Source organism: Proteus sp. G2626, assembly GCF_009915985.1.
GTDB lineage: Bacteria > Pseudomonadota > Gammaproteobacteria > Enterobacterales > Enterobacteriaceae > Proteus > Proteus vulgaris.
Genome location: NZ_JAABNH010000026.1, coordinates 173,014 through 288,356, shown reverse-complemented (window position 1 = coordinate 288,356; position 115,343 = coordinate 173,014). Strand labels below are relative to the sequence as shown.

Annotated in this window: 96 protein-coding genes, 8 tRNA genes and 1 pseudogene (2 of these 105 only partly in view); 40 read left to right on the top strand and 65 right to left on the bottom strand. The window is 37.2% G+C overall.

The features are described from left to right. The 11 genes from flgL to flgB all read right to left on the bottom strand — a co-directional run. On the bottom strand, positions 1-641 hold the 5' portion of the coding sequence (gene flgL, locus GWJ05_RS12380) for a flagellar hook-associated protein FlgL (protein WP_087802138.1). Its footprint begins 304 nt before the window's first position; 641 of the gene's 945 nt are visible here — the first part of the coding sequence; it begins with the start codon at positions 639-641; its stop codon lies beyond the left edge, outside the window. Positions 642-665: 24 nt separating this feature from the next. Then, complete coding sequence (gene flgK / locus GWJ05_RS12375) at positions 666-2,309, bottom strand: flagellar hook-associated protein FlgK (RefSeq protein ID WP_103004595.1); 1,644 nt, start codon at positions 2,307-2,309, stop codon at positions 666-668. A 118-nt stretch (positions 2,310-2,427) separates the two neighbouring features. After that, entirely contained in the window at positions 2,428-3,414 is a 987-nt protein-coding gene (gene flgJ / locus GWJ05_RS12370) for a flagellar assembly peptidoglycan hydrolase FlgJ (protein WP_036935749.1), read from the bottom strand. Beyond that, positions 3,414-4,520 (bottom strand): flagellar basal body P-ring protein FlgI, encoded by a 1,107-nt coding sequence (locus GWJ05_RS12365; RefSeq protein ID WP_036935747.1) that lies wholly within the window; start codon positions 4,518-4,520, stop codon positions 3,414-3,416. The genes flgJ and GWJ05_RS12365 overlap by 1 nt, the downstream gene beginning before the upstream one ends. A 14-nt stretch (positions 4,521-4,534) precedes the next feature. Further along, on the bottom strand, positions 4,535-5,278 hold the full coding sequence (locus GWJ05_RS12360) for a flagellar basal body L-ring protein FlgH (RefSeq protein WP_036935745.1): 744 nt from the start codon (positions 5,276-5,278) through the stop codon (positions 4,535-4,537). 63 nt (positions 5,279-5,341) lie between these two features. Continuing rightward, positions 5,342-6,124: a flagellar basal-body rod protein FlgG gene (flgG, locus tag GWJ05_RS12355; protein WP_036935743.1), complete on the bottom strand. Its 783-nt coding sequence runs from the start codon at positions 6,122-6,124 to the stop codon at positions 5,342-5,344. Positions 6,125-6,143: 19 nt separating this feature from the next. Continuing rightward, the gene (locus tag GWJ05_RS12350; RefSeq protein WP_087802137.1) at positions 6,144-6,899 is read right to left on the bottom strand and encodes a flagellar basal body rod protein FlgF; all 756 of its coding nucleotides are present in this window, start codon (positions 6,897-6,899) and stop codon (positions 6,144-6,146) included. A gap of 21 nt (positions 6,900-6,920) precedes the next feature. Further along, positions 6,921-8,147 carry a flagellar hook protein FlgE gene (gene flgE, locus GWJ05_RS12345; protein ID WP_036935739.1) on the bottom strand — a complete coding sequence of 409 codons (1,227 nt, stop codon included), beginning with the start codon at positions 8,145-8,147 and terminating at the stop codon, positions 6,921-6,923. Between the two features lie 27 nt (positions 8,148-8,174). Continuing rightward, positions 8,175-9,005 (bottom strand): flagellar hook assembly protein FlgD, encoded by an 831-nt coding sequence (locus GWJ05_RS12340; RefSeq protein ID WP_087802136.1) that lies wholly within the window; start codon positions 9,003-9,005, stop codon positions 8,175-8,177. A 12-nt stretch (positions 9,006-9,017) separates the two neighbouring features. After that, a complete protein-coding gene (gene flgC / locus GWJ05_RS12335) occupies positions 9,018-9,422 on the bottom strand; it encodes a flagellar basal body rod protein FlgC (RefSeq protein ID WP_036935737.1) in 405 nt (134 codons plus the stop codon). Positions 9,423-9,432: 10 nt separating this feature from the next. Beyond that, positions 9,433-9,843, bottom strand: a complete 411-nt coding sequence (flgB, locus tag GWJ05_RS12330) for a flagellar basal body rod protein FlgB (RefSeq protein ID WP_006533174.1) — start codon at positions 9,841-9,843, stop codon at positions 9,433-9,435. 209 nt (positions 9,844-10,052) lie between these two features. On the opposite strand from flgB, the gene flgA reads away from it, so the two are divergent. From flgA to GWJ05_RS12315, 3 genes are all read left to right on the top strand, one after another. Then, a complete protein-coding gene (gene flgA, locus GWJ05_RS12325) occupies positions 10,053-10,709 on the top strand; it encodes a flagellar basal body P-ring formation chaperone FlgA (protein WP_036935735.1) in 657 nt (218 codons plus the stop codon). 445 nt (positions 10,710-11,154) lie between these two features. Next, positions 11,155-11,454: a flagellar biosynthesis anti-sigma factor FlgM gene (gene flgM / locus GWJ05_RS12320; RefSeq protein WP_036935733.1), complete on the top strand. Its 300-nt coding sequence runs from the start codon at positions 11,155-11,157 to the stop codon at positions 11,452-11,454. 16 nt (positions 11,455-11,470) lie between these two features. Further along, positions 11,471-11,908 carry a flagella synthesis protein FlgN gene (locus tag GWJ05_RS12315; RefSeq protein ID WP_036935731.1) on the top strand — a complete coding sequence of 146 codons (438 nt, stop codon included), beginning with the start codon at positions 11,471-11,473 and terminating at the stop codon, positions 11,906-11,908. A 393-nt stretch (positions 11,909-12,301) separates the two neighbouring features. Here GWJ05_RS12315 and flhA read toward each other — a convergent pair whose 3' ends face one another. The 17 genes from flhA to cspE all read right to left on the bottom strand — a co-directional run bounded on the left by flhA (position 12,302) and on the right by cspE (position 33,755). After that, on the bottom strand, positions 12,302-14,392 hold the full coding sequence (gene flhA, locus GWJ05_RS12310; protein WP_036935730.1) for a flagellar biosynthesis protein FlhA: 2,091 nt from the start codon (positions 14,390-14,392) through the stop codon (positions 12,302-12,304). Next, positions 14,385-15,533, bottom strand: a complete 1,149-nt coding sequence (gene flhB / locus GWJ05_RS12305; RefSeq protein ID WP_036935728.1) for a flagellar biosynthesis protein FlhB — start codon at positions 15,531-15,533, stop codon at positions 14,385-14,387. Before flhB ends, flhA begins: the two co-directional genes overlap by 8 nt. A gap of 421 nt (positions 15,534-15,954) precedes the next feature. Continuing rightward, a complete protein-coding gene (cheZ, locus tag GWJ05_RS12300; RefSeq protein ID WP_036935723.1) occupies positions 15,955-16,611 on the bottom strand; it encodes a protein phosphatase CheZ in 657 nt (218 codons plus the stop codon). Positions 16,612-16,620: 9 nt separating this feature from the next. After that, a complete protein-coding gene (gene cheY / locus GWJ05_RS12295; protein ID WP_036935721.1) occupies positions 16,621-17,010 on the bottom strand; it encodes a chemotaxis response regulator CheY in 390 nt (129 codons plus the stop codon). 59 nt (positions 17,011-17,069) lie between these two features. Beyond that, positions 17,070-18,122: a protein-glutamate methylesterase/protein-glutamine glutaminase gene (locus tag GWJ05_RS12290; protein WP_036935719.1), complete on the bottom strand. Its 1,053-nt coding sequence runs from the start codon at positions 18,120-18,122 to the stop codon at positions 17,070-17,072. Continuing rightward, a complete protein-coding gene (gene cheR, locus GWJ05_RS12285; RefSeq protein WP_036935717.1) occupies positions 18,115-19,005 on the bottom strand; it encodes a protein-glutamate O-methyltransferase CheR in 891 nt (296 codons plus the stop codon). Before cheR ends, GWJ05_RS12290 begins: the two co-directional genes overlap by 8 nt. A gap of 6 nt (positions 19,006-19,011) precedes the next feature. Further along, positions 19,012-20,658: a methyl-accepting chemotaxis protein gene (locus tag GWJ05_RS12280; RefSeq protein ID WP_036935715.1), complete on the bottom strand. Its 1,647-nt coding sequence runs from the start codon at positions 20,656-20,658 to the stop codon at positions 19,012-19,014. A 60-nt stretch (positions 20,659-20,718) separates the two neighbouring features. Further along, the gene (locus tag GWJ05_RS12275; RefSeq protein WP_036935713.1) at positions 20,719-22,425 is read right to left on the bottom strand and encodes a methyl-accepting chemotaxis protein; all 1,707 of its coding nucleotides are present in this window, start codon (positions 22,423-22,425) and stop codon (positions 20,719-20,721) included. A gap of 384 nt (positions 22,426-22,809) precedes the next feature. After that, complete coding sequence (gene cheW, locus GWJ05_RS12270) at positions 22,810-23,310, bottom strand: chemotaxis protein CheW (RefSeq protein ID WP_023581802.1); 501 nt, start codon at positions 23,308-23,310, stop codon at positions 22,810-22,812. Between the two features lie 21 nt (positions 23,311-23,331). Continuing rightward, positions 23,332-25,494, bottom strand: coding sequence for a chemotaxis protein CheA (cheA, locus tag GWJ05_RS12265; RefSeq protein WP_103004591.1), 2,163 nt, complete (start codon positions 25,492-25,494; stop codon positions 23,332-23,334). Between the two features lie 35 nt (positions 25,495-25,529). Then, positions 25,530-26,576 carry a flagellar motor protein MotB gene (gene motB, locus GWJ05_RS12260; protein ID WP_036935708.1) on the bottom strand — a complete coding sequence of 349 codons (1,047 nt, stop codon included), beginning with the start codon at positions 26,574-26,576 and terminating at the stop codon, positions 25,530-25,532. Between the two features lie 2 nt (positions 26,577-26,578). Continuing rightward, complete coding sequence (motA, locus tag GWJ05_RS12255) at positions 26,579-27,472, bottom strand: flagellar motor stator protein MotA (RefSeq protein ID WP_036935706.1); 894 nt, start codon at positions 27,470-27,472, stop codon at positions 26,579-26,581. A gap of 134 nt (positions 27,473-27,606) precedes the next feature. Then, positions 27,607-28,188 carry a flagellar transcriptional regulator FlhC gene (gene flhC / locus GWJ05_RS12250; protein WP_006533207.1) on the bottom strand — a complete coding sequence of 194 codons (582 nt, stop codon included), beginning with the start codon at positions 28,186-28,188 and terminating at the stop codon, positions 27,607-27,609. Between the two features lie 2 nt (positions 28,189-28,190). Continuing rightward, entirely contained in the window at positions 28,191-28,541 is a 351-nt protein-coding gene (gene flhD, locus GWJ05_RS12245; RefSeq protein ID WP_036935704.1) for a flagellar transcriptional regulator FlhD, read from the bottom strand. A gap of 3,596 nt (positions 28,542-32,137) precedes the next feature. After that, positions 32,138-32,836, bottom strand: coding sequence for an MgtC family protein (locus GWJ05_RS12240; protein WP_036935702.1), 699 nt, complete (start codon positions 32,834-32,836; stop codon positions 32,138-32,140). Positions 32,837-33,237: 401 nt separating this feature from the next. Next, on the bottom strand, positions 33,238-33,432 hold the full coding sequence (gene dsrB / locus GWJ05_RS12235) for a protein DsrB (protein WP_036935700.1): 195 nt from the start codon (positions 33,430-33,432) through the stop codon (positions 33,238-33,240). A 110-nt stretch (positions 33,433-33,542) separates the two neighbouring features. Beyond that, positions 33,543-33,755: a transcription antiterminator/RNA stability regulator CspE gene (cspE, locus tag GWJ05_RS12230; RefSeq protein WP_004243573.1), complete on the bottom strand. Its 213-nt coding sequence runs from the start codon at positions 33,753-33,755 to the stop codon at positions 33,543-33,545. A gap of 456 nt (positions 33,756-34,211) precedes the next feature. Between cspE and GWJ05_RS12225 the strand changes: the two genes are divergently transcribed. Continuing rightward, positions 34,212-34,718 carry a YlaC family protein gene (locus GWJ05_RS12225; protein ID WP_036935698.1) on the top strand — a complete coding sequence of 169 codons (507 nt, stop codon included), beginning with the start codon at positions 34,212-34,214 and terminating at the stop codon, positions 34,716-34,718. Positions 34,719-34,875: 157 nt separating this feature from the next. Further along, positions 34,876-34,951, top strand: a tRNA-Asn gene (locus GWJ05_RS12220). A 62-nt stretch (positions 34,952-35,013) separates the two neighbouring features. Here the strand turns inward: GWJ05_RS12220 and GWJ05_RS12215 are convergent. Together GWJ05_RS12215 and GWJ05_RS12210 are read right to left on the bottom strand one after the other, a co-directional pair. Then, positions 35,014-35,607: an NAD(P)H-dependent oxidoreductase gene (locus GWJ05_RS12215; RefSeq protein ID WP_036935696.1), complete on the bottom strand. Its 594-nt coding sequence runs from the start codon at positions 35,605-35,607 to the stop codon at positions 35,014-35,016. Positions 35,608-35,696: 89 nt separating this feature from the next. Next, positions 35,697-36,638: an AraC family transcriptional regulator gene (locus GWJ05_RS12210; RefSeq protein WP_161681426.1), complete on the bottom strand. Its 942-nt coding sequence runs from the start codon at positions 36,636-36,638 to the stop codon at positions 35,697-35,699. Positions 36,639-36,936: 298 nt separating this feature from the next. Between GWJ05_RS12210 and GWJ05_RS12205 the strand changes: the two genes are divergently transcribed. The 6 genes from GWJ05_RS12205 (at position 36,937) to GWJ05_RS18675 (ending at position 40,391) form a co-directional block, all read left to right on the top strand. Then, positions 36,937-37,012, top strand: a tRNA-Asn gene (locus GWJ05_RS12205). Between the two features lie 332 nt (positions 37,013-37,344). Then, positions 37,345-37,420 (top strand) — tRNA-Asn (locus GWJ05_RS12200). A gap of 290 nt (positions 37,421-37,710) precedes the next feature. Then, a tRNA-Asn gene (locus GWJ05_RS12195) sits at positions 37,711-37,786 on the top strand. A 199-nt stretch (positions 37,787-37,985) separates the two neighbouring features. Beyond that, the gene (gene pyrC, locus GWJ05_RS12190; RefSeq protein WP_036935695.1) at positions 37,986-39,038 is read left to right on the top strand and encodes a dihydroorotase; all 1,053 of its coding nucleotides are present in this window, start codon (positions 37,986-37,988) and stop codon (positions 39,036-39,038) included. Positions 39,039-39,249: 211 nt separating this feature from the next. After that, a complete protein-coding gene (gene bssS, locus GWJ05_RS12185; protein WP_036935693.1) occupies positions 39,250-39,504 on the top strand; it encodes a biofilm formation regulator BssS in 255 nt (84 codons plus the stop codon). 284 nt (positions 39,505-39,788) lie between these two features. Then, positions 39,789-40,391 carry a response regulator transcription factor gene (locus GWJ05_RS18675; RefSeq protein ID WP_087802133.1) on the top strand — a complete coding sequence of 201 codons (603 nt, stop codon included), beginning with the start codon at positions 39,789-39,791 and terminating at the stop codon, positions 40,389-40,391. Positions 40,392-40,652: 261 nt separating this feature from the next. Here the strand turns inward: GWJ05_RS18675 and ttrA are convergent, their stop codons facing one another. From ttrA to ttrB, 3 genes are read right to left on the bottom strand one after another with little or no spacing between them, the layout of a single operon-like run. Beyond that, entirely contained in the window at positions 40,653-43,733 is a 3,081-nt protein-coding gene (gene ttrA / locus GWJ05_RS12175) for a tetrathionate reductase subunit TtrA (protein ID WP_161681425.1), read from the bottom strand. Continuing rightward, positions 43,726-44,754: a tetrathionate reductase subunit TtrC gene (gene ttrC / locus GWJ05_RS12170; protein WP_161681431.1), complete on the bottom strand. Its 1,029-nt coding sequence runs from the start codon at positions 44,752-44,754 to the stop codon at positions 43,726-43,728. The genes ttrA and ttrC overlap by 8 nt, the downstream gene beginning before the upstream one ends. Beyond that, positions 44,751-45,494: a tetrathionate reductase subunit TtrB gene (ttrB, locus tag GWJ05_RS12165; RefSeq protein WP_036935687.1), complete on the bottom strand. Its 744-nt coding sequence runs from the start codon at positions 45,492-45,494 to the stop codon at positions 44,751-44,753. The genes ttrC and ttrB overlap by 4 nt, the downstream gene beginning before the upstream one ends. A gap of 177 nt (positions 45,495-45,671) precedes the next feature. Between ttrB and ttrS the strand changes: the two genes are divergently transcribed. The 7 genes from ttrS (at position 45,672) to GWJ05_RS12130 (ending at position 53,962) form a co-directional block, all read left to right on the top strand. Further along, a complete protein-coding gene (gene ttrS / locus GWJ05_RS12160) occupies positions 45,672-47,435 on the top strand; it encodes a tetrathionate respiration histidine kinase TtrS (protein WP_036935685.1) in 1,764 nt (587 codons plus the stop codon). 10 nt (positions 47,436-47,445) lie between these two features. Then, complete coding sequence (gene ttrR, locus GWJ05_RS12155; RefSeq protein WP_036935683.1) at positions 47,446-48,048, top strand: tetrathionate respiration response regulator TtrR; 603 nt, start codon at positions 47,446-47,448, stop codon at positions 48,046-48,048. Positions 48,049-48,122: 74 nt separating this feature from the next. Then, positions 48,123-49,064 carry a Kdo(2)-lipid IV(A) acyltransferase gene (locus GWJ05_RS12150; protein WP_161681424.1) on the top strand — a complete coding sequence of 314 codons (942 nt, stop codon included), beginning with the start codon at positions 48,123-48,125 and terminating at the stop codon, positions 49,062-49,064. 273 nt (positions 49,065-49,337) lie between these two features. Beyond that, positions 49,338-50,546, top strand: coding sequence for a multidrug efflux MFS transporter MdtG (mdtG, locus tag GWJ05_RS12145; RefSeq protein ID WP_036935679.1), 1,209 nt, complete (start codon positions 49,338-49,340; stop codon positions 50,544-50,546). Between the two features lie 420 nt (positions 50,547-50,966). Beyond that, entirely contained in the window at positions 50,967-52,502 is a 1,536-nt protein-coding gene (locus GWJ05_RS12140) for a peptide MFS transporter (RefSeq protein ID WP_036935676.1), read from the top strand. Positions 52,503-52,665: 163 nt separating this feature from the next. Further along, positions 52,666-53,445 carry a PhzF family phenazine biosynthesis protein gene (locus tag GWJ05_RS12135; protein WP_036935674.1) on the top strand — a complete coding sequence of 260 codons (780 nt, stop codon included), beginning with the start codon at positions 52,666-52,668 and terminating at the stop codon, positions 53,443-53,445. 106 nt (positions 53,446-53,551) lie between these two features. Further along, positions 53,552-53,962 carry an acyl-CoA thioesterase gene (locus GWJ05_RS12130; RefSeq protein WP_036935672.1) on the top strand — a complete coding sequence of 137 codons (411 nt, stop codon included), beginning with the start codon at positions 53,552-53,554 and terminating at the stop codon, positions 53,960-53,962. A 231-nt stretch (positions 53,963-54,193) separates the two neighbouring features. On the opposite strand, the gene GWJ05_RS12125 is transcribed toward GWJ05_RS12130, so the two are convergent. The 5 genes from GWJ05_RS12125 to GWJ05_RS12105 form a co-directional block, all read right to left on the bottom strand. After that, entirely contained in the window at positions 54,194-54,511 is a 318-nt protein-coding gene (locus GWJ05_RS12125; protein WP_036935670.1) for a hypothetical protein, read from the bottom strand. A gap of 134 nt (positions 54,512-54,645) precedes the next feature. Beyond that, the gene (locus tag GWJ05_RS12120; protein ID WP_036935668.1) at positions 54,646-56,388 is read right to left on the bottom strand and encodes a YadA-like family protein; all 1,743 of its coding nucleotides are present in this window, start codon (positions 56,386-56,388) and stop codon (positions 54,646-54,648) included. A gap of 405 nt (positions 56,389-56,793) precedes the next feature. Further along, a complete protein-coding gene (locus GWJ05_RS12115) occupies positions 56,794-57,423 on the bottom strand; it encodes a CatB-related O-acetyltransferase (RefSeq protein WP_036938939.1) in 630 nt (209 codons plus the stop codon). Between the two features lie 253 nt (positions 57,424-57,676). Beyond that, positions 57,677-58,768, bottom strand: coding sequence for an NADH:flavin oxidoreductase/NADH oxidase (locus tag GWJ05_RS12110; RefSeq protein WP_036935666.1), 1,092 nt, complete (start codon positions 58,766-58,768; stop codon positions 57,677-57,679). Positions 58,769-59,225: 457 nt separating this feature from the next. Next, complete coding sequence (locus tag GWJ05_RS12105; RefSeq protein WP_196725702.1) at positions 59,226-59,564, bottom strand: DUF5713 family protein; 339 nt, start codon at positions 59,562-59,564, stop codon at positions 59,226-59,228. Between the two features lie 149 nt (positions 59,565-59,713). Between GWJ05_RS12105 and GWJ05_RS12100 the strand changes: the two genes are divergently transcribed. The 3 genes from GWJ05_RS12100 to GWJ05_RS12090 all read left to right on the top strand — a co-directional run bounded on the left by GWJ05_RS12100 (position 59,714) and on the right by GWJ05_RS12090 (position 63,214). Beyond that, on the top strand, positions 59,714-60,445 hold the full coding sequence (locus tag GWJ05_RS12100) for a hypothetical protein (protein WP_036935662.1): 732 nt from the start codon (positions 59,714-59,716) through the stop codon (positions 60,443-60,445). Positions 60,446-61,144: 699 nt separating this feature from the next. Further along, a complete protein-coding gene (locus GWJ05_RS12095) occupies positions 61,145-61,810 on the top strand; it encodes a response regulator (protein WP_036935660.1) in 666 nt (221 codons plus the stop codon). Continuing rightward, complete coding sequence (locus tag GWJ05_RS12090) at positions 61,811-63,214, top strand: ATP-binding protein (RefSeq protein ID WP_036935658.1); 1,404 nt, start codon at positions 61,811-61,813, stop codon at positions 63,212-63,214. Positions 63,215-63,294: 80 nt separating this feature from the next. Here GWJ05_RS12090 and GWJ05_RS12085 read toward each other — a convergent pair whose 3' ends face one another. Together GWJ05_RS12085 and GWJ05_RS12080 are read right to left on the bottom strand one after the other, a co-directional pair. Next, a complete protein-coding gene (locus GWJ05_RS12085) occupies positions 63,295-63,624 on the bottom strand; it encodes an AzlD domain-containing protein (protein WP_082239453.1) in 330 nt (109 codons plus the stop codon). Then, positions 63,621-64,283, bottom strand: coding sequence for an AzlC family ABC transporter permease (locus tag GWJ05_RS12080; protein WP_123822299.1), 663 nt, complete (start codon positions 64,281-64,283; stop codon positions 63,621-63,623). The genes GWJ05_RS12085 and GWJ05_RS12080 overlap by 4 nt, the downstream gene beginning before the upstream one ends. 84 nt (positions 64,284-64,367) lie before the next feature. Here GWJ05_RS12080 and GWJ05_RS12075 point away from each other — a divergent pair, with 84 nt between their 5' ends. Then, positions 64,368-64,928, top strand: coding sequence for a helix-turn-helix domain-containing protein (locus GWJ05_RS12075; protein WP_036935652.1), 561 nt, complete (start codon positions 64,368-64,370; stop codon positions 64,926-64,928). A 97-nt stretch (positions 64,929-65,025) separates the two neighbouring features. On the opposite strand, the gene GWJ05_RS12070 is transcribed toward GWJ05_RS12075, so the two are convergent. Then, on the bottom strand, positions 65,026-65,880 hold the full coding sequence (locus GWJ05_RS12070; RefSeq protein ID WP_036935650.1) for a D-amino-acid transaminase: 855 nt from the start codon (positions 65,878-65,880) through the stop codon (positions 65,026-65,028). A 196-nt stretch (positions 65,881-66,076) separates the two neighbouring features. Here GWJ05_RS12070 and GWJ05_RS12065 point away from each other — a divergent pair, with 196 nt between their 5' ends. Beyond that, a complete protein-coding gene (locus GWJ05_RS12065) occupies positions 66,077-66,655 on the top strand; it encodes an HdeD family acid-resistance protein (protein WP_036935648.1) in 579 nt (192 codons plus the stop codon). A gap of 103 nt (positions 66,656-66,758) precedes the next feature. Here the strand turns inward: GWJ05_RS12065 and GWJ05_RS12060 are convergent, their stop codons facing one another. Continuing rightward, positions 66,759-68,381, bottom strand: coding sequence for a hypothetical protein (locus tag GWJ05_RS12060; protein ID WP_087802129.1), 1,623 nt, complete (start codon positions 68,379-68,381; stop codon positions 66,759-66,761). A 592-nt stretch (positions 68,382-68,973) separates the two neighbouring features. On the opposite strand from GWJ05_RS12060, the gene GWJ05_RS12055 reads away from it, so the two are divergent. From GWJ05_RS12055 to GWJ05_RS12040, 4 genes are all read left to right on the top strand, one after another. After that, positions 68,974-70,230: a mechanosensitive ion channel family protein gene (locus GWJ05_RS12055; protein WP_115370760.1), complete on the top strand. Its 1,257-nt coding sequence runs from the start codon at positions 68,974-68,976 to the stop codon at positions 70,228-70,230. 357 nt (positions 70,231-70,587) lie between these two features. Beyond that, positions 70,588-73,020 carry a DMSO/selenate family reductase complex A subunit gene (locus GWJ05_RS12050; protein ID WP_087802128.1) on the top strand — a complete coding sequence of 811 codons (2,433 nt, stop codon included), beginning with the start codon at positions 70,588-70,590 and terminating at the stop codon, positions 73,018-73,020. An 11-nt stretch (positions 73,021-73,031) separates the two neighbouring features. Further along, positions 73,032-73,649, top strand: coding sequence for a DMSO/selenate family reductase complex B subunit (locus GWJ05_RS12045; RefSeq protein WP_036935639.1), 618 nt, complete (start codon positions 73,032-73,034; stop codon positions 73,647-73,649). A 3-nt stretch (positions 73,650-73,652) separates the two neighbouring features. Further along, positions 73,653-74,429 carry a dimethyl sulfoxide reductase anchor subunit family protein gene (locus tag GWJ05_RS12040; protein ID WP_036935637.1) on the top strand — a complete coding sequence of 259 codons (777 nt, stop codon included), beginning with the start codon at positions 73,653-73,655 and terminating at the stop codon, positions 74,427-74,429. Positions 74,430-74,499: 70 nt separating this feature from the next. On the opposite strand, the gene GWJ05_RS12035 is transcribed toward GWJ05_RS12040, so the two are convergent. Beyond that, positions 74,500-75,042, bottom strand: a complete 543-nt coding sequence (locus GWJ05_RS12035) for a DUF924 family protein (protein WP_036935636.1) — start codon at positions 75,040-75,042, stop codon at positions 74,500-74,502. Between the two features lie 697 nt (positions 75,043-75,739). On the opposite strand from GWJ05_RS12035, the gene GWJ05_RS12030 reads away from it, so the two are divergent. Then, positions 75,740-75,919: a GhoT/OrtT family toxin gene (locus tag GWJ05_RS12030; protein WP_036935633.1), complete on the top strand. Its 180-nt coding sequence runs from the start codon at positions 75,740-75,742 to the stop codon at positions 75,917-75,919. Between the two features lie 442 nt (positions 75,920-76,361). On the opposite strand, the gene GWJ05_RS18810 is transcribed toward GWJ05_RS12030, so the two are convergent. From GWJ05_RS18810 to GWJ05_RS12010, 5 genes are all read right to left on the bottom strand, one after another. Next, on the bottom strand, positions 76,362-76,610 hold the full coding sequence (locus GWJ05_RS18810) for a phage gateway protein (protein ID WP_413686725.1): 249 nt from the start codon (positions 76,608-76,610) through the stop codon (positions 76,362-76,364). Positions 76,611-76,827: 217 nt separating this feature from the next. Then, positions 76,828-77,277 carry a lysis protein gene (locus GWJ05_RS12025; protein WP_103004582.1) on the bottom strand — a complete coding sequence of 150 codons (450 nt, stop codon included), beginning with the start codon at positions 77,275-77,277 and terminating at the stop codon, positions 76,828-76,830. Then, positions 77,274-77,678 (bottom strand): structural protein, encoded by a 405-nt coding sequence (locus tag GWJ05_RS12020; protein WP_087802125.1) that lies wholly within the window; start codon positions 77,676-77,678, stop codon positions 77,274-77,276. The genes GWJ05_RS12025 and GWJ05_RS12020 overlap by 4 nt, the downstream gene beginning before the upstream one ends. Continuing rightward, positions 77,671-77,979 (bottom strand): phage holin, lambda family, encoded by a 309-nt coding sequence (locus GWJ05_RS12015; RefSeq protein ID WP_036935628.1) that lies wholly within the window; start codon positions 77,977-77,979, stop codon positions 77,671-77,673. The genes GWJ05_RS12020 and GWJ05_RS12015 overlap by 8 nt, the downstream gene beginning before the upstream one ends. Positions 77,980-78,345: 366 nt before the next feature. Beyond that, positions 78,346-79,161, bottom strand: a complete 816-nt coding sequence (locus tag GWJ05_RS12010; RefSeq protein ID WP_036935626.1) for an antitermination protein Q — start codon at positions 79,159-79,161, stop codon at positions 78,346-78,348. A gap of 241 nt (positions 79,162-79,402) precedes the next feature. Between GWJ05_RS12010 and GWJ05_RS12005 the strand changes: the two genes are divergently transcribed. Beyond that, entirely contained in the window at positions 79,403-80,140 is a 738-nt protein-coding gene (locus tag GWJ05_RS12005) for a S24 family peptidase (RefSeq protein ID WP_036935624.1), read from the top strand. Between the two features lie 130 nt (positions 80,141-80,270). On the opposite strand, the gene GWJ05_RS12000 is transcribed toward GWJ05_RS12005, so the two are convergent. From GWJ05_RS12000 to GWJ05_RS11985, 4 genes are all read right to left on the bottom strand, one after another. Then, positions 80,271-80,346: transfer RNA gene (locus GWJ05_RS12000), tRNA-Thr, on the bottom strand. A 6-nt stretch (positions 80,347-80,352) separates the two neighbouring features. Further along, positions 80,353-80,440: transfer RNA gene (locus GWJ05_RS11995), tRNA-Ser, on the bottom strand. 279 nt (positions 80,441-80,719) lie between these two features. Beyond that, positions 80,720-80,795, bottom strand: a tRNA-Thr gene (locus tag GWJ05_RS11990). A gap of 6 nt (positions 80,796-80,801) precedes the next feature. After that, positions 80,802-80,889 (bottom strand) — tRNA-Ser (locus tag GWJ05_RS11985). A gap of 202 nt (positions 80,890-81,091) precedes the next feature. On the opposite strand from GWJ05_RS11985, the gene rcsD reads away from it, so the two are divergent. Both rcsD and rcsB read left to right on the top strand, forming a co-directional pair. Continuing rightward, positions 81,092-83,806, top strand: coding sequence for a phosphotransferase RcsD (gene rcsD, locus GWJ05_RS11980; protein WP_087802123.1), 2,715 nt, complete (start codon positions 81,092-81,094; stop codon positions 83,804-83,806). 2 nt (positions 83,807-83,808) lie between these two features. Continuing rightward, positions 83,809-84,465, top strand: a complete 657-nt coding sequence (gene rcsB, locus GWJ05_RS11975; protein ID WP_036935620.1) for a response regulator transcription factor RcsB — start codon at positions 83,809-83,811, stop codon at positions 84,463-84,465. Between the two features lie 243 nt (positions 84,466-84,708). Here the strand turns inward: rcsB and rcsC are convergent. Together rcsC and gyrA are read right to left on the bottom strand one after the other, a co-directional pair. Further along, positions 84,709-87,474: pseudogene (rcsC, locus tag GWJ05_RS11970) on the bottom strand (two-component system sensor histidine kinase RcsC). A gap of 261 nt (positions 87,475-87,735) precedes the next feature. After that, entirely contained in the window at positions 87,736-90,363 is a 2,628-nt protein-coding gene (gyrA, locus tag GWJ05_RS11965; protein ID WP_087802121.1) for a DNA topoisomerase (ATP-hydrolyzing) subunit A, read from the bottom strand. A 172-nt stretch (positions 90,364-90,535) separates the two neighbouring features. On the opposite strand from gyrA, the gene ubiG reads away from it, so the two are divergent. The 6 genes from ubiG to tyrP all read left to right on the top strand — a co-directional run bounded on the left by ubiG (position 90,536) and on the right by tyrP (position 97,074). Next, positions 90,536-91,273, top strand: a complete 738-nt coding sequence (ubiG, locus tag GWJ05_RS11960; RefSeq protein WP_036935614.1) for a bifunctional 2-polyprenyl-6-hydroxyphenol methylase/3-demethylubiquinol 3-O-methyltransferase UbiG — start codon at positions 90,536-90,538, stop codon at positions 91,271-91,273. Between the two features lie 349 nt (positions 91,274-91,622). Next, positions 91,623-93,914 carry a class 1a ribonucleoside-diphosphate reductase subunit alpha gene (gene nrdA, locus GWJ05_RS11955; protein ID WP_036935612.1) on the top strand — a complete coding sequence of 764 codons (2,292 nt, stop codon included), beginning with the start codon at positions 91,623-91,625 and terminating at the stop codon, positions 93,912-93,914. Positions 93,915-93,925: 11 nt separating this feature from the next. Further along, positions 93,926-95,056, top strand: coding sequence for a class Ia ribonucleoside-diphosphate reductase subunit beta (gene nrdB / locus GWJ05_RS11950; RefSeq protein ID WP_036935610.1), 1,131 nt, complete (start codon positions 93,926-93,928; stop codon positions 95,054-95,056). Positions 95,057-95,081: 25 nt separating this feature from the next. Then, positions 95,082-95,360: a class I ribonucleotide reductase maintenance protein YfaE gene (yfaE, locus tag GWJ05_RS11945; RefSeq protein ID WP_036935608.1), complete on the top strand. Its 279-nt coding sequence runs from the start codon at positions 95,082-95,084 to the stop codon at positions 95,358-95,360. Between the two features lie 89 nt (positions 95,361-95,449). Then, positions 95,450-95,683 (top strand): YgdI/YgdR family lipoprotein, encoded by a 234-nt coding sequence (locus GWJ05_RS11940; RefSeq protein WP_036935606.1) that lies wholly within the window; start codon positions 95,450-95,452, stop codon positions 95,681-95,683. Positions 95,684-95,922: 239 nt separating this feature from the next. After that, a complete protein-coding gene (tyrP, locus tag GWJ05_RS11935; protein WP_231135591.1) occupies positions 95,923-97,074 on the top strand; it encodes a tyrosine transporter TyrP in 1,152 nt (383 codons plus the stop codon). 91 nt (positions 97,075-97,165) lie between these two features. Here tyrP and GWJ05_RS11930 read toward each other — a convergent pair whose 3' ends face one another. After that, a complete protein-coding gene (locus GWJ05_RS11930; protein WP_036938937.1) occupies positions 97,166-97,708 on the bottom strand; it encodes a YfaZ family outer membrane protein in 543 nt (180 codons plus the stop codon). Positions 97,709-97,990: 282 nt separating this feature from the next. Here GWJ05_RS11930 and GWJ05_RS11925 point away from each other — a divergent pair, with 282 nt between their 5' ends. Next, positions 97,991-99,445 carry a catalase gene (locus GWJ05_RS11925; protein WP_036935602.1) on the top strand — a complete coding sequence of 485 codons (1,455 nt, stop codon included), beginning with the start codon at positions 97,991-97,993 and terminating at the stop codon, positions 99,443-99,445. A gap of 107 nt (positions 99,446-99,552) precedes the next feature. Here the strand turns inward: GWJ05_RS11925 and GWJ05_RS11920 are convergent, their stop codons facing one another. The 7 genes from GWJ05_RS11920 to menF all read right to left on the bottom strand — a co-directional run bounded on the left by GWJ05_RS11920 (position 99,553) and on the right by menF (position 108,804). After that, positions 99,553-101,280, bottom strand: coding sequence for a M10 family metallopeptidase C-terminal domain-containing protein (locus tag GWJ05_RS11920; RefSeq protein WP_161681423.1), 1,728 nt, complete (start codon positions 101,278-101,280; stop codon positions 99,553-99,555). Between the two features lie 152 nt (positions 101,281-101,432). Continuing rightward, positions 101,433-102,857: an o-succinylbenzoate--CoA ligase gene (gene menE / locus GWJ05_RS11915; protein WP_036935600.1), complete on the bottom strand. Its 1,425-nt coding sequence runs from the start codon at positions 102,855-102,857 to the stop codon at positions 101,433-101,435. Continuing rightward, positions 102,845-103,816 carry an o-succinylbenzoate synthase gene (gene menC / locus GWJ05_RS11910; protein ID WP_103004574.1) on the bottom strand — a complete coding sequence of 324 codons (972 nt, stop codon included), beginning with the start codon at positions 103,814-103,816 and terminating at the stop codon, positions 102,845-102,847. Before menC ends, menE begins: the two co-directional genes overlap by 13 nt. Further along, complete coding sequence (gene menB, locus GWJ05_RS11905; RefSeq protein WP_036935597.1) at positions 103,816-104,673, bottom strand: 1,4-dihydroxy-2-naphthoyl-CoA synthase; 858 nt, start codon at positions 104,671-104,673, stop codon at positions 103,816-103,818. Before menB ends, menC begins: the two co-directional genes overlap by 1 nt. Before the next feature lie 12 nt (positions 104,674-104,685). Next, the gene (gene menH, locus GWJ05_RS11900; protein WP_036935595.1) at positions 104,686-105,453 is read right to left on the bottom strand and encodes a 2-succinyl-6-hydroxy-2,4-cyclohexadiene-1-carboxylate synthase; all 768 of its coding nucleotides are present in this window, start codon (positions 105,451-105,453) and stop codon (positions 104,686-104,688) included. Next, positions 105,428-107,122, bottom strand: coding sequence for a 2-succinyl-5-enolpyruvyl-6-hydroxy-3-cyclohexene-1-carboxylic-acid synthase (menD, locus tag GWJ05_RS11895; protein WP_161681422.1), 1,695 nt, complete (start codon positions 107,120-107,122; stop codon positions 105,428-105,430). Before menD ends, menH begins: the two co-directional genes overlap by 26 nt. Before the next feature lie 350 nt (positions 107,123-107,472). Further along, positions 107,473-108,804, bottom strand: a complete 1,332-nt coding sequence (gene menF / locus GWJ05_RS11890; protein WP_036935591.1) for an isochorismate synthase MenF — start codon at positions 108,802-108,804, stop codon at positions 107,473-107,475. A gap of 211 nt (positions 108,805-109,015) precedes the next feature. Here menF and GWJ05_RS11885 point away from each other — a divergent pair, with 211 nt between their 5' ends. Both GWJ05_RS11885 and GWJ05_RS11880 read left to right on the top strand, forming a co-directional pair. Then, complete coding sequence (locus GWJ05_RS11885; protein ID WP_036935589.1) at positions 109,016-110,227, top strand: alpha-xenorhabdolysin family binary toxin subunit A; 1,212 nt, start codon at positions 109,016-109,018, stop codon at positions 110,225-110,227. Positions 110,228-110,242: 15 nt separating this feature from the next. Then, positions 110,243-111,289 (top strand): alpha-xenorhabdolysin family binary toxin subunit B, encoded by a 1,047-nt coding sequence (locus GWJ05_RS11880; RefSeq protein WP_036935587.1) that lies wholly within the window; start codon positions 110,243-110,245, stop codon positions 111,287-111,289. Positions 111,290-111,350: 61 nt separating this feature from the next. Here GWJ05_RS11880 and nuoN read toward each other — a convergent pair whose 3' ends face one another. The 3 genes in view from nuoN to nuoL are tightly spaced (at most 19 nt apart) and all read right to left on the bottom strand, a layout consistent with a single transcriptional unit that may run on beyond the window. Next, positions 111,351-112,820: an NADH-quinone oxidoreductase subunit NuoN gene (gene nuoN / locus GWJ05_RS11875; protein WP_161681421.1), complete on the bottom strand. Its 1,470-nt coding sequence runs from the start codon at positions 112,818-112,820 to the stop codon at positions 111,351-111,353. A gap of 6 nt (positions 112,821-112,826) precedes the next feature. After that, entirely contained in the window at positions 112,827-114,356 is a 1,530-nt protein-coding gene (gene nuoM / locus GWJ05_RS11870) for an NADH-quinone oxidoreductase subunit M (RefSeq protein WP_036935582.1), read from the bottom strand. Positions 114,357-114,375: 19 nt separating this feature from the next. Further along, a protein-coding gene (gene nuoL / locus GWJ05_RS11865) for an NADH-quinone oxidoreductase subunit L (RefSeq protein ID WP_036935580.1) crosses the window boundary here: on the bottom strand, positions 114,376-115,343 show its 3' portion. 868 nt of this gene lie beyond the right edge of the window; only the last 968 of its 1,836 coding nucleotides appear in the window; the start codon falls outside the window, past its right edge — the gene reads right to left on this strand; its stop codon occupies positions 114,376-114,378.

Genomic DNA, 115,343 nt, shown 5'->3' with positions numbered 1-115,343 from the left:
TTACCTGTTAACGGTTCACGTAATGCAGTAATAGCACCATCTAATGCTTCAAAAATATCCGGTGCTGTTCCTTTACTCCCTGAAGATTGTAATGTTTCAATCCCAGTGAAGTTAGTGACCATTTCAATATTACTATCTACTTTTTGGGTAATTTGTTTATCACCACCTTGGTAGGTGATTTTGCCTGTTGCATCAGCCACAAAAGGCGGTTTATCTGATTGGAAACCAGCAAAAATATAGCGACCCACACCATCTTTTGTATTACCAATACCCACTAGCTGATCTTTTAAACCTTGTAATTGATCAGCAAGAGATGAACGGTCTTCATCACTTAATGTTGCATCATTACCCGCAGCAACCAGCGTTTCTTGAATTTTAGTTGTAATATTAACCATTTGACTGGCTAAACTCATTTGCAAAGACATACTGTTTTTTGCAAACCCACGCGCTGTTGCATATTGCTGGTTACGTGATTCAGATTGCTTAACCATAACGGCTTGAGAAGCCGCCATTGGATCATCTGATGGTTTTTCAACACGACGACCACTGGAGATTTTATTTCCTTCAGTCATCCATTTGCTTTGCGAACTGGTGATATTATCCATTCGCTGGGAAAATATTTGATTTGAACTTAAGCGCACAATTTATTCCTTAATTCGTGAGGCTTATAAAACCTGCATAATCGCATCAAACATGGTATTTGCTGTTTGGATAACTTTAGCATTTGCCATGTAATATTCTTGGATACGATACATTTCACCGTATTCTTCATCCAAGTTCACACCAGAAACAGATTGTTGCTGAGACTGAATACTTTTGGTGATTGAGGTCTGTGCATCAAAATCAACTTGTGCTGTATTGACTTTATTACCCACCATACTAATCAATGAGCCATACCCACCAGCAATTGTTGTTTTACCATCAATAATTTTTTCATCAGGTAACTCAAACAATTTTTTCATATTTTCGTTATCGCTTGGGCCTGTATCTTTAGAGCCAGCAGCCGCAATCTTACTTGGATCCGTCACAGCTACTTCCATACCTGCAATCACATTACCCACAGATTGAACCACAATAGAATCACCTTCTTGTGGTGTGCCATTAACTTTGATACTCATACCTTCGAATTTTAATTCGCCCGTTGTCGTATCAGGTGTGGCTTGAAATTTACGTTCACCAGGTTCTACTGTGACATTCCATTTGCCACCCTCATATGTAACGGTATAGTCAGCAGCTTTCACTTCTTTAGAATCGGTATATTTCACATCAAAGGTAGCATCACCTTTGTTTTTACCGTTCGTCATTACATGAGCACCACCTAACTTAAAGAAATCCTCACCTTTGTCACCATTTAAATCATAGCCTTCTTTGTGTTGTTTATTAAATTGATCACCCAACACTAATGCTAATTGATTCAATTGATTACGGCTTGGATCTAATACTTCGTTACGGCTACGGTATGCACCGCCAAGTTCACCGCCTTTAATGCGTTTTGCATCCACTTCACGAACTTCATCAATACCATTGCTATAACCGATAACAAGGCGTTCACTGTTTTTGTTTGATGGAATAGCGGACACTTCATAAGCGCGTGTACCAGAAACTAACGGTAAACCATTAGCAAATGTCACGTTAACAAAACCACCGTCTTGTTGTGTAACTTGAACATCCACTAATGTATTCAATTCTTGAACTAAACGATCACGTTGGTCTAATAAGTCATTCGGATCAGCACCATTAAAGCCTTTAGAACGACTAATTTCGTTATTTAATTTGGCGATCTGCTTTGTGTATTCATTGATGTTTTTAGAGGTATTCGTTACCTGACTATTGATATCTTTTTCCAGATCACGCAATGATTGGTCTGCTTTTGCAAACATATTAACCATGGCTTCTGCTTTACCAATAACTGTCGTACGTGCAGGATTATCTTCTGCATTATTTGTTACGTTTGGTAAGCTAGTAAAGAATTCGTCAATTGCACTCGAAACATCATTCCCTTTATCTGCTAACAAATCATTAATTTGTGAGATGTTTTTAGTATAGCTATTTAGGGCGCTTTGTTTAGTCACGGCACGATTCAATTGACCAGCCAGGAATTCATTGTACTCACGATGAATACGACTGACGTTTACGCCATTACCGATATAGCCATTACCGGTCATCGTACCCCCGTTTTCATTAAATACTGTCATTTGACGGTTATACCAACTAACTTTCTGATTAGCGATGTTATTACTGATAGTGCTCATCGCAGCTTGTGCCGCATTAAGTCCGCTCATCGCTGTATTAATTAAACTATTGGACATTTGTCTATCCTTTTACGTTTAGTCATCTCCCGTATGTACGGAGCATAACTGGGCAATTGATATGAATGCTCTGGTCTTTATTATCGGTTCTTCCCCTCTAAACTTGAGGGGAAAATAATTAAAATAAATCGCTTAAATCGTGAGTATAAGTTTTAGCAACTTGCTCACCGCTTCCTTTTAATTGACCAATAATTGAAACCAATTTTTTCGCATACCCGGGATCAGTGGCATAACCCGCTTCTTGGATACGATAAGCGGCTTGTTCTGGGGTTTGAGCTTGAGGTACTTTCGCATAACGAGGACTTTCAGTAATCAGTCTGAGGTAATCCTGAATAGCTTCAACATATGAGCCATAAACACGGAAATTATCACGCATCTTAATTGACTTACCCTCGATAACCTCTGTGGTCATTATATTCGTAACAGGCCCTTTCCAACTACTTCCTGCTTTAATACCAAAGAGGTTATAACTTGGCTTACCGTCACCTGTTAGGATTTCACGTTTTCCCCAGCCTGATTCAAGCGCAGCTTGAGCAACAACTAATAGGTGATGTACACCTGTACCTTCTGTCGCTTTTTTCGCTGGCCCTAACAATTTTGATGCAAAAGTAGCACTACTTTCAGATAAACCTTTAAGCTTGCCTATCGTACTTTCAACTGCATTTTGATACGGCTGCATAGCACGATAAATTTGCCCCAATGCTTGCGTTGGCATGGATTGAAAAATATCGCTGCCATCTAATGGCATTGGTGTTTTTCCTGCCATCTCACTAGGCTCCATTGTTACCTTGGCAGAAAGTTGTTTTTCTATCATGTCAGCAAAGCCCAAGCCTTTTTGTGATAAGTCTTGAGCGATTTGTTGATCATAAAGAGAGGTGTACATCTTGGTACTTTCTGAGTTAAACATGCCCTCTTGAGGAATCGCTTCACGCATGCTCTTTAACATCATTTGAACAAAAACACCTTCAAGCTGCTGCGCCACTTGGCGCAGCCCTTGCTGATCAGCGTTTTGTCCAACCTGATATTTAAGTTTATTCAATGCATTACTGTCATATGCCGGTGTTGATATTGTCGGCATTGAAGAAAGCAGAGATAAATCTTTCATCAGATAATCTCCAATCTCGCACGTAAGCAACCCGCGCTTTCCATTGCCTGCAAAATTGACATTAAATCTGTTGGTGTTGCACCAAGAGCATTTAATGTACGAATAACCTCATTTAGGCTAGCACTTGCATTCACTTGTTGTAATGAACCACCTTGTTCACTCATATTCACACTGGTGTTACGCGTTACAACCGTACTTCCTCCAGCAAATGGGGTATTAGGCTGGCTCACATTAACTTGGCTATCAACCGTGACAGAGAGGTTACCTTGTGCAATAGCACAACTTCCTAATGTCACATCCCGATTCATAACAACTGAACCTGTTCTTGCATTAATAATCACTTTTGCATCAGCAACAACGCGCTTAATATCAAGGTTTTGAACTTCTGCCAAGAAACGCACTTGTTCGCTTTTACCAATAGGAACGCGCAATTGAACCGTACGTGCATCTAATGGAATGGCTGTTCCCACACCGCGTAATTTATTAACTGCATCTGAAATGTGTTGTGCCAACGTGAAGTTTTCTTCATTCAGTTGTAAGTTTAATAGGCCTGTTTGACCAAATTGAGACGGTAATTCACGTTCAATAATCGCGCCACTACTAATACGCCCACCGGCTAATTGATTGACTTTGACACTATTTCCGCCCGCAGAAGCACCCGCTCCGCCAACCACAATATTGCCTTGTGCTAATGCATAAATTTGGTTATCAACCCCTTTAAGTGGAGTCATCAGCAACGTACCACCACGTAAGCTTTTTGCATTACCTAATGATGAAACAACGACGTCGATTGATTGCCCTGTACGACCAAAAGGCGGTAATTTTGCTGTTACCATCACCGCAGCAACGTTTTTCAATTGCATATTGGTGCCGGGTGGTACGGTGATCCCCAATTGTGAGAGCATGTTATTCAGACTTTGCGTGGTAAACGGGGTTTGCATTGTTTGGTCGCCCGTTCCGTCTAATCCCACCACTAAACCATAACCAATCAGCGCATTTTCTCTTACCCCTTCGACAGAGGTGAGATCTCTGATCCGTTCGGCATGGGCGGAAAAACCGACACATGTCATCACGATAAAGAAAAGGCTCATCGCTATTTTTTTCATCTGGATCCTACTCATTAAAAAGGTGACACATTTAAGAAGAAGCGTTGTAGCCATCCCATAGACTGCGCTTCATTAATATAACCGTCTCCGATATATTCAATACGAGCATCAGCAACTTGGGTTGAATTTACAGTATTAGCTCCACTAATTGTTCTTGGATTCACCACACCTGAAAAACGGATAAATTCAGTACCTTGATTGATAGCAATTTGCTTTTCGCCAATAACATGCAGGTTTCCATTGGCAAGGAGCTGATCGACGGTAACTGTAATGGTGCCTTTAAAGGTATTGTTCGCATTTGCGCCACCTTTACCGCCAAAGTCACTGTTTCCTTCCATACTCATATCTGTACGTTTATTACCAAATATCCCTTCTAAGAATCCCGGCGTAATCGCAGCAAGGAAGCCTGCTTTACCATTACGGCTGGCATTTGCAGATGAGTTTTTGCTTGCACTGACATTCTCTTGCAATGTAATCGTCAGCGTATCGCCGATATTTCGAGGACGTCTATCTTCAAATAAAGGTTGATAGCCAAAATAAACAGGCTGAGTGGACTGAAAAATAGAGCCATTAGGTGCAGGTGCTGTTGGTGCCGTTGGAACCGCAGTGGTATTACCTTCTACTAACGGTTTTTTGGGTATATATGCGCATCCGGTCAGTGTCAGTACCAACAGGGCGGTACCTAAACGTTGATGACGACGCCATCTGACACTAAGCGTTCTTGCCCCAGAATTGTCAGTAATGACCTTTGTATCCATCTTCGATACTCTTTTAGTAATACGCCTGACAGGAAACCCTGTCAGGCTAATGAACAAACGAAATTAGAGTTGCGTTAGTTTCTGTAACATCTGATCAGATGTTGAAATCGCTTTACTGTTAATTTCATAAGCACGTTGAGTCTGGATCATATTAACCAGCTCTTCTGCGACGTTAACGTTAGAGGTTTCAACATATCCCTGATACAGCAAGCCTGCGCCGTTGATACCAGGGGCATTTTCAGTAGGTGCACCAGAGCTTGCCGTTTCTAAGTACAAGTTTTCACCCACACTTTCTAATCCGCTATCATTAATAAAGGTAGTTAGTGTTAATTGACCTACTTGTTGTGGCGCAGGAGAACCTTCAATCTCAACACTAACAGTACCATCACGACCAATCATGACCTTTTTCGCCGTTTCAGGAAGAATAATTGCAGGCACAACTTGGAAACCACTGGTGGTGACTAATTGCCCATTTTGATCCATTTGAAAAGAACCATCACGGGTATAAGCGTCTGTACCATCAGGTAACTGGACATGGAAAAAACCCTGTCCTTTGATAGCCACATCACGAGTGCCATTCGTTTGAGCCAAATTACCTTGGCTATGTAGACGCTCAGTCGCAACCGGACGAACCCCTGTACCAATTTGTAGACCTGAAGGTGCATTAGTCTGTTCAGACGTCATCGCACCAGGCTGGCGAATTGTTTGATACAGTAAATCTTCGAAAACCGCACGTTGGCGTTTAAAACCATTAGTGCTGACGTTCGCGAGGTTGTTGGAAATCACATCCATGTTTGTCTGTTGTGCATCCAACCCAGTTTTAGCAATCCATAAAGAACGGATCATGGTTTTCCCCTTACACTATTTAACTCAGTGATAGCAATTGGTTAGCTCGTTGCGCATTATCGTCAGCGCTATGAATAACCTTCATTTGCATTTCAAAACGTCTTGCGTTTGCTATCATATCGACCATGGCTTCTGCTGGATTAACATTACTGCCTTCTAACACACCAGCTAACACCTTCACGCTATCATCCGCAGGTAATTCCTCACCAGCACGTGCTGTCCCTTTAGGGGATAAATGGAATAAACCATCATCACCACGAACTAAGTCGTTTGGCTCTGGTTTTACCATTTTCAAACGACCAATCTGCCCCAACATTTTTGGCGGATCAGTCGGCACATGCGCTGTCACAATACCGTTATTGGCAATACTGACATTTGCTTGAGGAGGTACTTCAATCGCACCGTTATCCCCCATTAACAAACGCCCTTGTACCATCAACATGCCATCTGCGTTACGTTGGATATTTCCGTTTCGGGTATACGCTTCAGTGCCATCATCAAGCTGAACAGCCAAATAGCCGTTATCACTTAACGCAACGTCCATTGATCTGCCGGTATAGTTCATCGTTCCTTGACTCTGATCGCTACCAGGCGTTGAAGCTACCGTTAATGTACGAGTCGGTAAGGTATCGCCATTGACAGGTACGGCTCGCATTGCACTAAGCTGCGCTTTGAATCCCGGCGTTGATGCGTTTGCTAAGTTATTCGCCACGACAGCTTGATTTTCCATCGAGTGTCTGGCGCCGCCCATCGCGGTATAAATCACATGATCCATAACAGATTATTTCCAGCGTTATTAGCGCAAGCTAACCAGAGTCTGCAGGATCTGATCCTGAGTCTTGATGGTTTGTGCGTTTGATTGATAGTTACGTTGAGCAACGATCATGTTGACTAACTCTTGGCTCATATCTACGTTAGACGCTTCTAATGCGTTATTGGTTAATTTACCGAACACGCCTGCGCCTGCAACACCCACGATAGGTGAGCCTGACGCGTTCGTTTCAGACCACATATTGTCACCTTGTGAGCTTAAACCGCCCGCGTTTGCAAAGTTAGCTAATGCGATTTGGCCGACAACTTGGCTTTGTTGGTTTGAGTACGTCGCCATAATTGAGCCATCTTGCTCGATACGGAAGTTAGTAAATTCGCCCGCTTGGTAACCGTTCTGCGCTAATTTAGATACGCTGGATTCAGAGACTTTTTGCTGAGTGCTACCGGTGAAATCCAATTCGATAGTACCCGCAGCAGAGCCATTCAAAGAGGCAATATTCATATCGGTCTTTGTATAACTCTCTAGCACCCCTGCATTGGTGTATTTTAAAGTACCTAAATCTTGATGAGGCGTTGGCGCACCACCCGCAGTTTTAGTTGAAGTATCTTGCCCATAAACTTTCCATTCATTGTCATTCGCCTTTACAAAGAATAAGTTCAGATTATGTTCATTACCTAAACTATCATAAGTGGTAACGTTAGTACTGAAGTTATAAGTATCACCATCTTTAGCATTAAATGGCGCTTTAGCGGGTTTCTCTTCACCTGAATTCAGGTTAACCGCCATATTGATTTTGTCTGTTGCACTGGCATTCATCATATCGGTAGGAATAACGATAGGTGTTGGTGTCGCCCCTTTTTGAACAACGTTTTTACCATCAACAACTTGTACTGGATAACCTGTTACACGCATACCTTGCATATTAGTCAGGAAACCATCTTTATTTTTACCAAACTCACCATTACGTGAATAAAAAACACCACCGTTTTGATCTTCAATACGGAAAAAACCGCCGCCAGAAATCGCCACGTCTGTTGGACGGTTAGTTGTGGTAATACTACCGTCTTTAAAGTTTTGGCTGATACCGGCCACTTTAACGCCCAAACCTGCGCCTGAACCGGCGAAAACATCAGCAAAAGAGACGTTTGCACCTTTAAAACCGTAGGTTGCGGAGTTAGAAATATTGTTACCGATAGTATCTAAGTTAGCGGCTGCTGCGTTTAAACCACTTACTGCTTGTGAAAAGGACATGCGCCCTCCAAGTTGAATATGTGTTAGTTAAAGAACCTGACGAATTTCATCCAATGAAACGGTATTACCTAAGCCAACATCAAGGCGGGCACCACCATCCACCATGGACACACTATTCACCAGCGCATAATTCAGTGTCTTAACAGGGACCTGAGCATCATTAAGCGTGGCGTTAACGGTGAATTTATAGCTTCCCGTTGGAACGGGATTGTCATCTTCATCAGTGCAATCCCAAGAGAAGTTATAAACATCCGGTAGCATCTTTTTGTCCATTTTGATTGTACGAACGGTGACACCACTGCCATTAGTGATGTTTATCGTAAGAGAATCGGTTGGACTGAGTAATTCAAAACCAAAAGGTGTTGAAAAAAGGTGTTCATCGCCAGAGGTATTTGGGTCGGCATCATCTGCTTTATACGCCCCCATTTGCTGACGTGTTTTTTCATTTTGAGTGTCGGGTGTTGGCATGGTATCACTCCCATCACCGGGTTTTTCAGCCTCACCTTTACCGTCGGTTGGCTGAAAGACAACGATTTTATTCCCAGAGACCATAACTCCACGACCAACCAATGAAGAGGCTTTTAACGCCTGACTTTGGTCAATTTGCCCAACAATGTTATTCACTGTTTTATTCAGTGTTTCGATACCTTCAACGGTTGAAATCTGAGCTAACTGAGACGTTAACTCATTATTTTGCATTGGATTTGTTGGGTCTTGATTTTTCATCTGGGTGATGAGAAGTGTCAGAAAATTCCCTTTAATATCTTCACTACCACTCTTTTTCGTATGGTATGAAGAAGGTGCATCCCCGATAATGGTATTATCATAAGGTTCATTCATTGAGGCGGAAATACCCACAATTTATTCTCCCTATTGACCTATCATCAGTGTTTTTTGCATCAGCGTTTTTGCCGTGTTCATCACTTCAACGTTAGCTTGATAGCTACGAGAAGCAGAGATGGTATTAATCATTTCACCCACGACATCAACATTCGGCATACGTACATAACCTTTTTCATCGGCAAAAGGATGTCCTGGCTGATATTCCATACGAAATGGGGCAGGATCATCAACAACTTCAGTAACACGCACACCGCCAATTTCTTGGCCAGCAGGTGCATTTACCTGAAAAACAACCTGTTTTGCACGATAAGGGTCGCCATCTGGACCCGCAACACTGTCGGCGTTTGCCATATTGCTGGCACTCACATTTAAGCGTTGTGATTGCGCTGAAAGTGCTGAACTTGAAATATCGAAAATACTAAATAAAGACATGCTCTTTACCTTACTGTTGCAATACAGCCATCATGCTTTTAACTTGCGAGTTAATAAATGTCACATCAGCCTGATACTTAAGGCTATTGTCAGCAAAATTACTACGTTCCATATCCATATCCACGGTATTACCATCCATCGCGGTCTGATGAGGTACGCGATACAACAAGTCCGCTTCTAAGCGGTAACCGGGTTTAATTGGGATATGGCGCTCTGATGTCATTGCTAATTGCATGCCATGACTGCCAGTGCGTCCGTTTTCAATGGTTTTTTTCAATTCAGAAGCAAAATCAATATCACGAGCCTGAAAGCCTGGGGTATCTGCATTAGCGATATTCGCAGCAAGAATTTCTTGGCGTTTATTACGTATTGAGAGCGCTTCTTGTTGAAAATGAAACGTATTTTCTAATTTATCGAGCATCTTCTATCCTTGGTGGCTAAGCCACTTACCTCAGCTGATAAAACAATTTCAGTTGACAGAATAAACGCTCAAAAAAAAGATGATTGGAGGAATAGGCGTAAATTGGATTGCTATTTATGCGTTTAAGGCGTGTAAAGGCGATGTACACTGTGCTGGCTAAATAAGTACAAATGCACAATTAGCATCAACGCTGTAAGGTGGTACAAACTATGTTAGTTAAAACTCTTATCGGTCTATTTTCTTTTTTCTTTATGGTGAATGTGAGTCTAGCTAAATCACTCCCTGAAGAACTACAAGATTTCTTTGTTGCACTTCATCAACCAGGCGATAAAGTCACTGTGACCGTTTTAACACCTGAAGAGAAATGGCCTGTGTGCCAAATACAAAAGATCCAACGCCATGCAGGCTCTCGCAATTGGGGGCGCCTTTCGATTCCCATTCAATGTGATAAACAACGCCGTTTTATTCAAGTTGATGTTAGCGTGAAGGGCAAATACTTAATTGCGAAAAAAGACATTAATCGTGATGACATTATTGAAACTTCTGCCGTTAGCATGGCAACGGGCGAATTAGAAAAATTACCTTATGATGTATTACGCGATCCGATATTCATTAAAAATGCGATCGCAATGCGACAAATATCCGCAGGAAAACCTTTAACTTCGACAATGGTTCGTCGCCCTTGGGCTATTTTGGCGGGACAAACAGTCACTGTATTTGCGCAAGGTCCTCACTTTCAGATCCGTTATGAGGGTAAGGCAGTAAACAACGCCGTGGCCAATGAAACCATTCGAGTGAGAGTAAAATCAGGGCAAATCGTCACGGGTGAAGCACTTGAAAATGGTGCAGTTCGCATCCCTCTTTAACCGATTAAAAAGCTGATAAGCCGAATAAGCCTATATTGAATTGCTTGTTACCCGTTTCAGTTATGGCAAGCAGAGGTAAACTCTCTTGCGCTACAGTTTTTACTCTAAATAATTCAAGGTGTATTAAAAATACAACCATATACATACTCTAAATAATTCAAGATGTAGCTAGGCGACAAATGAACGAATCGCTAGAAGCATACACAAGTATGTGACTAGTGTGGGTGAATGCAGTCAACAACGCTACGACTTGAAATATGACGAGTAATGGGACTAGTGAGAGTGAATGCAGCTAACAACGCTACAACTTGAAGTATGACGACTAAGATTAAAGTTTTTGATTCTACAGCCGATATAAAGAACCAAGATGATAGGCGAAAACACATAGGTTGTTTTACAATGGCTTCATCTGACGACTAATTGATGCCTAACAAAGGATTTTCCTATGAGTATTGAACGCGCAAATCCACTGCTTCCGATTAACGCAATTGCACAACGTAACCCAGGTGAAGTCACGCAGGGCTCACGTAAATCGGGAACAACTGAACAAAAAACAGCGACAGGTGACACTTCTGTAAAACTCAGTGAAGCACAGAAAAAACTTGTTCAACCTGGAAACAAAGACATTAACGTTGAGAAAGTTGCTCGCCTAAAAGAAGCAATTGCCAACGGAACATTAACCATGGACAGCGGTAAAATTGCGGATGCTCTTTTCCGTGAAGCTGCTGAAAGCATAACTCAATAATATTTTAATGATTATGATGGAAGAACTCCGCCAGACTTTAGATCTTCAATTATCACAGCTCAATACCATTGCAGGTATTCTACGCGCTGAACAGCAGTTATTGTGTGCAGGCAACATTGATATCAATGCACTTCACGAAGTTACTGAACAGAAGAATTTTGTCTTATCGGCTTTAGGTCATACAGACCAACAGCGTCATACGCTAAGCTTACAAGCTGGTATAGAAAAACCTTATACAGGTCTAGCATTCTTATCTGATTTATGGATACAGATAATAGATATTACGGCGGAGCTAAAACACCTTAATCAGCATAACGGATTACTATTAGAGCAACATATTTCTCGTAATAGTGATGCTATCCGTTTTTTACAGAAGAATCACAGCCCAACGCTTTATGGTTCTGATGGGCAAGCTCAGCGTTCAACACTGGCTGGACGTAAAATTCAGGTTTAGCTTTTCTGGGTAGTAAGCCCTAAATTCTCACGATACGCCATCAATCATGATGGCGTTTTGTTTTTCCGATTAAACACAAGTAACACCTCGTTTTCGACAATATAAATATACATCGAGTACTCTGACTCTCTCTCACCTTAAGCGTTCTCTTTACTTTATTTCTCTGACTTATCACGTTATCAGCATGCACCTTTCATTATATCTAGGGCTTTATTTATCATTCTTTTTTCACTTTTTTCATCAATAGACAATTGCACTTTCTGATGCCTTCTGTGCTTATCAAACAGAGTAAATGACTAGACGCTCCTATCTCTTTTCCTATGCTATAAACATAAAAAAGGCCACTTAATACAGTGGCCTTAACTCTAGATGAGGGCATATCAACAAGAATGATTAATGAGGTTGCCCACCTATCATCGATGTCATTCGGATACGACGACCTTCGCTAATTTCCATATTTGATAATACGGCTAATTGTGGCAGGCTACGGCGTAAGAAACGTGATAATAATGAACGTAAAGTATGATTGACTAATAATACAGGTGCCCCACCTGACATTTCTTGGTGACGTACGGCATCAGAGGCTTGTTGTTCAATATTTTCAGCAAGCCCTGGCTCTAATCCACCACCACTTTGCATTGCTTGAACAAGAATACGCTCTAAGCTTGCATCCAACCCAATGACTTGGATTTCATCTTGATCACCAAACCAGTGTTGTGTAATCGCACGACGAAGTGCAACACGAACGACAGCTGTTAATTCAGCAGGATCTTTTTGCTCTGGCGCATGCTCGGCTAAAGCTTCTAATATGGTTCTCATATCACGAATAGGCACCTGTTCAGACAGCAGATTTTGCAATACTTTGTGCAATACAGTGAGTGACAGCATATCTGGGATCATATTTTCTGTCATTTTAGGGAGCTCTTTACTCACCCTATCAAACAACATTTGCGCTTCTTGACGACCAAATAATTCTGATGCGTATTTTGCTAATGCATGGTTAAAGTGTGTTGCAATTACTGTACTCGCAGCAACCACGGTATAGCCTTGAACTTGTGCCTGTTCTCTTAAACTGTCATCAATCCAAACCGCAGGTAAACCAAAGGCAGGCTCTTGCGTGATATCGCCTTCTAAAGAACCCACCGCATTCCCTGGATTAATCGCTAACCAACGACCCGGATGCGCTTCTCCATGACCAATTTCAACCCCTTTCATAAGAATACGATAAGAAGAAGGTCTTAACTCCATATTGTCACGAATATGAACAACAGGTGGGAGATATCCTGTCTCTTGAGCAAATTTCTTACGAATACCGCTAATTCTCCCCAATAACTCACCATTTTGGCGGTTATCTACCATTGGAATTAAGCGATATCCCACTTCCATAGCAAGAGGATCTTCCAGTTGCACATCTTCCCATGATGCTTCGACAACACGATTTTGCTTCTCAACTTCTTCCATCTCTTTTTGTTGTTGCACTTGCGGGTTGGCGTTACGTCGTAAGATATACCACCCTAATCCGCCTAATGCTGCGGTGAAGAAAAGGAAAACAAAATTTGGCATGCCTGGTACTAAACCTAACAGGCCTAATACACCAGCTGTTAGCATCAATACACGAGGGTTATCAAAGAGTTGGGTCACCATTTGTTGCCCAACATCTTCATCGGTCGCGACACGAGTCACAATAACCCCCGCAGCCGTTGAGATAATCAATGCTGGGATTTGAGCAACCAGGCCATCACCGATAGTTAATAGGGTATAAGTGCTCGCGGCATCATTCAGTGGCATACCGTGTTGAGCAACACCGACAATTAAGCCCCCCACTACGTTAATCACGAGGATCATTAAGCCTGCGATGGCATCACCACGAACGAATTTACTCGCACCGTCCATAGAACCATAAAAATCAGATTCTAATGAGACTTCTTTACGGCGTTTTTTTGCTTCATCTTCGTTGATAATACCGGCGTTAAGATCAGCATCGATGGCCATCTGTTTACCTGGCATACCATCTAACACAAAACGTGCACCGACTTCAGCAATACGTCCTGCCCCTTTAGTGATAACCATAAAGTTAATCAATACAAGGATGATAAAGACCACAATACCAATCGCAAAGTTACCGCCAACAAGGAAATGACCAAAGGCTTCAACAACACGCCCTGCAGCCGCTGATCCTGTATGCCCTTCCATTAAGATGATACGCGTTGAAGCAACGTTTAATGATAAACGTAACAACGTGGTAAATAGCAAAATAGTCGGAAACGCAGCAAAGTCCAAAGTACGCTTTGTAAACATTGCTACTAACAGCACCATAATGGAAAGTGCGATATTAAAGGTAAATAATAAATCCAATAGAAAAGGTGGCAATGGCAATACCATCATTGACAGTATCAACAAGATAAGCACTGGCCCTGCCAGTATCTGCCACTGAGAACTTTTCCAATTTCCCGGCAAGCGGAGTAATGAGGCCAAATTAGCCATGACGATTATCTTCTCCAGCAAAGTCCAGTGCGGGAGGCACTGGCAAGTTCATAGGTTGTTTAGGTTTTAAACCACCTTCGGTTTTCCATCGTTTCAGTTGATAAACCCACGCAAGTACTTCTGCAACCGCAGCGTAGAGGGTTGAAGGTATTGCATGACCTATTTCACTGTGACGATATAACGCCCTAGCAAGCGGTGGCGCTTCTAGAAGCGGAATTCGATGTTCTGCACCAATTTCTTTAATTTTTAACGCAATAGCACCTGCACCTTTCGCTAACACTTTTGGTGCGGTCATTTTGTCGTTATATTGCAATGCGACAGCATAGTGTGTTGGGTTCGTAACAATGACGTCAGCCTTCGGTACATCCGCCATCATTCGACGGCGAGACATCGCATGTTGTTGCTGACGAATACGTGCTTTAAGTTGAGGATCACCTTCTTGCTGTTTAAATTCGTCTTTAATTTCTTGGCGCGTCATACGTAGTTTTTTCAGGTGACTACGAATTTGGAAAATAATGTCAAAGGCCACCATGGGGATCAGCATAAAAACCGTGATGTAGACGGCAAAAATCAACAATTGCATCGCATTAGCAAGCGCATTCAGTGGTGGAAGCGTGATCAAATGAAGAATATCGTTCCAGTTGTGCCATAAGAAAATGGTTGCCGCCAGTCCCACAAAGGTCGATTTTAGTATCGCTTTAAATAATTCAGCCAACGCATTCATTGAAAAAATACGCTTTAGCCCAGAGATGGGATTCCATTTTTTTGCATCAAATTTAATTGATTTACTACTAAAATTGATCCCACCTAATAACGCCGAGCCACCTATTGCCACCAGCACTAATCCAAAGAACACTGGCGATAACGCAAAAACAGCTTGCTTAATCAAGCTACCAAATCGAGGGATCAACAAATTCTCATTACCAATCAGGTGATGATTAAATGTAAATCCTTCCGTTAACATGGCATGTAACCCACGAGTGATAAATCCACCACTCATCCACAGTAAACTCACACCACCTAAGACCATTAAAACGGATGAAAGCTCTTTAGAACGGACAATTTGCCCATCCTTTTTAGCTTTTTCCCGTTTATGGGGTGTGGGTTCCTCTGTTTTTTCGAGATCGCTATCTTCAGCCACAGTCTGTCCGATTTAGATAATGAGATTAAAAGCATGAATGAAATGACTCTAAGCATGACAAATTCAGAGGAAATTGATGGGCTGAACAATCGCAAATTTACGGGGCTTTTTGGGCTATGACAGTCGGTGCTTAGAAACCAACCTAATGATAAAAATAAGAATAAAAGTGATCTTGACGCCAACTATAAAGAAATCAGCGAAGTTAACAGCAAATCATACACCTTTCATATTGATGCTGATTTAAGCAACTTCGAAAGCCGCTTAAAAAAAGCGGCTTACATTTTCTTCGATAGCGTGAGCTATCAAAGTATTATTACGTAATTTTTTATCCATAAAGTACACCATCCTAAAAGAGCAGAGCATAGAGCGAATGCGTCCTGCATATCTCAACGTCCTTATCGCCCTAAAACTCATTAGAAGGTTAGAATCCTAAACTTTCTAGTAAATCATCAACTTGATCTTGATTTTTGATCACGCCAGCACTGTTTTTATTCACTTGTGGACCATTTAATAAAGAATCAGTCTCTTTTTTCACATTAGACTTTTCAAGTTGCTCTGGTGGCAGGTTTTCCATTAATACCATGACAAGTTGTTTCTCAATTTCTTGAACCACACTCATCATACGTTTAATTACCTGACCGGTCAGATCTTGGAAATCCTGTGCCATCATAATTTCCAATAACTGACTGTTAGTAAAAGCCGTACTCTCAGGGATATCCCGCAAATAATTGCGGGTATCGGTTACAAGAGAGCGTACATCTTTCAGCTCTTCTGGCTGTTCAAACCATTGGTCCCAACGTTCAGTAAGCTTAGTCGCATCGGCACTTAACGCATCCTGTTTAGGTTGCGCAGCTTCGACGCAGTTCAATGTACGCTCAGCTGCCTGAGCGGTCATCTGAGCAACATAATCCAATCGTTCCCTAGCGTCAGGGATGGCTTCTGCTGCTTCGGCTATTGCTTTATCCAATCCTAATTCTCGCAAACTGTCGCGTAACATCCGCGTCAATTGTCCGATCCGGCTGATAATATCAGATGTCATTTCAATATTATCTTTCGGCATAATTGGATTCCCACTCATTGCGACTCCTTAGATGCCCAGTTTTTCAAAAATTTTATTTAGTTTTTCTTCAAGAATTGCTGCTGTAAAAGGTTTAACAACATACCCACTTGCACCAGCTTGCGCTGCTGCAATGATATTTTCTTTTTTAGCTTCAGCGGTCACCATTAATACAGGTGTTGCTGCAAATCCCGCATCACTACGAATATTTTTAAGAAGCTCTAGACCATCCATGTTTGGCATGTTCCAGTCTGTTATCACAAAATCAATTGCCGAATTGCGTAATTTAGCTAACGCGTCAGCACCATCTTCTGCTTCTTCTACATTCGTAAATCCTAATTCCTTTAGCAAATTACGAACTATGCGGCGCATTGTTGAAAAATCATCAACCACTAAAAATTTCAGATCCTTACTTGCCATTGAAAACTCCTTCAAAATATATCGGCAAATTACTGTGTTGCTTTTTAAACTGAACTTAATCAGATACGCAATGATTGCGTGCTACTGATTTTCATCAGTACCGCTTTGCTCATTGAGCTTATGCTTTTCACCTCATCAACTGCGCCTATTTCAACCGCAGCACGAGGCATACCAAAGACGACACAACTCGCTTCATCTTGTGCAAAGGTATAACTTCCTGCTTGACGCATTTCTAATAACCCCGCAGCACCATCACTTCCCATTCCGGTTAAAATAACGCCAATGGCATTACGTCCCGCATATTTTGCGACTGACCGAAATAATACATCGACAGAAGGACGATGGCGGTTTACAGCAGGCTCTTTATTAATGTGTATTTGGTAGTTAGCACCATTCCGACGAAGCTCCATATGATAATCACCGGGAGCAACATAAGCGTGCCCAGGTAATACACGTTCTCCATCTTCAGCTTCTTTTACACTGATTTGACATAAACGATTTAAACGTTCTGCAAATGAGTGTGTAAACCCTGCTGGCATATGTTGTGTGATCAACACCGCTGGGCTGGTAACGGGTAATGGTTCTAGAAAATTACGAATAGCCTCTGTGCCACCTGTTGATGCACCAACTACAATCAACTTTTCACTCGAAATCATCGGTGTAAATGACAATGATTTAGAAGGTACGACTTGAACTTCACGCCGACTAATCCGTGCAAGAGCAGCCGCACGAATTTTCTCTGCAATCAGTTCACTATAAGCAAGCATACCTTCACGCAAACCAAGCTGAGGTTTAGTCACAAAATCAACCGCACCCAGTTCTAGCGCTTTTAGCGTGACTTCTGAACCTTTTGCAGTTAGTGATGAGACCATAACGACAGGCATTGGTCTTAATCGCATCAATTTTTCCAAGAAATCAATACCATCCATACGTGGCATTTCAACGTCTAACGTTAATACCTGTGGGTTGTACTTTTTTATCAAGTCACGAGCCACTATAGGATCTGGTGCACAATCAACAACTTCCATATCACTATGACTGTTGATGATTTCTCGCATGATTTGACGCATTAGCGCCGAATCATCAACACAGAGTACCGTTATTTTATTCATAACCTCTCCTTGCTGGTGTCAGCCCGTAAACGGTATGCCCATGCAAGTAGAAATCCTTGCTAAGCTGGCTTACATTTTCGGAATGCCCAACAAACAGCATTCCGTCTGGTTTAAGTAATGAGATAAAGCGATTAAGTAAAGTTTGTTGTGTTGCTTTGTCAAAATAAATCATCACATTACGACAAAATATTGCATCAAAACTACCTTCTAAATCCCATTGCTTGTCGAGTAGATTCAAATACTGAAAAGAGACCATCTCGCTAATTTGCTGTCTAATTTTCACGTATCCTTCAAAATCGCCGACACCTTTGAGAAAATATTTTTTCAAATATTCATCATTTAATGTTTTAAGCTCTTCTTGTCGGTAAACACCCTTTCGTGCTTTATCCAACACATTTGTATCGATATCGCTGGCAATAATTTTGGTTTTATAAGGGTTATTCCCAAAAACATCGCGTAAAGTCATCGCAATTGAATAAGGTTCTTCTCCAGTCGATGCTGCTGCACACCATACTCGGTAGACACCTCCTGCTCTTTTTCTGGCATGTTTTGCCAAAATAGGAAAATGATGCGCTTCCCTGAAAAATGCCGTGAGATTGGTTGTTAGTGCATTAACAAACTCTTGCCATTCAGGGTTGCGTACATCACTTTTAAGAAACGCAAGATAGTCACCAAAGTTATTCATCCGTAATTCACGTAACCTCCTCGTGAGACGGTTATACACCATCTCCCTTTTGTTGTTAGTCAGCACAATACCGGCCTTTTGATAAATCAATTGGCATATAGATTGGAACTGATCATCGGACAACATGAACCGTTGAGTAAAAATATCCAACGGTTGAGCAGCGATATCTGATAAGACTTCAGTAACATTACGTTTCATTGTTTTTTAATGGGTCTTTTTAAAAAATGATTTTTTATCTGCTTTTTTCAACCCATTACCTTCTAGGGATGAAGAGGTATTACTCTCATCCGTATCAGGCAACTCGAATGCCGATACAGCATCAACAAGGTTATTAGCCTGATCTTCCAATGCTGCGGCAGCAGATGCTGATTGCTCCACCAAAGCAGCGTTTTGCTGTGTCACCTGATCCATCTGACTGACTGCATCAGCGACTTGGTGAATACCTCGACTTTGTTCATCAGAAGCAGAGGCAATTTCTGCCATTAGTTCAGTGACTTTGTTTACTGATGTAACGAGTTCCTCCATTGTCTGCCCTGCATTATTAACGAGTTGAGAACCTTGAGAGACGCGTAAAACAGATTCATCAATCAATAATTTGATTTCTTTAGCAGCATCAGCACTACGCTGAGCAAGGTTACGAACTTCTCCAGCAACAACAGAGAATCCTCGTCCTTGTTCACCGGCACGCGCAGCCTCAACCGCCGCGTTAAGTGCTAATATATTGGTTTGGAACGCAATACCATCAATCACACTGATAATAGCCCCTATCTTTTGAGAACTTTGTGTAATCGCATCCATGGTTTCAACAACACTATGCGTAATTTGGCCACCACGCATGGCTGTTTCAGAAGCAGATTCCGCAAGCTTACTTGCTTGTAAAGCGTTATCAGCATTTTGTTTTACTGTTGCCGTTAACTCTTCCATGCTTGCCGCAGTTTCTTCTAATGAAGCAGCTTGTTGTTCAGTTCTTGAGGATAAATCCGTATTTCCTTTTGAAATTTCTTGAATACCAGAATACATAGCGTGACTGTTATCTCGAACAATACGAATAGAACGAGCAAGCTCACCCCGCATATCTCGTAATTGTCTAAATACATCCCCTATTTCATCATCCGTAAAAACAAGAATTTCACGATTTAATTTACCGGTTGCAACATCATTAAAATAACGACTTAAACTCGCAAAAGGTTTAATGATATTAAAATTTAGCCAACGGTGAGCTGCGATTGACACAACAATAACCATTGCTATTGCACCGATAAACATCAAGATAGCAATAGTATAAGAGCGATGTCCTTGCTCTATAGATTCTGTTATTTCTGTCTGCACGTAATTCATATAAGTGTTAAATGAATTTTCCATTGCCGTTTGATAACGTTCCGTTGGTTGGTCTAAAAAACCTTGGAAATTATCATTTTTTAACATGCTATGTAATTCAGTTAAGGCACCATATAAAACGTGATAATTATTTTTCACCGTTTCAACGATTTCTTTTTCTTCTGTCGGTATTGCCTCTTTATTTATTTCAGCAAGGAAATTTTGAAAATGAGTATTCGCTGTTTCCAAGCGTGAAAGTGCAATTGATTCAATAGATTGAATATAATCCGTTGACTGTTCAGTTTTCACTGCGATAGCAACACGATTAATCGCATTGCGTGTTTGTATTAAAGATGCCCAACTTAATCCTAACTCATCTCGCTTAGATGTATCTAAATCAACTCTGGTGATCTGTTCGTTATTCAAATGGACAATCCCTAGCGAAATACCACTAGAAATCATCTGCATAACGCAAAACATCATCAGTAATAAATAGAGACTGGTGGATATCTTTAATTTGCGAAACCTAAACATGCCTTCACCTCGTTTAAAGCGGTGGTAAAAAAGCCACCGCTTGTCAGCCACTTGTTGTTGTTAGAAAGTTTCCCAATTAGCGGGATCTTCAACACTGCTGCTCTTTTTCTTTTCTGAGGTTCCTGGTTTTATAAGTGGAGCAGCGGCTTTAACTACAGGGGTTGCATCCGATTCCTTTCTTTCTAGCGTTTTTTCTTCCTGACCCGGTAATTTGAAGATTGAAACTAAGCGGGTTAATGCAACTGCTTGATCTTCAAGACCAGCAGCCGCGGCTGCAGATTGTTCTACTAAAGAGGCATTTTGCTGAGTGACACGATCCATTTCAGAAACCGCAAGGCCAACTTGTGAGATACCTCGGCTTTGCTCATCTGATGCAGAAGCGATTTCGCCCATGATATCAGTAACTCGCGTTACTGAGTCCACAATACGCGTCATCGTCTCTCCTGCACTTTCAACAAGCACAGAGCCCGTTTCAGTACGGCTTACAGAATCTTCAATCAGTGTTTTTATTTCTTTAGCAGCTTCTGCACTTCTCTGCGCAAGGTTACGAACTTCACCGGCAACTACCGCAAATCCGCGACCATGCTCACCGGCTCTTGCAGCTTCCACGGCTGCATTCAGTGCCAAAATATTGGTCTGAAATGCAATACCATCGATAACCGCAGTAATATCGGTGATTTTCTGAGAACTTCCGGCTATGTCGTGCATTGTTTGCACCACATTAGCAACAACTTTTCCGCCTTGGCGGGCGATATCTGAGGCGTCATTAGCAAGGTTACTCGCTTGACGTGCGTTATCTGCGTTTTGTTTTACAGTTGCAGTTAACTGTTCCATACTGGCGGCAGTTTCTTCCAAGGAAGCTACTTGCTCTTCTGTACGTGCGGACAGATCATTATTTCCAGCAGCTATTTCACTTGTGCTGTTATAAATATTTTCTGTGCTCTGATAGACCCCACGAACGGTTTGAATAAGCTCTTGTTGCATATGCTTTAAGCCATTTGCTAACAAGCTCATTTCATTACGGCCATTGACTTCAATATTGGGGCGTAAATCCCCTTCAGAGAAAGTTTTAATGCTTAATAGAAGCGAATTTAATGGTCTAATCAAGGCATTACGTAACGCAAACCAGCATAAAATTAATGCAGAGATAACGATAATGGCTAAAACAACCATGGTGATGACAGTACGTTGGTGAGAAGCTTCTAATGCTACATTTAATTCATGATTAAACTTCTCATTACGCATAACGTAGGCAAGATATTCTTTATAAAAAGCATCTTGATAACCCGTAGTTGGTTGCTCAAAAAAGTCTTTTAAATTTCTATCTTGAAGTAGAATTTCTAATTGATTTAATGCAGAGAAATATTCGATAAAACGCCCTTTTAGGCTACGAACATCATCTTCGGAGTGAACTTGATAAGCGGTAATATTCTTTTCAAACTCTTTAAACTTCTCATCTGCACGAGACATATTTTTACGAGCAAGACCCGTAAGATAATCCACAGACAGAGAGCCATCCACATTTAAGTTTTTATCTTGTAATAGAAAACTAATCGCAGCACGATTAATATTATTACGAGCTTGAAGTAAGTTAGCCCAGCTTTCGTCTAGGCGTTCACGTTGATCCTGTATTGTAAGTGTTTTATTCAGGTCATTTCTTGTCTCAACAATATTTGAGTAAAAAACACCCCCAGAGATAAATTGCAAAACACCAAACAACAGAAGAATGGATAATAATCCAGTCACTATTTTCATTCGGCTAAACATAGTTTCCCTTTTTATAATAAATGGTAATGAGCAAGTTATCGGCAGACTTAAGAGAAACTTTATAGGTTTCATTTCATCTTAGTCATGTTTTTTGCCCCATTAAAAAGCGGTGGTAATACTGTTTTTAATTAAAATTATAAGTATAAAAAACTTTATAGTTATTTCCGTCACTAGAAAAATATTACAACTTGTTGATAGCTACTTATAAAGTAATAAATAATAAAATAGAACTTAACTCAAATTATTAGTTCTTTTTTATTTTTAAATTTACCTTAAAGTTAATTTAATGCTTTAGCACTCATTAATAAAATAAAAAAGACAGAAATAGCTATTCCGGCAAATGTACCGGAACAGTATTTATATTATTTTTTAAAAAATAAAAACTTATTTAGCTTGAATTGTTGCGCTATCAACTAATTCCATTTCTTCACTGTTGAGTAATTTTTCAATATCAACAAGAATAAGCATTCTTTCATCTAAAGTACCTAACCCCGTTAAATACTCTGTAGACATTGTGACTGCAAACTCTGGCGCAGGGCAGATTTGTTCTGGCTTTAACGTAAGAACGTCAGAAACGCCATCGACAACAATTCCCACAATTCTATTTAATAAGTTAACCACAATAACAACAGTATTGTCATTATAAGTTACACTTTCTTGTGAAAATTTAATACGCAGATCAACTATGGGAACAATAACGCCCCGTAAATTTGTTACCCCTTTAATAAAGCTAGGTGAATTAGCAATACGAGTAACTTGATCATATCCACGAATTTCTTGAACCTTTAAAATGTCAATTCCATATTCTTCGTCGCCCAGCGTAAAAATTAGAAATCCTTGTCCAACAGTTTCACCGGATAATTTCTCGAAATGTTCCGAAGCCATAATCTTATTTTATCCTCACTATTAAATGACTGCGCTTGCAGTTGTAGTCTTTTTCTTATTTGTCATTTGTGTATGACTTAAACGTTGTAATTCTGGTACATCAAGAATTAAAGCCACACTACCATCGCCCATAATTGTTGCGGCAGAAATACCTGGTACTTTTCGGTAATTGCTTTCTATATTTTTAACAACAACTTGATGCTGGCCAACTAATTTATCCACTAATAAAGCATAACGACGTCCGGCACTTTGTACGATAACCGCAATAGCTTGAGTAATATCGGTTTGAGCACCTTCAATATTAAAAGTACGATGCAATTCAATGAGAGGTAAATATTCTCCTCTGACTTGCAATAATTTCTCATCACCCGCTAATGGATAAATATCATCCTCTTCAGGTTGTAAAGAGCTGACCACTGTACCTAATGGTAAAATAAAGACTTCATCTTGTACTTTAACTGACATGCCATCCAAAATAGCTAACGTGAGTGGGAGTAAAATACGAATGCGAGTCCCTTTACCCACTTCAAAACTAATTTGAATTTGTCCCCCCATTTCTTGGATATTTCGTTTCACAACATCCATACCCACACCACGTCCAGACACATCAGTCACGACTTCTGCAGTTGAGAATCCAGGAGCAAAAATAAGCATAGCAACTTCTTCATTACTCATATTCTCAGAAACTGAAAGTCCTGAAGAAATGGCTTTTTTCAAAATTCGTTCACGATTTAATCCTGCACCATCATCAGTCACTTCAATACAAATATTGCCACCTTGATGTTCTGCAGATAATGTCAATTGCCCGGCTTCAGGCTTACCAACAGCAACGCGATCTGCTGGCATTTCAATACCATGATCAAGGCTGTTTCGAACTAAGTGAGTCAGCGGATCGATAATTTTTTCAATTAAACTTTTATCAAGTTCAGTCGAGCTACCAATCATATTAAGCTCAACTTTTTTATTCATTTTACCTGCTAAATCGCGCACAACTCGAGGGAATCGACTAAATACATATTCCATCGGCATCATACGAATCGACATAACAGATTCTTGCAGATCACGTGAATTACGTTGTAGTTGTGCAATACAACTTAATAAATCACTGTATATAGACGGTTCTAGACTATCGCTATGTTGAGCTAACATAGATTGTGTGATAACCAATTCACCGACTAAGTTGATGAGTTGATCAACTTTTTCAACGGCAACACGAATACTGGTTGATTCTGTTTTAGGCGCTGGAGCAGTAGCAGGTCTTTTGGTCGGTGTTGATACCGTCGCAACGGGTGCTTTTGCTGGTTCTGATAACGGTGCATTTTCAGCGACAACAGATTGAGTAGGTGCTGATTGTTCTGCTTGGCTTTCAGTATGAGTATCATCAATAGAGGGTTTACTCTCTTCTTGTGCCATCCGTTTTTCTGTAGCCGTATTTTGTCTAAATGAGATCTGTTCAGGCTCAATCACAAAACAGAGTACCGCACTAATATCTTCTTCTGTCGCGGTTGTTTTTAATATTGCTTCAAGGCCATGATGTTGTTTTTCAACTTGGCTCACATCACCAAGATGTTTTAATTCATCAAGCATTAAATCAATATCAGTCTCTTTAAGATCAGACAAAATAATGTGATGGTAATAATGTCCATCAGTCGCCATTTTCGATATCTCTTCTACAGTGGCGTCATTTTGCACATTTTCAGCATCAGATGATGGAACAGAAGTTTCAGTCTCAATAACGTGTGAAACGGAAGCTTCAGGCCCAGCAACGGCCTCAACATTAGGAGCTGATTGTTCTTCTTTTACATCGAGAGCCAGCTGACGCAACTTCTCACAAATATAGTTAAATGTTTCCTCATCAGGTTCTTGTGAGTTTTTATGTGCATCCAATTGCTGTTGCATAATATCTTTCGCTTCCAGAAACAGGTTAATAATGTCGTCGGTGAGCGCCATCTCATGACGTCTTGCACTATCGAGCAAGTTTTCAAGCACATGAGTGGTCTGTTGAAGTTTAACGAAGCCAAATGTTGCAGCTCCTCCTTTTATGGAGTGTGCACTACGGAAAATCGCATTCATCTGTTCCTGATCTGGATTTTCTGGATCAAGTAACAGTAAATGCTGTTCCATATCAGCTAACAACTCATCTGCTTCATCAAAAAATGTTTGATAAAACTCAGTAATATCCATCGTTACTCATTCACCTTTACGCGATTACTAACAAATTAGGGGGCTGTTCCCTGTTTTGTAGTAATATTTGTCGATTGTGATGGCAAACTTTCCCCAGAAACTCCTGTTTCAACATTTTCCTTTTTTGATTCGGGAAGCTCAGATGCAGAAGACACAGACGAACCCGTCTGTGTATTTCCTGCTTTTTCTTGTGGGGTTTCTTGCCCTGAAAGTAGAGGCTCTATTTCAATAGCCTCAGTTACTGTCGGTGCAACCCGCTCATTTTCTTGTACAATTTTTTGTTCTGCTTGCTTCGTTAAGACTAGAATACTGATCCGTCGGTTAGCCGCTGCAAAACCATCTTCTTTAACGAGATGAACCGTTGATGCCATACCTACGACACGAAGTACTTTCCATTCCCTTAATCCTGCACCAATTAACTCACGGCGAGAGGCATTAGCACGATCTGTAGACAATTCCCAGTTACTATATTTAAAAGCACCACTTGCATAAGGAATATCATCGGTATGACCCGATAAACTAATTTTGTATGGTGTATCGTTTAAAATAGGTGCAATAGCCGTTAAAATATCCTTCATATAAGGTTCAACGGTGGCACTACCGACTCTAAACATAGGTCGATTTGCTTTATCGATAATTTGAATTCGTAAACCCTCATCCATCATGTCGATTAATAAATGAGGCTTCAGATCTTTTAATCTAGGATCATTTAAAATGACTTGTTCTAAATTATCTTTTAAACGGCGGAATTGTTGCTTTTCATTAAGCTGTTTATCTTCCTCGCCTTTTGGCAAAATATCCCCTTCATTATAGACAGGATCACGTCCTCCTCCGGGAATAGGATTTGTTGCATCTCCACTAAATCGCCCTTTTTCAATTGCGACTTTTAACGGCGTACGGAAATATTCTGCTACACGAGTTAATTCTTGTGGGCTAGAGATTGAAAGTAACCACATCACCAGAAAGAAAGCCATCATTGCAGTCATAAAGTCAGCATAAGCTATCTTCCATGCACCACCGTGAGCGTAATGTTGCTTTCTCCCTCGCTTTTTAACTCGAATGATTTGTGAATTACTCTTCATAATTACTCTTCTTTCATTGCATCAGGATTTGCCTGCATCGGTGTCCGTACCTGACGTACATGTTCTTCCAATTCAATAAAAGAAGGTCTGTCTGCCAGAAAGAGGGTTTTACGTCCAAATTCAACCGCTATCTGTGGCGCATATCCATTCATGCTAGATAACAGTGTTGTTTTGATACACTCCATCATTTTCATTTGTTGACTAGAGCGTTGTCTGAGTCGGGAAGCTAATGGTGAAATAAAACCATACGCTAATAAAATACCTAAAAAAGTTCCGACCATTGCGTGTCCAATGAGAACCCCCATTTCACCAGCAGGTCTATCCGCCGCACCTAACGCATTAACAACGCCCATCACAGCAGCTACAATACCAAACGCGGGTAAAGAATCACCCATGGCAGATAACCCTGTAGCGGGAACTTCACTCTCTTCCTCAAAAGTCGCAATCTCTTCATCCATCAAAGATTCAATTTCATAAGGATTCATATTCCCAGTCACCATGAGACGCATATAATCCGTAATAAAACTGAGCATATAGACATCTTTCATAATGCGAGGATACTGGGAAAAAATATCACTTTGCTGTGGATTTTCGATATCTCTCTCTAATGCCAACATTCCGTTTTGACGTGCTTTTGACAATAAACGAAACATGAGAGCCATCAAATCCATGTACATCGCTTTATTGTAATTTGTACTACGAAGTAATTTCGGTAGGATCTTCATTGTTGATACAATTGCTCTACCATTATTACCCACAATAAAAGCACCGATACCGGCACCAAAAATGATTATAAATTCGGCTGGCTGGTACAAGGCGCCTAAACTACCACCGACGAGAAGATATCCCCCGATGACGGCGCTCATAACCACGATATATCCTAAGAGTACTAACACGCGATATCCCTTTAGCTAATTTCGTTATAGAGAGAATGGCGAACATAGCAGCAAGAGATAGGAGGGGGAGAGGAAACGGCTCAGGTTATAGATAACTAAGCTCTATAACCTGATATTTAACTTTCAATCTCGAATCACATTGCAAACTGTTCAAGACCATCCAACAGTTGTAAGTTAATATCGGCAGGATTGGCGGAAAGTTTACGTTTTTTTATTGCGCGAGAAGGAGGCTGGCAAAGACTGCAAACATAATTGCTAGCAGGTTGGTGTGCGTGTGTAATAAATGAACCATTACATTTGGTACAAACTGAAAGTTGTAACATACCACTTTCAACAAAGCGTACTAATGTCCATGCTCTTGTTAGTGCTAAAATGGGTTCTTGATCTTTAACAGGTGGACATTGTTCTAGGTATAAACGATAAGCTTTAACAACTGCCTCAACCCCTACACAACCCCCATTTTTCAATAAAAAACGGTAAGCGTTATAGAACATTGAGGAATGGATATTTTGTTCCCATGTCATAAACCAATCCGTTGAAAAAGGTAACATTCCTTTTGGAGGGGGGCTCCCTCTTAATTCTTTGTATAATTTAATTAAACGCCCCCGACTTAATTGAGTTTCACTTTCAAGCATTTGTAAGCGGGCACCCAAGGTGATTAATTCCATTGCTAAGCGAATATCTTTCGCTTCTCGAACGATACTTTTCTCACTCATTGTTATGCCCGTTTCTTTGTTGCAGATGTATCTTGTTCCGCTAACTGACGAAACAAGTTTGAAGAAAGAAGAATACCTGTATGGATCTGTTGCAAATCATCCACTCTAGATTCTTTAGTGAGTTGTTCTATTGTTTCGCTGTCTTCAAACCGGAAATTACAGATTAGTTGGTTTGTTTCAGCCAACTTAACCAATTGAGGCAATGTAAGCTCTGCAAGAGCATCAGCCATGGAATCACTAATACCAAGCCTAAACATTGCTGAAGCCTTTTCTTGGTTAATTAACCTTTGCGCCAAAAGCAAATACGATAAATTTATGTCATAAATATGCTTAAGCAATTCAACCGTACTCATCTCTTTACATCCCGTCCGATTATATTGAACAAAGAGGATCTTCCTAATGAAAGATCCCGAGGAAATTAATATAAATGTAATATTAAATCTCCAGGCCCCATTTTATGAACATGACGCGTAGTAACACTACCTTGTATTACTTTGATACGGTCATTTTCAAAAGTAGCGAAAAAAACATTTAAATTAAAAGTAAACTTTAAATGCTCGCCAATATAGTTCGTTAAGAATAATCCTAACGCAACAACTTTACTCCTTAACTATTAAGTTATTCAACGGATAAAGTAGTCTAATTTAAATACTATGTGAGTCACATCACAAAAAGATAATCATTATTATGGAATTAGTTCATTAACTATTCAAGTGATAAAAGTAATAAAACTTGGTGTAAATTAATAAGCTAATCTACCCAAATTAAAATATTAATGATAATTTTTTATTTTATACGATCTATTAAACTTATAAACCTAAAAATACAGCATAAAAAATTGACAAATCTAAAATTGAAGATTTTTTTGATCACAGTAACATATATTGCTATATCTACTCCTCATCTTTATCTAAACAATCCCTTTCTGTTTAATAAATATTTCTATAGATATTATTTTTTCATCATTTACTTAAAACCTCAGAAATGATCACTTTTTATTTACAATTTGTTCAATAAATAGACTATTATAATTATTTATAGTTATTACTTTTTTTATCATGATTTAAAGAATAATTTTTTTCTTTAAAATCATAATGATACAAACACTCACTTATGTATCATAAAGATAAGTCATCTAAAATTAAATTCTGAGTTATGCATCTTCTCCCTTAAATTATTGAATATTTTTTTCAACAGCATTAAAGTTTCTTTCGTAATAATAAAAATATACTTATGATTTAGGATGTGCTTTTAACACTTAAATTACAGAACTCTTAATAGGAGTTTTATTGACTGTAAATTAATCACCACTAAATAATATACTCATATAAATAAGTTTTATTTATGAATTATAGTCCATTTTATGAACAGTAAATATTTGTATTAATTTATTTTTTAATATTAAAGATAAATAAAAGAAAAAATAAAATTAATAACCAATAACTTTAAACTCACTATTAATAATCATTCAGAATATAAACATAATACAACATTTAGCTTAAGTAAAATATAAAAAACAAAGAATTAATTTATAAAATTTAGCCTCATTTAATAAAAAATAAAAAAGAACAGTTAAAAAATGAAGAAATAAAAAATAATTATCCATATTGATAAAATACATTTAAATTAATTATAGATATTATCTTTAATGAAACAAATAAAAAAATCGAGTTAATTTTAAATTTTTAAAGTATAAAACCAACTTCATTTACTATAAAATAATAGGCTAAAATTGAAATATTAATTTCAATTTTCTAAAAAAAAATTTAGAGATCCCTCAATATAAAGTAATTTATTCATAAAAAAACAAGATTGAATATAAATTCTGTTTTTTCTACTTTTGATTGCTATTGAACACCAAAAGCTTCCGAGCAGACTAACACCCTGAGCAACACTTAACACTTGTATACTCTCACTACCTTAATGTAAACAAAGAAAAATAAATATGATCAAAATAACATCTTATTGATTACTCTATTAGCATCAACACAAACCATAAAATATCATATGTTACTTTTTATCAACGAAACTAATTTTTATCGTGATTTGTTTTACAGCTACAAATCATGAGCATTGTTTCACTTTTCTTCCCCTTCAATATTCAGTTACTTCATTTCAACCTAGTTAACACAAGTCTCAAAGTATTACAGAACCCAAGATGCTGACTTTTAGTAACACCATTGCTTAACAAAAGTTGATATTGACGGGATGGGCCACAGACAAAGATTTAAATATCGTTATATTTTTATTTAGATAACTAAAAAATACATATCTAAATATTCCTCTCTTCTTATCACTGATTTAGTCCGTATTATTACCCTTTTTTTGAGTCATTCTGAGCTTAAAAAGACATTTCCTCTCCATAAAAGAGTAATAAAAATATTGATATATCTAAGCAATTTAGATCTATATCTCATTTATTAGATTATGCTTAAAAAGCAATAACTGGGTTTCATACTTTACGTTTCCAAAGTGTTCTGTTTTTTCTAAAAAGAAGGATCGGAAAAATATTGTAACTGTATTTTTTAAGTCGAGAATAATTGAGACTATTCATGGCGTGAATACAAATACTTTGTGTATTGCTTTCAGTTCTATTGAAATGAGCGCTCTCTTTTTTGAGCTAGCTATCGTGAAATGTTTGTCGTCTTTTTCTGATGGTATACTTTTTTAATTAATGGTTGTATGAGCTTGTTTTTATCTTTTTAAGTTAATCAAAAAAGGTCAATATCACAATTATCCTTTATATTTATTTTCAGGATAAATGGTAATGGCATACCTATTTCATACTAAGATAATTCTCTTTCTGTAATAAGTCAGATTTACATCCTTGACAAAGTTATAAATAATATAATCATGAAATTATTATTTTATACAAAGAAATGCTTGGTATGATTTTTCTATTCTCATTGTAAGATTACTTATTAGTATCATTTTTTCTACATGATTTTTACAAAAAATATTACATTTTTTCAATTTTTTTTGCACATCACGGATGAACAATGACAAACAACATTCGTCAACCATTCATCAGCTTTACTGTAGCGGACTAAACTTGCTATTTCACTACACTTGCTTCTCTTTTTCTGGGCACTCATTTGGTTAAATTAAAAATATTACTCAAAAATTAACACTTAAACGAAACCAGATGAAAAATATTGATATATATTTCACCAAATACATTGAAATAATTTGAGAGTATAATTTAGATATTAAAAAAAATGCTATTATAATCAATAGAAAACACGCTTTATGCCACAAAATTCTATACTACACTAAGCCCCTTAATAACGACTTTTTGCCCTACAATACACCTAAGCACCTCATTTAATAAGTAAACGCCTCATGGCCAATGCTCACTTGATTTTAATGTTCATCGTTTATTCAAAATAAACAGCAGTAAGTCAAAACAATCTGAAAGCAATAATGAATAAAAAAGAGAAACCATATCAAATATGCTTAAACTCTATTCAGTCATTTCCACTCTGAGCTCACAATATACGGGTTAACCACAATACAAATAATTGCATATTAATCAAATTACGTAAAAATGGTTGTTTAAAATAAAACGAAAATCAATTCCGCCTTTCTTGTGTATTTTTAATTGGTTCACTATGAATAAAATCCCTATTTTTATTCCATAAAGTAATAGTTACAAAAATAATAATTACGATAACAAAATACTTTATTTCTATATGTTAGTAATAATACTTAATATATGATGCAGATCTCACTATCAGCAATGAGACACTGAGTTTTAAAATCAGCCACTACGTTTATTTGCTCACAAACGATAAGACTATATCGCTTATAACTTTCTTTAATATTCATATTCTTTTTAAGCTAATTTTGGGTATTTAATATCTCTCCAGTATGACAATGACAAAAAAACTCCCTATATAGAATATAGAGAGTAATCTTAAAAAGTGTATTTAATTCAAACTATTGTTAGTTAGGCTGGGTGCTCAGATGCAATTTTCCAATTGATAGCACTTACACTTTTCTCTAAACTAACTCGGCAGACAATGGCTTCTATCTCTTTTTGTTCAATAGGCGTTGCAAGCAACTCAGCACAAACTTCTAATTGGCTAGGCATTAATGTATCAGCACTACTCAAAGATTGTAATCGAACATGTAAACCATTTATTGCTTGCAAAATAAGAGTTCTGACTAAAACCTCATCTTCAGCATCACAAATAATTCGAATAGAGTAACGTTGCTCAATATCTATTGCTTGAGATTGTGGTTGAGCATTAATGCGCTGAGCGGCTTCTCGTAATAAAATATTGGCACAAAGAATAAGAAGTGTTGCTATCGTCGCCAATTGATACAGCCCTAAACCACACAACACGCCAATTCCTGCTGAACACCAAAGTGTTGCCGCTGTATTCAGTCCTCGAATATTCATTCCTTCTCGCATAATTACACCTGCGCCAAGAAACCCTATCCCCGAAACCACTTGAGCGGCTATTCGGCCAGGACTATCCGGTGAAGTCTCGATTGAACTTAAGATAAAAACAGCGGCTCCAGTGGCAACTAATGCATTCGTCCTTAAACCAGCCATCCTCTGTCGCCACTGACGTTCGGCACCAATCAATGCACCAAGACACATGGCAATTACCAAATTTAAAATATAAGGTGTCATCGTCATGTTTATTTCCTCTACATGATGATTAAAAATAAATCTGAAAAATACTTTCTAAAAGTTCAGAGTATTGAAATTAACGTATCGACCTAGGAGGAGGAAATAAGGAGAAAAAAATGTAGCACATACCTATACCTTTTTTGTTAGTTACATAAAGGGTTTTTGGGTGAGTGCAAAACAGAAATATATAAGAAAGGAATATTACGATGCACTGCCCACCAAAAGTGGTAAGCAGTTTTACTGAAGAAAAGCAGCCTACCTACTGATTGGAATAAATTTATTTTGAGTTAACTGATTTGTTGTTAACCGACAACTTTGCGTATCCAAAATGACTTCTCCCCACTAAAATTTAGCAAAAGTATAAGTAGCCAGTTTAAAAATGTAAATGAACCGAACCTAAACACAAATCACTTTTGTTGTATTGGTCTAACAAATGTACCTTCTCCGCCCTCTTTTTCATTAAAAAACCAAATTCCTTTTGGATACTCGGGAAGTGATACTAAATACATAATACCTTCATGAAATTCTTCAATAAGCAGGATGATCCCTTCACGATCATCAATACCATCCGTCTTCACAACAACCCTATCATTAATCTGCATCTTTTCTCCTGATAAATATTATCATTCTCTTTTTATTTATTTTACCCATAAAGAAAAAGCCTGCCACCATAAGGTGACAGGCTTGAAGAAAATTTTTAAAAGGCTTTAAATTACAGAGCTGTTACGTTAGCTGCTGCTGGACCTTTTGCACCGTTTTCAATTGTGAATTCTACGTTCTGACCTTCAGCCAGAGTTTTGAAACCGTTACCTTGAATGGCAGAAAAGTGAACGAATACGTCTTTGCTTCCGTCTGCTGGAGTAATAAAACCAAAGCCTTTAGACTCGTTGAACCACTTAACTTGACCTTTCATTTTGTCAGACATGTGACTTTCCTATATATCAATAAAACGTTGCCTTCTCGGCATCTACTGGCCTGAACTACCTATAACTTATGGGCACACATGAAGAAAACGGTCAAAAAGCGATGCTGTTTAAAACTCATTAACTTAGAATGTCAATCATAAATCAGGTCTGTATTGAGGCCTTACTCATTAACGCATGAGACAAGTTTAATAGCAATAGTTTTATGCATCTAAAGATTAAAAAAATGCGAATTGCACATTAAAAATACAATTCTTCCTCTATTTTCATCACTGTGTATAAAATTTATTTGATATTTTATCTCTATTATTAACAGCAACTAAGAATAGTCTTAATGGCATCACAATAACAGTTAATGCCCGAATTTAAAAAAAACTGTTCTACCTGCTTATCTCGCCTCCGTGATAATCTAGTAACAAGAAACAAGTTTGCAACATTCATCTCTTAAGGTGTTTACAATGAATGTATTAAAAGAAATCTTAGAGCGTGATTTAGACCGGATCAATAAAGCGGAAAAAAGAGACGGAAAACCACATTTTAATAGTCAATTTTTAAAAAACCATATCTGGTTATGCATCAGCATGGTTCTTTCTTATATATTGCTTGCAGCATTACTCATCTACTCTCCTTATTTTGGCATTATTTCACTGGTTCTTTTCACTGTAATGTTCCTTGTTATGGCTGGTGTATTGCTATTTGATATTAAACCTATCTATAAATTTGAAGATATTGGCGTACTTGATTTAAGAGTTTGCTATAACGGTGAATGGTATACCTTCGAAAAACTTTCTGATGAAGCAGTAAATGAAATTCAGCAACACCCCGCAATCTCACCACAAATAAAAGAAGACATTCGTGAGATTATTAGCAAAAAACAAGAAATACATTTTTATGATGTGTATTTAATGGCGTTCGATCCTGTCCAACAATCGATTTCAGCGTCACAATTATCCCCCCAAGCCTGATTCATTCTCCGTGTTGATGACAAAAACACGGAGAATAACTTCTATTATTTAACCACTTTGTCGATAAACCAACCAAATAGAGATTAAATCCACTTTTAGCGTTGACACTCTGATATATCATCGTTATTATGCGCCTCGTTCTCAAGAAGAACACGTTTCCTCCATAGTTCAGTCGGTAGAACGGCGGACTGTTAATCCGTATGTCACTGGTTCGAGTCCAGTTGGAGGAGCCAAATTTAGAAAAGCCCGCGCTATTACAGTGCGGGCTTTTTGCTATTATATTTCCCTATTAAAATTAGCGATGCAAAACCACAATTTCTTGTTCTAAGTGTTTTTTATATGCCCCAATATCTTTTTCAATTTGAGGTTGTTTCACTACATCAAACATTCCGAAGGTTTTTAATCCCTCCATCCCTAAAAACTGATTTGCCTTATGGAATGGAAAATACACGGCATCAATCCCCTTCCCATCAAAGAACTGTTCTTGTTCTTCAAAAGATTCAAAGGGTGCATTCCAAGTCACGGAGAGTAAATATTTTTTACCTTGTAGCAACCCACCCGAGCCATATTTTTTTGAAGGATCTTTTCGTGTACGACCATCATCTATGAATAATTTTCCGTGGCCTGCACTAAAGACATCATCAATATATTTTTTTAAGATCCAAGGCCCTTCCATCCACCAAGCTGGCATTTGATAGATAATAACGTCAGCCCATAAATATTTATCAACTTCGTCATCATTATCGTAGCCATCATCAATACGAGTTGATTGCACATTTATCTGATGTGAAGACAGCAAAGTGGTAGCAACTTGCGTTAAATAATCGTTGAGTTTTCCTTCAGAGCCATCAAATTCTTTTGAGGCATTAATAATAAATACATTAGCCACGTCAAACTCCTTTATATACAGATATCTAATAGCTTGACTGTAACTCAATGACTCATTATTGCTTTAACTCATTTCTCCATTATTCTTGCCTAATTATCCAAAGATACCCTTTCAGTGTCAGATTCTTTTAATCGTTGGATATCTTTTAAAGGGGCAAAGCCAAATAATCGATGATATTCACGACTAAATTGTGATGGACTTTCATATCCCACTCTAAATGCAGCTTCAGAAACGTCTGCCATTTCAATTAACATAATGCGTCGGGCTTCATTAAGACGTAGCCATTTTTGATATTGTAATGGTGTCATCCCCGTTCGATTTTTAAAGTGGAAATGAAATGAAGAGGTACTCATTCCTACTAACGTGGTCAAATCTTCAATACGAATAGTGTTTCGATAATGCAGCTTAACCCAATCAAGAGCATGATTAATTTGGCGACATTGAGGATGTTGCGATGCCAATAACTGCTGCCTTGCCCCATCATTTGATCGTAATAAGTAATAAAGGATCTCTTTTTGGATCAAAGGAGCAATAAAAGGCACATCTTCTGGTGTATCAATCAGTTTAATAAGTCTAGTGACTGCTTGTAATATTGGTGCAGTGGCGGGAACGACTTGTTGAGCTCTATGTTGATTACTTTCTTGCAATAATTCAAATTTATTCTCAGCTAACAACTCAGGTAATAAAGAGAGATCTAATTTAAGTAAGATAGCTAAAAATGGTGCCTCTTTAGATGCTTCACATACTTTAGCAAAAGTAGGTATGTCAGACGATGTCAAAAGCATATTCAAGGGGCGATAACAATTTGTTTCTAAACCTATTGTTATTTGTTTTGCACCTTGAGCAGCAATAGCCAAACTTGGCTCATACATCCACCCTTCTGATTCTGTCGTTGTTGTATAGTGACACAGCGCTAATCCAGAAACAGCCGTATCCCAACCTCCTTCTTTATCTTTCGTATGGGAAAGGAGCGTTTTTTTAAATTCATCGAACTCAATTAAAATCGGCGTTGATAAATCGGTAGTGTTCATTATCTCTGGATCTTCTATTTAACCTCTGCATTCCTTACATTGTATTATTAAATAGTATGAAAAACTTTCTTTTGAAAAGACCTCTTATTGCTTCTTATCGACTTTAGAATTACACCGCATAATAGAAATGTCCTATTGAAGCATAATATCTCCTGATAACTATTTATTTTTTATACATTTTCATCAAAAAAGAAACAACTTGATGCACTCTTGAGCAAACGGTGTTTTTTTTCATTTTTTTACTTTACAAGGTGAGCGAGGATAGCTATTATTCGCCTCGTTCTCACGAGAACTCGCTTCCTCCATAGTTCAGTCGGTAGAACGGCGGACTGTTAATCCGTATGTCACTGGTTCAAGTCCAGTTGGAGGAGCCAAATTTAGAAAAGCCCACACTATTACAGTGCGGGCTTTTTGCTTTCTAGTCTTTTGTTCTCCTGCGGTATTTCTCTTTATTTTTATTTGCCTTTTTCTCTGAGTTTTATCAAAAACTTTTCATAACTCTGTCATCAATCTCAAGGCCAATTTTTACGTATTTTATTTTACCCAATATGATTTATTAAATAATTTTTCAATTTGAAGTGTCTGATTTAATTTTAAGCCTATAAATTAGTTATTTTTTAGCCACTTAAACTGTTTTTTCACTTTTTTTACTTTACAAAGTTCATCACTCTCGCTATTATTCTCCCCGTTCTCACGAGAACTCGCTTCCTCCATAGTTCAGTCGGTAGAACGGCGGACTGTTAATCCGTATGTCACTGGTTCAAGTCCAGTTGGAGGAGCCAAATTTAGAAAAGCCCGCGCTATTACAGTGCGGGCTTTTTGCTTTCTCTACTCTGTATGATTCACATCGCTCTTTTTTCGTTAATTTGTCTTTTTTAAGATCTCCACTTTTTTATTAAATGTGTTGTCTCTTTATTTTTATTCCTTATTGCTAAAAATCTCACCGCTTTATTAGAGCATCTGTTTTAGAAATACACAAAATGTTGCTTATCTACGCACTTAAACAAATATCGCAGATTGTCCTTTGACATCTCAAAACGACCGCTATATGATACACGCCACTTAGTGTTATTCCTCCATAGTTCAGTTGGTAGAACGGCGGACTGTTAATCCGTATGTCACTGGTTCGAGTCCAGTTGGAGGAGCCATTTCTATTTGTGTCACCCTCGTAACCATTTGATTTTATTCTCTGTTTTCCCTTACACCACTCTTTAATACATAATAAAAAAATGCGATTAAATGGTAGCTATTTAATCGTTTTCGTATTAGCATTCGTTTCCGGCTTGACTATTTAGTCCAATCCAATCCTTGATCTTTCGATTTTCCTAAGACACACGGAGCCGGTATATGACCACTGCACAACCTATCACCCTCACTATTCGCCGTCCTGATGATTGGCATGTTCACTTTCGTGATGATGACATGCTAAAAACTGTTGTTCCTTATACCAGTCGTTATTTTGGCAGAGCTATTGTTATGCCAAACCTTGTCCCACCAGTTACAACCATTGACGCTGCTCGCGCTTATCGTGATCGTATAAAAGCGGCTATCCCCGCTGGGGATAAATTCGACCCTTTAATGACTTGCTATTTAACGGATAGCACACTGCCTTCAGAAGTAGAACAAGGTTTTTTACAAGGTGTTTTCACTGCTTGTAAACTTTATCCTGCAAATGCAACAACAAACTCAAGCCATGGTGTATCTGATATTACAAAGATTTATCCTATCTTAAGTGTGATGGAAAAAATCGGCATGCCATTGCTTATTCACGGCGAAGTGACTGCTTCACATATTGATATTTTTGATAGAGAGGCGCGTTTCATTGATGGCGTTATGTCTCCTGTACGCAAACAATTTCCTGAGCTAAAAATAGTTTTTGAACATATCACAACCAAAGAAGCCGCTCAGTATGTGTTAGAAGGAAATGAATTTCTCGGTGCCACCATTACTCCACAACATTTGATGTTTAACCGCAATCATATGTTAGTCGGAGGTGTTAAACCTCACCTCTATTGCCTCCCCATTCTTAAGCGTAATGTTCATCAAGATGCCTTAAGACAAGCTGTCGCATCAGGCAATTCTCGCTTTTTCTTAGGGACAGACTCTGCACCACATTTACAACATCGAAAAGAGTCCTCTTGTGGTTGCGCGGGTGTATTTAACGCCCCTACAGCATTAGCAGCCTATGCAACTGTTTTTAAAGAACTTAATGCATTAGCGCACTTTGAAGCATTCTGTTCACTCAATGGGCCACGTTTTTATGGATTACCTATAAATGAAGGTACTATTACACTAACAGAAAAAACGGTTGAAGCACCGGCTCAAATTCTTTGTGGCAATGAAGCGCTTATCCCGTTCTTAGCCAATGAAGATATTCACTGGGATATTACTGTTGATTAATCTCGCCCCTTGATTTTTATCTAAAATGCACCATATAACACTTGTTCGACTGTTAATGGTGCATTACTCTTTTATCAGAGCTAGTACACATTTTTTTGTTACAACAAAAATTTATCTTTTTAATCACGATAAATCTCGTATACTGAAAAGTAACCACATTGTGTGGGAACTTCTCTCTTAGTCAAAACCGGTTGTATGATTAGGAGGTATTATGAGTAGAAAAAATGAAGTTATTCAGACACACCCTGTTGTAGGCTGGGACATCAGTACTGTTGATATCTACGATGCTATGATGCTGCGTTTACATTATCTTCCTGAAAATGAGCATCATCCTGAAAACGCCGTTGTAGATAAAACACTTTGGCTAACAACAGATATAGCTAAACAGCTGATTCATATTCTTCAAGCTGGTATTGATAAAATTGAATCATCTGAAGATCTTGTTTCAGACAACACCAAGCATTAATAAAAAGATCGACAAAAGATAGCGAACGCAAAGCAGGAGTACAATGTACTCCTGTTCTCTTTTATAACTCCATACAATATTTTAATTTTATCCATTTGCCAAACTCATATCATGAAAAATAATTAATTATATTAATAAGTAAAACATTATTTAATACAAGAGCAATAATGATGATTTTATTCGATATATCTTAAAAAAAACAATATATAAGCCGAATTGACACATAATCAAGTTATCTTTAACTTAATAAATTAATAAAATAATGGCAAACAAGGAAGTTATTTGTGAAAGTATTAATTATTGATGAGTGTTTCTTTACTCGTAATGGTATAAAACATTATTTTGCCAAAAGAAATATAAGACATGAAATTATTGATATATCATCTATACAAGAAGCAAATAATTATATTAATCATTCTATGCCTGATATTATATTCATTGACCTTACCCGATATTGCCGAGAAATAGCACACTGCCAACATTTACAATTATTTTTCATTTCAACAAAAAATTGCCGACTTTATCTTTATCTTGATGCGAACTACCCCGATAAAGAAAGGCCTATCGCATTGACAAATAACTGTTTTATTCTCCCAAAGAGAATACTTCCGTGGGTGCTAGAAAAAACCGCTTTATTTACCTCGCGATGCCAAGTTTTTTTTCCAACCTATAAACACTCTTTGTGTTCTATTTTCAGTACACAAGAGCAAAAAATCATTAATTACTGGATGAACGAATTACCAAACCACCAAATAGCTAAAAAACTATGTATCAGTAGCAGTACAGTATATTCACATAAAAGGCATATTACTGAAAAAATTAACGTAAAAAATAGAATTGAATTATTTTTCATATATAACATTTTAAAATACATATATGAAAAGTAGTCTAATATCTTTACATTATAAAATAAAAAAAGAAAAAGGAGTCCGATTCCTATTATTACTCTCTGTAAATATGGTGACTAATAGGCGTGTTTGTCACCTTAAATTTATTATAATATTATGTAGGTAGGGTACATATGATATTAAAATAATTAAACTAATCTTGTATCTATTTTATAATATAAAAACAGCTTATTTATTATGTCATTACTTCACTCTCCATTTTGAAGAGTGAAGTAATGCTTTAAAACTGGAGGTCAATAATTAGTCAATACGTTCAATTTTAGCGGGCAAACCTTGCCGAACAGAAGCGCCAGATACCCAGTCTAACCAAGTATTAGTTATCTCCCTTGTTGGATCCGCAAATCCCAAATCATTCAGGTTGATACCCTTGCCAATGCCTTTGTCCATCGGCAAAGGTTGTTCATCTAAGTAATGTTGGCGAGAGCCTAATTCTTGATGGCCATAACCATGTTCAATGGCTAAAACACCAGGCATAACACCATCAAGTAAACTAATCTCAGCTTCGACTTGCCCTCCCGGTGTTACAATACGAACCCTATCACCATGGCTCACACCCCATTTTTTACCATCTTGCGGGTTAATTGCGACCAAGTTACTCGGTTTCACCATTCTCAATCGTTGGATCATACCGGTTGAACTGCTCACCACATGAGACTTAAAGGACATTAGTTTTAATGGCCATTGATTTTCAGGGTAGTACTGATGAATATCACTACCATCTGAGAGACGTGGTGGATAATAAGTTGGACAACCACTATAACGTTCACCCGTTATCGCATGATGGTTTTTCGCAACTTCTTCATTCCAAATTTGTAATGGTTTTTTCCACTGAGGCCCAGTCTCATTGCCATTCCATGCTTTATCATAAGGCGCAAAACGACCGCCTCGGGTATAAATATATGCAACCCGCAGTACTTCTTCATGTTTTAACGTAGAAGTCATTGCTGGTAGAATTCTATCCACCCCACTCAACAAAATATCTTCATTAGTCGCAGGTGAAACAGGTTTTTCCCCCATAAATGCCATATTAGCCGCAACGCGTAAATAGTAATCTTCTGCACAGTTAATTGGATAGAAATTCCCATCCATATCTTCAATCGCTTTATTACCAAAACCTGGTAAATCTAAGGCTTTTGCCACAGCAATACAGAATGTTTCCATTGAGATAGGTTGGCCTTCTGCTGTTTTAGCAACACGAGGTTCAATAATCGGCCAACGTGCAGTACTGGCTTTGACTTGAACACCAGACCAAGGTGCACTAAATCCCCAACTTTCAAAATTATGTGTATCAGGAACAATATAATCTGCCAGTGCCGTTGTCTCATTCATAAAGGCATCAATACCAATAATTAAAGGTAGATGCTTCGGATCTTTAAGACGCTCTTCCATCACTTGACGAATCCCCGCAATCCCATAAACAGGATTGGTCATATTCGTGATCCATGCTTTTAATGGATAAGGATAACCTGCTAATGCAGATCCTAATTGCTCAGTTAGCTGCCCGGCAGCAAACGGATACCAAGGTGCTTTTGCAGGATATGGTGACTCTCCTTTTTCAACACGCTCTCGGTATTCATCAGATTTCTCATATGCAGCTTTGCTACGTGATAACACCATGCCTTTTGGCTTCACTTTACCTTTAAAGCTCTCCATTTTGTAACATGGACCATCAGTTGCACCATTAAATTTACCCCCACCAACAGATACCCCACCTTTAAGGTTTAAGTTACCGATTAGTGCATTGAGCATAACAACGCTCCACGCTGTATAGAACCCATTTCCTCCCATCATACCGCCATGAGAGATAACCGCAGCTTTTCGTCCATACGCGGTAAATTCACGACCTAATGCGACAATGGTCGTTTCTGGTACTTTACAACGCTCACTATATTCTGCCAATGTCATACGTTTAGCAGCTTCATCAAGTAATTGAAAACTTGATTTCACAGTGACTTCTGCGCCCGTTTTTAAAGTGACTTTATACGTAGCAAATAATTGTGCTTTATCAACTTGTGTTGCAGGAACTAATTCACCACCTTGTGATAACACTAAATTTTGCGCTTCCCCTTCAGCAACATCATTAAAGTGTGCCGTTGTGAGCATTTGTCCTGAAAGTGGATGATTTTCATCGCTGATCACAAGATGCGTTGCATTTGTCCAACTTTTTTCGCCAACATTTTTCATTGAAACTTCGCTAGGTACAGACAGATAGTCTGCATTGTAGCGTTTGTTTTCAATGATCCAGCGGATCATTCCCATGACTAAAGCGGCATCTGTTCCAGGCTGAACAGGAACCCAATGACCATGATCGTTCGCTAGTGTAGTGGTTAACGGTAATGCAGGCGCTACAACAACATAGTTAAATGAATCACGAATACGCGCATTAGCTAGTTGGCGACCTTGACGTTTAAATGGGTTACCTGATTGTGCTGGCGAAGTTCCTAAGAACAAAGCAAATTCAACATAATCCCAATCTGGTTTAACGTGGGCATTTTTATCTAAATCATTCATTAACGCACCAGAGCCAGCACGGTATGCTAATCCACAATAAGATCCATGAGCACCAAAATTTTTGCTACCAAATGAATTTTGAGCGAAACGACGAATAAAAGTATCACGTCCATCATCACCCGCATTTGTCATTAATAACTGATTAGCTTTAGGGCCTAATGCAGGTTGTTTTGGGTCAATCAGCGTGTCTAAATCACGAATAGCACGTAAACCATCGACATGACCTTCACCAAATAAATCACCACCTTCAACAATTTCTTGGATCAATTGTTCAAAACTGATGCGTTTCCATTTGCCTTCACCACGTTTACCTACACGTTTCATTGGTTCAAGAATACGTGTTGGACTATCAAGGCTTTCCATCATGGTTGCTCCACGAGCACAAGCTGTAGAACGATTTTCTAACCCACTTTCTCCTCCCATTTTTTCAAATGCTTCTTTAATTGGCATGTTGTAGCCAAAGTGATGATCATGAGAAAGGGGATGATAAGGATTACCTGCAATACGTAATACTTTATTGTTTGCTCTATCAACACGAGCACGAACACCGCATTGTGTCCAGCAACCAAAACATTGCGTCATACAAACAGATTGGGCGGTATTCGCTTGCCATTTGGCCTCTTTTACAACCTTACCTTCAGGTAATAATGAATTGCCATTGATCCTATCAAGTGTCACTTTGCCTGATGTGCCATCAACTAAGCCATCTACGGCACGTTTAGCAACATCACGGTAGCTGGCAGCAAATGCGGCAATACCACCGATAACTAACCCACCTTTAAGCCATTGACGTCTTGTAAACTTAGCCATGCTGCACTCTCCTGACAACCCAACGAATACTTTCTCTAAATATAATGGTTAATGCTATCCACAATCCAAATGTACCAACAATTGCCATCAGCCCATCATTACCGAGCGTAAACTCATAAGGGTTTGTAATTATGTTATATTTTGGAATGTATTGGGCACCTATCAACATTAACCAACGTAATACCCATGCAAGCCCCATTGATACAAATGCCATAATGGTAATAAATGCCACTGAACGTGCCTGTTTTGCCATCAAAAGTCCCATGACAACAGAGATGATCCACAGAATAATTACCCCCATAGCACTCCACCAGCCAAGACTTCCTATTGCAAGTTGTTGACGAATTGCTTGGCCTGAAATCGTATTACCAGCAAGCCAAAAACCGGTACATACTGCCAATAGTATCAAGGAGCTAACAAACCACATCGCCAGTTCGCGTTGGTGAGCGGGTTCACGACGCGTTCCTAACGCCAACAATGTTGGTAAAACTTGCATTGCACTAAAGAACAGCAAGATGGGTAGCCAATATGTGTACAACACCGGTCTGGCTTTCAAAATAGAAGCTTCGCGCCCTGTGTATAACAGCAGACCTATCGCAGTTAATGAACACACTAATGCAACCCAGCGCGTTAATTTATATTCACGTTTCCAGACTAAGCGAACAACCATTGCCACAAAGTAAAGCATGCTAAAGACTGAAAATAGTGGTAATAATAATGAGCCCCATGCCATCCATGACCATGGTGTTGGGTAAGCATAGAAATGCCACACACGTGCTGTTTGATGTAAATCAGCCGTTAAAGCAAGAGGCGCCGTGATCCCTGCTGTCACAGCAATAAATACCGCAACAGCTTCTAAACGTTGATTACCTGAACGACCTTTCCAACACTGCCAACATGCATAAAGTGTTGCACTGCAAGCAATACCAATGAAAAAAAAGTACTGTACAGCCCAAGGTAACCAAAAATATTCTTGCGGGATCGCCATGATTTCTTGAATTTGAGAAACTTGCGGGATCATGAGTGAACCTCCTGCTGCCATAATGCGGGTTGCCCCTGACCAACTAATGGTTGTACAAATGCATCATCTAAGCCGAGATAGAAAACTTGTGGCAACGTACCACTTTCAGGTTTTAATACTTTCAGCTCTTTTTCATGGGTACGTAGCATTTTGCTGATAGTGCTATTTGGATCTTTCATATCACCAATAATACGTGCACCACCAACACAAGATTCGACACAAGCAGGCAATAAACCGACTTCAAGACGATGTGCGCAGAAAGTACATTTATCCGCAGTTTGAGTCGAATGATTAATAAAACGTGCATCGTAAGGGCATGCTTGAACACAGTAAGCACAACCTACGCAACGTTCATTATCAACAACAACAATGCCGTCTTTACGTTGAAAAGTCGCTTGAACAGGACAAACTGGAACACATGGTGGCTCATCACAATGATTACATAGTCTAGGCAGTAAGACGTTGGTTATCCCTTCTTGCCCCTTGATAGCAACCTGATATTGGTTTACTGTCGTCCTAAATTGCCCTTGAGGTGTTTGATTTTCAATATTACAGCTCACAGTACAGGACTGGCATCCTACACAACGACGTAAATCAATCAGCATGCCATAGCGTTTATCCTCCGAGCCTTCACGACGCTCAGGTGATAATTTAATGCCTGCTTCCGCTAAAGGAACTAGTGAAGCACCTGCAGTAAGGACCCCTAATTGTTGTAAAAATTTTCGTTTTCCAAGATCCATATTTGTCTCCAGTATCACTCAATAACCCAATCTCACAATGAGTGAAGGAAATAGAAAGTAAAAAGTATGTGTTTTGTTATAAGGGCATTGTAAAAATTACTGAAGACGACACCTATTGTGGTTTACCACATACCCAGTGTGAACTTGATCCAAAACAATATTTAACATTAGATATTTATGACGATAAAACAGACAATTGGGATAAAACAAGCAGTAAACATCGGGTTATTACTGCTCTTTTTTATGCTTCCTTTACAAGCCACAGCAAAAGTGTGGACGATCGGCGTTTTAGCACTACGAGGAGATGCATCAACTCAAAGGCATTGGTCCCCACTTGTTGATACATTGAATAAACATCTCCCGACAGAAAACTTTGTATTAGTTCCTTTAAATCTTGAAGAAATGAAATTAGCAGTAGCAAAAAAAAACGTTGATTTCTTACTGACAAATCCTGCGCAATTTATTCAATTAGATAATGCATTCCCATTACGTTGGTTACTCTCTTTACACTCTGGCTATGAGCCTGATAACACAACACGAAATGTGATTGGTAGCTTGATTTTAGTTCGTAATGACAGCCCGATTACATCCGTTCAAGCGTTAATAGGAAAAAGAGTGGGCGCCATAGCACCCGATGCTTTTGGTGGCTATCTTTTAGGTTATAAAGCGTTGCGCGAAGAAGGTATCGATCCAGATAAAGATTTCACACTACGTTTCACTGGTTTTCCGGCTGATGCTTTGCTTTATCTTTTACGAGATGGAGATATTAATGCCGCAATTATCCCCGTCTGTTTGTTGGAAAATATGGACAGTGAAGGATTAATAAAAAAGAGTGATTACCGACCGGTGATTTCCTATCAAACCAATACACCTTGTTTAACCAGTACACCGCTTTACCCTAATTGGTCATTTGCAGCACTAGATACCGTCCCTGATGAATTAGTTGATAAAGTCACTCGTATTTTACTCACTGATGATAGCAAACCGATGAAATGGGGAGCACCTGCATCACATACGCAGGTTGAAAACTTACTCAGAGAAGTCAACCAACATCCTCGACAAAGACAACTTTGGCAAGATGCAAAAAGTTGGGCGATTCAGCATCAATTTATAATTGGCCTTTCATTGATGGCGATTCTTTTCCTTATTTTAAACCAAGTGTGGATAAGCTATTTAGTGAGGCGTCGCAGTCGACAATTAGAGCATGCACATAATCGATTAAGACAGCAAAAAGAAGAATTAGAACATGCTCAACGCTTAAATATATTGGGAGAAATGGCGTCTGGATTTGCTCATGAACTTAACCAGCCTCTTTCTGCCATTAAAAGTTACGCACAAGGCAGTGTTATTCGCCTTAAAAAAGAAAATGAGTCACACCCCCTGTTACCCGCATTGCAACAAATAGACAAGCAAGCACAACGAGGGGCTGATATCATTAGAAATCTACGCTTATGGGTTGGAAAACAAACACCTAACACAGATATTATTTCGCTTTCTCATCAAAATATTGCGGAATGTATCCAACATATTTGGAAACTATTACGCGTAGAAGATAAATACCCTCATGTTTCACTAAAAACTGAGATTAATGAGCATGATAGCCTGTATTTACCTGAAACCTTATTAGAGCAAATTTTATCAAACTTAATTACTAATAGCCTGCAAGCGGGTGCGAAAAACCTGAAAATAAGTACACATAAAGCACCTGATAGATTGCTTGTGGTGATTGAAGATGATGCTGGAGGAATGAGTCATAATCAGCTTGAACACCCTTTTTCCCCCTTCCAAACAACCAAAACAGAAGGGCTTGGATTAGGCTTAGTAATTTGCCAGAGATTATTGCATTCTCAAGGTGCGGATATTCATATTGAAAATCAACAAAACGAGCAAAATAACGTTGGATTAAAAATCACGCTTATTTTCCCTAATAAAAATAAATAATGGAGAAAAAATGCCCACGATTCATCTTGTTGATGATGACCTTGCTGTCACTGATGCTTGTCAGTTTTTATTAGAAAGTTTAGGTTATTCAGCCCATGTTTGGAATGATAGCGAATTCTTTATCAATAATGTCAATCTCTATCAACAAGGGGTTGTATTATTAGATATGCGTATGCCAAACCCCGATGGTAGGCAAGTCCACCAGCATTTAATTGATAAGCACAGTACACTTTCTGTGATTTTTTTAACCGGCCATGGTGATATTCCGATGGCCGTTGAAGAAATCAAAAAAGGCGCTATTGATTTTTTACAAAAACCCGTTGATAGCAATGCGCTGTTATCCGCTTTAGATACAGCATTTATTGAAACAAAGGCCCGTTTTACAGCTCATGATATTCGCCGTCGTTATGCTTCATTAACCCCAAGAGAGAAAGATATTGCTTATTATGTTATTCAAGGTTTAATGAATCGCGAAATTGCTGAAGTTGCTTGCGTTTCAATAAGAACTGTTGAAGTTCATCGAGCCAAAGTGATGGATAAGATGGCCGTTAAAAATATTGCTGAATTAGTGACTGCTTTACAAGGCATTGAAATAATTTCACCTAATTTATGACAAAATTTCTTATCTGCACCAAAAAGTGTCACAATATAAGATATTCATTGGAAAAATAGTAAATAGATAGGCTTATGATAAAGTCACCTCCATTTAAAAAATCATTTTTGCAGCCTAAATATTGGCTGACTTGGTTTGGGATCGGATTACTCTATATTCTGGTTCTACTTCCTTATCCTGTCATTTATTGGCTAGGCACACGACTAGGTCGTTTATCTAAAGTTTTTCTCAAAAAACGCGTCCAAATAGCAGAACGTAATCTCGAACTTTGTTTTCCACAACTGCCAAAAAGCGAACGCGAAGCTTTAGTAAATAAAAACTTCGAGTCTGTGGGGATGGGGGTATTTGAGACAGGCATGGCTTGGTTTTGGCCGGATTGGCGTGTAAGACGCTGGTTTAAAGTCAGTGGTAGAGAGAATATCCAAAAAGTACAAGAAACAGGCCAAGGAATTATTGTTGTTGGGATCCACTTTCTGACTTTAGAATTAGGCGCACGTATTTTTGGTATGTTAAATCCTGGTATTGGTGTTTATCGTCCAAATGATAATCCTGTTATGGATTGGCTACAGACTTGGGGCCGGTTACGCTCCAACAAATTTATGCTTGATAGAAAAGATCTAAAAGGAATGATCCGCAATCTCAAGGCTGGTGAAATCCTTTGGTATGCACCAGATCATGACTATGGCCCGCGTAAAAGTGTTTTTGTTCCATTATTTGCTGTTGATAAAGCAGCCACAACAACAGGTACCTATATTCTAGCAAAAACAGGAAACCCGGCTTTAATTCCATTTACCCCTAAGCGATTACCAGAAGCCAAAGGGTATGAATTGATCATTTCACCGGCTGTAGCTGACTTTCCACTTGATAGTGAAGAAAATGCCGCTAATGCAATGAATAAAGTGATAGAGCAAGAAATTTTACGTGCTCCTGACCAATATATGTGGCTACATCGTCGTTTTAAAACTCGTCCTGAAGGTGAACCGTCTTTATATAACGAGATAAAAAAAGTACATTGATAACCAAGTGGCTGTTTTAACCATAAACAGCCACACACTACGCATTAAACAATATAAAAAATAATAATACCAATAAATAACAGCATAAGCTGTAGACTCCTGCAAAACACATTATAAGAGCAAGACCTATCGCACTTATTCTGTATCATGGCTATATTCTTATTCTCTATAAAAAGAAGAAAACCGACTCGCTGTTGTCGCTGTCAACATCGTTACGGTTATATTTAATCTATTTTCTTGGTTTACTCTCTCTTTCTCGGCTAAAGGAGTAACATGGATCTCAAGCCCCGAAATAACTCTTGGAAACGAAATCTTTATATTGTCTGGTTTGGCTGTTTTCTCACCGGCGCCGGTTTTAGTTTAATTATGCCGTTCCTCCCTTTATATGTAGAAGAACTCGGCATAACAGACCATGAAGAGCTTAATCTTTGGACAGGTGTCGCTTTTAGTATTACTTTCCTTTTTTCCGCAATTGCCGCCCCTTTTTGGGGAAAACTATCAGATAGAAAAGGCCGTAAATTAATGCTATTGCGCTCTGCACTGGGCATGGCAATTGTTATGGTATTAATTGGTTTTGCACAAAATATATGGCAGTTATTAGTGTTACGCGCCTTATTGGGTGTATTAGGTGGTTTTGTTCCTAATGCGAATGCATTAATCGCTACACAAGTTCCAGTGAAAAAAAGTGGTTGGGCATTAGGAACGCTTTCAACAGGCGCGGTGAGTGGTGCATTAATTGGCCCTTTAATTGGAGGAATGCTTGCTGATCTCTATGGGTTACGTCCCGTCTTCTTTATTACTTCTGCCGTTTTATTTATTTGCTTTTTAGTTACCCTCTTTTTTGTGAGTGAAAACTTTACACCTGTCTCTAAAAAAGATGCACTAACGACAAAACAAGTGTTTTCATCACTAAAAAACAAAAGGCTGGTTGTTTGCTTATTTTTTACCACCATGATTATTCAAGTTGCAACAGGCTCTGTCACACCTATTTTGACACTTTATATCCGCGAGTTAGCGGGCTCTATTAGCAATCTTGCTTTTATCAGTGGTGTTATTGCGTCAGTACCTGGTATTGCAGCCCTCATTAGCGCCCCTCGCTTCGGTAAATTAGGTGACAGAATTGGCCCCGATAAAGTCCTTATTTTTACGCTTGGGCTTTCTATTTTTATGCTAATTCCGATGGCACTTGTCAGCAATTATTGGGAATTAGGTGCATTACGATTTTTATTAGGTGCCGTAAATGCGGCCATGCTACCTGCGGTACAAACCCTTATTTTGTACAATATTACCCCAGCAATTGCAGGACGAATTTTTAGCTATAACCAAGCATTAAGGGATGTGGGTAATGTTACAGGACCGTTAATGGGGGCTTTTGTTGCAGCAAGTTATGGATTTAGAGCTGTTTTTTATTTCACCGCCGCGGTTGTCTTTTTTAATCTCATTTATTCTTGGTTAAGCTTTAGAACGCCACAAGAAAAGTAGTCAAAAAATCCACAAATAAGATCAGTTAATAGTTTTTTTTCTTCAAAAAATTACACTTTTACATTTAAAGGCCTAATTGTTATTTTTTTTATTCTATTTTTTGTAATTCACTGTTTATTAAGAATATTCCCAACACCCATTTGTTAAGTCTAGTAAAATTTACTTGTCCTATTTTTTCAAAAAAATGCAAGGTTAACTATTGTAAAATGAGATTTTTATCGACTTTTGCACCAAAAAATGGTTTATAAAGTATGAAATATGCTTTTAGTCACTAAATCCTGACAAAAGTATGTTAAAAATATATTAATTAAATGCAGTGGAAAATGATAACAGAATGAAACACCTCTGTTTAGCCACCTGCTACTATTTTGTTCTTTTTACTTGCAAACGACCTGTAGAGGTTTTTTTTGGGAATTTAAGATGCAATCTACTCACTCAAAATCTAGCCGAACTTTCTTTGGCCACCCCTATCCATTAAGCTCCCTTTTCTTTACTGAAATGTGGGAACGCTTTTCTTTCTACGGTATTCGCCCATTATTAATCTTATTTATGGCAGCTACCGTTTATGAAGGTGGCATGGAAATCCCCAGAGAGCAGGCATCTGCTATTGTGGGGATTTTCGCGGGCGGTGTGTATTTAACATCGTTACCAGGAGGTTGGCTCGCTGATAACTGGTTAGGTCAACGCCTAGCAGTATGGTATGGATCTATCTTTATCGCCTTAGGGCATCTTTCTATTGCACTTTCTGCTTTTTGGTCACAAAACCTATTCTTTATCGGCCTACTGCTGATTGTCTTAGGTACAGGGCTATTTAAGACATGTGTCACTGTGATGGTAGGAACCTTATATAAAAGGGATGATACTCGCCGTGATGGCGGATTCTCCTTATTTTATATGGGCATAAATATGGGCTCATTTATTGCACCACTCATCACAGGCTTCTTAGTTCGTGATTACGGTTGGCACTGGGGCTTCGGTATTGGTGGTATTGGTATGCTTGTTGCGTTACTGATCTTTCGCTTCTATGCAGTACCCACAATGCGTCGTTTTGATAGTGAAGTTGGGTTAGATTCAAGCTGGGATCGCCCTACGGTTGTTCGTCGTAATGTCGGTCAATGGATTTTAGCTTTATCCGTTGTTCTTATTGCGATTGTTAGTCTTATCATTTCAGGCGTTATTCCATTTAACCCGGTTATGGTTGCTAACTTTATGGTTTATGTGATCTCAGGGAGTGTTATCGCATATTTTATCTATTTATTCCTATTTGCTGGATTAAGTAGTAGTGACCGTTCTCGCTTATTTGTTTGTTTCCTATTATTGGTTTCAGCAGCCCTTTTCTGGTCTGCATTCGAACAAAAACCGACATCATTTAACTTATTTGCGAATGACTATACAGACTTAAACTTTATGGGCTTTGAGATCCCAGCGGTTTGGTTCCAGTCCGTTAACGCCCTGTTTATTATTATTCTTGCACCGGTCTTTAGTTGGTTATGGCCAATGATGGCACGTAAGAATATAAACTTAAGCAGTATGACTAAGTTTGTAATTGGCATTTTATTTGCCGCAGGTGGCTTCACGGTCATGATGTTTGCTTCTGAAAGCGTTATCGCAACAGGACAAGGTGTTTCACCACTTTGGTTAATTGGTAGCATCTTATTACTGACATTAGGTGAATTATGCTTAAGCCCAATAGGGCTTGCGACAATGACTATTTTAGCCCCAGCAAGAATGCGTGGCCAGGTCATGGGATTATGGTTCTGTGCAAGTGCGTTAGGTAATTTAGCAGCAGGTTTAATGGGAGGAAATATTCGCCCTGATAAACTTGATGTAATGCCTGATTTCTTCTCTCATGTTTCTATCGCTCTGGTTATTTGTGCTGTTGTTCTGGCTGCACTAATTATTCCTGTTCGTAAGATTTTACAAAGCGCAGATAACAAAGAAAAAGCACAAGCTTAATTTTACGCGTTCATTATTGAAGCCATGCCTCATTCATTTAGGCATGGCTTTTTGTTTTTTGTCTTTGTTATTTAAAAGGAATTTTTATGTATTGCACCTAGAATTTAAAACACTTAATCTGATTATCTTCGATTTATTGATAGTTTATCATTAAGGTAATGCGATGACTGTTCTTCCCATTTATTATGTTAATGCCTTTTCCTCTACACCTTTTTCAGGAAATCCTGCAGCCGTCGTTTTGTTAGAGGAATGGTTAGACGATACCACCTTAATTACTCTCGCTAATGAGATTAATTTACCCGAAACTGCGTTTTTAGTTGGTGATCACATTCGTTGGTTTACCCCAAAAATTGAAGTACCTCTGTGTGGACATGCCACATTAGCCACTGCATTTGTATTAAAGACGGTCAAACACGCCCCAGATAATCTCTTTAAATTTCATTCGCTTTCAGGTGAGCTCACGGTCTCTTGCCAAGACACATTCTTTACACTTAATTTTCCAACCATTCCTGCAACATTAAATAACGATATAAAACCATCGCTTGAAGAAAAATTAGCCTTACAAATAGATGAAGTTTGGCAAGCGCATGATCGTTATGTTTGCTTTTTGTCTGATCCAGAGACTGTCATTAACTACCAACCGGATTTCACTCAGATTGCACAGTTGCCTTTACCTGGCGTTATTATTACCGCTAACGGTCATGCTCCTTTTGACTTTATTTCTCGCTTCTTTGCCCCCGTAAAAGGTGTGAATGAAGATCCCGTTACAGGCACATCACATTGTGTATTAGCGCCCATTTGGGGTAACAAACTCAATAAAACACAGTTATATGCAAGACAAGTCTCAAAACGAGGTGGAAATATCAACTGCGAATTAAAAAATAATCGTCTTTTACTGACAGGTGATGCTACTCTTTTTCTAACCGGTAAAATTACCTTTTAATTACTGACGGCATAATCAGCTATTCATCTACTTTGCTTTCAATTTACTCTATTTTATACTGTGGGGAATTTCCCTACAGTATCAAAAAGAAGAAGGCTTAATTGTTATGTCTATCTCTGAGTTATCTCCTGAACTACAAGATAAAATTAAAAATTCAGTTACTCGTGTTTCTAAAGTTATCTTTCCAACCACAACAAATCATCACTCAACACTCTTTGGTGGCACTGCATTAGCTTGGATGGACGAAGTCTCATTTATCACCGCAACACGCTTTAGCCGTAAACGTCTCGTCACCGTTTCAACTGAAAAAATTAATTTTAATCACCCTATTCCATCAGGCACAATTATTGAACTAGTCGGTGAAGTTATTCGGGTTGGGCGCACCAGTTTAACCGTTAATGTCTCTATTTTCCTTGAAGACATGTACGCTGAAGGACGTGAAGAAGTGATCCATGGTCAATTTAATTTTGTGGCCGTCGATAATGCCGGTAAACCGACTCCATTATTTGATAAATAATCTCTTATAACGTGTACAATCTCTCTTTTGGCCCGCCTTAATTAAAAAACACATAGTTTTTATTACGTGGTAAATTATTCTGCGTAATAACAAGACATTAAAATAATTAATTTAAATGGGTATTTTTCAATCAACGATAAATATTCAATAAAATCAAATGGTAATAAGATTACTAACACGTAAGACAAGAGTTATCCACAGTTAATGTGGATAACTGTATACAATAGAGGATCAGAGAACACAGATCTTGCTAGCTGAAAATTCAATCTGACAAACCGTTAATTTCATTCCTATTTTTGCACTTTCGGCAATAACAATATCAACAGAGTGTGAATATCGTCGCCCCACTTCAAGGGCTAATTCAATAGTAGGTTCAATTAGCAATATTGCACCAATATCCTCAATATCAACAGAAATATCAGCAAGCGATCTTATTTGAATGATTTTCTTCATTTTATTTTTGGCAATTTCTGTCGCTTTATCTATTGTCGCTTGATTTACTCTTACTTGCTTTTCAAAACACCCACCACCTGAATAAAGATAGATCATAATTTACTCATCATAAAGAACAAAGGTCGTTACCCTTATTATTCAAATTGGTGGCATAAAAGCCACTCAATTATATAAAAAAGACAACGACCCTATTTCTCATTTTATTCTAAACAACGTAATACAATAAATATTTACCAACCATAAGAGACACCACCTCCCACAACACCACGATCTTCTGTATTCCATGAAGCTGAAACACGAATAATTGCACTTTCTGTGATTTGATATTGAGCACCTGTTGCAAACGCATTAGCATCACGATAATTACCAACCCCCACACCTAAACTAAAAGTATGGTTAGTCACATAGGGAATATTTGCCATTGCTGCGACAGAGGCTATACCCGCGCTTGCTCTTTTATCTACTTTATCGATTTTATTATCCATATTTTTAAGTGCGATATCGTTATCAATAAAAATATTCTTAATTTTATTATTGGTATATTCGTTAGCAATAGAAATAGAATCATGTTTCGCATTCTCTATATATTCCTTCAATGATTCATCTCTATCATTAATAATATTATTAGTGATATTAATATACTCGCTTCCCTTTTGAGTAATATACTTCTCACGTTCTTTTATTATTTTTTCATTATTTTTACCAATAAGCCCATTCACCCCAGAAGTAATTTTACTAATTTCTATATCAGTATAACTATTCGCTTTTTTTTCTGACGCTTTTACTTTTCCTTCTGTTGAATTTGTAATTTCATCTCTTATATTACTAACATGTTCAACTATTTTTTTATCATGTTCATTAACTTTTAAATCAGTATATTCTTTGCCACTATTTTCAATTTCAATAAATTTATTACTTGTATAATCTTTAATATTACTTTCAGATTCAAGGATTTTATTATTAGTATGTTCTTCTATTCCTTCCTTTATATCATTAACTTTATTATCAGTATAAGATTCAATACCTTCTTTCATTTCTAAAAACTTATCTTCGGTATAAAGATAAAATTCTTTTTTTTCTTCATTGATATAATTAACAATATTATCTTGATGTTCGTTTAGTTTACTGTCGGTATAGTGATTTGATTTTTTATTTGAATCTTCAGCTAATGCTTTCGCCTTAGATTCACTCTGTTTTAATACAGCTTCATTTGCTTTTGAGATATCTTCTTGTATTAACTTATTATTTTCATTTATTTGAGTTGTTGTTTCTTTAATAAGAGTACTTTTTTCCTGCTCAATCTTATCGTAAATAACGACATTATTATCACTAATATGCTTATCCGTTTCAGTAAGAATATTATTTTTTTCTTCTTTCAATTGAGAAACATTAACCGCATCTGTATCTTCAGTTCCTGCTGCAACATTAATAATTTGTCGCTGGTTTTTGTCACTACCTATTGATAAAGTATTATCACGATTATTACTACTTTTATCACCTAATATAATAGCATTACTTGCTGTTCCAGATGACTTACTACCAATAATAACCGAATTATCAGCGCTATCAGCGAGATTGCTTCCGCTACCTAATATAACTCCATTTTCAGCATTATTTATTGCACCTTTACCAATACTAATTGCATCCTTACTTTCACTATAAGCTTGAGAACCAATAGAAAGTGAACCTTCACCAATGGCCATTGCACCACTTCCCAATGACAACGCATTGTCTCCTATTGCTGTACTTTTATGGCCTATTGCAGTTGCATTTTCACCTTCAGCACCTGCATTAGCGCCAATCGCTGTTGATTGATCAGAATGTGCCCATGTATTATATCCAACAGCTGTCGATTCATTACCATCTGCTTTACTATTTCCACCTAACAACGTGGTATTATTGGCATAAGAAAACGTAGATGAAAATAATATAATAACCAATAGTTTTATCTTGAAATTTATATTTCGAATCATACCTATATTACTCCATAATTAATAAACTCATATATAGAGTAATATGTATTTTATTTTTTACACATTATATATTTTATAAAATAATTTAATACCCTTCAAAAACTCTATTAAAAATAAATAATAACATTATTTTATAATTATAAAGTCAATAAAAAAACAAATCACAGCATTTTATTTTCAAAATAAAATCAATCACTAAAGAAAAAAAACAGAAATAACAAAAAACAAGAACAAACATTAATTTTTAAAAAAGTAATTTTTTTATAAAATTAAAACTTTTTAAATTTGAGATAAGGATCATATAAAAAAACAACATTATTTTTATGCTTTGATAATATTATAAATTTATATTACAACAATATCTAAGTAAAAGCCCCTAAACATATTTATGTTTAGGGGATCAGTTTATTCAATAAATTTTTCTTCCGCGATTAATAATTTATCAATTGATGATTGACATAAATAAGGCCTGAGAGCTTCAAATTTTTTCTCTGACCATTGATAAATTTTTAACGATAAAAGTTGCTCAATCACATTGGGCTCAAAACGGTACTTAAGGTGTTTCGCTGGTGTTCCACCGATAATACTATAAGGTTCCACATCTTTAGAAACAACACTATTAGCAGCAACAATAGCTCCTTCACCAATAGTGACCCCAGGCATTATCATTGCACGCATTCCTATCCATACGCCATCTTGAATATGGGTATCTCCCTTACCTATATAAGCCTCTTCAATTTTATCCATAAAAGGATAAAGAGAGAACCAATCCATACGATGAGTATGATTTCCCCCCATTAATATGATGGCTTGTGCACCGATACAGACATAATCACCAATATATAATTTATCAATTTCCCATAGTGGCTCCCATTGCAGGCTAATTTCATCACCATGAAGATAGCGCACAACTGAAGCTTCAAACCCCTCATCCCAACAATCACTGTAATAACTGTGTTGTCCTTTGATGATAATATTTTTATTTTTTACTGTTTCATGCAGATATTCTACACGCGACCAATGTTTATTTTTCATAATATGACTCGCTATAAATAAATGAGTCATCAAAGAATGCTTAATTCTCTGATGATGTGTGCGCATTCAAAACACATCACCTTAAGCAATCCTAGGTTGAAACAATAAAGGATTTATTTTCATTTCATTCTACGATCCACGTTCCCCATTCAATAAATTTATACTCACTATTATTTGTATTATCATAAATATGCTCAAAAAAACCATGGATAATTAACATAACACTTTATAATTATCCATGGCTTAAAAATAACTATTTAAAAAAGTCTTTACTACCATGAGGCGCACAACGTAAATATTGAGGTGCAACTTTTATAGTCTGCTTAAGTTTTTCCGCAGCATGCCAAGGCCAACGAGGATCATATAAAATCCCTCGCCCTAATGCGATAAAGTCAGCTTGCTCTGTTAATAAAATAGCCTCAGCTTGTTCTGGCTCTGTAATAAGTCCGACAGCGATAACCGGCAGTTGTGTTTCGTTATAAATAGCCTGAGCAAATGGTACTTGATAATTAGGACCTAGCTTAATATCTTGCTTATCTGATAATCCACCGGAGGAAACATGAATGTAATGGCAACCTAATTCTTCAAGATGTTGTGTTAAAGCAACAGCGCTTTCAAGGTCCCAACCGCCTTCAACCCAATCTGTTGCAGAAATTCTTACACCAACACAAACATTATCAGAAACCGCATTTTTTACACCAACAAAAACATCCGCTAATAATCGACAACGATGATTAAAATCACCGCCATACTGATCTGTTCTATCGTTTGATAACGGAGATAGGAACTCATGCAACAAATATCCGTGAGCGCCATGAATTTCAATAACATCAAAACCTGCTAATTCCGCTCGTTTAGCGGCATCAATAAAGGATTGCTTTATCTCTTCAATTTCGTCAATAGTCAAAGCATAAGGCTGATGGTTTTTTCCAAATGGAATTTCTGAAGGTGCAACTTTTTGCCAACCATGAGGAGAATCTGGCGCAAGCGACGCGCCACCATTCCAAGGTAAATCAGTTGACGCTTTACGCCCCGCATGAGCAATTTGTATACCAATTTTAGCAGAGGAATATTGTTTAATATTATCGACCAGTTTTTTTAATTCACAACCATGCTGATCAGACCAAATTCCTAAATCTTTATAGCTAATACGGCCTCTCGGTTCTACTGCGGTCGCTTCCACAATCACAAGTGAAGCGCCAGATAATGCAAGCTGTCCATAATGCATTGTGTGCCATGTTGTCGGATAACCATCTTGTGCCGAATATTGGCACATAGGCGCAACAATAATACGATTATCTAACTGGTGGGGGCCTAATTTTTTAGGGGAAAACAACAAACTCATATAAAGCCTCCTGCTATCAATAAGAATTTATGCAAAGAAAATCACTTTGCTTATAAATAAAAGAATTAAATATACAAGTTTAAGGCTATCGGATCTTACCCATCAAGGCGATGCCCAACTTCACATTGTGATGATAAATAACCCACTTATAAGTTATTATTTATTCTTAGCTAAATTTAATAGTTATTAAAATATGTGAAGTTATTCAATAAATTATCACATTATTTTAATTTTCTACAGCACAATTAAGGTCTTATTGAAAGAAATAAAAATAAGACTGTAGGCGAATGCATTAATAAACATTTCTTCGTTAATTAAATTATTCTCATTATCATCTAGATAGTAAATGATGTGATATAAATACACGTCACTTTGAATTTGTATAAATTTTATTTATTTAAGAAAATAATTAAATTTAATGAAAATGAGAAAACATTATCTTGTTTTCTCATCATTTTTACCAATCTCTTGTTGCTATTAATTCTTCTATATCAGCATCTTCAAAACCATATTCATCAGCAATAATACCGAAATCTTCCGCAATACACTCTCTTGCAACAGTCTCAATATCACTCCCTTCTTCACAAAACTCTTCTGCAAGATCATTAAATTGCTCTGTCGTCTTTTGAGTTAGAATATAAAGTTCTGCTAAACTTTTAGGCGATGTTGCTTCAATTTTTAAACACAGTGCTTTAAGTAAAGCTTGTCCTTTTTTTACAAGATGGGCTGGATAATATCCATCATTTTCCATCTCATTTAAAAAAGCGTGTGAGGCTAAAATCGAATTTTTAATCATTATACAATCCTATTTAAGTATTTACCTTAAAGACATGAAGCTATACACGCCCTCTTTCTGGCAAAACAGATTACGTTTTTTAATTAAATAATGAGTTTCTGTTACACTAAACTTATACAACTTTACTAGTAAATAGGCAATAAAGTAAAATGACTAAAAAAACACAAATAATATTTCTTTTTTTGACTATTGCTCTGCTTTCTCTCTTTATTTTTAATTCTTCTTTTAAATCCTCACCTTTAGCAACATGGCAGTTTTATGGCAATAATGGTGAATATATTACAGGCCATTACTATCTACCCGAAAAAAACAGTACAACAGATTCCGTAATTTCAATTCCAGAAATTTCAGAAAAAAATGGATTGAGAATAACACAATGGAATAGTTGTCATTTAAAATTAACTAACAATAACAAAATATTGGCTATCTCTTATTTTAAAAATGGCCTTATTCAAGCCTCATTATCTACAAATAGTCCAATTTATATGCCTTTAGCAGAACTTAATTTTTATCGGCCTGATGATATGCACTGGTCGATAGCTCGTTTAGCTGATGGAACTTATAAAGGTTGGATTTGGGATAATATCGCTAATCAGTTAATCCCTGTACATTATCAATCTGATAGAACAACATTAATTACAGGCACTAATTATACATTGATGCCAAGTAGTTATTGGCTATTTCAGCGTTGGGGAAATGGAATATTATTGGAAGAATATAAATTAGATGACTTACCTATAAAAGATAACTTCATTCCAGAGAATGATAAACAACGTCTAGAACAAGCAAAAATAGAATTTCAGAATATAGCAAATGATTTAACAAAGCCGTTAAACTTGTCATTTGATTTAAACTTATGGAATAACTCATTTTGTGAGTAATAATTCCTATGGGAAATGCTCCCAGAGGGATGGGAGCATTTCTGACACAGAATGATTTAATGTATACTAAATAACACCATCTAATTTCATATAAAATCCTTTTAATAAAAATTAAATTCCTTTTAAAACACGAAACTTCTATTGCAAGAGTATAGATGAATAGAGTAAGTAATTTAAATCTAATAAATTGTTGCACAACATGGGTATATTAAATCTATTTTTTTATTTCAATAAAAGAATAAAGCATCATTTTAATAGACATATTAATCAATGAAATTAATTTTTTATATTTACTTTATGCTAAATACACAACTATATTTACTTACTCTTAAGTAGAATTATATTCTATTTTAAAATAGCAAGTGTCTTAGATGAATCATTTACGTTAGCGTAGCATAATAGCGTGAAAAATATATTAGTTAAAATGAATTAATAAAAACAATTCTATCTTAGCTCATCTTTTAAATTTAACATTAAATTCCTTGGAATAACAAAGTAGAACAATAGTTACCTTAATAAAGTGATTCATAATAATACTTTCTTTTTAAAATCATTTATTTTTAGTAAAAAAACATATTAAATAAAATTTTATCTTACATTAAGAGTTCATTAATCAAACTTGACTTTACATTTTATTATATTGCTCAATTTTTGTTTGGCTCTTATACTTTCTTAAGACGATTTTAGATAGGTATTATTATGAATATTTTGTTGGTTGAAGACGATTTACAACTCGGTAAAGCACTTTGTCGTGGGCTTGAAATTGCTGGTTTTCATCCATGCTGGGTTAGATTACTTGCTGATGCCCGTGTTCAACTGAGCCAGCGCCCTTTTGATTTAATGTTATTAGATTTGGGTCTACCTGATGGTGACGGACAAGATGAACTTATTTCACTTAGAAAAAATGGTGAAAAAATCCCAATTATCATTTTAACGGCCCGTACTCAAATCGACAATTTAGTACAAACATTAGATTCTGGAGCTGATGATTTTTTACCGAAGCCTTTTGCTATGCCAGAACTTATTTCTCGCGTAAAAGCAGTTAGCCGTAGAATGGCGGGTTTTTCATCACAAATATGGTCTATTGGTGATTTACAGCTTAATCCAGCAAACCACCAAGTAACCTTAAATGACGAGCTTCTTTTATTATCAGGTAAAGAATATCAATTGTTATATGAATTAATGCGTAATACTGACAACGTGGTGCGTAAATCAGAGTTAGAGCAACGCTTATTTGGTTTAGACGATAAAATTGAAAGTAATTCCCTCGAAGTCCACATGCATAATTTACGCAGAAAAATAGGAAAAGAACGTATTATCACCGTACGTGGTGTGGGTTATTTATTAAAAAAAGAAGCTAACTAAATGAAGATCCGTTCTTTCTTTATTTACACTATTGTTCTTCAGATTATCTCTATTGTTATGCTCTGGGGAGTATGGTTAGCGTGGATACAATTTGATTATCTTGCTGAATTCGAAAATATTTATAATAAACAGCAAGAAATTATCGCTAAAGGTTTTGCTAATACCCTAGAAATTGTTGCTGACCAACCTGAAGTGCTCAAAGAAATCGCACATAACTTACAAGGTATGTATATCGACGCTATGCTTAATGGTGAAGATGATGAATTACAATATTTACCTTGGTTTATCGCCTTAGATGAAAATAATACCCTAATTTATACTAATCGCCCTGAATTACCCATCCCTACAAGAGTCCTTTCATTAGCATCAGAAAAAGTTTCTGTCGCAGGAGAAAAATGGATACTCTCTTTTAGCTGGGGAGACAAACATAAAATAAAAGTGTTTATCGGTGAATCCGTTGAAGATAGAGGTCATGTTATTGGTAATCCGGTTGAAGGAACATTTGTACCTTTTTTATTTATACTTGCAACGGTTATTTTGGCCATTTTAATTACCGCTTATTTTAGTTTACGTCCATTAAGACAAGCCGCAGAACTTATTTCTAATCGCAGACCTCGTAACTTAACCCCTATTAATGTCAGTCAGCAATTTAAAGAAATACGTCCAATCTTTAAAGAATTAAACCAATTAATGGCAAGAATTGATACAGCTAATATTCGTGAAAAACAATTTATGGCTGATGCGGCTCATGAATTAAGAACACCTATCGCAGCCGTTATTGCCCAACTACATTTACTCTCTTTAGTTGATGATCAACAAGAGCGTGAAGAAATTATTGATGATATGAAACAATCGCTTGATAGAGCAGCAGCCCTTTCTCATCAATTAATTGATTTAGCGCGATTAGAATGTGATGATTTTCCTCTTAAAATAGAAACACTTGATATCTATAATGTCATTGGTAATGCAATAGCGCAACGTGTCCCATACGCAATTACTAAAAATATCGAATTATCACTAAATGAGGGGCAGTCTTTAACGCTTAAAACAGATAAACAGGCGTTACTCTCTATTTTTAATAATCTACTTGATAATGCTATTAAATATTGCCCTAAAGGTAGCCAAGTAGAGATCACTATTGAAAATAAATATGCTGAAGGGGTTAACGTTATTGTGCGTGATAATGGACCTGGGGTGGCAAAAGAACATATTAATGCCCTCTTTTCTCGTTTTTATCGTGTACCTGGATCTAATGAAACAGGTAGTGGCTTAGGTTTATCTATTGCTCTTAATCTCGCAAATAAAATTCAAGCATCATTAATCGTAACTGAAGGGATTAATAATAAGGGGATCGGTTTTATTATTGCGCTACCACGAGAACCCCAATCATCAGAAAATGATTAATCATCCATTAACGAATAAAATCTATTAAAAAGGAGGTATAAATACCTCCTTTTTTGATTACCATAACGTTAATAATAAATTTATCCCCAAAGACGTATTAACCAACGTAACCCTGCTGTCACTATTGCAGCGCTTAGTACAATCATAATAAATGGCTTTTTTTTCCAAGTGAGAACACCTGCCACACCGACACCAATAATTTTTGATATATCAGCGAGTTGATTACCATCAAAAAATGTCGAAGTCATTGCAACTGAGAATAAAATAACAATGGCCGATAATGAAAGTATCTCTTTTACGCGAGGAGAAACTCCCGATTTACTGTTAAGTAATATTCCAGAAAGACGCATAGCATATGTGCCAACCGCGAGAATAATAACTCCTGTAATAATAGATGCTGTGGACATTATATTCTCCTTAACACAAATAACACGCCTAATAGCGATAATAAAACGGGGATCCCAACAGGGAGGAATAATGTGGTTGCGAGTGCAATAATGCTTCCTATTATTGCTGCATGGCGTGTTAGTTTATTTTTTAATGCTGGTAGACTTAATGCGAGAATGATGGCTGGAAACATCGCATCTAGCCCTAACATCTTTATATCTACAATAAATGACCCTAAGTAAACACCAAGCATGGTTCCTAAAGGCCAAACCAGAAAAATACTCAATCCACACGCCCAAAATGCGCGTTTATTTTGCTCTGCCGTTCGTTGAGATAAACCAAATACAACACTTTCATCATTTAATATATGAAAACCTAGTAATGACTTAAGCCCTTTTCCGGGTAAATCTTTTACCGCCATACTAAATGGAATATGTCGCGCATTGACCATTAACCCAGCAAGTGCTGCATAAATTGCACTTCCTCCCATCGCCACAACACCAATAAAAAGAAACTCAGAAGCGCCAGCTAAAACAAAAATGGATAGCACCAATGGCACCCAAAAATCAAACCCTTGAGTATGAGCTAAAGCACCATAAGAAATACCTACAATGCCATCGGCTAATGAAACAAGCAGAATGTCTCTAAGTACGTTATTATCAAGGCGACTGTTAATTTGCATAGAATATCGTATTTTTTATTGAACATATCGTTCATTATGTTGAACGATATATTTTTTTGCAAGATGATTTTAAAGGAAGCTATGATGTCATCGCCTTGTGCGCCTATTGAAATTATTTCTCAGGCTCTAGCTCGAGAGAGAAAAAAAGCGGGCCTTTCGCTTGCTGAAATTGCAAGACGAGCAGGTATTGCAAAATCCACATTATCTCAATTAGAAGCGGGCCAAGGAAACCCAAGTATTGAAACACTCTGGGCGATTTGTGTTGCATTAAATATTCCCTTTTCTCAACTTATTTCAGCACCACAATCTGAAGTTAAAGTTATTCGCAAAGGTGATGGTTTTAAAATTAGTGCAGAGAAAGCGTATTATCATGCTTTTTTACTGTCTTCCTGTCCTGTGGGGGCAAAACGCGATATATACACAGTGATTGCTCAACCAGGAAAAGACAGAGTGTCAGATCCCCACAGTAAAAATGTGACTGAACATATTATTATAATCAGTGGTAGTGCAATAGTAGGAACGCTAGATAATCAACAAGAATTGCAACCCGGAGATTATATTTGCTATCCCGGAGATGTTACTCATGTATTGCGGGCATTAGAGCCAGATACAACTGCAGTAATGATTATTGAACATCATAATTAACCTCACGAAATAATAAATTTATCGCACTGTTATATTGCAATAAAAATCAGAAAACAGTGCGATAACTTTTACAAGTACCTTTTTATCCAATAACTCATTATTTCTGAATCGCTTTATCGAGGTAAATTTGACGTAAACGCTGCGATAAAGGCCCTACTTTCCCCTGATTGATAAGCTCATTATCTACTGAGGTTACTGGCCAAATCAATGTGGTTGCTGAACTAATAAAAGCTTCATTTGCATTTTTCACTTCATCAAGTGTAAATAAACGCTCAATAACTTTAAGGCCTTTCTCTTGCGCTAATTGAATAATAGCCTGACGCGTAATACCAGGCAAAATACATTGACTCAATGGACGAGTAATAATTTCATTATCATAATTGATAATAAAGAAATTACTTGAGCTTCCTTCAGTGATATAACCGTCTTTTATTAAAATAGCATCGTCAGCGCCTTGTTGATGAGCATGGTGTTTTGCTAAACACGCAGCTAATAATGACACTGTTTTAATATCACAACGCTGCCAACGAATATCATCAACACTGATCACCGAAATACCTTTTTTTGCATTAGGGTGATTAATTATGGTGGAGTGCTGAACAAAAGCAACTATTGTGGAAGGAATTGATGAAGCAGGAAAATCAAAAAAGCGAGATGAATCAGTACCTCGGGTTATTTGTAAATAAATAAGCCCTTCATGAAGATGGTTATTTTTAATAAGTCGCTGATGAACATTAATTAACTGCGCTTTCGTTATAGGAAGGGATAATCCTAATTCTTTGCACGAACGCTGTAAACGTTGAAAATGCCCTTCGAAGTCAATGAGGTGACTATCAATCACTGCGGTAACTTCATAAACCGCGTCTGCAAATAAAAAACCACGGTCAAAAACAGATATTTTAGCCTGTTCTTTAGGTACAAACTGATTATTTAAATACACAATATCAGACATTTTACCTCCGTTATAACTTTTATTAACATTTAATCTTAGCTCACTACCTTACTCCTTCAACTTTACATTTCAAAAGTGATTACTCACCTTCTCTACTCCTTTTTAATTATAGTTTTATTTAAAGAAGTCATGTTATATAAGCAAAAATTGCTATAATTTAACTTATGTTCCATATATTAAGGATAAAGAGGTTACTATGTTAGATATTAATAAGAATAATTTATCTCAGCTAACAGAGAAACTGGTTAAAAAGCAATGTACCTTAATGAATATTATTGCCACATTAGGCTTCATTGCAGGTTTTATCTGTATTATTAACCCTCTCTCTTCTGGTGTTGTTATCAGTATATTACTGGGTGTCGTTTTCTTTGCCTGTGCAATATCCAGTATTATTGGCGGGTTCAATTCCCAAGTTTCTTCAGGTTGGTCAATGCTCATTACGTTATTAGCTGGTTTTATTTATCTTTTACTTGGCTATATTTTTATTACTGACCCACTAAACGGTATGCTTAGCCTCGCTTTTTTTATCGGCTTTCTCTTTATTTTTGCAGGGATATTACGTCTAAATATTGGTTTCAAACAAATCAAAGATAACTTTTATGGCTGGTTTAATATCTTGGCGGGATTTTTGGATTTAGTGATTGCTTATTTCTTATTTGCTTTCGGTCCTGAAACCTCAATAGCATTAGTTATGGCATTGATTGGTATACAACTGATTTTAAGCTCTATCACCATATTATCGATAACGAGTGCAATAAAAAGAATGACACGCTAATTTAACTATACGGTAATAATATTCTTATTTGTTTTATCGAAATGAAGAGCCACATCATGTGGCTCTTGAGCAGGAAGACTATTCTTTCTGTTAAACAGAGGTCTTAAGCACAAGGTAAGCGCAGAGATACCGTATACATATTTTCCCCACAAAGATAACAATTCCCTGTATTTTCAAATATCATCACTTGGATACCTAATTGTCCGACTTCAATATTCGGTAGTGCATCAGCCAAAATACTTTCTAATGCAGGCTCTAATATTTCAACCATATTTATAGGTTCATTATTTGGTGTTGTATCATGTAAGAAGTTACCTAAACGAGGATCATCTGCATAGATTTCAAGTGTAGAACGATACACTAACGTTCTTTCACTGCCATTCACTTTAGAATAACCATTAAAAATGATAACCATTTTTTGGATATGCATTTTTGCAACACGATTTTTAATTTGTAAGCATAAAGAAGGTACAAGCCTAATATTGACAGAGTTAAAATAACGATCGCAAATTTGTGGAATAGTGACACTAATGCAAGGTTTAGGCGCAATATTTTTAATTTGCTTACTACACTCTCCTGTCAAAGAATTATCAACAATAATACGCTCTCGGCGAGAAAAACAGATATTATCGAATATATCAACGGTAAAGAAAGAGATGTAATGAATACCATTTGTTAATGCTTGATTTTCCAATCTAACAGAAACCGCGGATTTATCAGTACAAGGCAACATTTTTAATTGGTCATTAAAATAAAAACCAACTTGAGTACTTTCACTAATATCTCGTCCTAAAATAAGATTGGCATTCACACAATAATTTTCACTGTGATAACTTAAAATCCCATTTAATGTTGCTGGTACTTTCGGAGAGGGGAGCTTCTCCGTTGTGATTTCAACATAATAATCTCTTGATTTCACTGGCTTAGTGGGATCTTCACTATTTTCAGATTCAGCATGAAAAATAGCAATTTGTTTTGGCTCACTCTTTTTAAATTTAACTTTAAAATTCGCGATACCATATTTATTTGTTTTCCCTATATTTATCTTCTCGCCATCAGCATTATAAATTTCGGGTTCAACGCCAAGTGTACTATTATCAACATCGTAGACTAATTTAACTTCTTTATTTGATACATCTTCCCCCTCATGATCTTGTAAATGAACAACAAAGCTTTTAGACACGCTTTCCCATTTACTTGGCCACTGCATAGACTCCGAGCGTATCGTCAATAAATCATCAAATTGCTCACAGTTAGTCGCAGTACAATCAGTACTAGGATTAGGCTTTGGAGGCGTAACACGAATTTGTATTGGCGTTGCGTAATACACGATACTTTCGTCATCTTCATCTTTTAGTATCAATTGTAATGACGCCACCCCATTACGATTTCCTGTTAAAGAGATCTCTGTTTTATTGTTATCAACAATCGTAATGTAGACATCTTTATTATTAGGCAAAATTAAAATTCCTTTAGGGCTGGTACGCCATTCTGCCAAACGTAAATTGATCCCCGTTACAATAACTTCATATTTGATGACTCGATTCATTTTTACTTCATTATCAACTTCATCAGGGGATTCTTTGACCTGATTAAATTCAATCTTCACATCTGCGTCAATAACGGCTTGAGCCTGAGTACTATAGGCAGGAGGTTGAAACTCTAAAATTTCTTTCTCGCCTTGTAATATTTTCTGCAAACGCTCTTCTTTCGTTTCGATATTCATTGAGTGATTTCCTTTCTTTTTCCGATTCCATTTTGAGCTTAAAGCAAAAAATTTCAGTGAAAATCACAATAGAAAAAAGTCAACTGAGCATTATTAACAAACGAAAATAAAAACAATTAATAAACAATAAGATAAAGAAATTTACGAGTAAGATAGCAACGATTAGATAGACAAAAAATGCGTTTGATATAAAAAATAATTTAAAATTTAAAATATTTTTGCATAAAGCTATTGACTGTTATGAGAATGTGATTAAAATCAATCTTAGAAAATATTTGTGACACAAATCACATTTTATTAATAGGATACTTAATATGAAATCAATGACTTCTTTTATTACTCACTTGCACCAAGTTGTTGTACAATTATCATCAACTCGCTTGCTTTAAGCATTTAATTTAAAATAAAAATAGAAAAGCCAGAAGTAGCACCCTCATCGCAAAAAGACTATTTCTGGCTTTTATTCAATACACTTCTTTTTTCTGACCTCACTCTTCCGCGCATCTTTCGTAACAAAAAATTCACCTCCTTGAACTAAGATCTCTTTTCTGTACTCTTAATGCACAACACATATTAATTATGAGGATATTTTATGCAGCAGCAACTGCTTACATGGATACGTCAATTCAATGAGGAATACGCTCAAATCGCTTCTCTATTACTTGTTTTGGCTATTATTTTCCTTGTCGCCCTTGTTCTTCATTTTATTTTGCACAAATTAGTCTTACCTCGAATTTCAAAAGCCGTCAGTCAATATGATCAAAAATGGCAACTTTCGTTAGAAATAAACAAATTATTTAGTCGTTTTGCTTTTTTAATCCAAGGTATCGTTGTTAATATTCAAGCACTTGTTTGGATGGGCGCAGGTAAAACACAAGAAATTCTTACCACCAGTGCTCAAGTTTGGTGTTTAATTTTCGGCTTATTGATGCTTTTCTCTATTATGGATCTTTGCATGCAGATTATGAGAAATTCGTCCTCTTTTGGCCGATTACCATTAAAAGGTATTTTTCAAAGTTTAAAACTTGCTGCTTCTGTCCTAATTGGGATAATGATTATTTCCCTGCTAATAGGCAAATCCCCCCTAATTTTACTCAGTGGTTTAGGGGCAATGACAGCCGTATTAATGTTGGTGTTTAAAGATCCCATTATGGGATTGGTGGCTGGTATTCAGTTATCCGCAAACAACATGATAAGCCTAGGTGATTGGTTAGAGATGCCTAAATATGGCGCTGATGGTGCAGTTATTGATATTAGTTTAACTACTGTTAAAGTTCGTAATTGGGATAACACCGTTACCACCATCCCAACTTATTCACTTATTTCAGATTCGTTTAAAAACTGGCAAGCAATGACAAAATCAGGAGGGCGCCGTATTAAACGGAGCCTCTCACTTGATATCAATAGCATTCATTTTTTAGATAAAAAGCAAATCGATGATTTAGAAAAAGCACATCTGCTGGCACCTTATATCAAAAATAAAGAAAGTGAAATTAATGACTTTAACGCGGCGTTAGGCAATGAAAGTCAAGTCCCATTGAACCAGCGCGCCATGACTAATATTGGTACTTTTCGTGCTTATGTTGAAGCTTATTTAAAAAATCATCCCAATGTACATAAACAAATGACAATTATGGTAAGACAGTTAGCACCAACGTCTGATGGCCTTCCCATTGAGATTTATGCGTTTACCAACACAACGGTTTGGGTACAATACGAAGCAATCCAATCAGATATTTTTGATCATATTTTTGCTATTTTGCCTCAATTTGGTTTAAGAGTGCATCAATCGCCAACAGGAAATGATGTAAGAGCACTCAGATTACCTGTAGAAAATAACCTGCAATAAATTATTTTTATCTAAAGTCATAAAGGAGATACATTCTCCTTTTGGCTTTTTGTATTAACAAATATTTTCAACTTTTTATTTTGTTATCATATTAACAATCTTGTTTTATTGGTAATCACCTTAAAACGATATGTTATTTTTTATATTCCGATTAATTGCTAAGTCCTATTTGTTTGATATTTTATTTACCACTAAAGTGGTATTTATCAAAAAATGTAACCATTTGTTTAATAATTATTTTTTTAGATAACGTTATTAACATTTTTTATATTGATATAAATCATTATAGGTAGAAGGGTTATAACTTAACATAGATATACAACTTTACTTGTTGTGAAAAATGTTAGGGTAATGTCAATGTCAAAAATTAAAAATAACACTTCTATTACTGAAATGAGTCGGCGTGGATTCATTCAGTCTGCAGCCGTTCTTTCTGGTGCTGCAGCCGTTGCAGGAACGGTTTCATTACCATTCGCTGCTCATGCTCAAACCCCCCAGGGTATTCGTCCTGATGAGACTTCAGAAACTATCAAATACAGTGCATGCTTAGTGAACTGTGGTAGCCGTTGCCCATTAAAAGTTCATGTGAAAGATGGCGTTATTCGTCGAATTTCTAATGAAACTATGTATGACGATTCAACATTTGGTCTTCACCAAATTCGCCCATGTCTACGTGGTCGTTCTGTACGTTGGAAAACGTATAACCCAGACCGTTTAAAATACCCAATGAAGCGTGTGGGTAAACGAGGTGAAGGTAAATTTGAACGTATTTCTTGGGATGAAGCAACATCAATCATCGCCGAAAAATTAAAATACACCATTGAAAAGTATGGTAATGAAGCAATTTATTACCAGTACGGTACAGGCTCTACTGGTGCAAACTTACACGGCAGAACCGCATGTAAACGTTTATTAAGCACTGTAGGTGGTTTTTTAAGTGACTACGGTACTTATTCTTACTCTCAATTAACAGGTATCGTCCCTTACGTTTATGGCGATATGCTGGAATCGCTGTTAACAGAAATTGAGAATTCAGATCTCGTTGTGATGTTTGGTCATAACCTTGCTGAAACACGTATGTCCGGTGGTGGCCAGTTCTATGAAACGCTAAATGCGTTAGATAAGAGCAAAAGTAAAGTTATCATCATCGACCCTCGTCGCACTGACAGTGTGACAACACTGGGTGCCGAATGGATCCCTATTTATCCTGGTACTGATGCGGCATTAGTCGCTGCATTAGGCTATGTGATGATCCAAGAAGGTATCACCGATGAAGACTTCTTACGTGAATATTGCGTTGGTTGGGATAAACAAACACTCCCTGCATCAGCACCTGAAAATGGCTCTTATAAAGATTACATTTTGGGTAATGGTCCTGATGGCATTGCAAAAACCCCAGAATGGGCAAGTAAATTAACGGGTATTTCTGTTGCACGTATTATCCAATTAGCACGTGAAATTGGAGGCGCAAGAGCTGCGTGGATATCTCAAGGCTGGGGGATCCAACGTACTTCAAATGGTGAGCAAGCCTGCCGTGCGATTATGATGTTACCATTAATGTCAGGTCATATCGGTCGTCCTGGTACAAATACCGGCTGTTGGGGTGGGAACGTGGCTTATCCTGTTGCAAGCTTCGCTCTACCTAATCCTGTAAAAACACTGATCCCCACTTTCATGTGGTCTGAAGCCATTGCGCGTGGTGAAGAATTAACCAGCAAAAATGCAGGTGTCAGAAATAAAGATAAACTCGATACTGGCATTAAATTTATGTGGTGTTATTCCAGTAACGTGATTGGTAACCAACACGCTGACCTGAATAAAACCCATGATTTACTGCAAGATGAATCAAAATGTGAGTTTATTTTAGTGTGGGATAACCACATGACACCTTCTGCAAAATATGCGGATATTTTACTGCCAGATGTCACAACAGTTGAAACCAACGACCTTATCAATAACTCTTACGCCAGTGGCGCTTACCACTATGTTGTCCGCTTACAAAATGCGATTAAACCACTTTGGGAAAACCGCCCTTGCTATGATGTCTTAACCGATATCGCAGAAAAAATGGGTACCAAAGCGCAATTTACAGAAGGTCGGACTTACGAAGAGTGGATTGAGTATTGTTATAACCAAATGCGAGAGAAAAACCCTGCATTACCTACCTTTGCAGAAACCAATGATATGGGGATTATCGATCGTAAATTACCAAATCGTAATCAATACGTTGCACTTGAAGCATTCCGTCAAGATCCTATCGCTAATCCATTAAAAACAGCGTCAGGCAAGATTGAAATTTATTCTGAAAAATTAATGCAAGATACCGAAGGCTGGATTTTACCTGAAGGTGACCGTATTCCTGCGATCCCAGAATATTGTAAGAATGAAGAAGGCGTTGAAAACCTTAAGCTTAAAACCAAATTCCCTCTGCAAATGACAGGTTTCCACGATAAAGGTCACGTTCACTCAAGCTATTATAACGTTGCTATGCTACGTGAAGCTATCCCTCATCAATTCTGGTTAAATCCAATTGATGCACAAGAACGTGGGTTAAAATCAGGCGATATCGCTGAAATTTATAACGAACGTGGTCGCCTAAATATTCTTGTCAAAGTGACTGATCGTGTATTACCTGGTGTGATTGCAGTACCGCAAGGTGCATGGCGTTCACTTGATACAACAGGTGTAGATACCGGTGGATGTATTAATACATTAACAAGCTGGCACCCATCGCCGTTTGCTAAAGGAAATCCACAACATACAAACCTTGTTGAAGTGAAACGTGCATAAGGAGTTAACTCATGAAGCAATATGGTTTTTATTTTGACTCCACAAAATGCACTGGCTGTAAAACATGTCAAGTCAGTTGCAAGGATGAAAAAGATTTAGATTTAGGCCCTAAATTCCGTCGTGTTTATGAATATGGCGGTGGTAGCTGGGCGAAACAAGACGGGATCTGGACACAAAATATCTATAGTTACTATTTATCCATTTCTTGTAACCATTGTTCTAATCCAACTTGTGTAGCAGGTTGCCCAACAGGGGCCATGCACAAACGTGAAGAAGATGGTTTAGTGGTTGTTAACCAAGATGTTTGTGTTGGTTGCCGTTATTGTGAATTGCGTTGTCCTTATGGTGCACCACAATTCGATGAGAAGAAAAAACTCATGTCTAAATGTGATGGTTGCTACGAACGTGTAGCACAAGGCATGAAACCGGTCTGTGTTGAATCATGTCCTCAACGTGCATTGGATTTTGATGATATTGAAGTGATCAGAGCAAAACACGGCACTGAGTGTGGTATCGCACCTATGCCTGATCCTAGCCTGACCAATCCCAATATCGTTATCAAAGCTCACAAAGAAGCAAAACCTTCTGGTGATAAAACTGGCTCAGTTCAAAATGCGGCGGAGGTATAAACCATGCATGAACTTCCTCTAGTCTTTTTTACTGTTTTAGGTTCTTCAGCAGCAGGCCTGTTTCTTATTGCTTATATCAGTAAAAAATTAGGTCAAATTGATGAGAACCAACTACGTAATGCCAATATCCTCGCGCTGATACTAATGCTGGTGGGTTTAGGCATTGGTGGATTACACGTGGGTCAGCCACTGCGTTTTTTCAATATGCTATTAGGCGTTGGCCGTTCTCCAATGAGTAACGAAGCGTTCCTAAGTGGTGTGTTTACAGGTTTTGCTTTTGTCACTGTTGCACTCACTATAATGAAAAAATGGAAAGGATTACGTGAAATTTGTAATCTGTTTACTGTTGTTTTTGGTCTAGCATTCGTTTGGTCAATTCCGCAAGTTTATCATATTCCAACAATTGCTAACTGGAATACTGATTACACTACACTGCAATTTTGGATGACCCTCTTAGTGGGTGGTGGCGTACTGGCAATGGCAACAGGCGCAAGACGTTTAGGCGCATTGTCCTTTATTATCGGTGCCATTATTACTTTTGCTACACGCTCCGGCTATGTTAGCTTCTTAGGCTTTACCGGCCCCGAGCTTAGCGCGGATCAATCACTATTTTGGGGATTCCAATTAGCAGTATTAGCATTAGGCGTGGTGATCGTTGGATTTACTGCTGTAAAAGCTCAAGCATCAAAAATGACGCTGGTAACTTGTGCTGCAGCGGTCATTATTGCCGAGTTATCAGGCCGTATCGCCTTCTATAACTTATGGCATATTACGATGTAATCTTGATTTACTTACATATTAATCTATAAGTAACAAAATAAAATGCATACCTTTTTAGGTATGCATTTTTTTAGAATGAAGAGCCCGGTTGTTGTAAAAAGGCTAATTCTTCTGGCGTAGATGTCCGGCCTAAGATTTCATTACGATGAGGATAACGACCATATTTATCAATAATTTCTTTGTGTCTTAGTTCATATTGATACGTATTTTCATCATTAAGCTGAGAAAATAATACAACCGCATCTTGGTGTATTTTACGTGATTCTGAATGCATAAATGGCATTATCATAAATTTACGTTTAACGGGTGTTAACGTCAGATATTCAGGTAAACGAATGGCTTCTTGTGCTAAAATTAGCGCCATATTATCTTGTGCAAAGGCTTTTGGTGTATCACGCCAAATATTACGAGAAAATTGGTCAAGAATAATAATTTCCGCTAAGCGCCCTTCTATCGTTTCACGCCATGATGCAAGTTCACCACGACTTGCGCTTAAACATAGCTCACCAAATCTACGATTTATTTCTTTATCAAACTGCAGATCTTTTTTAAACCATTGCTCTGGAGTGCATTCTTCAAACCAAAACGTCAAAGTTGATTGATAAGGGATCATAAAACCACCACATTCTTTATCTATTTATCAAAACAATATTTATTTTTATTAAAATAAATATCATTGACGGGTTGTCACATTCAATAAGTTAACATGTTACTATAACCATCGCTATAAACCCCTATCTTAAATAGACATAAAAAAATAAATCCCCTTTTGTCTTTAAAGAGGATTTAAATTGCTTCCTAGCTAACGCTTAACTCCATTAAGTCGCGCCATCCATAAGCCAATTGATCTACAATATGTATAAAACTGTATTCCATTTATTTTTTCATTTGTCGATACCAATTTTTAATATCATTATTGCGTTTGCTTTTTGAACAACATATTTCCCCCGCAATCATTCTTATCTTGCCTTAAAAATCAGCATTCGAAAATTTTAATTTTTATACTAAAACTACTAAAAAAAATCCAAGGCCTCTTATTTAAGCTTTTAAGATAAAGGTCTAATGACAATAAAAATTTTAAATAATAACCATTAAAATCAATCCACTACAACTATTTTTTACTTTTATAATTTTAAATTTGTTACTACCTTGTGTCATTAAAACCCAAGAAAACTAGCGATCAAAAGTGAGATGAATGTTTAAAAATCACACATTCCTTATGACATTTATCGAAAAATTTGCCCTATTCCTCTGTTTATTTAACAATTTTGGAGTACAATCGCCACAGTCTATTTACTGAATGATTCGTTATGTCTGCTATCGCTATTATTGGAATAAGCTACCTTATTGGAGCTGTGATCTCGTTTATTATTACTTTCTTTTTAACGAAAGATCCCAGTCTTGCTATGCGCCTTCTCAGTGCATTATTAATCGCACTCACTTGGCCACTTAGCTTCCCTATGGCGCTTATTTTTTCTATTTTCAGCTAGTTCTTAACATTATATTTAATAAACATAGTTATATTCTATTAAATTAGAATAATGACTATTTACTGTTTTAAATTTAAATTATAATTTCATTAAGTAATATTAGTATATTGTGAATCATATTTATTTTATAAAATAGAGAACTGTTTTTATAATTATCGCTAAAATATGTTTAGTGATAATGTCATTGCTGATATTATCTATTAGATTAAAGAGAATTTAATGAAAGAGGTGAATGACTATATTCCCATGGGAATTGATAGTGATAATAAAATAAGATAAAACAATTTCGTTAAAAATAATTTTCTATTATTTTTTACTTCTATTATTCAATCTATATTAAAAATAGATACCTGCTGTTTTATAGCTATTTAAATTTTGATTCACGCCAATTAAAATAGCTGACCATTAAAAATATCTTGCGATGTTACCGTAACATCTCCACTTAATGGCTTATAATATCGGTCGCTCGCTGTATACCAATTCCCATTTTTCTCATTGATTCAACAAAAGACAGCGAGTTAATAATCATTCGAGTCATTCTAACTAAATCACCTGCTGTTAAATTTGAATGTTGTTTAATAAAACCTTGAAACTGGAATGTTAATTCAAACAGTTTTTGTTCTTTATGATTTGCATTATTACCTTGAATATTATAATTTATTTTTTGCCAACCTTGGCCAACTTCCTTTATTGGAAAAAAATAAAAAGGTTACTATCTTTTATTTTTTTCCGGATGAAAAGCAGCAATAACCTCAACACTAATATTTGCTGAGTTAAATTGTTTTAATAGTTGTTCACGAATGGCAATATTAATATCATTATCTTTCATTTTACCTCCTTAATATAACTCTCCTTTTATTTAAAAATTAATTAGTTATTTTTATTTCATCAGTCGTATAAAAATATTTTCAATTAATACACTCTTGGCGAATATAATCCTGTAAACCTAAAATGATCTGTTCTGACTTCGCAATTCGTTCTCTGAGTAACCAATAATTTCGGATAGCGGTGCCAGTAGGTCTGGCGGCGTTTGCATCATCCAAGCTGGAGGAGGAAGTAATTGGCGCTTTGGGACACTCTGCGTTGATGTACACCCGCTCAGGTGTACGCTCACTAATATCACGCAACCGACCAATTTCATTTTTCGCATGAACAAGTTCCTGTGTATGTTGATTATCAAGTTGATTAAGTCGATTAATTCTTAATTGATAATCTTTATTCTCTGCAATTTTTTGAATAAGAGATTGATAAATATCATCGTATTCATTTTTCAAAGATATATTTTTATCAATTAACCAAAATAATCCTATACCTAGACATAAAATTGTTATTAGCATTATTTTTGATAAATAATTCATAATAGCAACCAAGCATCGTCAAAGACTTTTTTGGAATAAGGTTGATAGCCAAGTTCAATATTAACAATCGCTATTGCTAAAGGAATAGTGACATTTTTTAATCGGGTATTAATAGGAGTATCAATTTCAATACCTATTTCTTTTGAGGCACGATTAATATAGCCTATTGTATTATTTTCGTTAGGCGGAGCATAACGATGAATAATCGTTTTAATCGTATTTAAGCCATATTTTTTTTGATAGGTTTGTAATAATTTGTAGATAGCTCGTATTCCATATTCGGGCGAAATAAATTGGCAAAAATCTTTATCTGTTTGTTCTACAGATAACCCTTGCCATTGTGAACCATGCCGAATATTACCAGGATTATTATTACGCTCACCCCGTGCTATTTTAGCCATTTTTAACTCCAGCTCTTCCTTTGAGAAGTTTACTCACGGAATCCACGCCAATATAGCCAATAAAAACACTGGCTAAGTAAGCAAACTCATGATTAATATTAAATAAAATGAGAATATCTTTAATAAACCAAGCAAACATTGCACACATCAACCCATCTATAGAGGTTTTTTTCCATCCTCCGCCGTTATATAAACCTCGAAGAATAGCCATTCCTCCAGCTAGAGAGGCTGATATCCCTTGTTCTTTCATTGAAGAAAGAACAATAAATATCTGTTCCCATAGATCTGGATTTTCTTTCATTGTTTCTCACGGCTTACCTCCAATAGGAGGAAATGTAATAAATAAGATACTCATCTACCGCACTTAAATTTAAGCGCGGTTTTAACATGAGTATGTTTATGTTTTATTTATCTAATTAGATAAATGGCGGATATAAAAAAAGACCACATTGTGGCCTTCAATTGAAAATAAACTTTAACAAATATTGTTACTTTGTATTCGTTAAGAAAATACAGATACAAAAAAAGCCCCACTTTAAGTAGGGGCTTTTTATATTCTGTCGTGAGGTCTTTAGATACAAATCTCTCACTGTGGAGGTATGGTATGTTTATTTTTCCTGAAAGTCAATAACTATTTTCTAAAAAAATAAATAAATAGAGAAAATTATTACTTAATAGTTACTTCTTGAAGAATTTTTTCTGATAAAGACTCTTCTTTAAAGCATTCTTCCACTAAATGTTCAAATAATGCCTTATAGTTACTGTATGCTACTGTTTTAGAAACACTCACCACCGTTTGTACTTGCGCTAATACTTCACTGAATTTTAAACGAGGATATCCGCGTCCTGCGCATTTGCTACAAGGCTTAAAAACTGACAAGCCCTGTTTTTCACTCTCTTTTTTATCCAAAACTTGGCCACGGCCATGACAACGGCAAGCTAAGCGAATTTCAGCTTTCCCTTTACACGTTGGGCAAACGACACGAGTTATCTCTCTGACTTCTCGATAAGAAATGTTATTTGTTGGTTTTACTTTAAGTGCATTTTTAAGATTTCGCTCAAACCTTTTAACTGGTTTTGATGTATAGCTTTTGGTAGTAAAAACGTCAACTTCAATAAATCCATTACTGCAATCAGGGCAAACTTTTTTGCTTGCTGCACTTCTTGAATAATCTTGAAAGGCATAATTGGCAATAATATGTAAAACCTTGGCTTTATTATTTTCAGTTAGTTTATCAATCGCTTTATATTGGTATGCCTGAGTTAACGCGTATTGATAAAGACTTTCTATCGCTTCATCTGGATGATTAATATTATGTTTAGCTAAAAACAACTCTATGCCCATACGCCCTTTTCGCGTAACTAAACTAATTGATGTCATCACATCCGTCACAGAAAGCGAATCTACCGCTTTAACGGTTCTTACATCACTTAATACAATGCTTTTTGGTGAAAAATATTTAGGTAAGTCTGCTAGTCTCATTTAATGCTCCTTTTGATTTCCTATCATTACTAATTTGGTCATCCATGTACCACGACAAGGCATGGCATTTATGCATCTAAATCACCCGCATTTTACGGCGTTATCTCAACGTGATTTTTTACTTACCACTCTTGTATTGGTTTATTTAGTTACTTTTTTTGTATTTTTTCTACTTTTATTAACTGGTAGTTAATGTTATATTTTAACCAAAGTGACGTCAAGTAGCAAAGGAAATTAACCAATGGTTAAAAATGACAATAAAATGGAGTTTACAAAAAGACTTCAAGAAGCGTGTTTAGATTCAGGGATCGCTGGTCGTGGATTAGGTAAAAGAATTACAGATGCACTCGCTGAACAAGGCATAAAAGTGAGCGCGCCAGCTGTATGGAAATGGCTAAATTGTGAATCAATTCCTGACTCAACCAACATTTTAGCCCTAAGTCAGTGGTTAGATATTCGACCAGAATGGTTAGAGTATGGACGAGGAGCGAAAAGAAATGATGGCATTTCAGTCAATGAAATGACACCGGTTAATGATTGGGACAATAATACCCCGATAGAACGAGATGAAGTTGAAATCCCCTTCTATACGACTATTGAATTAGCTGCCGGTTTCGGAAGTTGTACCACTGATAATCAAAAGGTGGAATTGTTGAGATTTTCTCGTTCTACATTTAATCGCTATGGTGTACAACCTAGCGATGCCGTTGCCTTTAAAGTGCATGGCGACAGTATGTCCCCAGTTATTCCTGATGGATCAATCGTCACTATCAGTACAGGACATACAAAAATTATTGATGGCGGTATTTATGCTATTCAACAAGGTGATCTTTTGAGAGTCAAAATTTTACATCGACTTCCCAATAACACCATTATCATCCGTAGCTATAACACTATTGATTACCCTGATGAGCGTTCAACATTAGAAGAAGTAAAAATCTTGGGGCGTGTATTTAACTGGTCAGTTATGGGATGGTAATCATTGTAATGCTTAAAAACACCACCATCTTTTTATTAATGTGGTGTTTTTTCAGTACATACATGCTTTATCATTAAGATTTAACCAAAGAAAAAACCCGCTATCTCTTTCAAGATAACGGGTTCTTATATGGTGCCGGCTACCGGAGTCGAACTGGTGACCTACTGATTACAAGTCAGTTGCTCTACCAACTGAGCTAAGCCGGCTAATTCTGGCGGAAGGATAGAGATTCGAACTCTAGGATGGTTTCCCATCGGCGGTTTTCAAGACCGCTGCCTTCAGCCACTCGGCCATCCTTCCATAGCGCGGAATTATGCCTATCTCTGGCCTCGCTGTCTAGTCCTGATTGTAAAAAAAATGACTTTTTTATCTGTTTGCTCAATCTTCAGTCTGATTTTGTTTAAAAAATGCTAACCCACTAATATAGTGGTTAATTTTTGATAATTTAAAATAATAAACAAGAAGGTATTGTGAGATAGATGGAACAACAGAGAAGGAAAAAAACTTAAAAAGATGATGGTAAATAAAACATAGGTAAGAAAAAACCCGCTACCTCTTACGAGATAACGGGTTCTTATATGGTGCCGGCTACCGGAGTCGAACTGGTGACCTACTGATTACAAGTCAGTTGCTCTACCAACTGAGCTAAGCCGGCTAATTCTGGCGGAAGGATAGAGATTCGAACTCTAGGATGGTTTCCCATCGGCGGTTTTCAAGACCGCTGCCTTCAGCCACTCGGCCATCCTTCCATAGCGCGGAATTATGCCTATCTCTGCCCCTGCTGTCTAGCTTCTATTGTAAAAAAATATGCTTTTTTTGTTTGTTTGCTCAAAGTTCATCCGAATATCCCTTTTAAAGCGATAACCTGTTAATATAATGGCTGAATAATGGTGATTGTTTATTCAACTTTTCTTTTTTAATTACATTGTTTCTTAAAGGCTCGCAAACTGAATGCGTACATTGAACCAACTCAAGCCAAATACACTAACTCGTTTATATGCCCTGTTTCTTCTTTTCATGGTCATATCTCTTTTTCTATACGCTTACAGTTATTTTGATACTTGGCTAGATAGTAAGAAAAATGCTATCAACAACACGACTCATAAATTTGCTTTACAGGTTGAAGATTACCGTTATCACTCTAATCAGCTTTTTCAGTTATCAAATAAAGTATCAGACACCTCTGCCTTTCCCCCCTTACCACTTAACCCAATAAAACTACGTTCTGATGTCTTTTGGCTTGAAGGTCGAGATCAAACAATTGATGCCATTATATTTGGTAAACCCAATGAACAAACTTTCCAACTAGCACAGCGGTTTGCAAATTCACTCGAAATTATCTGGGGTGTGCGTAATGATTACAGTTCACTTTATTATCTAAATGGTAAAGGAAATGATCTTATTTTAATTACCACTCACTCTGTACTAAAACCAGAAATTCGTTACAAAGAAAGCTACTTAACGTTAACTGCTGAAAACAAACGCTCTGAACTGTTGATGCAATCAACCGCATTAGATGAAAAAGAGAGTCTTTCTCCTATTAGAAAGATGTCTACAGAAAATATCTATTACTATACCTACCGTATTATGTTTAATGTACCAGGGCAACTTACTAGCGTGGTGGCCTTTGATTTACCTATTAATAATTTTTTACCTTCAGAGTTATCACCACACTACTTAAGATTACTACCGACAGGCCAGCAGTCTGTCTATGATAAAAACAATATTGAGATCTCAACTGATGGCTCTTCTTTAATTTTTTCTCAACCTATTGCGGGTATTCCCTACTCACTCTCTTATGAATATCCGTTGAAATTGATGATTAAAGAGATCGCTTATAAAAATATCTGGTTATTAATCAGCCTACTTGCTTTTATTTCAATTTCTGTGTTCGGACACATCTATATACGTAACAAGTATGTTTTCCCTTATATCTCAATGACTCGTAATCTGCGAATTAAAGAAGAGATGACTAACGATATCATTTCTAATCTTCCAATCGGATTATTAGTCTACAATTTCTCCTCCAACCATAAAATTATTAGCAACAGCCATGCTGAGAAACTATTGCCTCATATCGACTTGTCAAAGATCCGTCAAATGGCGATTGAGCATAATGGCTTAATCCAAACCGCGATCAATAATGAAATTTATGAGATTAGAACCAGCAATAATAGCAATATTGACAATACGTCATTATTCATATTTCTGAATAAAGACAATGAAGCACTCATCAATAAAAAATTACAACTAGCACAGCAAGAATATGAAAAAAACACCATCGCACGACGTAAAATCTTATCTAATATGTCATTAGAATTAATGCGTCCAATCAAAGATATAAATGAGATGGTTTATCAATTCAAAGAACTCTTGCCCGAAAGCACCCATCAGCAATTACTTAGCTTATTATTAGAAAAGACAAATTACATTTCCGAATGGATAGAAAATATTACGTTAATTAATAAGTTAGAAAACCAGGAATGGAAAATTCACAAGGATGAGTTTGAGCTTTCAACATTAGTTGAATCCATTTTGATAACGGCATCACCGTTTATGATAAGAAAAGGTTTAACCCTTTATTTCCATAATAATATAAGACCGGGTTTACTTTTAATTAATGATGGCCCTGCATTAAGTAAGATTATTTTATCATTGATTAATTATGCCATTAGTACGACTAACTATGGAAAAATAACTGTTAATCTAAATTTAGTTAAAAATAAAGATCAAGATAAAAAAGAAATAGTTATTGATATTATTGATAGTGGAAGTGGGCTAACCCCACAAGATATTGCTAATATAAAATACCCATTCCTAGGGCAAGCAATCGGAGATAAATATTATTCCAATTCTGGGATTATTTTTTATTTATGTCATTTGTTATGTAATAAAATTCAAGGTGAGTTAACAATTAAAAGCCAAGAAAGTATTGGTTCTCATTTCCGAATTGTACTTCCATACCAGCATATAGATACGGAAGAACGGACTTTTAACGTATTATTAGAAGGAATAAACGCAAAAATCGCCATAAAAAACCCTGAAATAGAAAAAATCATCTGTCAACAGCTTGATAAATATGGCGCGACATACTTTGATAAAAATAGAGAGAATCTTTATCCCGAATACGATATCATACTTAAAGATACTTTGGATGATAGCCCAGAGTCCCCAACAATATTATTAATGAGCGCTATTGTTGGATTTGAAAAAATATCAAAAAATTTAATAAAGTGTAACTATAACTTCGGTGATCCTTTAATAGAAGCTATTACTTATTTAATTGAAGAAAATGCGTCATTTTCTCTAGATACAAATGAAGAGAGTATTTTGGATGAAAATAATAACCTTGATAATTACGAAGTAATTCTTAATAATTATAGGAAGAAGTTGAATGGTAGTGATTATAAGGAACTATTTATCAGTACTGTTCCTATTGATGTTGAGAAACTACACTTAGAAGCAACAAATAAAGACTTTCATTCTCTAGCCCAGACAGCTCATCGTCTAAAAGGGGTTTTTGCCATGTTAGATTTAGAATATCTCAGAGAAAGCTGTGAATATTTAGAGCATGACATAAAAAATCATAATGAATTAGAGATCGAAGAACGTATCACTCAACTGGATAAATGGATTCAACAGTTGCTGCAGCAAGGTAACAATTAAACATGAATAACCTTAATATTATTATTGCCGATGATCACCCAATCGTTTTATTCGGTATTCGTAAATCTTTAGAACAAATTGAATGGGTTAATGTGGTTGGTGAGTTTGAAGATTCTACATCACTTATCAATAACTTACCTAAGCTAAATGCAGATGCATTAATTACTGACTTATCTATGCCAGGCGATAAGTATGGTGATGGTATTACACTAATTAAGTACATCAAAAGACATTACCCGAATTTGTCGATTATTGTACTTACTATGAATAATAACCCTGCTATTTTAAGTGCAGTTCTTGATCTTGAAATTGAAGGTATTGTGCTTAAGCAAGGCGCTCCGACAGACCTTCCTAAAGCATTGGCAGCACTGCAAAAAGGCAAGAAGTTTATGCCTGAAAGCGTCGCAAAGCTACTTGAAAAAGTAAATGCGAATGGCTATGGCGATAAACGTTTATCACCGAAAGAAAGTGAAGTACTGAGATTATTTGCTGAAGGCTTTCTCGTCACGGAGATTGCGAAAAAACTTAATCGTAGTATTAAAACGATCAGTAGCCAGAAAAAATCAGCTATGATGAAACTGGGTGTTGATAACGATATCGCACTACTTAATTACTTATCATCAGTCACTATTGATAAGGAAATTAACGGACCAGATTAACCTTTTCAAGCTACCGTTTACAGTACCGATAAAATCAGGAAGCTCAACCCACTGTGGAGCTTCTCTGCTTTTTTGTCTTTATTCCTCCGCTAACTAAGCACCAAACAGGTGTAGTATACACTATAACCCACCGTTTATTTGCTCCTGCTCTAGAACCTGTAAGATATCTTATTGGTGCTCCCTACATTCAATTTTATCCATGTCTTTAACTTTATTTACACATTTAAATGGCAGCTACGTGAATTATTCTTTAGGAATATGTCCTACCAGTACTTCTCTTAAAATAGAAAGTGATACTGGTTTAGACACACAATCATTCATTCCTGCGTCAATACAACGTTGCTTCTCTTCTGCTATTGCATTCGCCGTTACCCCAATCACTGGCATATCACTCCCCATTTCTCGTATATGTGTTGCAAGCTGGTAACCATTCATATTTGGCATATTGACATCGGTCAGAATAATGTCGACATGATTTTTTGCTAAATAGGTTAATGCATCACAGCCGTCTTCAGCAGTTGCTGTATTAAAACCTATTTTTTTCAGTTGATCGGTCAGCAATAAGCGATTTATGGGATGGTCATCTACAATCAAAATAGTCAATACTGGTAAGCCACAATCTGTATTGAGTTCAATCATATCAACACAGTTTAGGTCTATTTTATTTTGTGGTAATTGCAGTATTATCTTTGTTAATTCATTCAATTTATAAGTACTGCATACCCAGATATTTTCAGCTATTTTTTTAGATGGCTCGAAATAATGCTCATCAATCCTAATAAATTGGCAATTATGACTTCTCGAATCATCATAGTCTGTAATGATAAAATCGGTTGAAGATAGAATTGTTTCTTCTGTTAATAATTCACAGCTCAATCCAAAGTAATTGAGGTATCGGCTAATAAATCTTTCTAAATAAAGATTTTTTATATCAATAAAGCAACGAATTGTACTTTCTTTATAAATGTCTTTTTTGGAAGACAGCCCACTCTCATCTAATGCACCATAAAGTGGTATTCGAACGGTAAAGCGACTACCAATATTTTCTTGTGAAACAACACTAATATCGCCGTCCATTAAGTTAATCAGTTTTTCACAAATAGCCAAACCTAACCCTGTACCTTCGGATGCACTTTCTGTATTTTGTGAAACTTGGAAGAATGGTTCAAAAAGCTCATGTAATGCCTTTTTACCTATCCCTCGTCCTGTATCATGAATATCAAAATACAAGTAATATTCATCTTTATAAAGATGCAAGGTAATACACCCTGTCGTAGTAAATTTAATACTGTTATTCAATAGATTAGAAATAACTTGTTGTACACGAACAGGGTCACTATTAACAATTTTAGGAACATCAGGCTCGATAAAACAGTAAATGGATAAACCTTTTTTCGCGATCAGAGGTAAATAGTTAGAAATAACAAAAGAAAGTACTTGGCGGCAATTAAACGGTTTTATCTCAATTTTTAACTGTTTAGATTCAATTTTTGAGAAGTCGAGAATATCACTAATAATTTTTAGCAACAGTGATGAGGAGTTATCCATCGTTTTTAATAATCGACTTGTATCATCATTTTGCGCAAAAGATTGTAATAACTCTAAGTTACCAATAATACCATAAAGCGGTGTACGTAATTCATGACTCACTGTAGCTAAGAACATTGATTTTGCTTGGTTAGCCTGTTCTGCTGCTGTTGCCATATTTTGTAATGAACGCTCCATTTTAACGCGAGCACTAATATCCACTAAAACACAGATAGCCACATCTTCATTTTGATAACGTGAATTAACAAAACTAATTTGTAAATGATTACGGTTATTCGTCACTACATCAACCATATTGCTACTTTTCTCAGCAATAATAGATAAAATATTTTGCTTATCACTGTGACTTAGCAACCGAAAATAATTATGTGCTAATTCGTTACTTAAAATGATCATGCCATCCCGTATTCTCAGAATGCTAATTCCGACAGGTGCTGATGCCACTATTTTATGGTTAAACTGTTCATGTTCTTCTAATCGAGAAGCGTTGTTTTCTGCCGGTGAAAATATTTTTCTCTCAAAAATCCATACAAAAATAAAAATGAAAATGGCTGAAATAATATTTAATATCAGCGCATTAAAAATAGTAAATTTAAATTCATTTAGAATTTGTTTCAGTGGTAATGAATACACGACACTAAAAGAGGATGGTAACAGTTTTCGTTTTGCAACTAATTCGCTGAAATCTTCGTCAAAACCAAAATAAGGCGCACTCACATCAGCAACTTGCTTAACAAAACGATAATTATTTTCTGCAGGATAGCTTAATACCGCAGTATTTCTGCTATTCAGAAGATGGATAGAAATCACTCTATCTTTGGCTGGAGAGAAATATTCAAGACGAATTGCTCTTTCAATACCAATTAAACCAATAAATTTACCTGAAGCATAAACTGGTGACATAACATATAAAATGCCACTATCTCCTTTTGCGTCAGGCACTATCCAGTATTGGTTAACTTCTTTGCCTTGTGCTCGTTGATTAATGTAGTTACGCGTATTTTCGTAAACCATCTTTTTCAACATTTCAGTATCGACAGGTGATGCACGTAAAGGAAAATTAATCATACACATACTGTGAGAACCCACCATAAAAACTTGGTTTATCCCTTATAATGCCGGCGTATTATCTTTCCAGTAATATAAAATACTATTAAACGAGCGGAAATAGTTGTTCGTTTGCCCTTTAAATAATTCACAATCTGCAGTTTCATTAAGCTTATGAAGTGAAAACGGTCCTTCATAAAATAATGAATTCTTCATGCCTGGATTTAAATTGATTTGCTCTTGGTGACGTTCAGCGAGATATTGTAAATCACGGATAGTGCTTGAGGTTTGCCTAAAGAAACTAAGAAGATTTGTATAGTTATTACTATACTCCTGACGAATATCAGACTTAGTATCATTGAAAATATTGATAAGGTAAAACATGGTTAGCAATGCACCCATTGCCCACAACATAATACCTAATATGCGAAAAAGGTAGCGGGAAATTTTTAACGATGTCTTAAAGGACGAGAGATATCTCAAACAACCACCCTAATCAATATTCTTACCGCATAAGAAACTTATTCTATTCTAGCAGAAGTTGCTGTATGTCTGAATGATATGATCTTTATCATCAGGATTATTCTTTCTCATAATAAACTGATCTTACCACATAAAAAAAGCAGGCAATTATGCCTGCTTTCTTTTATTTATACATCACAATAATGATAAATATTATTCTTCGTCTGCATCATCTGCTAAATCTGAATCAGCTTCTTCTGATGACACATCGGCAATAACCTCATTAACTTCATCATCATCTAATGCATCATCTTCATCTTCAACACGTTGCAAGCCAACAACTAACTCACCTTCTGTTGTACGAATTAAGGTAACACCTTGTGTATTACGTCCAACAATGCTGACCTCTGAAACACGAGTACGAACTAAAGTACCTGCATTGGTGATCATCATAATTTGGTCAGTCTCTTCAACTTGAATTGCACCGACTACTTTGCCATTACGTTCACTCACTTTAATGGAGATAACGCCTTGTGTAGCACGATTCTTCGTTGGATACTCGCTTTGAGCAGTTCGTTTACCATAACCATTTTCAGTTACAGTTAAAATATCACCTTCACCTCGAGGGATAATCAGTGAAACGACTTTATCGTCACCACTCAGTTTCATACCACGAACACCTGTCGCAGTACGACCCATTGGACGAACACAATCTTCTGCAAAGCGAACAACTTTACCATCAGCAGAGAACAGCATAACTTCGTTAGTGCTGTCAGTTAAGTCAACACCGATTAACTCATCGCCTTCATTTAAATTGACGGCAATAATACCCGCACTACGAGGGCGACTGAAATCTTGCAGAGGTGTTTTCTTCACTGTACCACTTGCCGTTGCCATGAAGACAAACTTACCTTCTTCATACTCTCTCACTGGCAAAATAGCCGTAATACGTTCATTTTGCTCAAGAGGTAATAAGTTGATAATCGGACGGCCACGAGCACCACGACTTGCTTCTGGTAACTGGTAAACTTTCATCCAATAGAGGCGACCACGGCTTGAAAAGCACAAAATCGTGTCATGAGTGTTAGCTACCAGCAGACGATCAATAAAGTCTTCTTCTTTAATTCTTGCAGCTGACTTACCTTTACCGCCACGACGTTGTGCTTCGTAATCGGTAAGAGGCTGATATTTAACGTAGCCTTGGTGAGAAAGCGTGACAACCACATTTTCTTCATTGATCAGGTCTTCGATATTAATATCTGCTGTATTTTCGGTGATCTCAGTACGACGTGGATCGTTATATTGATCTTTAATCGCATTTAGCTCTTCACGAATGACTTCCATCAAACGCTCAGGGCTTCTTAAGATATGTAATAATTCAGCAATTTGGAGCAATAAGTCACGGTATTCATCCAACAGCTTTTCATGTTCAAGGCCTGTTAATTTCTGCAAACGCAGATCCAAAATAGCCTGAGCTTGTTGCTCTGTAAGATAGTATTTACCGTCATGCACACCATATTGTGGTTCTAACCATTCAGGACGAGCAACATTGCTGTCACCAGCGCGCTCTAACATAGTAGAAACGCTACCTAAATCCCAAGGTTGTGCAATTAACGCGGCTTTTGCTTCTGCTGGTGTTGGTGCTTGGCGGATCAGTTCAATAACTGGGTCAATATTTGCCAATGCAACAGCTAGCGCTTCTAAGATATGAGCACGGTCACGCGCTTTGCGTAATTCGTAAATAGTACGACGAGTCACGACTTCGCGACGGTGACGAATAAAAGCAGTAATAATTTCTTTTAGATTTAATAATTTTGGCTGCCCTTGGTGAAGCGCAACCATATTAATACCAAAAGAAACTTGCATTTGTGTTTGTGAGAATAGGTGATTTAATACCACTTCACCCACAGCATCACGTTTGATTTCAACAACAATACGCATACCGTCTTTATCAGACTCATCGCGTAATCCACTGATACCTTCAATACGTTTATCTTTTACAAGTTCTGCAATTTTTTCAATTAAACGCGCTTTATTCACCTGATAAGGAATTTCCGTTACGATAATTGTTTCGCGACCGGTTTTCTCATCAGTTTCGATATCAGCCTGAGCACGGATATAGATTTTTCCGCGACCAGTACGGTAAGCATCTAAAATTCCTCTACGACCATTAATAATAGCCGCTGTTGGGAAATCAGGCCCCGTAATATGTTCCATCAACTCTTCAATTGTGATGTCTTCGTTATCAACATAAGCAAGGCAACCGTCGATAACTTCGCCTAGATTATGTGGCGGAATATTTGTTGCCATTCCGACCGCAATCCCTGATGAACCATTGACTAGCAAGTTTGGAACACGGGTTGGCATAACTGCCGGAATATGTTCTGTTCCGTCATAGTTAGGAACAAAATCAACCGTTTCTTTTTCCAAATCCGCCAGCAGTTCATGGGCGATTTTCGCCATACGAACTTCGGTATAACGCATTGCAGCCGCCGAGTCACCATCAACTGACCCGAAATTACCCTGCCCGTCAACCAACATGTAACGCATAGAAAAAGGCTGTGCTAAACGAACAATCGTTTCATAAACAGCACTGTCACCGTGCGGGTGATATTTACCGATAACATCCCCAACAACACGGGCTGATTTTTTATAAGGTTTATTCCAATCGTTTCCTAGTACATTCATCGCGAAAAGAACTCGGCGGTGTACTGGCTTCAGTCCGTCTCGAACATCGGGTAATGCGCGTCCTACAATAACAGACATCGCATAATCCAAATATGAGCTTTTCAGCTCTTCTTCGATATTAACTGGTGTGATTTCTCTGGCAATGTCGCTCATGGAGCCACTGTCCCTCATACTACGGATTCAAAGGTTTAGAACTATACCACAAATCGTCAATTTTGGGAAAACGGAAACGACTAAATTAATGTTCCTTTCGCTATTCTCTTCGATTTCGCCGTCTAACGTTGGTAGAATCATGACAATATGAAAATAGGAGTAATACTTTCTGATGAATGATAAAACAACCTCTTTACATGCTAACGTTGATCAGCATGAAATCGACAAGTTTGAAAGCGTCGCATCACGCTGGTGGGATCTTGAGGGCGAATTTAAACCATTGCACCGTATAAACCCACTAAGACTTAACTATATCCAAGAACGCGCTGACGGCTTATTTGGAAAAAAAGTCCTCGATGTTGGCTGTGGTGGCGGTATTTTATCTGAAAGTATGGCGTGTGTCGGCGCTGAAGTTACTGGGCTTGATATGGGCACAGAGCCATTACAAGTTGCACGCTTACACTCACTAGAGTCAGGTATTCCTGTAACTTATATTCAAGATACCGTTGAAAACCATGCAAATGAAAACCCACAAACCTACGATGTTGTCACCTGTATGGAGATGTTAGAACACGTTCCTGATCCATCTTCTGTTGTCAGAGCCTGTGCAAAACTGGTGAAACCTGGTGGACATGTTTTCTTCTCAACCATCAACCGCAATAAAAAAGCGTGGTTTATGCTGGTGGTAGGTGCGGAGTATATTCTAAATATGGTACCGAAAGGCACACATGATGCGAATAAGTTTATTCGCCCATCAGAACTACTCAGTTGGGTTGATGAAACCGATTTGCGTAGCAAAAATATGATTGGCCTACATTATAATCCAATCACTGACAAATTCCGATTAGCGCCAAATGTCGATGTGAATTATATGGTGCACACACAATCGACCCATAACTCGAATTCGTGAAACTGGAAGTTTGATTTGGTTTAATAAAACATCAAACGATCACATTTTTTAAAATTGACTTTACGTCATTATCACTTGAATTTGAGTTTCTTACTGCCTGTATTTATGCAGGGTACGGGCAGTTATTAAAAAATTTATCCCCTATTTATCCACAGAAACAATCAGATTTGTACACTTGATCAATCTCGCAATTACCTTTATCTTGTTATCACCATTTGAACTAACCCCTATATATTGTGTTTCCTTAAATTTCACACCACAAGACTCCTTGACACATATTGTCACCGGGAGCGTTTTTTTTGCGGTATAAAATTTTAGGTAGCACTAATGCAAGAAAGGTGCATCGCTCATGAATCACAGCCTGCTCGTCACAAAACGTGATGGTCATAAAGAACGCATTGACTTAGACAAAATTCACCGTGTAATCGCCTGGGCCGCTGAAGGCCTAGAAAATGTCTCTGTATCACAAGTTGAATTACGTTCTCAGATTCAGTTTTATGATGGTATCAAAACTGCTGATATACATGAAACACTGGTAAAAGCTGCTGCAGACTTAATTTCAGGTGAAACCCCTGATTATCAATATCTTGCTGCCCGTCTTGCCGTATTTAACTTACGTAAAAAAGCTTATGGTCAATTTGAGCCACCAACACTCTATGAACACGTTAAAAAATTAGTCAATTTAGGTAAATACGACCGTCATCTTCTTGAAGATTACACCCAAGAAGAATTTGAACAGATGAATAATTTTATTGTTCATCAACGTGATATGAACTTCTCTTATGCCGCTGTTAAACAGCTAGAAGGTAAATATTTCGTTCAAAACCGTATTACTGGCGAAATTTACGAAAGTGCACAATTTTTATATGTTTTAGTCGCTGCTTGCTTGTTCTCCCGTTATCCACAAGCAACACGTATGGACTATATCGAACGCTTTTATAATGCGATTTCTACTTTTAAAATCTCATTACCAACGCCAATTATGGCTGGCGTCAGAACACCAACTCGTCAATTTAGTTCTTGTGTATTAATTGAGTGTGACGATAGCCTTGATTCTATCAATGCAACATCAAGTGCTATTGTAAAATACGTTTCTCAACGTGCGGGAATTGGGATAAATGCGGGTCGTATCCGTGCGTTAGGCAGTGCTATTCGTAATGGTGAAGCATTCCATACAGGTTGTATCCCTTTCTACAAACACTTCCAAACTGCGGTGAAATCTTGCTCGCAAGGGGGGGTTCGTGGTGGTGCTGCAACACTGTTCTATCCATTATGGCATTTAGAAGTTGAAAGCTTACTGGTATTGAAAAATAACCGTGGTGTTGATGATAACCGTGTTCGTCATTTAGATTACGGCGTACAATTAAACAAATTAATGTATGAACGTTTAATCAAAGGTCAGGATATTACTTTATTCAGTCCTTCTGATGTTCCGGGATTATACGATGCATTCTTTGCTGATCAAGATGAGTTTGAACGTCTATATGTACAATATGAGAAAGATAAAAACATCCGCCAAAAACAAGTTAAAGCGGTTGAGTTATTCTCATTAATGATGCAAGAACGCGCATCAACAGGTCGTATTTATATTCAAAATGTTGACCACTGTAATACACACAGCCCGTTTGATCCGGCCATTGCACCTATCCGCCAATCAAACTTGTGTTTAGAAATTGCACTACCGACTAAACCATTAAATGACATTAAAGATCCTAATGGTGAAATTGCACTTTGTACCTTATCAGCCTTTAACTTAGGTGCAATTGAAGATCTCGATGATTTAGAAGAACTTGCTCGTTTAGCAGTTCGTTCACTTGATGCGCTATTAGATTATCAAGATTATCCAATCTTAGCCGCTAAACAAGGTGCAATGGGGCGTCGTACCTTAGGTATTGGGGTCATTAACTTTGCTTATTACTTAGCAAAACACGGTGTCCGCTACTCTGACGGTAGTGCAAATAACTTAACTCATCGAGCATTTGAAGCAATTCAATACTATTTATTAAAAGCATCTAATGAATTAGCGAAAGAACAAGGCGCATGCCCATGGTTTAATGAAACCACTTACGCTGAAGGTATTTTACCTATTGATACCTATAAAAAATCATTAGATGTACTAACAAAAGAACCACTACATTACGACTGGGAAGGTTTACGTAAAGACATTAAAGAGCACGGTTTACGTAACTCAACATTGTCTGCACTCATGCCATCAGAAACCTCCTCGCAGATTTCAAATGCAACAAATGGTATCGAGCCACCACGTGGTTATATCAGCATTAAAGCCTCTAAAGACGGTATTTTACGTCAAGTGGTTCCTGAGTATGAGCGTTTGAAAGGCGCTTATGAATTACTGTGGCAAATGCCAAGTATTGAAGGTTATTTGCAGTTAGTGGGTATTATGCAAAAATTCGTTGACCAAGCGATTTCAGCGAACACTAACTACGATCCTACTCGTTTCCCTAGCGGTAAAGTTCCAATGAACCAACTGCTGAAAGATTTGCTGCTCGCTTACAAATATGGTGTGAAAACACTTTATTATCACAACACCCGTGATGGTGCAGACGATGTACAGGGTGATCTGGAAGAAGTCGTTGAGACGGAAGATTCAGATTGTGAAGGCGGCGCGTGTAAAATTTAATTGAGGAAGCTATGTCCTATACTACTTTTTCACAAGTTAAAAATGATCAACTTCAGGAGCCCATGTTTTTTGGGCAACCTGTTAACGTAGCGCGTTATGATCAGCAAAAATACCCAATTTTTGAAAAGCTAATAGAAAAACAACTCTCTTTCTTCTGGCGTCCAGAAGAAGTAGACGTTTCTCGTGATCGCATTGACTACAATGCATTACCTGACCACGAAAAACATATTTTTATTAGTAATTTAAAATATCAAACCTTATTGGATTCGATCCAAGGCAGAAGCCCTAACGTGGCATTTTTACCTTTAATTTCGATCCCAGAGTTAGAAACATGGGTTGAGACATGGTCATTCTCTGAAACCATTCACTCGCGTTCTTATACTCATATTATCCGTAATATTGTTAACGATCCTTCGGTTGTTTTTGATGATATTGTTGAAAATGAAGAGATTTTAAAACGTGCTCGTGATATTTCCTCTTATTATGATGAGTTAATCAATTTAACTAACCTTTACCATATGTTTGGTGAAGGTACGCATCAAATAAAAGGTAAAACCGTTGAAGTGACTTTACGTAAGCTCAAAAAACAGCTTTACCTATGCTTAATGAGTGTTAATGCTTTAGAAGCGATTCGTTTCTATGTTAGCTTTGCGTGTTCATTTGCCTTTGCTGAACGGGAGTTAATGGAAGGTAACGCTAAAATCATTAAATTGATTGCTCGTGACGAAGCGTTACACTTAACAGGCACACAGCACATGCTGAATTTACTGCGTTCAGGTCAAGACGACCCTGAAATGGCGGAAATAGCCGCAGAATGCGAACAAGAATGTTATGACCTATTTGTTGAAGCTGCAGAGCAAGAAAAAGAATGGGCTGAATACCTGTTCTCAGAAGGCTCCATGATTGGTTTAAATAAAGATATTCTCTGCCAATATGTTGAATATATCACTAATATTCGTATGCAAGCGGTAGGTCTTAAATTACCTTTTAAAGCACGCTCTAACCCTATTCCATGGATCAATGCGTGGTTAGTGTCTGATAACGTTCAAGTAGCACCTCAAGAAGTTGAAGTCAGTTCTTACCTCGTGGGTCAAATTGACTCACAAGTTGATACTGATGACTTGAGTAACTTTGAACTGTAATACTGAGAAATAACACTGATACGTTATGGCATCTCATAAAGTGACCCTGCATCAGCAGGGTCTTTCAACACCGCTAGAATTCCATGCTGACACCCATCCTTCACTGCTTGATGCTTTAGAGCATGGGAAAGTCCAAATTGAATACCAATGCCGTGAAGGCTATTGTGGCTCTTGTCGTCTACGTTTAGTGAAAGGCAAGGTTTGCTACCGCAATGAACCTTTAGCATTTATCCAACCCGATGAAATCTTACCTTGTAGCTGTCATCCTATTTGTGACATTGAAATAGAAATTTGCTCTGAATAATTTGAATTATCTTAATTTGGGCTTTTCCCTAACATTCTTGTTTATTTTTGACTAAAGTTAGGTCAAGACAATAAAAAAGGAAAAGCATTATGAAATTAAAATCCATTTTCTCCGTCATTGCTATTTCTACATCAATTCTGCTCGTTGCAGGCTGTTCAAGCCCACAAAAAATAGAAACAGTAAATGGGGAAACCATTTTAACGACAGATAAACCTCAAGAAGATGAAGCAACTGGATTAATTACCTATAAAGATTCAGAAACAGGACAGATTAAACAAATTAATCGTGATCAAATAAGACGAATGGTAGAACTCGACGATTAACGCTCTTATTCCTCTTTCTATTAAGCGCCAATTCATATTTATGATTGGCGTTTTTTATTTATAAAATTCTTTTTGTAAACTAATCGTTACATTATACGTAATTAAAATTTGACAGATATTTATCATTCTTATACTCTGGATTTTATATAAATAAAATAGGCTCGCGAGCAGAGGATTTAGTGAAAAATCGCACTATAGGTAGTGTTTTTATTGTTGCAGGAACAACAATTGGGGCAGGTATGTTGGCTATGCCACTGGCTGCGGTGGGTATTGGTTTTAGCACTATTATGCTATTACTTGTGGGATTGTGGTTATTAATGAGTTATACCGCACTCTTGCTAGTGGAAGTTTATCAATACAACGATCCTCATACAGGTCTTGGTTCAATTGCTAAACGTTATCTTGGTGTCGGTGGTCAAGTGGTCACTGGACTTGCTCTCCTCTTATTAATGTACGCATTAACAACTGCTTACATTAGTGGTGCAGGTGAGTTGCTTTCATCAACACTATCCTCTTGGATAGGTCATGAACTCTCTGTCACGCAAGGTATTATTATCTTTACAGTGATTGGCGGTGCTGTCGTTGGTATTGGTACTACATCAGTTGATATCATTAACCGTCTGCTATTTACAGCAAAAGTCTTTTTCTTAATTTTTATGCTGATAGTGATGTTACCTCATGTTGAAAGTGTCAATTTAACATCAATGCCCGTTGCTCAAGGACTTATTCTTTCCGCTATTCCTGTTATTTTTACTTCTTTTGGTTTTCACGGCAGTGTGCCAAGTATCGTAAGTTATATGAATGGCGATATTAAGAAATTGCGGATTATCTTTATTGCAGGTAGTGCTATCCCTCTTATTGCCTATGTTTTATGGCAAATTGCCACATTAGGCGCAATTCCAACAAATACCTTTATGGGGATTATGGCGCAACAATCTGGACTTAATGGCTTACTTACGGCTATCCGAGATGTCGTTGCTACACCTCGTGTCAATATTGCAGTAAACCTATTTGCCGCATTAGCATTGGCAACTTCGTTCCTCGGTGTTGCATTAGGCTTATTTGATTATCTTGCAGATCTATTTAAACGCAGTAATCGCGCAACAGGCCGTATGCAATCAAGCTTGTTAACATTTATTCCACCTTTACTTTGTGCTCTTTATTTCCCTAACTTTGTACAAGCATTAGCTTATGCCGCCATTGCACTGTCTATTTTAGCGCTACTGCTACCTACTTTATTAGTTTGGAAAGTAAGACAAGCGCAACACGACACTGATAAATACCAAGTCAAAGGTGGGAAAGGTGCATTAGCAGTTGTATTTACTTGTGGTTTAGTTGTGATTGGTATTCAAATCGCCATCACTTTTGGTTTATTACCTCAAGTCGGTTAATCCCCCTTTTATATTTATACAAACAATAAAAAAAGCAGGTATTGGTTTTTCAATACCTGCTTTTTATTTAATGTAATAGTACGTTTTTCACTTAGAAACTTAAACCTGCACCAACATAGAAACCATCAGCTAATTTATTATTACTTCTATTATGTGAGTTTTCGATTTCAATCACACGATAACCTGCATTAACATGCAATGGCTTAAATACCGTTAATTGCGCTCCCACATCAGCTTCATAATAAGATTTACTACCAGAAGTTAATCCTTCAGGAGAGCCATAAGCTTCACCATAAACACTTAAAGAAGGTAGGATATCCCAGTTAAGTCCGACACCTCCAGCTAAAGCGGCACCATCATCACCATCTTTGGGTGATAAATAGAGTGCTTTACCACCAACACTAGCGGAAAAAGGCCCTAAAGGCAGAGCAAATTTTGTGCCTAAGCTACCTACTTGACCATCATGATCACTACGAGCCCAGTTGCCATTAAAAGAAAGACCCGCATTAGGATTCCCTAATCCTGCACGAACATCAGTATAATGTTTCCCTGCTTGAATATTCATTGATACTGCATTGGCATTTCCAGCCACAAACAGTGCACTTATTGCACCGACCAATAAATATTTTTTCATCATTATTACTCCAGCAAATAGTTGTCCTAACTTATAATTATACAACAAACTAATTAAACAACTTGAGTCAAAATTGAAATCTAATCTGTAGAATTTTCAATCTATGTAAATAAGTTACGTCTATCAATATTATTGGTCTAATTGGTTTTATTAATGAGTCCAATATTGCTAAAGTGGAATTACGGTCAATATTAACCATAATAAATATAAGGCTGTTCGCTTCGTTTTATTCACGCATGCTATTTTTAGAACGTTTACTATTTCATAAACTGGAGATATGTGATGGAAAAGAAAAAGCTAACAACAGCGTCTGGCGCACCTGTTGTAGACAATAATAACTCAATGACAGCAGGTCCTCGCGGGCCAATGTTGCTTCAAGATGTCTGGTTTTTAGAAAAACTGGCCCACTTTGATCGTGAAGTTATTCCTGAAAGACGTATGCACGCAAAAGGCTCGGGTGCTTTTGGTACATTTAAAGTCACTCACGATATTACAAAATATACTCGCGCTAAAATTTTCTCTAAAGTGGGTAAAAAAACAGAGATGTTTGCTCGCTTTTCAACCGTTGCTGGTGAAAGAGGTGCCGCAGACGCTGAACGTGATATTCGTGGCTTTGCGTTAAAATTTTATACTGAAGAAGGCAACTGGGATATGGTGGGTAATAACACCCCTGTTTTCTATCTTCGTGATGCGCTTAAATTCCCTGACTTAAACCACGTTGTAAAACGTGATCCAAAAACTAACTTACGCAATATGGCATACAAATGGGATTTCTTCTCTCATTTGCCAGAATCATTACATCAATTAACTATTGATATGAGTGACCGTGGGTTACCACAAAGCTACCGTTTTATTCACGGTTTTGGTAGCCATACCTATAGTTTTATTAACAAAGATAACGAACGTTTTTGGGTTAAATTTCACTTCCGTTGCCAACAAGGCATTAAAAATCTAATGGATGATGAAGCGCAAGCGCTGGTAGGTCAAGATCGAGAAAGTTCACAACGTGATTTATTTGATGCAATTGAGCGCGGTGATTTCCCTCGTTGGAATTTACAAATTCAAGTGATGCCAGAAAAAGAAGCATCAACTGTACCTTATAATCCTTTTGATTTAACCAAAGTTTGGCCTCATGCGGATTATCCATTAATTGATGTGGGTTACTTTGAATTAAACCGTAATCCTGAGAACTATTTTTCTGATGTAGAACAAGCTGCATTTAGCCCTGCTAACATTGTTCCTGGCATTGGCTTCTCTCCAGATAAGATGCTACAAGGTCGCCTATTCTCTTACGGTGATGCTCATCGCTATCGTTTAGGTGTGAACCATCATCAGATCCCAGTTAATGCACCCAAATGCCCGTTCCATAATTACCATCGCGATGGTGCAATGCGTGTTGATGGCAATAGTGGCAGTGGCATTACATATGAGCCAAATAATGGCGGTATGTTCCAAGAGCAGCCTAATTTCAAAGAACCCCCATTATCTATCGAAGGTGCAGCAGATCATTGGAACCATCGTGAAGATGAGGATTATTTCAGCCAACCTCGTGCGCTATATGAATTACTGAGTGATGAAGAGCATCAACGTATGTTTGCTCGCATTGCTGGTGAGTTAATTCAAGCAAGTAAAGATACACAAAAACGTCAGATTGCCTTATTTAAGAAAGTCCATCCTGAATATGGCGCAGGCGTTGAAAAAGCAATGAAAGCGTTAGCAAAAAAAGACGCTAAGTAACCGTATAATAAGAAGCCTTGTGAGCAACTCGGCAAAAATAAACCTTCCCATCATTAATACATTAGTCGTGGGGAGGTTTTCTTTATGATTAAATAATAACAATATTATTAGCTAAAAAGTTCATCATAACTAAATTGCCCTGTAATATTAATGACTAAATTAGGTGTGTGTAGATTTTCTGTAGTCATGACTTTTATAATTGTTTTATTATTATCATAATCCAGCATTAATTCATTTTTATTACCAGTAAAGGATTGTACTTGTTTTGTTTGGATATTTTGCTCATCTTTTTCTGATTTAAATGATAAAGTATCTTCTTCTTTATTAAAATCAAAAATAATATTATTACTATTCATATTTTCAGATAAATTAAAAATAAAGTTATCTTTTCCTTGGCTACCAGAGATAATATTATTTCCATTATTTATAATAAAAGTATCAGTACCATAACCACCATAGAGAACATTATTTCCTTCATCCACGATTAATGTATCATCACCTGAGCCTGCATATAATAAATCATTGCCACTACCGCTAAAAAGCGTATCATTACCACCATCTCCGAAAAGAATATCATCACCATCATCACCATAAAGGAAATCATGACCAGAACCACCATATAAAATATCATTGCCTTCACGACCTAATAATGTATCGTTTCCTTTTTTACCCCATAAACAATTATCGGCACTATTCCCTGTAATATGATCATCTTTTAGTCCACCTTTAGCATTTTCAATAATAGCATCATATGCAATAGAAATATTACACTGTAATCCACCAACATCAGAAAAAGCACCTTCATTTAAATTAATTTTTTGATTTACATTATATTGTGAAAAATCTAAAGTATCATTACCACCAGCATCCCAAATACAGCTAACTAAAACATCATCAGCCGTATGTAAACTATAATGCTCTCTTTCTGTATTAGAATTAAATCCATAAATTGTATCACCAACACGAGTGGTCATATTTTTCCCATACAATTTCTGGATAACAAAGGTATCCAATATTAATGGATTCATCGGGTAATAACTGCCAAAATCGGCATCTTCTTTTTTCGGTTTTCTATATGCCATAACAGAATGTTTTAGGCTATTTTCTTCAATATCAGGTGACTCTGAATTACTAATGAAAGTATGAGGCAGGCCCAGAGAATGTCCTATTTCATGTATAATCGTCTTTCTTATTCCAGAGCCAATACTCAACGTTTTCTCTTGATTATTTATATGTGCATTACCGTTATTATTTTCATATAATAAAAACCAATCGTCCATTTCTTCAAAATAAGTTTTAATACCATCAGCATTTTTCTTAAATAATTCTAGCTTATTTTTCTCTTCCTCTGTATGTGGTATTTTATTTATAGCATCTATAATTTTCGTTTCAGAAATATTAATCCACACCTGTCCTTCTTGACTGTAATCTTTAAGTTTAGTTATTTTTTTATTTAGCTTTAAATCTTCATTTAAATATAAAGCCACGCCTCGTGTAGCATAGTCATAACATTCTGCAATTTCATTTATATTATTATAAACACCAAGTTTAATGTGTGTGTCATGCTGATTATCTTTTTCTATAAATTGAATATTTGTAATATCACTATATTGCTGCAATGTTTTTCTTATTGCATCTTCTTGTGACTTATTCATGGTTGTTAACGTTTTATACTCATCACCTCTTAATTGACTCCAGTTAGGGAAACTAAATGTGAGTTTAGTAATGACATTACTATCACCTATATTATTATCTTTGAACATAGGCATAGCGTTTTTCATTATATTAACAACAGTATCAAATCCTACGGTCTTTTTTTTATCATTTATATTCATAATATAATAACCTTCTTTAATAATTAACTGAAAGTCTTATTTTACAAATTAAAATAAAATAATATTTTAAAAAAAATACAAATATAAGAAGATGGATTTATTAGCAAAATAAATAATATTAACTGCGAACTATAGTAAGTTAGGGTAATTTCTTACCCTAATTGTGTTTGTACCCACACTTGCACTTGCTTACGGGAAATTTTAATTCCGCCATTTTTAAGGCTTTCAGGGAGTTGTAAACAAGCAACGGGTCGTTGAAATCCCGCTAATCGAGAGTGATACCACTGTGGTAATTGGTTGATTATTTCAATACTAGCATCGACAACAGCAACAGGGCGTTGCCCAAATTCAGCATCATCAATAGGGACAACAAAAGACTGGCTAACATTGGGATGTGTATTAAGAATTTTTTCTATATCTTCTGGTTGAATACCTTCACCAGCACTGAAAAAAAGATTGTCTAAACGCCCTAAAACACACCATTCATCGGCGATAAAACCGCCTTTATCTCGTGTTGAATACCAACCATCTACTGTCAGTGATAACGGTTTTAATTTACCATCAAACCAATAACCTAAAGCAATGCTGTCAGATAATATTTGGAGCTCATCATCAACTAACCTAACGTCTTTTCCTTTTAGTGGAAGCCCTACACCAGCTTTACCATCAGCGCGTTTTGCACAAACAGTAGAGGCCATTTCTGTCATACCATAACCACACCAACACTGTATTCCACGATGCTCTGCTTCTTGTGCTAACTCAATGGGGATCATCGCTCCTCCTAATAAAACAGACTTTAAGGTAGTAGACTGTTGATTATCTTGTTGAGCGCTATTTTGTAAGAAACGCCAAAGTTGTGTAGGGACTAAAGAAGCATGAGTGCAACCTTGTAACGCTTTATCAAAAGGATGCATATCACGTACCACTAACATTGCCCCACGTAACAACCAACGCCAAAAAATACCTTGCCCAGATACATGAAATAGAGGTAAAGAGAGCAACCAGCTATCATTTTTTTCAAAAGGCATTAATGATAGAACACCTTCAGCACTGCAAAGATGTGCATCAAACGTATGTACTGCTGCTTTAGGTAAACCAGATGAGCCAGAGGTCAAGATCAGTGTCGCCATACGAGAAGGCACCCATGATACCCCCTCAATTTCATTTTTATGCTGGCGTGATCTGCTATCAAACTTAACACCATTAATATCAAGCAAGGTAGCCTGTAGATCCTGTATTGATTCACTCAAATCAGCATAAAAATCAATGTTTAAATGGGGCAACAAATCATCCAATAAAGATTTAGGGAGTTGTGGATTTAGAGGTAAAACTTTCGCACCACATTGAAAAATAGCGAGTAATATAAAAACAAGATTGATATGATTTTTTCCACGTAACAACACGGTGCTTTGGGTATTAACACCCTGCTTTGCAAAATGGTTCGCTAACTGATTAATATGACAACTTAATTGTTGCCATGTAATAGGCGAATTACCTGAAATGATGGCCGTCTCATTTGGGCTACATTTCGCCCAGTAATGCCACGGCCATTGTTTAAATTGAACTACTGTTGCCATACAGTCTCTAGCTGTTCAAGAGAGATAAGCGGAATATCCACATCTGGCCAAGGACGAATAAGCTGTTGCTTAATTAAATCAACGGTATCAAGTCCTGGAATACTATTAGGTGTTAGCCATTGTGCAATTCTTGCTAATTGAGTAAGCCCAAAACTACTTTCAATGCTTGAACTAATAATAGCATCAAGCCCTAAAGCATGTGCTTGCTCAACTAAAGAGCGACAACGTTCAAGGCTTCCCACCAGTGTGGGTTTTATCACAATGGTAGTGACACCTGGTTGTGGTTTTATTTCAAACCCGTCATCTCGTACTGTTTCATCCCAAGCAATATTAATGCCTGTTGCTTGAGAAAAAGCCAGCGACTCTTCTGGTGTTTTGCAAGGCTCTTCTAAGAATGCAATGCGATCACGCCATGTAGGATTGACATACTTCGCAAATCCTTCTGCTTTGACTGGTGTCCAGCTTCTGTTCGCATCTAATCTTAATTTTAAGTCTGGAATGGCTTCTAATAGCAGGTTAACAACTATTCCATCACGTACCGCTTCATATAATCCCACCTTGATTTTAGCGACTTTTTCACCTTCCATATCATTAAGGCTTAAAATCAAATCATCAGGATCGCCATTACATAAAGGTGCCACGCGATAGTTTGCCTCTAGTGGCAATGTGCCTTCAAGCTCGGCTAATGCGCAACTTAGACCAAAAGCCACGCTTGGCAATTCACTGTGCTCTGGATTTTCCCCCGTACACCACGCTGTTAACCAAGATTGTGTAGCTTCTTGTGCTTGTTCTAAAGTTTCACGGCTAAACTCAGGAAGAGGTGAAATTTCACCCCATCCTTGTTTGCCATTTTGCTCTAAACAGACAAGAAAACCATCACGCGTTTTTAGCCTTTGATAGCGCAGAACAACGCCTGCATCTACAGGTAGGCTGAATGAATAGAGTTTGGCGTTTCTCATTATGGGTTACGTTTAAATCGAGAGAAATCAGGTTGACGTTTTTCGTTAAAGGCGTTGCGACCTTCTTGACCTTCATCCGTCATATAGAACAGCATAGTTGCATTACCTGCTAATTCTTGCAGACCTGCTTGACCATCACAATCCGCATTTAATGCTGCTTTCAAGCAACGTAATGCCATTGGGCTGTTTTCCAGCATTTCACGACACCAACGAACGGTTTCTTTTTCAAGAGAGGCATAAGGAACTACGGTATTAACCAAACCCATCTCTAATGCTTCTTTTGCATCATATTGGCGGCATAAGAACCAAATTTCACGTGCTTTCTTTTGACCAACAATACGGGCCATATAAGAAGCCCCCCAACCACCATCAAAAGAACCTACTTTAGGGCCAGTTTGACCAAAAATAGCGTTTTCTGCCGCGATAGTTAAGTCACACATCATATGAAGTACATGACCACCACCAATAGAATAACCTGCGACCATTGCCACAACAGGTTTCGGGCAAGTACGGATTTGACGTTGGAAATCCAATACGTTCAGGTGATGCGTACCGCTATCATCACGGTATCCGCCGTAGTCCCCACGAATTTTTTGGTCACCGCCTGCACAAAATGCTTTTTCACCGGCCCCCGTTAAAATGATAGTCCCAATTGTATCGTCGTAACGTGCATCAGCTAATGCTTGGATCATCTCTTTCACTGTCAAAGGACGGAAAGCATTACGCACTTGCGGGCGGTTTATCGTAATTTTTGCAATACCATCGACTGATTTGTGGTAGAGAATATCTTCAAAACCTTCAGAACAATCCAGCCATTCAATCGGTGCATATAACTTTTCTTCGCTCGGGTAAAGCATAATTAGGTTCCTTTAACCAAAGAGGGATAAAACATGATTTATCACCGCAGCATAAGCTACAGGCTGAGCCTGATGAGCATTATGACCAGCTTGCGGGATAGTCGTTAATGGTAGCGAATATTGTTGCGCTATCGCTTGAAATTTTTTATCTTTCTCGCCACAAAGCCAAATAAACGGCAAGGTGAGTTGCTGTAATTCAGAGACTAACCAAGGCTGGTGACCTAAAGAGAGCGTCTCTAAACTTTCCGCAATACAAAAACCCGCATTATGGCGACGTTTTTCCACTAATAATTGTCGTCTTTCATCACTTAAATCAGCAAATACAGGTTGTTGGTACCATTGTGTTAATACATCACTAATAGGTTCATCACGAAAACGCTCGGCCCAACGTTTATCATGAGCAATCCGATTTTGTCTTTCTGTTGCATCATATAAACCTGGATTACCCCCTTCAACAATCAGCCCCATAAGCCCTGAAGTATCACCAAAACAGGCGTGATACATTGCAATCCTACCGCCTAAAGAATAACCAATTAACCAATAGTGATTAATACCTTGTGCTTTAAGTGTTTCTGTCAATAATTCACTGGCGTCAACAAAGTTTCTCGCACCAATAGAGGCAGAATCACCATGGCGAGGTAAATCTATTACTAATGATGGATATTCATGGCAAGCCTGAATTACAGGTTCCCATTCACAACCTTCACCTAATAGTCCATGTAGCCAAACTAACCAAGGCCCTTCATTATGGGTATTATATCGCTGACATGCTAAAGTCATGAGATGTTACCTGTTTTACAAGCTGATTTAATGTTTTTGCGCCATCAGTATCATCAACAATTAATTCAATTAATGTGGTTGTTGGTGCCCCTGCCCAACATTCTTGAACAGTGGTTAACAGTGCCTCCCAACTTGTTGGTGATACATAATGCAAGCCAAACATTGCAGCTGCATGTTTGAAATTTAATGAGTGAGGCATACAGTAAAAGCGTTCTCGCTCTGCCTCTGGCGTGGGCAACATTGAAAATATTTGTCCGCCATTATTATTCACTACAATAACCACATTAGGGGCATAAACTTGTTGATGCAACGCTAAGCTATTCAGATCATACAGTGCCGATAAATCACCTAAAATGGTTAATGTTGGCTTTTTTGTTGCGCGGTGAACGCCAGCAGACGTTGAAATCAAACCATCAATGCCACTCGCACCTCGATTACTCATCACAGGATAGCCTTGCGGTAATCGAGCAAATGCATCAATTAATCTGACTATCAGACTATTGCCAACAAATAACTGCCCATCACTAGGAAGTAATTTATCTAATTGATGAGCGACCTGTGCTTCACCAAAATAATTCGTTATTTTACTTACCTTTTGATAGGTTTGTGTAGCGATATGCATTAATGCGTTAGCCCAAGGTGAATTGTCAACAGCCGGATGTGCGACTAACCATTGCATGGGTGATAACGTAAATTTTTCCCCTGTATGATGGCCGGGATCTAATCGCCCTGGAATAGGGTCAACAATCCAATAAGCGTTGGGAGAACATCCCACTTGCCATTGTAATAAACGTTTACCGGTTAAACTTGAACCAAATTGAATTACGATTTCAGCGTTATTCAGTTCTGATTTTGCTTGTGGATTATTCAACCATAAATCGACACAAGGTAACGGTTGTCCTGTTTGTGATAATACATCACCTAATAAAGGCCAGCCTAATTGTGATGCCCATTTTGCGACTTCAATTCCTTCTTCAGGGCTAATACGTCCTGCGATCACAACACCTTTTTTCTGACGTAACTCATTCCATTGAGGATGTGTTGAAGCCACGTTAAACCGCGTTTCTTGTAACCACGGTTTATCAGTTTGCCACCAATCCCCTAAAGCCTCAGTCCATGGCGTTGATGTCTCAATATCATCACCATATAAAGGTTCAGCAAAAGGACAATTGACGTGTAATGCGCCATGAACCAATATATTCATCGCATTATCAAGTGTAGACACTAACCAGCTTGCAGAAATATCTGTTGTCGGTCGAGGCAAAGAGAGCGTTTGTGAAGGGTGCGTTGCAAAAATCCCTTGCTGACGGATAGCTTGATTTGCACCGCAATCAATTAATTCAGGTGGTCGGTCTGCGGTTAAAAAGATAACACGCTCCCCCGTTAATCCTGCTTCAATTAAGGCTGGATATAAATTAGCGACAGCAGTACCCGATGTCACAATCACAGCAACCGGATCTTTCGTTGCTTTTGCTAGCCCCAAGGCTAAATGCCCAAGCCCACGTTCATCAAAATGCGTATGACATATTAATTTTTGATTAGCTGCAGCGGCGAGTGTTAAAGGAGTCGAACGTGATCCGGGTGCAATACAGATATGGCGTAAACCATGACGAGTCAAAGCTTCGAGTATAACTTTAGCCCATTGGCGATTAAACGAACTATTAGACATTGATCATCCCAACAACGAAAACCTGCAATGACTATTATAATATCTGTTCCTAAATACTTTTCCTTAGCCTAGTTCAATGAACAGAAGTTTTCGTTAAATAAATCGTTAAAAAAACACTCAAAAAGTGCATTATTTAGGCGAATTATCCGCCTTATTATCAAAGCGCTCTTTTTTATCGTTAAGAATAAGAATAAATAACGCTACAGAGTTAAAGAATAGCATCAATTAGTTAACAACTAGCAGAAGTTATTTGCAGAGTAGCACTAAATAACTGGCTTTAAAAAACGACTCATCAAAGATGATGATAATTACTGATGCTATTTATTCAAACTGAGATTTTCTGTAAAAAATTAACTTTCTTTTTCTAACAATGTTCGTAAACCTGCAGCTTTATTTTCAATTTCCGTCCACTCTTGTTGTGGATCAGAGCCTGCCACAACTCCCGCACCAGCATACAAAGTCAAGGTATCATCATGCAATTCACCGCAACGTAAGCTTACTGCAAATTCTGCATGAGGAAGCGATAAATACCCCGCAGAACCCGCATACCAACGGCGCTCAAAGGGCTCATGTTGACGAATAAAAGCACGAGCCACACTACGAGGTAACCCACATACCGCAGCGGTTGGCTGTAATCGTTTTAAACAATCAATATCATCTGAATAGATTAATTTGCCATGAATATAACGACGAAGATGTTGTACTTTACGTAAGCGAATAACATCTGCTGGCGAGACATCAATACCCTCAACACCACCTTGTAAGCGTTGACAAATATCATCAACCACAACCAGATTTTCATGCTGATTTTTTTTGTCATTCATCAACCACTCAGCAAACTCCGTTGCTTGTTGCTCATTATCCGAACTGGCTACCGTTCCAGCCAACGCTTCGGTATACAACATCAACTCATCACGCTTATATAATCTTTCGGGGGTTGAGCCCATAAAGGCATCTGAAGGTGAAAACGCCAGCATATAGTGATAACAATGATGATTGACATCACGACTTGCTTTCATAAATTGAATGGCTTTAAGCGGGTTATCTAATGTTAAGCATGTCGCCCTTGCTGGCACCACTTTTTCAAATAAACCTTGGCTAATTTCATCCAATGCAATATTAAGATAATGAGTCCACTGCTCTTGCGTTAAAGAGTGATTAACTTGCGTCACAGAAACAGAGAGAGGTTCAATATCTTGTGATTGATTTAATGTTTGCAAAAAATCTAAGGAGTCTTTTTTATCTGTCTCACCGAGTAGATTTAAATGAATAGAAAGTTGTTGCTGGTGGCGCCTAATTTCAATTCGAGGTAAAAAAAGGTAAGCATCATCCCCGTTTATTTCATCTATGCGACCAGGAATAATGGTATCCCACGCATTTAAGCCCCAAATACGCACATCATCAATATTTATATCCGACTGATGGGTAACTAAAAATTGGCGAGCGTCTTGAATATGATTGAAACAACATAATTGTCCACACGCCGCCACTTCTTCATGCTCATCACGGTGTTGCCAATAAAATTGCGGATAATATACCTGAGCGGCAAGCCATGAGAGCAATGAAAACGAAACCTCTGATGGCAAGGTGACTTTCAAATGTAAAAGATTACCTTGTGCTGTCAGATCTATTTTTTTAACTTTTTCGTACAGTGTCGAAAACACAGGATTAACCTTTTCCACTCCAAATACCCACAACTAATTAAAAGGGAGATTATACGTCTCTATACGAATTATCAAAGGGCTGATTAATTATAACCTTTGTCATTTATCAAAGTTTTGTATTTTTCATGTTACAAAGTAGAAGCGTTAATCTGTAAATCCTAAATAGTAAACAATTCATTCTAAGATAAAGCTGTATAGATAAAAAATCATTATACATAAGAGAGGTTATATGGATACAACCACCTATGAACATGTAGATAAAATTATCGAAGCGCCCGATATTCCTAAAGTTGCACTCGGTTTAATACTAGGAATAGATATCGAAAATGGTCGATTACCTGGGATTGTTACTTCTCATGATTTGATTAAGATAAAATCTTATATTAACAAAGCACTTTCACTTCCTTACAAATTAGAAGATGTTGTCAATTTTATTGGTTACAATGAAATAAGCATACAACAACTCTCCTCTGATAATATTCTGTCTCTTTTTGTTCGAATACGAGAACATGCCTTTGAATGGAATAAAATTGAATATGCAATAAAACAACAAGCTATTGATTTAGAAATTATCGGTAGAGAAATAACGTTCACTGGCGAAAATATCATTTCATTCATTAGTCAAATGCCATTATTAGTTAAAATTTCGACTATTATAAATGATCTTTCTGATCAAGAATTAGCAGGAATTAAATATACTGATCAAGATAAAAAGATTTCGACTCAGCTTATTCATATATTAGAAAGCATGAAAGAAGATATCGAAATTGAACGAGATAAAACGCTTAAGATAAAAAATAGTTTATCTACTTTTAGAAGTAAAATAATGGGAGGGAAAGACAGTAGTAATATACAACATCACTCTATATATCATGAAGTACTTAATAAAAAGAGACTTATTAATGAATTCTACAATAGTAATAATATCTCTCTTACTGATGAGAGAGACTTATTGATTGAAGATATTAAGATATTAAAAGAGGAATATAGAAATTATGTTGGCCTTGCTTTTACAGGGCTTGCGGCCGGTATTATTGGCGTTATTATTACAGGGGGGATTTTTGGTGCTAAAGCTGAAAAAATACGTAAAAAGAGAAATGAATCAATAGAAAAAGTAAAAAGTCTTAATAAGGAGATAGATATTTATACTAACCTATCCCTTCATTTAAACTCCCTTTATATTGAATTAGACGAAATTGAACAGCTTATAGAAGATACGAATATAGCACTTGAACATATTGAATATGTATGGCAAGCCATAATTACAGAAATAGATGCATCAATAAGTAACTTTAATAAAATAAACAATGCGTTAGAGCTTATTAAATTTAGTATTTATTTAGAAAAAATCATTTCACCTTGGTATATGGTTATTGGATATTCAAAAGAAATTTTTACTTCGTTTGATAATGCGCTCTCTTCTTTTTATTCATCAAATTAACAAAAGGAAATTGTTATGAATAATAGTGAAAAACAGATAACACCTGAAATACTATTTGAACATACAAAATTATTTCATGCTTATCGAAATATTCTTTACTTAAGTAACAATAAATGTTACATGAATAACGACTTTAATAATGAATTAACTTTATTTTTAGAAAGAAACAATAAAAACATAGAGAACATTATCTATTTCTCACTTGTTTTAAAAAACAGGCTAAGACAGAAATTACTTAATGATACATTTAAAATAATTAACGAAATTGAGAATGAAATAAAAAAAGACTCACTCGATATCGGTTTAAAAATAAAATTAGAAGAGGAAAAAAAAGAGATATTAGATATCTTTCTAAATGAAGTTGATGAAACAAAAAAAATCATTGATAAACATTATTTATTTCTATTATCAGAGATTAATCAACTCAAAACACAGTTTGTTAATGATAGAGTGATGCCTTTTATTATTGAAAAAGAAAATCTTGTCAGTACATTAACTACTCATATTTCAACATTAGAGTATGAAGCTGAAAAAACAAAACAAGAGCTCAATATCATACGAAAAAGTGAAGATATTTTAAACAAACAGAGCTTTTTCGATCTTTTTAAGGGTTCTATTCCTTTAAAATCAGAAATTGAAGCACTTAACATTGAAAATCAAGAAAAAAGTATTTTATCTTCATTAATAGAAATACTTAATAAGTTATTTTCCACATTAAATCATGGCTTTTCATACACTAAAGTTGTTGAAACTCGCCATCAACTCACTGCGCTCTGTCTTTCACAAATAAAGCAACTTAATCAATTAAAAAATAAGAAACAAAATACATTATTTACATTAAAGCATTACTATAAATTAACCGATATAGATCCTTTTTTAAGGATATTTATTGAACAGTTAGAATTGTTAAATAAATATTGGGAAATGATCAACTCGCAACTTACAAAATTAAAAAGTAATATATTATTAACAGAAAAAATTCTTACCCCTATTTTTCCATTCCTAGATGATTTTACTTTATATTATGGCAATAAAGGTCAAATCAAAAACACTGAAATTTAATCCATAAAAAACGGCTCTATAAAAAGAGCCGTTTTATTATTTGAATTTTCTATAATTACGATTAATTTACGACGGGCGCAATAATCGCAAAATTTGTCAATTCAATAAGCGGTTGTGGCCATACACCTAATGCGACAACAACAATTGCACAGATTAATGCAACAAATGTCGCCATATTTTGTGATGTTGTGGCAATTGCAGGCGTATTGTCATTGTCTGGTTTACGTAAGAAGACAATAGTAGCGGCACGCAAATAGTAGAATAACCCGATCGCACTACCTAACACGACCATACCTGTTAACCACCATAAGCTTGAGTTAATACCTGCAATAATCACATACAGTTTACCAATGAAACCTAAAGTAATTGGTACACCTGCCAGTGATAACATCATCAGTGACATAACCACAGCAACCGCAGGACGGCGCCAGAATAATCCACGGTAATCTTCTAATGAATCCATCTCACGCTCGCGGTACGGACTTGAAGCTACCGCAATGGCTCCAAATGCCCCTAAACTTGCAAATAAGTAACCGGCTAAATAAATCTCAGCCGTTTCTTGAGCTAAGATAGGGCTATATTGCAATACAATTAATGCCACTAGCAAATAACCGAGATGGGATACAGAAGAGTAGCCTAGTAAACGTTTCACACTTTTTTGCGTTAACGCCATAATATTACCAAACAAGATAGAGGCAATCGCCATGAAACCTAAGATCATACGCAAGGTTTCACTATCCGCCGCTGGCGCTTCTAGGAATAAACGCATCACAACTGCAAAAATACCAATTTTACTTGCAGTGGCTAAGAATGCCCCTGTTGGTGCTGGTGCACCTTGATAAACATCAGGTGTCCATAACTGGAATGGGAATAAAGATAATTTAAACCCAATTCCCACCAACATCATGCCTAAGCCTGCAAGCACTAATGGTTTATGGATATTGCTATCACTTAAGCTTTGTCCCATAGCAGTAAAGGAGAGGTTTCCTGCTTCTGCATAGAGAAGAGCCATACCAAACAGTAAGAAGGAAGATGCTGCCGCTGAAAGCAGCATGTATTTGATACCCGCTTCCAGTGATGGACGTTGTTGGAACGCATAACCGATAAGACCAAATAGTGGCAATGTCAGTAATTCGATACCAATAAACATCGATGCGAAATGGTGAGCTGAAGAGAGTAAAATCCCTCCGATTACGGCAATCGCAATCAGCAAATAAAATTCTTCTTTGTTATCTTGATAACCTTCTAACCAAGGATAAGCAAAAGCGATAGTTCCAAGACCAGAAAGAATAACAAGTGCAGTAAAGAAGCTAGAGTATCCATCAACATGGTAAAGCGTGGTCACATCCACTACACCTAATGCATTAACGTAATAGAGTGATCCCAGCGCAATGATGAAACCCGTTGCTGTCAAAGTGGCAATGGTGAAATGATCGCGTCGCCACGCAATGGACAGCATTACAACCACCACCGTCAATCCGACGATTAATAGCGGTAGCATTGCGATCAATTGTTCAAGAGTTATTGTCATGGCGAATTACGGCCTTACTGTTGAAATAGAAGCGGAATACCAAGTCTGGAGATTTTCCATCGCTGATGCTGAGGTGTCTAACACTGGTTGTGGGAAGAAGCCTAAAATAACCAGTAAAACCACCAACGTGATCAGAATAAAGAATTCTCTCAGATCCAACCCTTTATAGGTTCTTTCAGCTGTTTTCGGTGAACCGTAGTAAGCCTGTTGCATCATCCACAACGCGTAAACAGATGCGAAGACTAAACCAAAGACCGAAATAATGGTGATCAGCTTAAAGTTGCCATAAGTACCAAACAGGATCATAAACTCGCCGACGAAATTACCTGTTCCTGGCATCCCTAAAGAAGCTACCGCAAAGAACAGTGAAAACGCAGGTAAGAAACGAATGCTTTTCCACAATCCACCCATTTGATTCATATCACGCGTACCTAAGCGTTCATACAGCATGCCACACATGATAAATAGACCTGCAGCTGACAAACCGTTAGTGATCATCTGAATGATGGCACCTTGATAAGCCAATACAGAGCCAGCATAAATCGCAATCACGATAAAGCCCATGTGAGAAATACTACTGTAAGCCGCAAGACGTTTAATATCTGTCTGACGAAATGCTAACAGTGCAGCATAAAATACGGTAATTAAACCTAACCACATTGCCACAGGAGCAAGCAACGCTGATGCTTCTGGGAATAATGGCAAATTAAAACGCAATAAACCGTAAGCCGCTGTTTTTAGCAAAATACCGGATAAGTCAACAGAGCCTGCTGTTGGTGCTTCTGCATGTGCATCTGCTAACCAACCATGAACAGGGACGATTGGCATTTTTACCGCAAATGCAGCAAAGAAACCTAACATCAAAATAAATTGCAGTTCAGCACCTAATACTGTGTGTGCTTGCAATAAGGTGTCATAGCTAAACGTCCAAATACCTGTTTTGCTATAGAAAGCGACCGCTAAACCGATAATGGCCAGCAACATTAACAGGCCACTTGCCTGTGTATAAATAAAGAATTTTGTTGCTGCACTAACATGTGCTTTATCGCTACTTCCTTTGTGTCCCCATAAAGAAATCAGGAAATACATTGGGATCAACATCATTTCCCAAAAGAAGAAGAATAAGAACAAGTCCGTCGCTAAAAATACCCCCATTACACCCGCTAAGATCCACAGCAGGTTAAAATGGAAAGCACCTTGTGATGGCTGGTTTTCACCCCACGAAGAGAGCACCGCTAAAATACCTAAAATCGCGGTTAAAACAGTCATCAGCAATGACATACCATCAAGTGCAAATTGAATGTTGATCCCTAACGCAGGGATCCACGGTACAAAGTAATACTCTGTCCAGCGTGGTGCTCCATCGGCACTAAGTAGTTGATAATCGCCCTGCAACCATAGTTGCACAGAAATAACGAGTGTTAATCCCATCGTCAGCAACGCAACCCAGCGAGGAACTTGCGAGCCGATTCGTTCAGCCTGCCAACTTAGCAGGCCACCGATGAAGGGAATAAGTATTAGCCAGGGTAATAACATGGCGCAATGTGTCCCTTAATTAAACCAGAAGCAGCAGAGCGATAACCAGCACTGCACCTAAACCGAGAGAAGCCGCATACCAACGAGCTAATCCATTTTCACTGAAACTTAATCCTTTATTGGTACCTTTAAGCAGATAACCGAACAGATTAAAGAATTGGTTAACAGGATCATTTTGGATAAGCCACGCTGCCCCTTTATAAGGTTTGACAAACAGCACTTCATACAGTGCATCGAATCCCCAAGCATGGAACCACCATGTTGAGAAGAAACGACCTGTACGAGTATTGGCAACCTTAGAAACACATTGACGCTGTTTCAGGTATAACCATGCTGCAATGGCAACGCCTACAATCGCTACCACACCAGAAAGTATTTCTAACACATACTTACCATCATGCGATGCGTTTCCTTCAGGGAAAACAGCACCTAACGGTTGAGTAATTAACGCACCGATAAACGTTGATAACAGTGCTAATACTGCTAATGGGAAAGTATGTGTAAAACCTTTCACTTGGTGTGCTTCGGTTTTGGTTTCACCATGGAATACGATGAAAATCAAACGGAAGGTATAAAGTGACGTAAATAATGCGCCAACTAGCCCCGCTAGCATTAAGTTAAAATGCCCGTTTGAGTACGCACCCCATAAGATTTCATCTTTACTGAAGAACCCTGCTGTTAACAATGGTAATGCGGCTAATGCGCCACCACCAATTAAGAAACAAGCATAAACAAATGGGATCTTCTTACGTAACCCGCCCATCTTAAAGATATTCTGTTCATGGTGGCAGGCGATAATCACAGAGCCTGCTGATAAGAACAGTAATGCTTTAAAGAAAGCGTGAGTCATTAAGTGGAAAATTGCCGCATCCCAAGCTTGGGCGCCTAAAGCCAAGAACATATAACCAATTTGGCTCATGGTTGAATAGGCAAGAATACGTTTGATATCTGTTTGTACTAACGCAGCAAAACCCGCTAAAACTAATG

What these genes read in the sequence shown, in the direction of transcription:
- flgK (WP_103004595.1), bottom strand. Translation starts at nt 2,309, where the DNA reads ATGTCCAATAGTTTAATTAATACAGCGATGAGCGGACTTAATGCGGCA.
- flgJ (WP_036935749.1), bottom strand. Translation starts at nt 3,414, where the DNA reads ATGAAAGATTTATCTCTGCTTTCTTCAATGCCGACAATATCAACACCG.
- GWJ05_RS12365 (WP_036935747.1), bottom strand. Translation starts at nt 4,520, where the DNA reads ATGAAAAAAATAGCGATGAGCCTTTTCTTTATCGTGATGACATGTGTC.
- GWJ05_RS12360 (WP_036935745.1), bottom strand. Translation starts at nt 5,278, where the DNA reads ATGGATACAAAGGTCATTACTGACAATTCTGGGGCAAGAACGCTTAGT.
- flgG (WP_036935743.1), bottom strand. Translation starts at nt 6,124, where the DNA reads ATGATCCGTTCTTTATGGATTGCTAAAACTGGGTTGGATGCACAACAG.
- GWJ05_RS12350 (WP_087802137.1), bottom strand. Translation starts at nt 6,899, where the DNA reads ATGGATCATGTGATTTATACCGCGATGGGCGGCGCCAGACACTCGATG.
- flgE (WP_036935739.1), bottom strand. Translation starts at nt 8,147, where the DNA reads ATGTCCTTTTCACAAGCAGTAAGTGGTTTAAACGCAGCAGCCGCTAAC.
- flgC (WP_036935737.1), bottom strand. Translation starts at nt 9,422, where the DNA reads ATGTCTTTATTTAGTATTTTCGATATTTCAAGTTCAGCACTTTCAGCG.
- flgB (WP_006533174.1), bottom strand. Translation starts at nt 9,843, where the DNA reads ATGCTCGATAAATTAGAAAATACGTTTCATTTTCAACAAGAAGCGCTC.
- flgA (WP_036935735.1), top strand. Translation starts at nt 10,053, where the DNA reads ATGTTAGTTAAAACTCTTATCGGTCTATTTTCTTTTTTCTTTATGGTG.
- flgM (WP_036935733.1), top strand. Translation starts at nt 11,155, where the DNA reads ATGAGTATTGAACGCGCAAATCCACTGCTTCCGATTAACGCAATTGCA.
- GWJ05_RS12315 (WP_036935731.1), top strand. Translation starts at nt 11,471, where the DNA reads ATGGAAGAACTCCGCCAGACTTTAGATCTTCAATTATCACAGCTCAAT.
- flhA (WP_036935730.1), bottom strand. Translation starts at nt 14,392, where the DNA reads ATGGCTAATTTGGCCTCATTACTCCGCTTGCCGGGAAATTGGAAAAGT.
- cheZ (WP_036935723.1), bottom strand. Translation starts at nt 16,611, where the DNA reads ATGAGTGGGAATCCAATTATGCCGAAAGATAATATTGAAATGACATCT.
- cheY (WP_036935721.1), bottom strand. Translation starts at nt 17,010, where the DNA reads ATGGCAAGTAAGGATCTGAAATTTTTAGTGGTTGATGATTTTTCAACA.
- GWJ05_RS12290 (WP_036935719.1), bottom strand. Translation starts at nt 18,122, where the DNA reads ATGAATAAAATAACGGTACTCTGTGTTGATGATTCGGCGCTAATGCGT.
- cheR (WP_036935717.1), bottom strand. Translation starts at nt 19,005, where the DNA reads ATGAAACGTAATGTTACTGAAGTCTTATCAGATATCGCTGCTCAACCG.
- GWJ05_RS12280 (WP_036935715.1), bottom strand. Translation starts at nt 20,658, where the DNA reads ATGTTTAGGTTTCGCAAATTAAAGATATCCACCAGTCTCTATTTATTA.
- GWJ05_RS12275 (WP_036935713.1), bottom strand. Translation starts at nt 22,425, where the DNA reads ATGTTTAGCCGAATGAAAATAGTGACTGGATTATTATCCATTCTTCTG.
- cheW (WP_023581802.1), bottom strand. Translation starts at nt 23,310, where the DNA reads ATGGCTTCGGAACATTTCGAGAAATTATCCGGTGAAACTGTTGGACAA.
- cheA (WP_103004591.1), bottom strand. Translation starts at nt 25,494, where the DNA reads ATGGATATTACTGAGTTTTATCAAACATTTTTTGATGAAGCAGATGAG.
- motB (WP_036935708.1), bottom strand. Translation starts at nt 26,576, where the DNA reads ATGAAGAGTAATTCACAAATCATTCGAGTTAAAAAGCGAGGGAGAAAG.
- flhC (WP_006533207.1), bottom strand. Translation starts at nt 28,188, where the DNA reads ATGAGTGAGAAAAGTATCGTTCGAGAAGCGAAAGATATTCGCTTAGCA.
- flhD (WP_036935704.1), bottom strand. Translation starts at nt 28,541, where the DNA reads ATGAGTACGGTTGAATTGCTTAAGCATATTTATGACATAAATTTATCG.
- GWJ05_RS12240 (WP_036935702.1), bottom strand. Translation starts at nt 32,836, where the DNA reads ATGACGATGACACCTTATATTTTAAATTTGGTAATTGCCATGTGTCTT.
- dsrB (WP_036935700.1), bottom strand. Translation starts at nt 33,432, where the DNA reads ATGCAGATTAATGATAGGGTTGTTGTGAAGACGGATGGTATTGATGAT.
- cspE (WP_004243573.1), bottom strand. Translation starts at nt 33,755, where the DNA reads ATGTCTGACAAAATGAAAGGTCAAGTTAAGTGGTTCAACGAGTCTAAA.
- GWJ05_RS12225 (WP_036935698.1), top strand. Translation starts at nt 34,212, where the DNA reads ATGAATGTATTAAAAGAAATCTTAGAGCGTGATTTAGACCGGATCAAT.
- GWJ05_RS12210 (WP_161681426.1), bottom strand. Translation starts at nt 36,638, where the DNA reads ATGAACACTACCGATTTATCAACGCCGATTTTAATTGAGTTCGATGAA.
- pyrC (WP_036935695.1), top strand. Translation starts at nt 37,986, where the DNA reads ATGACCACTGCACAACCTATCACCCTCACTATTCGCCGTCCTGATGAT.
- bssS (WP_036935693.1), top strand. Translation starts at nt 39,250, where the DNA reads ATGAGTAGAAAAAATGAAGTTATTCAGACACACCCTGTTGTAGGCTGG.
- ttrA (WP_161681425.1), bottom strand. Translation starts at nt 43,733, where the DNA reads ATGGCTAAGTTTACAAGACGTCAATGGCTTAAAGGTGGGTTAGTTATC.
- ttrC (WP_161681431.1), bottom strand. Translation starts at nt 44,754, where the DNA reads ATGATCCCGCAAGTTTCTCAAATTCAAGAAATCATGGCGATCCCGCAA.
- ttrB (WP_036935687.1), bottom strand. Translation starts at nt 45,494, where the DNA reads ATGGATCTTGGAAAACGAAAATTTTTACAACAATTAGGGGTCCTTACT.
- ttrS (WP_036935685.1), top strand. Translation starts at nt 45,672, where the DNA reads ATGACGATAAAACAGACAATTGGGATAAAACAAGCAGTAAACATCGGG.
- ttrR (WP_036935683.1), top strand. Translation starts at nt 47,446, where the DNA reads ATGCCCACGATTCATCTTGTTGATGATGACCTTGCTGTCACTGATGCT.
- GWJ05_RS12150 (WP_161681424.1), top strand. Translation starts at nt 48,123, where the DNA reads ATGATAAAGTCACCTCCATTTAAAAAATCATTTTTGCAGCCTAAATAT.
- mdtG (WP_036935679.1), top strand. Translation starts at nt 49,338, where the DNA reads ATGGATCTCAAGCCCCGAAATAACTCTTGGAAACGAAATCTTTATATT.
- GWJ05_RS12140 (WP_036935676.1), top strand. Translation starts at nt 50,967, where the DNA reads ATGCAATCTACTCACTCAAAATCTAGCCGAACTTTCTTTGGCCACCCC.
- GWJ05_RS12135 (WP_036935674.1), top strand. Translation starts at nt 52,666, where the DNA reads ATGACTGTTCTTCCCATTTATTATGTTAATGCCTTTTCCTCTACACCT.
- GWJ05_RS12130 (WP_036935672.1), top strand. Translation starts at nt 53,552, where the DNA reads ATGTCTATCTCTGAGTTATCTCCTGAACTACAAGATAAAATTAAAAAT.
- GWJ05_RS12125 (WP_036935670.1), bottom strand. Translation starts at nt 54,511, where the DNA reads ATGATCTATCTTTATTCAGGTGGTGGGTGTTTTGAAAAGCAAGTAAGA.
- GWJ05_RS12120 (WP_036935668.1), bottom strand. Translation starts at nt 56,388, where the DNA reads ATGATTCGAAATATAAATTTCAAGATAAAACTATTGGTTATTATATTA.
- GWJ05_RS12115 (WP_036938939.1), bottom strand. Translation starts at nt 57,423, where the DNA reads ATGAAAAATAAACATTGGTCGCGTGTAGAATATCTGCATGAAACAGTA.
- GWJ05_RS12110 (WP_036935666.1), bottom strand. Translation starts at nt 58,768, where the DNA reads ATGAGTTTGTTGTTTTCCCCTAAAAAATTAGGCCCCCACCAGTTAGAT.
- GWJ05_RS12105 (WP_196725702.1), bottom strand. Translation starts at nt 59,564, where the DNA reads ATGATTAAAAATTCGATTTTAGCCTCACACGCTTTTTTAAATGAGATG.
- GWJ05_RS12100 (WP_036935662.1), top strand. Translation starts at nt 59,714, where the DNA reads ATGACTAAAAAAACACAAATAATATTTCTTTTTTTGACTATTGCTCTG.
- GWJ05_RS12095 (WP_036935660.1), top strand. Translation starts at nt 61,145, where the DNA reads ATGAATATTTTGTTGGTTGAAGACGATTTACAACTCGGTAAAGCACTT.
- GWJ05_RS12090 (WP_036935658.1), top strand. Translation starts at nt 61,811, where the DNA reads ATGAAGATCCGTTCTTTCTTTATTTACACTATTGTTCTTCAGATTATC.
- GWJ05_RS12080 (WP_123822299.1), bottom strand. Translation starts at nt 64,283, where the DNA reads ATGCAAATTAACAGTCGCCTTGATAATAACGTACTTAGAGACATTCTG.
- GWJ05_RS12075 (WP_036935652.1), top strand. Translation starts at nt 64,368, where the DNA reads ATGTCATCGCCTTGTGCGCCTATTGAAATTATTTCTCAGGCTCTAGCT.
- GWJ05_RS12070 (WP_036935650.1), bottom strand. Translation starts at nt 65,880, where the DNA reads ATGTCTGATATTGTGTATTTAAATAATCAGTTTGTACCTAAAGAACAG.
- GWJ05_RS12065 (WP_036935648.1), top strand. Translation starts at nt 66,077, where the DNA reads ATGTTAGATATTAATAAGAATAATTTATCTCAGCTAACAGAGAAACTG.
- GWJ05_RS12060 (WP_087802129.1), bottom strand. Translation starts at nt 68,381, where the DNA reads ATGAATATCGAAACGAAAGAAGAGCGTTTGCAGAAAATATTACAAGGC.
- GWJ05_RS12055 (WP_115370760.1), top strand. Translation starts at nt 68,974, where the DNA reads ATGCAGCAGCAACTGCTTACATGGATACGTCAATTCAATGAGGAATAC.
- GWJ05_RS12050 (WP_087802128.1), top strand. Translation starts at nt 70,588, where the DNA reads ATGTCAAAAATTAAAAATAACACTTCTATTACTGAAATGAGTCGGCGT.
- GWJ05_RS12045 (WP_036935639.1), top strand. Translation starts at nt 73,032, where the DNA reads ATGAAGCAATATGGTTTTTATTTTGACTCCACAAAATGCACTGGCTGT.
- GWJ05_RS12040 (WP_036935637.1), top strand. Translation starts at nt 73,653, where the DNA reads ATGCATGAACTTCCTCTAGTCTTTTTTACTGTTTTAGGTTCTTCAGCA.
- GWJ05_RS12035 (WP_036935636.1), bottom strand. Translation starts at nt 75,042, where the DNA reads ATGATCCCTTATCAATCAACTTTGACGTTTTGGTTTGAAGAATGCACT.
- GWJ05_RS12030 (WP_036935633.1), top strand. Translation starts at nt 75,740, where the DNA reads ATGTCTGCTATCGCTATTATTGGAATAAGCTACCTTATTGGAGCTGTG.
- GWJ05_RS12025 (WP_103004582.1), bottom strand. Translation starts at nt 77,277, where the DNA reads ATGAATTATTTATCAAAAATAATGCTAATAACAATTTTATGTCTAGGT.
- GWJ05_RS12020 (WP_087802125.1), bottom strand. Translation starts at nt 77,678, where the DNA reads ATGGCTAAAATAGCACGGGGTGAGCGTAATAATAATCCTGGTAATATT.
- GWJ05_RS12015 (WP_036935628.1), bottom strand. Translation starts at nt 77,979, where the DNA reads ATGAAAGAAAATCCAGATCTATGGGAACAGATATTTATTGTTCTTTCT.
- GWJ05_RS12010 (WP_036935626.1), bottom strand. Translation starts at nt 79,161, where the DNA reads ATGAGACTAGCAGACTTACCTAAATATTTTTCACCAAAAAGCATTGTA.
- GWJ05_RS12005 (WP_036935624.1), top strand. Translation starts at nt 79,403, where the DNA reads ATGGTTAAAAATGACAATAAAATGGAGTTTACAAAAAGACTTCAAGAA.
- rcsD (WP_087802123.1), top strand. Translation starts at nt 81,092, where the DNA reads ATGCGTACATTGAACCAACTCAAGCCAAATACACTAACTCGTTTATAT.
- rcsB (WP_036935620.1), top strand. Translation starts at nt 83,809, where the DNA reads ATGAATAACCTTAATATTATTATTGCCGATGATCACCCAATCGTTTTA.
- gyrA (WP_087802121.1), bottom strand. Translation starts at nt 90,363, where the DNA reads ATGAGCGACATTGCCAGAGAAATCACACCAGTTAATATCGAAGAAGAG.
- ubiG (WP_036935614.1), top strand. Translation starts at nt 90,536, where the DNA reads ATGAATGATAAAACAACCTCTTTACATGCTAACGTTGATCAGCATGAA.
- nrdA (WP_036935612.1), top strand. Translation starts at nt 91,623, where the DNA reads ATGAATCACAGCCTGCTCGTCACAAAACGTGATGGTCATAAAGAACGC.
- nrdB (WP_036935610.1), top strand. Translation starts at nt 93,926, where the DNA reads ATGTCCTATACTACTTTTTCACAAGTTAAAAATGATCAACTTCAGGAG.
- yfaE (WP_036935608.1), top strand. Translation starts at nt 95,082, where the DNA reads ATGGCATCTCATAAAGTGACCCTGCATCAGCAGGGTCTTTCAACACCG.
- GWJ05_RS11940 (WP_036935606.1), top strand. Translation starts at nt 95,450, where the DNA reads ATGAAATTAAAATCCATTTTCTCCGTCATTGCTATTTCTACATCAATT.
- tyrP (WP_231135591.1), top strand. Translation starts at nt 95,923, where the DNA reads ATGTTGGCTATGCCACTGGCTGCGGTGGGTATTGGTTTTAGCACTATT.
- GWJ05_RS11930 (WP_036938937.1), bottom strand. Translation starts at nt 97,708, where the DNA reads ATGAAAAAATATTTATTGGTCGGTGCAATAAGTGCACTGTTTGTGGCT.
- GWJ05_RS11925 (WP_036935602.1), top strand. Translation starts at nt 97,991, where the DNA reads ATGGAAAAGAAAAAGCTAACAACAGCGTCTGGCGCACCTGTTGTAGAC.
- GWJ05_RS11920 (WP_161681423.1), bottom strand. Translation starts at nt 101,280, where the DNA reads ATGAATATAAATGATAAAAAAAAGACCGTAGGATTTGATACTGTTGTT.
- menE (WP_036935600.1), bottom strand. Translation starts at nt 102,857, where the DNA reads ATGGCAACAGTAGTTCAATTTAAACAATGGCCGTGGCATTACTGGGCG.
- menC (WP_103004574.1), bottom strand. Translation starts at nt 103,816, where the DNA reads ATGAGAAACGCCAAACTCTATTCATTCAGCCTACCTGTAGATGCAGGC.
- menB (WP_036935597.1), bottom strand. Translation starts at nt 104,673, where the DNA reads ATGCTTTACCCGAGCGAAGAAAAGTTATATGCACCGATTGAATGGCTG.
- menH (WP_036935595.1), bottom strand. Translation starts at nt 105,453, where the DNA reads ATGACTTTAGCATGTCAGCGATATAATACCCATAATGAAGGGCCTTGG.
- menD (WP_161681422.1), bottom strand. Translation starts at nt 107,122, where the DNA reads ATGTCTAATAGTTCGTTTAATCGCCAATGGGCTAAAGTTATACTCGAA.
- GWJ05_RS11885 (WP_036935589.1), top strand. Translation starts at nt 109,016, where the DNA reads ATGGATACAACCACCTATGAACATGTAGATAAAATTATCGAAGCGCCC.
- GWJ05_RS11880 (WP_036935587.1), top strand. Translation starts at nt 110,243, where the DNA reads ATGAATAATAGTGAAAAACAGATAACACCTGAAATACTATTTGAACAT.
- nuoN (WP_161681421.1), bottom strand. Translation starts at nt 112,820, where the DNA reads ATGACAATAACTCTTGAACAATTGATCGCAATGCTACCGCTATTAATC.
- nuoM (WP_036935582.1), bottom strand. Translation starts at nt 114,356, where the DNA reads ATGTTATTACCCTGGCTAATACTTATTCCCTTCATCGGTGGCCTGCTA.